Genomic DNA, 113,868 nt, shown 5'->3' with positions numbered 1-113,868 from the left:
GGAGCAACGCGCCCTGGGGCACACCTGCGACCGGCTGCGCACCCGGCTCGACCTCCTCGGCCGGCTCGCCGCCGACCTGCTGCGGGACATCGCCGAGGGCGCGGGCGGCGGCGAGACCGACGAGGACCGCTGGACCCGTGAACTGGACCGGGCGGACGGCGAACGCGACACGTGCGCCGAGGAACTGCGCGCCGCCCAGGCCCGGTCGGCGGTGCTCGCCGGTGAACTGGCGCAGGCGCGGCAGGCCCTGGCCCTCGCCGAGGAGCAGCCCGCGGAACTCGTCGGCCATGTCGAGCTGACCCTGCGGTCCGAGGCCGCCGGTCGCCTCCGCCTGCGGCTGACGCATCTGACGTCGTGCGCGCTGTGGCGCCCCGCCTACCGGGCGGTCCTCGACGGCGACTCGGTGACGCTGGAGACCGACGCGATGGTGTGGCAGCGCACCGGCGAGGACTGGTCGGACGTCCGCCTCACCCTGTCCACGGCCCGCTCGGCGCTCACCACCGACCCGCCGCGCCTCACCGAGGACCGGCTCACGCTCACGGACCGTACGCCGCAGGAGCGCCGCACGGTCGAGGTGGAGCTGCGCGAGGAGGAGATCGCGGAGCTCGGCCTGTCGGCGGTCGTCGGCCTGCCCGGCGTGGACGACGGCGGGCGGACGCGGGTGCTGGACTCCCCCACGCCCGTGTCCGTCCCCCCGGACGGGCGGGCCCACCGGGTGCCGATCAGCACGGTGACGACGGCCGCGCGCAGCCAGTTCGCCTCGTCGCCGGAGCTGTCGCCGCTGGTCACCCAGGTGGTCCGGTTCGACAACACGTCGGGGCACGCGCTGCTGGCCGGACCCGTCGACCTGGTCCGCGGCAGCGGTTTCACCGGGCGCGGCACGCTGGAGTTCACCGCGCCGGGCGCCCCGGTCGAGCTCGCCTTCGGCAGCCACGACGACTACCGGGTGATCCGGCACACCGAGGAGTCCCGTGACACGGCGACCCTGACGCAGCGCACGCTGATCACCCGGACGGTCCGCCTGCACGTGTCCCGCTTCTCGGCACCCGGCGACCGGGGCGAGCAGGTCGTCGCCGTACGGGAGCGGATCCCGGTCTCCGAGGTGTCCGCGGTCGACGTACGCCTGCGCAAGGAGGCGTGCGCCCCACAGCCGGACGCGGTCGACGCGGACGGCATAGCGCGCTGGGACCTGCCCCTGCCCCCGGGCGGACACCGTACGATCACCCTCGTGTACGAGATCTCCACGAGCGGCAAGGTGGCGGGACTGTGAGAATCCGGATACTCCTCCTGGCCGCCGCCCTGCTGGTCGCGGGGTGTTCGGGCGGGGACGCGGGCGGCGGCTTCACCCTGGGCGAGGACGGCATCGCGACCGTGGCGAAGGAGGACAGGGACCTCGCGCCGGACCTGTCCGGCCGGACCCTGCACGGCGAACGGCTCTCCGTCAGCTCGTACCGGGGCGACGTCGTCGTGCTGAACGTGTGGGGGTCGTGGTGCACGCCCTGCCGTGAGGAGGCCGTGCGCTTCGAGAAGGTCCACGAGGATCTCAAGGCGCGAGGTGTGCGGTTCGTCGGCATCAACGTCGGCGATCCGCGCGCCGGTCACGCCCGGGCCTTCGAGGAGGAGTTCGGCGTGACGTATCCGAGTCTGCACGATCCGAGCAGCAAGCTGTTGCTCCGTTTCGGCAAGGGCACGCTGAGCCCGCAGACGATCCCGTCGACGCTCGTGCTGGACCGGGACGGCAGGATCGCCGCCCGCTCGCTGGCCGCGCTCGGGGAGCGGGGGCTCCGGTCGATGATCGAGCCCGTACTCGCGTAGGGCTGATCTCTCACGACCGGGCGGGGCCGCCCCGGTGAGGGCGGCCCCGCTGGGTGGGACAGTGTCACCGGGTCACTCGACGATGATCCTGAAGGTGCTGGTCGTGTTGCGGATGTCCTGCGCGTTGCCGTTCATCCGCAGATTGCGGAAGACGGCTTCGCCGACGGCCGGGCCCTGGCCGGGTTCCGGCATCTCGTTGGCCCAGATGCCGAAGCCTGACTTGGCGTCGAACGCGTCGCCGCTCTTCTTGGAGTCGGTGATGGAGATGTCGGTGAAGACGGTGTCCTTCACGGGGAACTGCGCTTGCCCGTTGGCGTAGTTGGTCTGGAACATCACGCCTCCGTAGGTGGAGTCGCTGATGTCGACGTCGTTGACCCGGATCCCCTGGAAGACCTTCGAGGCGGAGAACGCCCAGATGGCGGGGAAGACCTGCGAGCCCCAGAAGTGGCCGCCGGTGCGTTCCAGGGAGACGTTCTCGATCGTGGTGGGCTCGGTCCCGAAGCCGTTCATCGGATAGCCGAAGTCCAGCGAGGAGATCGTGATGCCGGAGTAGACGAGGGTGTCGGCGACGCGGATGTTGCGGAAGGTGTTGTCGTAGCCGCCGTAGACGGCGATGCCGGCCGCCCGCCACGTCAGGGTGGAGGTCAGGTTCTCGTAGAGGTTGTTCTTCTCGTCGGCGCCGCCCGCGTCGATGGCCGAGAAGAGGGCGAAGCTGTCGTCTCCGGTGGCGCGGGCGTCGTTGTTGACGACGTGGTTGTCCGTCGAGCCGTTCGTCATGTTGACGCCGTCGGCGAACAGGTCGCGGATACGGGAGTTCTTGATGGTCATGCGGTCGGTGTTGGCGCCCCAGTACAGGCACACCATGTGCTCGACCCAGATGTCGTCGATGGTGATGTCGGAGACGTTGGAGAAGTCGAACACCTTGCCCGGCCCGTCGATCCGGGACGTGTAGTTGCCGAAGTAGGCGAACCCGGCGAACGTGGAGCCCTTCGCGCTCGCCTCGGCCCGGAAGCCGACGTCGGTGTTCTCCTGCGAGGAGGGGGCGTGGAAGCGGGTGAACCACGGCCCGGCGCCGACGACCTGCACGGCCTTCCCGTACACCTGGAACTTGCTGGACGTCTCGTAGTCACCGGCGGGCAGGTAGACGCCGACGAGCTTGCCGGTGGTGTCCATGCGCACCTTGTCGAGGGCGTTCTGCACGTCCTGGTGGGAGAAGCCGGCCGGTTCCGTGTAGGAGGCCGGGTCGGGGTTGGGCTTCGCCGTCGCCTGTTCGGTGTTGACGAAGTCGATGGCGTACGTGGAGGAGTTGGCGGCGTCCTTCTGGAGCCGGATGCGGGAGCCGGCCGGCACGGTCTTCCCGAGCTGGACGTTCGCCTCGTCGTAGATGTGGCGCGGGGCGCCGGAGCCGGGCGAGTTGCCGGGCGCGGTCTCGTTGCCGTACAGCCAGGCGTACTTGGAGGTGAGGTCGATGGGCTTGAGGAACTGCCCGTCGACGTAGATGTTCAAGGTGGTGTTCGTGCCGTCCGGGATCGAGAAGCGGGTCACGAGGGTGTTGGTGGCGGCGCGGGTGGTCCACTCGACGTACTGCCCGGTGCCGGTGAGGGTGACGGCCTTGCGGCCGCTGGCCTCGCCCGCGATGTCACCGATGGTGCGGTTGGGTCCGACGACCTTGGCTCCGCCGCCGACGGTGCCGTCCTCGGCCTCGTACATGTCGTACGGCATGTCGGCGCCCCGGCCGACGAACAGCGGGTGCGTGGTGGTGTTGTTGGCGCGCTTGACGGGCAACTCGTTGGCGTCGTCGGCGATCACCGTCTTCACGGTGTACTTGCCGTTGGCGGCCTTCCAGGTGCCGAGACCGACGGGTGCGGTGGTCTGTCCGGCCGCGATGGCCCCGTTGTAGGAGCCGGTGAGCGTCTTGACGGTGGCGCCCTGGGCGTTCTGGACGGTCAGGGTGATGCCGTGGGCGCCGGACGCGGAGGCCACCGATCCCTGGTTCTTCAGGGCGACGGTGAACGTGACGTCGTCGCCGGCCGAGGCGCTGGTGGGTGTCCAGGCGACGGGCGCGGCGAGCAGGTCGGAGCTGGCGACGGGCTTGACGACGAGGGCGTCGGGACGGGTGTAGGTGTTGTTCGCCTCGTTCTGCTCGATGACCTTCTGTGACGGGTCCACTTCGGCGCCGACGGGGTAACTGCCCGCGTCACGGGTGCCGATGCCCGCGGTGACGGTCTTGGACTCGCCGGCCGCGAGGGCCGGGACGTCTGCCGTGGCCGCCTTGGTGCCGCCGAGGGTGAAGTCGAGGTCGGTGGCCTTGGACGCCTTGGCGCCGCTGTTGGTGACGGTCGCGGTGAGGCCGATGGTGTCCGACTCGACGGGCGCGGCGGGGGTGTGGGTGATGCCGGTGACCTTGAGGTCGGGGTTGGCGGCCGGGGTGCCGATGACCTGGAGTTCGGCGACCTGGGCGCCCGGCGCCCCGGAGTTGGCGGTGAACCGGAGCCGGATGTCGGCCGCGGAGCCGGTGACCGGGATGGTCACGCTGTTCCCGGTCGCCGGGTCGAACCGGTACTCCTTGGCGGCGGCCAGGGTCTCGAAGGTGGTCGCGTCCTGGTCGCGGCCGAGCACCTGGATGTTCTGGGTGCGGGTGGACCAGGCGGGGTCCGGGTTGAGCTTGACGACGACCCGGTCGAGGTCGGCGTTGGCGCCGAGCTTCGTGGTGAGGGTGGCCGGGTAGGCGCCGCTGCCGCTCTCCCAGTAGGTGCTGATCTGCCCGTCGTTGGCGTTGGCGGCGACATAGGTGAAGACGGACGAGGACGCCTCGACGGGCTTGCCCTGGGCGAGGTCGGAGCCGGCCGTGGTGCCGGGACGGGTGACGCTGTTGCTGGCGGCCGAGACGTTGCCCGCCGCGTCCTTCGCCTTCACGTGGTAGGTGACGGTCGCCCCGGCGGACGGGGTGTCGGTGTAGGTCGTCACGTCTCCCGCGACGGCCTTGAGGAGCTGTCCGTTGCCGTAGACGTCGTAGCCGGTGACCTTGACGTTGTCGCTGGACGCCTGCCAGGTCAGCTTCACGTCGGCGCCGGACTGCGTGTAGGCGAGGTTCGCGGGCGCGGTGGGCGGCTGGGTGTCGCCACCGGAACCCTTGCGGGTGACGCTGTTGCTGTTCGCTGAGACGTTGCCGGCGGCGTCCCTGGCGCGGACGAAGTAGGTGACGTCGGCGCCGGCGGGCTGGGTGTCGGTGTAGGTCAGGACGTTCCCGGCGACGCTCGCCCTCAACTGCCCGTCGGCGTACACGTCGTAGCCGGTGACGGCGGTGTCGTCGCTCGCGGCGTTCCAGGTGAGCCGTATCTGGCCGGTGGCGGGTTCGGTGTAGGCCAGGTTCGCGGGCGCGGTGGGCGCCTGGGTGTCGCCGGTGGCGGGCCCGTACACCTCCAGCTCGGACACCTGCCCCGCCGGCCAGCCGGTGTTGGCGGTGATGAGGACGCGGACGTACCGGGTCGTCGTCGCGTCGAAGGAGAGCGTGGCCGACTGGTCGTTGCCGCTGTCGAAGGTGTACGCCTTGGATGCGGTCAGGTCGGTGAAGTTCTGGTTGTCGGTGGAGCCCTGGAGCTTGAGGGCCTGGCTGCGGCTCGGCCAGCCGGCGGGCAGGCGCAGTTTCACCTCGTTGACCTTGACGGACGAGCCGAGGTCGACCTGGAGCCACTGCGGGAAGGCGTTGTTCCTGCTCTCCCAGTAGGTGGCCCGGTTGCCGTCACCGGCGTTCGCGGCACCGTAGACGTCCGCGTGCCCGCTCTCGGTGAACGTCTTGCCCTGGGCGAGGTTGGGGGTGGCGGCCGCGGTGGTCAGGACCTGCATCTCGGCGAGCTGGGCGGTGCCGGCGACGGAGTTGGCGCTGAAGTCCGCCCGGACGTACCGGGCGAGGGTGGCCGGGACGGTGATCCGTACGGTGTTGCCGTCGGCGGGGCTGAAGACGTACGGCGCCGACGGCTTGAGCGTGGCGAACGTCTTCCCGTCGGCGCTGCCCTGGAGGGCGAGCGTCTGCCTGCGGGTCTCCCAGTGCTCGGGCAGGCGCAGTACGACCTGCCGGACGCGCTTGCCGCGTCCGAGGTCGGTCTGGACCCACTGGGCGGACTTCTTCGCGGCCTGCCAGTAGGTGTCGGTGTCGCCGTCGGTGACGGCGGCCGCCGTGTGGGCGCGCAAGGCGCTGCCCGCCGTGGCCGGGGCGGTCGCGGCGGCGTCAGGACCGCCGGCCGCGTGGGCGCCCACGGCGGGCAGGCCCAGTACCGCGACGGCACACGCGAGCAGGGCGAGGGCCGTGCGCCGTTGCGGGGATCTCGGCTTGTGTCGAGTCATGCGGGGTCACTTCCTGGGGAGGCTCGCACGCCGGGGGCGGCGAGGGCGGCTCGTTCGGGGAGGACCGGCCCGATGGGGGCAGGATTTTGCATTGATTCATCGAAATATTGCAGAGGTGTGTGAGCTGGTCTACAGTCCCGACAGCACAAATTTCACCAGAACCGCTCAGCGGAGGGCTCCAGAGGCGCGGGGGCGCCGGAGACCGGTGGACGGCGGCCCTCAATCCGCCCATCGGCGGGGGCCGTTGGCGTACCTCGCCCTTCCCTGCGAGCACGCAGCCGCATGCCGTTCACTTACGCACCGTCGGCGCAAGTGAACGCAAAGACGCGCAACTTTTTGCGTGATGCTGTGGTGCGGGCCGCAGTCGCTTTCAGGGCGTGAGGTGGGCCTGCACGGCCGGTGCGTACCGGTCGACCAGCTCGTCGACGGCGGTCGCGCGCACTTGGGTGCCGCGCGCGATGCCGTACATCACGCCGAGGCCGAGGAGCGTGGCGACGGTCAGTTCGGCGCGCAGACCGGCGTCGGGGCCGTCGAGGCGCGCGGTGATGCGTTCGGTCACCTGGCGGCGGAAGTTGGCGCGCAGGATGTCGCCCTGCTCGCCGTGCAGCGGCGCGAAGACGATCCGCAGGAGGGGGTCGGCGCCCTGCTCGGTCTGGCTGACCAGCACATGCCGGACCATATGGGCGCCGAGGCGTTCCAGCGGCGCGGCCAGCAGGGCCTCGGCGTCGGCCTCGAAGGACATGACCTGGGCGAACAGGGTGTCCTTGTTGCCGAAGTACTTGAGGATCAGCGGCGGGCTGACGCCGGCGCGGTCGGCGACGGCCTTGAGGGTGATGTCGGCGTGCGCGTGCCGGGCCAGCAGGTACCGGGCGGCCCGGAGGATGGCCGCCTTGGTCGAGGCGGCGTCCCTGCGGGCCGGTGTGGGCGTGACGGGTGGAGTGCTCACGGCACTCATGCTCCCTCCAGCGCCTCGTCCCGCGCGCCCCGGGTGCCGCCCTCGGCCGCGGGCCGGACACCGTCCCCGCCGCCGGCCGGGTCGGCGGGGATGCACCAGGCGGCGACGGCGGCCACCACGGCGACGACGCCCGCCATGACGAACGCCAGCTGGTACCCGTGCAGGGTCGGCACCGGCACGCCGGCGACGGGACGAGTGTGGTGCACGAGGATCGCGGCCACGGCGGCGCTCGAACCCGCCTGGCCGACCGTGCGCATCAGGACGTTGACGCCGTTGGCGGAGGCCGTCTGCTCGGCGGGGACGGCCCGCAGGATGAGCGTGGGCAGCGCCGAGTACACGAGGGTGGTGCCGACGGCGACCACGGTGGCCCCGGTGATGATCATCCACAGGTCGCGGCTGTCGGCGAGGCGGACGACGTACCCGGCCGCGATGACCAGCGCGCCGAGCGCGAGCGTGACCCGGGGGCCGCGCGCGGCGGAGATCCGGGCGGAGACGGGTGACAGCAGCAGCATGACGATGCCGCCGGGCAGCAGGCACAGGCCGGTGGCGACGATGGACAGCCCCAGTCCGTACCCGGTGGCCTCGGGAGCCTGCACCAGCTGAGCCGTCACGAGGGTGTTGGCGTAGAACGCGAACCCGGCGAGCAGGGCCGCCACATGCGAAAGGCCGACCTTCGGCCGGGCCACCAGCCGCAGGTCCACGAGGGGTTCCCGGCAGCGCAGTTGCTGCGCGCACCACAGGCCGAGCACGACGACGGCCCCGGCGAACAGGCCGACGACCCGTGCGCTCCCCCAGCCCCACTGCCCGCCCTGCGAGACGCCGAGGAGCAGGCACACCAGGCCGACGGCGAGGCCCAGCGCGCCCGCGACATCGAAGCGGCCCGGCTGCCGGACCGGCGACTCCCGCACCGCCCACCGCACCAGCGTCACCCCGGCGGCGCCCAGGGCACTGGTCACCCAGAACATGGTGTGCCAGTTCGCGTACTGCACGATCAGCGCGGCCAGCGGCAGGCCGAGCGCGGCGCCGATGCCCACGGTGGAGCTCATGAGCGCGACGGCCGACCCGCGGCGCTCGGGCGGCAGTTCGTCGCGCAGGATGCTGATGGAGAGCGGGACGACCGCGGCGGCCGCGCCGGACAGGGTGCGGGCGGCGATCAGGACGGCGATGTCGGAGGACAGGGCGCACAGCACCGAGCCGAGCGTCATCAGGGTGAGGGCCGCCATGAGGACCCGCCGCTTGCCGTACATGTCGCCGGCCCGGCCGAGCACGGGGGTGAGGACCGCGCCGGACAGCAGGGTGGCCGTGACCATCCAGGAGACCGCGCCGGGCGAGGCGCCGGTCAGCGCGGGCAGATCGGGCAGCAGCGGGACGACGACCGTCTGCATGAGGGCCATGAGGATGCCGCCGTAGGCGAGCACCGGCACGGTGAGCCGGTTCTTGAGGCCGCTCCCGTGGAGCGGCTCGGTTATCGCGGCGGGCTGGTCCATCGGCACGTCACTCCAGCGGGGAGCGCCTGGTGAGGCGGCAGGTGAATGGCTATTCACCTTATCCGGTGAATGGCCATTCACCAAGGGCGGAGAGGCCGGCGGCCCGTTTCCCGCCGGGCGGGCCCCTTGCTCCGGGCCCCGGGCGCCCGTACGCTCACCGGCCATACCGACTGGACGGTAGGTCCCGGCGAGCGGGCCGCCGTCCCCCGGTGGACCGCTTCGCCGACCCTCCAGGGAGCCGCCGCTCATATCCGCAACCAATCACCAGGTACGTCTGGCCGCGCGACCCGTGGGCGAGCCCCGGCCCACCGACTGGGAGCACACGCGGGAGCCGGTCGGCGAGCCCGGCGACGGGGAGTTCCTGGTCCAGGTGCTGTATCTGTCGATCGACCCGGCGATGCGCGGCTGGATGAACGCGGGCCGGTCCTACATCCGCCCGGTGGAGATCGGCGAGGTCATGCGCGCGGGCGCGATCGGCCGCGTGATCGCCTCCCGCCACCCCGGGTTCGCGGTGGGCGACCACGTGTCGGGGTCGTTCGGCGTCCAGGAGTTCTGCGTGTCGGACGGGCGCGGGGTGACGGCGGTCGACCCGGAGGCGGCGCCGCTGCCGACGTACCTCGGCGCCCTCGGCATGTCGGGGCTGACCGCCTACTTCGGCCTGGTGGACATCGGGCGCCCCGAGCCGGGGCAGACGGTGGTCGTCTCCGGTGCGGCGGGCGCGGTCGGCAGCGTCGCCGGTCAGGTCGCCAAGGCGCTCGGCTGCCGGGTCGTCGGCATCGCGGGCGGCGAGGAGAAGTGCCGGCTGGTCGTGGACGAGTTCGGGTTCGACGCCGCGATCGACTACCGCGGTGAGGACATCCGCAAGGCGCTGCGCACCCACGCGCCGGACGGCGTCGACGTCTACTTCGACAATGTCGGCGGCGACGTCCTGGACGCCGTCCTGCCCCGGCTGGCGCGCGGCGCCCGGGTCATCGTGTGCGGGGCCGTCTCCCAGTACAACAGCACCGAGCCGAAGGGCCCGGCCAACTACCTCTCGCTGCTGGTGAACCGGGCCACCATGACGGGGATGGTGGTCTTCGACTACGCCGACCGGTACGGCGAGGGCGTCGCGCGGCTGGCGCGGTGGCGGGCCGAGGGGCGGCTCACGTCGCTGGAGGACGTGGCCACCGGCGGTGTGGCGGCCTTCCCCGACACCCTGATGCGCCTGTTCCGCGGTGAGAACCGCGGCAAGCTCGTCCTGAAGATCGCGGACTGAGCGGCCGGGCGGGAAGGGGAACGCGATGAAGGCGCTGAGCTTCCACGGTCGGCACGACATCCGCTACGGCGATGTCCCGGACCCGGCCGTCACCCATCCCACCGACGCGGTCGTCGAGGTGACCACGGCCGGGATCTGCGGCAGCGACCTGCACATCTACTCCGGGCAGCCGTTCAGCCCCGACCTCGGCTACACCCCCGGACACGAGTGCGTCGGCGTGGTCGCCGACACCGGGGGCGAGGTCACCGGCTTCCGGCCGGGCGACCGGGTGCTGGTGCCCGCCTCGGCCGGCTGCACCCGGTGCCGTACGTGCGCCGCCGGGTTCACGGCCCGCTGCGAGACCGCGAAGTCGAGCATGGAGCTCTGCTACGGCGTGAGCCCGCGACTCCCGGGCAGCCAGGCCCAGTTCCTGCGGGTCCCGCACGCCGACATCAACCTGGTGCGCCTGCCCGAGGGCATCTCCGACGAGGCGGCCGTCGTCCTCACCGACAACGCCCCGACCGCCTGGTACGGGTGCCGCCGGGCCCGTGTCCAGCCGGGCGAGAGCGTCCTGGTCGTGGGTCTGGGCCCGGTCGGGCTGATGGCCGCGCAGTCCGCCTTCGCGATGGGCGCGGCACGGGTGCTCGGCGCGGACCTCGTGCCCGAACGCCGCGCGTTCGCCGCCTCCTCCGGCGTCGAGCCGGTGGAGGGCGACGACCCGAAGGCCGCCGTCCGGGAGCTGACCGGCGGCCGGGGACCGGACGTCGTGGTGGAGGCCGTGGGCTCGGACGCCACCATCGAACTGGCCCTCAAGGCGGTACGGCCGGCGGGCCGGGTCAGTGTGATCGGGGTCAGCCACAGCAAGGCGTTCCCGTTCCACATGGGGCTCGCGCAGATCAAGGAGCTCGAGTTCCACATCGGGCTCTGCTCGATCCACTACGAGCTGCCGCCCCTGATCGCCCTCGCCCGAAGCGGCCGCCTCACCCCCGAGGCCGTGGTCTCCCACCGCTTCCCCCTCTCGGAGGGCCCGGCGGCCTACGCCCTGTTCGCCGGCCGCGCGGACGGGGTCCGCAAGATCCTCCTGGACCCCACGGCCTGACCTGCGCCGGGGACCACCGGATCAGGTCGCGCGGGAGCGGATCGTCATGCCGGGCCGGCGGCGGTGGACCGTGACGTACGACAGGCCCCGCTCCCCCGCGGCCAGGGCGCGGCGGCTGCCGCGGGGCAGCCACAGCAGGGCGCCGGCGGTCAGGGGTGTGTCGCCGTCCGGGCCGGTGACGGTTCCGTCGCCGGTGACGACGAGGAGCAGGACGTCCAGGTCGGGTTCGACGTGGGTGTCGACCCGTCCGCCCGGCGGCAGATGGACGACGTTGGCGTCCAGTTGCCGCCCCGGCTCGGTGAGCTTCCACAGGACCCCGGCCGACGCGGGCGCGTCGGTGAGGGCCGTGACGTCGCAGAGGAGCCGCGCGAGCGGCTCCTCCTCCGGGCCGGTCGCTCCAGCAGGGTCGCCCACGAGCCGTTCCTTCCGATCAGGTGCTGGGGGCGATCATACGGAAGCGGCGCGACCGCTCAGATCGAGAACCGCTCCTTGCGCAGCAGGGGCCGCACCCGGCTCGCGAACCCGCCGGTGCGGAACGGGGCCTGGAGCAGGCCGGGGCGCAGCCGCTGGGCCAGCGCGGCGATGACCATGCCCTGGTCGAGCGCGAGGACGAAGTCGCTGACGCGTCCGGTGGTGACGTCGACCGAGTCCCGGAAGCCGTAGCGGTCGTCATAGGCGCCGAAGGCCCGGTCCAGGCCCTTGAGGTTGGCGACCGCCTGGGTGGGCGCCTGTTCGAGGGCGAGGAAGGCGGCGTGCGGGGTGACGACGCCGAGCGAGTGGTAGCCGTCCTCCTGCATGCCGATCGCGTCGACGCCGTACTCGCGGTAGCCGCCCTCGGGGACGGAGGCCGGGGAGAAACCCCAGTAGCCGTAGCCCTGTTCGGCCAGGCCGTGCTCGATCTGGGCGCGGACGTACCGCTGGTGGGTCAGGCCCCAGGAGCGCGGCGACCACGCGGACTCGGGCACGAAGAGGGGGACCATCAGCGCCTCGAACATCGAGCCGCCCCAGGTGGGGACGACGTCGAGGCGCCGGTAGGTGTAGTGCCCCTCCCACACCCGCACGCCGTCGATGTCGGTGTAGGCACCGCTCGGCTCCTGCTCCTGGCCGGCTCCGGGTAGCAGGGTGCGGAAGAGGTGCCAGTAGTGGTCGGGCGGCAGCGAGCCGTCCGCGATGCCGAGGTAACTGGCCATGCGGGGCTCGGTGTTGAGCGCCCCGTAGTGGTGGCCGGTGGGCTCGCCCCTGCCGGGCTTGTCCGGCCAGTAGCCGCCGCGCAGCTGGCCCGGTCCGGCGACGGGGTCCGCCGCGTCGTACGGGGTGTAGAAGTACGACCAGTCCGCGTCGGCGAGGAGCGCGCCGACGCGGGTGCGCAGGGCGGGGTCGGCGTGGGCGGCGATGCGCAGTCCGGTGACCAGCCACGCGTTGTCGACGGTGGACAGGAAGGGCCGGACCGGGTCGCCGGTCTCCGGCCAGGCGGTCAGCAGGGAGCCGTCGTGGGCGTCGTACCAGTTGAACCAGAACCCGTGGGCGCGTTCGAGCCGTTCGACGGCGCTCAGGGCGCGGTCCAGACGGCGGTGCATGGTCGGCTCGGAGATGAGGCCGAGTCCGGCGGCGGCGACCGTGGTCCACAGTCCGCAGCCGATGTTGGTCGGCGAGGTCTGCGCGGAGGGGACGGGGGTGCCGGTGCCGCTGACGTCGATCTTGTCGGTGGCCAGGCCGAGTTCGGTCGTCATGGCCTCCATCGAGCGGTAGGTCGCGGCGAACCACTGCTTCAGCAGACGGTCGTCCGGGGCGGCGGGCGCGGCGTGGGCGGTGAGCGGGGTGGCGCAGGTGAGGGCCGCGGCGGTGCCGGCGGCGGAGGTGATGAAGCGGCGGCGGTTCATCGGTCTGGCTCCCTGGGGTGAGGGGACGGACGGTGCGGTGCCGGGGGTGCGGAGCTGAGGCGGGGGCCGGCCGGTGTCAGGGGCCGGCCGGCCCGCGCCTGTTCGGGGGGGCGGCCGTGGGGCGGACGGGGGGGCGCCCCACGGCCGTACGGCGGTTCAGTCGTCGATGCGGGGCAGCACGCGGTCGCGGCCGAGGCCGCCCAGCCAGGCGGCCGACGGCTTGGCCGTGCGGGCGAAGGTGACGGGGTCCACGGCGATGAGCCCGAAGGTGGGCCGGTAGGAGCCCCACTCGTAGTTGTCGAGGGCGCTCCAGGCGAGGTAGCCGCGGACGTCGATGCCGTCGTCGAGGCAGGCGGCGACCGCGTCGAGGGCGCCGGTGTAGTAGTCGACCCGGCGGCTGTCGTCGGCGGTGGCGATGCCGTTCTCGGTGACGATCAGCGGCGTGTCGTCGCCCAGCACGGCGGCGGTGTGCCGCAGCGCGTGGCCGACGGCCGTCGGGTAGTACTCCCACTGTGTGAGGGTGCGTTCGGCGTCCTCGGGCGCGGGGATCGGGCCGTCGGCGCCGATCTTGGTGCGGGTGTAGGACTGGACGCCGATCCAGTCGTCGCCGCGGGCCGCCTCGATGAAGACGTCCTCGCGCGGGTGACGGTAGTCGGCGGTGACCTGCTCGGCGCCGGGGAGAGCCTGGTACACCTGGTTCGCGATGGTCCAGCCGACCTTGACGTCGGGGTGCCGGTCGCGCAGCGTCTTCACGGCCGCGTGATGCGCGGCGATGATCGCCTGCGTGGTCTCCTCGTCGGGCGTGGGCAGCCCTGCGGGCGGGAAGCCCTGGTCGCCGGCCTTCTTGGCGCCGGCCATCACGGCGATCATGTTGGGTTCGTTGATGGTGCAGACGTACGGCACGCCGTCGGCGATGATCGGCGCGCAGTGCTCGACGTAGCGGGCGAAGAGGTCGGCGGCGCCGTCCGCGGTCCAGCCGCCGCGGTCCTCGAACCACTGCGGGACGGTGAAGTGGTGCAGGGTCACCATGGGGCGCAGGCCCCGGGCGATCGCGCCCTCGACCATCCGGCGGTAGTGGGCGATCTCGGCCCGGGAGAAGGTGCCGGGGACCGGCTCGATACGGGACCACTCGACGCCGAAGCGGTAGTCGGTGAAGCCCAGCTCGGCGAGGAGGTCCATGTCCTCGTCCCAGCGGTGGTAGCTGTCGCAGGCGTCGAGGCTGGGCTCCTCGATGCCGGCGGCGGGGTCGTGCTCCTTGCGCCACCAGTCGCTGTTGACGTTGTTCCCCTCGATCTGGTGTCCGGCGGTGGAGGCACCCCACAGGAAGCCGTCGGGGAAGGGGGTGGTGCGGTGCGTCATCGTCTGTGACTGTCTTTCCGTGGGTGGGGGTCGGGGGTGCGGGGTCGTCCGGGCATGACGGCCCGGCCCGGTGGCGCGCGGGGCGACGTCCGGGGAGGCCGGGAGACGGGGCTGGGCCTACTTGAGGCCGGCCGTGGCCACGCCCTGAGTGAAGTGCCGTTGCAGGACGGCGAAGACGAACAGGACCGGGAGGACCACGAGCAGGGAGCCGGCCATCAGCATGCCGTTGCCGCCGGCGACGGTCCGGTTGGGATCGTTGGCGAAGGTCGCCAGCGCCACCGGCAGCGTGTACTTGTCGGGGTCGTTGGTGGCGATCAGGGGCCAGATGAAGTTGTTCCAGGACCCGAGGAAGGTGAAGATCGTCAGCGTGGCGAGGGCGGGCTTGACCAGCGGCATCACGATCCGCCAGAAGATGTACCACTCCCCCGCGCCGTCGAGCCGGGCCGCCTCGAGCAGTTCGTCGGGGACCTGGAGCATGAACTGCCGCATCAGGAACACCCCGAAGGCGCCGGCCGCGAACGGCAGCACCAGGCCCGCGTAGCTGTCGATCAGGCCCATGCCGTTCATCAGGACGTACAGCGGCAGGATCATGAGGTTGCCGGGGACCATGAGGGCGGCCAGGACCAGGCCGAAGACCTTGGAGCGGCCGGTGAAGTCGAGCTTGGCCAGCGCGTAGCCGAGCATCGAGCAGAACACCAGGTTGCTCACCGTCACCAGGACGGCGACGATCAGCGAGTTCAGGAAGTACCGCGGCATGTCGAGCTGGTCGAGCAGGGCGGTGAAGTTGTCCAGCGTCCAGTGGCTGGGGATCCACACGGGCGGGCTCGCCGTGAGGTCCTTCCGGGTCTTGAACGCGGACAGCGCCATCCACAGGAACGGGGCGGCCATCACCAGCAGTCCCAGCGAGGCGACGGCGTACAGCAGTGGCTTGCGGGCGCGTCCGGCGCGGTGCGGGCGGGGTGCCTTGACGGCTGTCTCGGCGGTCATCGGGTGTTGTCCTTCAGCAGACGGAGCTGGAGCAACGTGATGCCCATGATCACGACGAACAGGACGTACGCCATGGCGCTGGCATAGCCCATGTGGAAGAAGTTGAAGCCCTCGCGGTACATGTCGAGCGACACCGTCAGCGTCGAGTCGGACGGGCCGCCCTGCGTCATCACGAACGGTTCCTCGAACACATTGAGGTAGCCGATGGAGGTGATGACGGTGGCGTAGAGCAGGGTGGGCCGCAGCAGCGGGACGGTGACGCGGCGCAGTTCCTGCCAGGCGCCCGCCCCGTCCAGCCGGGCCGCCTCGCGGACCTCCGTGGGGATCGCCTGCAGGCCGGCGATGCACAGCACCATCACGGTGCCGAGGTTGCGCCACACCGCCATGGCGATGAGCGACGGCATGGCCCAGGTCTCGGAGCCGAGGAAATCCGGCGCGTTCACGCCGAGTTCGGTGGCGAGGGAGGCGACCAGCCCGTCGGACGGGTCGAGGACGAACCGCCAGACGATGGCCACGGCCACGATCGTCGTGACGACGGGCGCGTAGAAGCCGATCCGGAAGAACGTCCGGGCCCGGTCGATGCCGTTGTTCAGCAGGATCGCCGCGAGCAGCCCGAGGACGATGGTGGCGGGTACGCCGACGACGACGAAGTAGGCCGTGTTGAACAGGGCCTTGAGGAACGTGTCGTCCTGGAAGAGCCGGGTGTAGTTGTCCAGGCCGACGAACTCGGCGTCCAGCGGGCGGGTGACGTGGCGGGCCCCGAAGTCGGTGAAGCTCATCAGGAGCGTCGCGACGATCGGGAAGAGCATGAACAGCCCGAACAGCACCAGGAAGGGCGTGGAGAACAGCCACCCGGTCAGGTTGTGCCTGCTCAGGGACCGGCGCCCGCGCGGAGCGGGGGTATGGCCGGGCCCGGGACTCTTGTCGACGGCCGCGTGGGGGGCGGCCGGTCCTGTCGTGAGGGACATGGCGGGGGCTGCTCTCTTACTTCACGAGGCCTTCGATCTGGGACTGGGCCTTGTCCAGGGCGGCCTTGGCGCCCGACTTGCCCTGGGTGACGGACTCGATCGCGGCGTCGACCTTGGAGGTGATCTCGGTCAGGCGGGGCTCGGACGGCGGGGTCTTGGCGGTGTCCATCTGCCGGCGCCAGATCTGGAGGTCCGCGTCCTTCGCGAGGTCGCCGGACTTCCAGGCGCCCTTGTGGGCGGGGAGGTCGTTGGTGCGCGCGAACCAGTCGGCCTGGCCCTTGGCGTCGGCGAGGAAGGAGATGAACTCGGTCGCCGCGGCCTTGTGCTCGCTGTCTGCGGACACGGCGAGGCTGGAGCCGCCGGCCATGGACACGGACGCCTTGTCGGCCGGGACCGGGGCGATGGCCCACTTGCCCTTGAGGTCGGGGTAGTTCTCGTCGAGGAGACCGGTCATCCAGGGGCCGCCGAGGAACATCGGCACGGCGCCGGTGTTGAAGTCCTTCGTCACGTCGTAGCCGGGCTGGACGGACGTGTCGCTGAGGTTCTTCCGGAAGAACCCGCCGTAGTTCTCCAGCGCCTTGACGGCGGAGGGCGAGTTGACGACCGGCTTGCCGTCGTCGTCCAGGACGGCACCGCCGGCCGAGTACAGGAACGGGTAGAAGCTCTGCACGGTGTCCAGGCCGCGGGGCTGGATCGACAGGCCCCACTTGGTACCGGCCTTCTCCTGGTACGCCTGCGCGGCGCTCCGCAGCTCGTTCATCGTGGCCGGGGCCTTGTCGATGCCGGCCTTCTCGGCGAGGTCGGTGCGGTAGAACAGCACGCGGGTGTCCACGTACCAGGGCACGCCGTAGGCGGTTCCGTCGTACGAGCCCTGCTGCCAGGCGGCGGGGAAGAAGTCCGCCTCCTTGAAGGTCTTGGTGTCGACCGGCTCCAGGACCCCCATGTCGGCGAACTCGCCCAGGTAGGTCCCGCCCATCTGCACCACGTCCGGCAGCTTCCCGGCGGCGGCCGCGGCGACCAGCTTCTGGTGGGCGACGTCCCAGCCGATCGGTGTGACCTTGACGGTGACGTTGGAGTGCGTCTTCTCGTACTCCTCGGCCACGTCGCCGAGCTTCTCGCCCTCCGTGCCCATGGCCCAGACGGTCAGGGTCTGCTCGGCGTCGGCGGCCACGCCCGCGCCACCCGAGCCGCCACAGGCGGTGAGGGTGAGCGCTGACGCGAGGGCGAGGGCCAGCGACCCGGTGGCGGCGGCGCGGTTCATGGAGGGCTCCTCCTTGAGCTCTGATGGATGTATGCGCTGTCTGTAAGCGCATACATCACTCTGTTGCAGCGCTTTGGGGCCTGACAAGAGGGGTTGTGGTCACACTCCGGTAACGAGCGCGAAACCCACGGGGCGGCCCGCACGGCACCGGCTCTCCTCGCGCGTTCGCGGCCGGCCCCGCCCCAGCAACGTAGGTCGGATCATTGCATAGGGAAAGGATGTGTGATTCATACCGCCGACGGGGGTGGGGGCGGCGGCAGGGGGCACGGGAGTGCTGGGCGTGCTGCCGACTGTGCCGTTCACCTGCGGATGAGCGGTCGAAGCGACGCACGTCGCGAAGGGCACCTGGGATGGAGGCGGCCCGCGGGGGTCGAGGAGGCCGAGGCGTCTTTGCTCCCGCCACCCGGCGAGCGACGGGGAGACTCTACGGATGCCTCAGCCGGCGTAGTACTCGTCACAGGAGGCGGAGAACTCCTCCACGGAGAAGTCCTCGAACGCCCCAGCCGCCTCGAGCTCGCGCAGCCGGTCCAGCGCCGCCGAGGCAGCGGGCGCCCGGTGGGCCGACAAGTGGGCCTTCGTGGCGTCGAGCCCGTGCCCGAGCAGCAGCTCGGCGTCGATCGAGCACGCCGCGTCGAAGCTGGATCGCTTCGCGTCCCAGATGAGGAGCACGTCGTCGAGGCCGCCGCTGTTGAACAGCTGGACGCAGCAGAGCCTCATCAGGATGGTGTCTCCCTCGCCGTGAGAGCGTCGCTCACGCGCCGCGTGCTCTCCGAGGAGCGCACGGACCTCGTCGAGGTCCGCACCGACGGGACGGAGCCCGTAGCGGCGCAAGCACGCCTCTTCATCCACACCGGCCCCCGGAGATCATCGCCGACAGCCGCATTCATAGGCTGGGCGGGCGATCGAACGCAAGCCGGGCAAGCCGAGCAGGACAAGCGGCACGAGGGGGACACAGGTGGTACTGCCTGCCTACGAGGTCGAGATCGGAACAGAACCGCTGGACCGTCCGGCGCGGAACTCGGTGGGCGGCTGGCCCCACCTCGATCCCGGCCAGGACTGGCCCGAGTGCTTCTGCGGTGAGCGGCTGGCCCTGTTCTTCCAGGTCGACATCCCCTCGGACGTGGAGCCCTTCGGCGGCGACCACCTCCTCGTCTTCCACTGCCGCGCGCACAACGACCCGTCCACCCCGCAGCTCGCCGACGGCCGGCTCGTGGCGCGGTACTGGGACGCTCCGCAGCCGCCGCACCCGGCGCCGTTCTGGCGGGTCCTGATCCAGAGCCGGGAGGCGCGGCCGGCATCGGAGGCCGAGCCGTCCGTGCGCGGGCTTCCGCTGACGCTGCGGCCCTTCACCGACACCCCGGAGAAGGCCGCCCAGACCTTCAAGGTGGGCGGCACCCCGTCCTGGGCGCAGGACCCCGAGCTCTACTCCTGCGCGTGCGGCGAGGACCTGGTGTACGTGTGCCAGGTTCCGGAGGACATGGAGTTCGCCGTCCACGCCGGCCGGCCGGAACAGCCCGACAGCGTCCGTGCCGACGCCTATGTGCTGTTCCTGGGCAACGAGGTCTACCTGCTGGCGTGCCCGGCCCGCTGCGATCCGGCGGCCGTCTGGCCGGTCAACCAGAACTGACCCATCGCTGCGCCCCTACTGGAGGACGGCGTCACTAGCGGAGGACGCCGTCATTACCGGAGGACGCCGTGACTACTGGAGGACGCCGTCACCGGCGTCGGCTCCTGCCGCCAGGATCAGGGCGACCGCCTCGTCGAGGGCGGCGGTCTCCTCCTGTGTGAGCGTCGGGTTCGCGGCCCGCCGGGCCCTGGCCTCGGGCAGCAGCATGCCGTCGGTGCCGCCGAGTCGACGCACCAAGGCGGGGAGGACACTCCGCGCGACCTCGGCGGCGGCCGGCATGGTGAGCGCCGCCTGCGCGAGGATCAGCGCGGCCATGGCGGTGTCCAGGCCGGGCGGGCCCTCCTGGGCCGTGGCCCAGTCGATCACCACGGGGCCGTCGGGGGTGAGGAAGACGTTCTCCGGATGCAGGTCGAGGTGGATGATGCGGTGGGCGGGTTCGGCCCCGACCCGGGGTGGGACGGCGTGCAGGCGCAGCAGCAGATCAGCCAGCATCTCGCCCGCCTCGTCGCCGCTGAGCGTGCCCGCGACCAGCGCCTCCCGCATCGTCGGCCCCGACAGCCGCTGCATCACCAACTCCCCGGGCTCCGCGCCCGGCCACACCGCCGGCACCGGATACCCGTGCTCGGCCAGGTACGCCATGACGGCCGCCTCACCGGTGGCGTCCGCACCGTCGCGGTAACGCCGCACGACCCGGCCCCCGTCGAGGGCGAACACATCCGCCGTCCGCCCCGCCCCGATCAACTCCCCTGTCTCCACCCGGCAGAAGCTACACCGTGCACCACCGAAGTCGCATCGAGTCCTGCATCGCGCTGGCCGGCTGCCGTCGCCCAGGCGCTCCGGGTCCATCGGCACCGGCTGCTGGACTGTACCGATGCCGGCCCTCCGGACTCACCACGGCCACCGGCGTCGGAGACGATCCGCGTCCCGGTCTCGCGCGACGCCCGCACAAGTGGCTGGCGGCGCCCCGCCTCGCCATGATGAGGGGACCGGGCGGGGCGTGGGCGCGAGTGGGCGCCGGGGCGGTGGCGGGGGGGGTGGCTCTCACCGCCGCTGAGCCGAGGAGGCGCTGTGCACGACTACCCCCCGATCGCCGACCACGGTCTGGTCGGCGATCTGCAGACCGCGGCGCTGATCGCCGCCGACGGCACCGTCGACTGGTGGTGCACGCCCCGGTTCGACTCCCCCAGCGTGTTCGCCTCACTGCTCGACAGCGACCGTGGGGGCTTCTGCCGGCTGGCCGCCGATCTCGGCGACGACGTCACCGTGCGCCAGCTCTACCTGCCGGACACCGCCGTACTCATCACGCGATTCATGGCGCCGAGCGGGGTCGGCGAGGTGGCCGACTTCATGCCGCCTGTCACCACGCCGTCGCCCGTCGCCCGGCACCGGCTGATCAGGATCGTGCGGGTGGTCCGCGGAAGCATGCCCTTCGAGCTGATCTGCCGGCCCCGCTTCGACTACGGCAGGGCCCCGCACACGCTGACCCGCCACGACGACGGATCGGTGCTGTTCCGTGGTCCGGGCACGGACCTTCATCTGCAGGCCACGGACCAGGTCGCCCTGCACCCGGACGGCACGGACGTCTCCGCCCGCTTCACCCTGCGAGCCGGTGAACGCGCCGCCGTGCTGCTGACCGCCGAGTCCGGCGAGCCGGGCGCGCTGAGCGGGCGCCCCGGAGGCACGCCCCTGTCCGTCGACATGGCCGGCTCGGAGCTCGAGGCCTGCACGGCGTTCTGGCTGGACTGGCTGCGCGCCTCGCGCTACCGCGGCCGTTGGCACGAGATGGTCACCCGCTCCGCCATCACCCTCAAACTCCTCACCTACGCGCCCACCGGCGCCCCGATCGCCGCCGCCACGATGGGCCTGCCCGAGCAGATCGGAGGGGAGCGCAACTGGGACTACCGCTACACCTGGGTCCGCGACGCGTCGCTGTCGGTGCGTGCCCTGACCGGCCTCGGGTTCGTCACGGAGGCCGACGCCTTCCGCCGGTGGCTTCGCGACCGCCTGGACGCCGGCGGCACCGCCTCCGGGGAGCCGCTGCAGATCATGTACCGCGTCGACGGCGAACCGCACCTCACCGAGGAGGTGCTCGACCACTTCGAGGGCTACCGGCGTTCGGCCCCGGTACGGGCCGGCAACGCGGCGGCCGACCAGATCCAGCTGGACATCTACGGCGAGGCCGCCTACGCCCTAGCTGAGGCTGACGACATCGGCGCCGTCCGCGGCTGGCACGCCTTCGCGCGCGTCATCGACTGGCTCACCGACCACTGGGACCGGCCGGACGAGGGCATCTGGGAGACACGAGGCGGCCGTCAGGACTTCACGTACAGCCGCCTGATGACGTGGGTGGCCTTCGACCGCGCCGTCACCCTGGCCACCCGCCACTCCCGCCCCGGCGACATCGACCGCTGGCGGGCCGCACGCGACGCCGTCCTGCGGCAGCTCATCGACTGCGGCTGGAACGAGAAGCGCAAGGCGTTCGTGCAGCACTACGACACGGACGTCCTCGACGCCTCCCTGCTGCTGATGCCCAAGGTGGGGTTCCTGACGCCCACCGACCCGGACTGGCTGACGACGCTCGACGCCATGGACGGCGAACTCGTCAGCGACAGCCTCGTCTACCGGTACGACCCGGCCGCGTCCCCCGACGGTCTGCGCGGCTCGGAGGGCACCTTCAACCTGTGCAGCTTCCTGTACGTCGAGGCGCTCGCCCGGGCCGGGCGGCTCACCCAGGCCCGGTACGCGTTCTCCAAGATGCTCACCTACGCCAATCACGTCGGCCTGTTCGCCGAGGAGATCGGCCCCTCGGGCGAGCAGTTGGGGAACTTCCCGCAGGCCTTCACGCACCTGGCCCTCATCGACGCGGCCCTCGCCCTGGACGAGGAACTCGACCGCGCGGCAGGCCGGCCCGGTTGAGCGGGACGGTGACCCGTCCGGCTGACCGGCGAACCGTCGGCGCGCACGCCGGGGTCACTGCCATGTGTCACTGCCAGGGGTCACTGTCGGAGGTCACCGCCGGAGGTCACTGCCGGGAGGCGTCCGGCGGAGTCGCCGTATCCGCTCCGGCGGCAGCGGGCCCGCCGGTGCGGGGAAGCAGGGCCGCTGCGGTCAGCCCGCCCAGGCCGACGACGGCGAGCGCCGCCATGGACGCCGCGTACCCGCCCTTGCTGAGCCCGGACACCAGGATCGTGCCCGCCACGGCCGTGCCGAGGGAGGAGCCGAGGTTGGAGACGCTCCGCGACAGGCCGGAGATCTCCCCTTGCCGCGACTCCGGGAAGCACGACTGGACCACGTTCACCGACGGGGTGAGCATCACGCCGAGACCCGACCCGATCAGCAGCAGACCGGGGGCGAACGCCCAGGCCCCGGGTTGCCAGGCGACAAGCGTCAGCAGCACGGCGATGCCGACGACCGTCACGACGAAGCCCGCCATGACGAGGGTGCGCTGCGCGTGGCGCCGGGCCAGCTTCTCGGCGGCCAGCGAGGTGACGAGGATGCCGAGGGTCGCGGCGGTGAAGATGACCCCCGTCCCGATCGCGTCGTAGCCGCGCACCACCTGCAGATAGGCGGCGACGGTGAACGACACTCCCATCAGGATGAGCCACTGCGTGTTCTGCGTGAGCAGCCCCAGGTTCGAGGTGCGGTCGCGGAACAGTGCCGTCGACAGCAGCGCTTCCCGGCCGACGTGCTCGCGGCGGCGCACCCAGGCGAGGAAGGCGGTGAGCACGGCCGCGCCGGCCAGCAGCAGGGCCAGGGCCAGCCAGCCGTTGTCGTCGACGGCCAGGATGCCCGTCACCAGCAGCACGAGGCCCGCCGCCGACAGCAGGGCACCGACCGTGTCGAAGGGGCGGGCGGGATCGGGTGGCAGGGGGTCGTCGATCCCGCGGCTGAGCACCACGATCAGGACGATCACCAGCGCCTGGAAGACGAACGCCGCCCGCCAGCTGATCGCGCTCGTGATCAGACCGCCGATCAGCGGTCCGGCGGCCGCCCCGACCCCGCCCATCGCCATGATCGCGCCGAACGCGCGCGCCCGTGACCCCGTGTCGGTGAACAGGAGGGTGGTCAGGATGTAGACCGGCGGGATCAGCAGCGCGGTACCCACGCCCTCCAGGATCGAGTTGCCGAGGATGAGCACGCCCAGCCCGGGCGCGGCCGCGCTGAGCACCGCCCCGACGCCGTAGACCACGAGCCCTGCGAGCAGGCAGCGCTTGCGCCCCCACTTGTCGGTCAGCTTCCCGCCGGGGATCATCAGCGCGGCCATCACGAGCAGAAAGATCGTGATCGCCACCTGGACGCCCTGCACGGTGGTGTCCAGGTCGTCGCTGATGTCGTTGATCATCACGTTCATGTTGGAGCCGGCGAAGCTGCAGATGAACTGCGCCAGCGCCAGCGGGGCGAGCACCCGGCGCGCCCGCGCCGCGTCTCGTCGCCTGGCCTCCGCCGCCGTCCCTGACATGCGCCACCTGCCCATCCGCCACGTCCGACGTCCCGGGAGACCGTCACGTGGTCGAAGGGCCCAGCCCCCACGGAACTCACCCCGCGCCGCGGCCGACCGGGCGCACGGCAGTGGCCGTCTTCAATAGACCACCGTTTCCCGAAGATCGCCCGGCGGGACGGACTGACGGACTGACGGACTGAGGGGGAGGTCATCGCGGGTCATCGCTACGAGCGCGGCGACACAGGTCACACCGCGCCGAACGCCCCCGCCGCCGTGTCGGCGCAGCCGCAGCTCGCCCGGCGGGCGACGCTGACCGGCAGGACGAGGGAGACCGGCTCGTCGCCGCTCTGGCCGCGCAATCGTCCGATCAGCAGTTCGGCGGCCTGTTCGCCCAGGCGCACCATCGGCTGTCGGACCGTGGTGAGGGAGGGCCGGACCAGCCGGCTGAGCGGGATGCCGTCGAACCCGGTGACGACCACGTCGTCCGGCACCCGTACCCCCCGGCGTTCCAGGGCCTGGAGGGCGCCCACGGCCATCTGGTCGTTGGCGAAGACGAAGGCCTCGGGCCGTTCGCCGTCGGCGTCGGTGTCGGTGTCGGTGTCGCACAGCAGGTCCGCCGCGCGGGCGCCCTCCGCCTGCGTCATCATCGGCATCCGCAGCGCGGGGTCCGTCCCGGTGTCGGCCCCCGCCTCCGCACAGGCGCGCCGGAAGCCCCGGAAGCGGGCCTCGACGTCCGGGGACGTGTCGTCGACGCCGACGTAGGCGAGGCGGCGCAGCCCGTGGTCGTGGAGGAGGTGCCGGGTCAGTTCGTACTGGCCGTCCTCGTTGGCCACCTCCACGTGGTCGAGGTGGTCGAGGGAGGGGTCGGCGCGCGGTCCGGCGAGCATGACGACGGGCTGGCGGCGGGAGATGACCTCCAGTTCCTCGGTCGGGACGGTCCGCGCGAGCACCGCGAAGCCGTCGACGCGGCCGGCGACCTTGGCCACGAGGCTCTCCGGGCCGCCTTCGAGCGAGGCGGCGATCAGCAGGGCGTAGCCGTGGCGGCGGGCGGCGCGTTCCATGCCGCGGATGATCTGGTCGGAGTAGAGCATCGCGGCGTCGTCGTCCTCGATGTCCGCGGTGTCCGGGTCCGCGTAGTCGGGGAAGCAGAGGCCGAGGACTCCGGTGGACCGGCTGGCGAGACCCCGCGCGTTGCCGCTCGGCACGTAGCCCAGTTCGCGGGCGGCGGCAAGGACGCGCTCGCGGGTGGCGGCGCGTACGGAGTCGGGGTTGCGGTAGACCCGGGACACGGTCGCGATGGACACGCCGGAGCGCTCGGCGACGTCGTACACCGTGGGTGCGGCGTTCACGATGCGGCGCCCTCCATGATCGTTCCCCCGTCCTTGCTGGTCGCGCAAGGCGTCGACCTACGAATGAAAGCGCATTCACCCTAGGGGCGGGGCAGGGTACGAGGCAACTGCGGCTGCCCCTGCGGGGCATGTCGGGCGAGTGCGTGGCACCAACACCAGGGGGCCCACTGGACGGCCAGAGGCACCCCCCCCATACACCACCGACCGCCCCCCGCCCGAACAAACCGGCCGATTCCGACGATAGGTGACCGTTTCGTCCGCAGGCTGGCGGGGACCCGCACCGCACGCCGTCGGAGTGTCGAGGCTTCGCCGGTGGACCGGGTGGGTGAGACGCCGTTCTTCCTGATCCGGGGGAACGCCTCGCGCGGGCGTGCCGGAACCACGGGCTTCGTCCCGGTAGGGGTTCCTCGCGCCTTCGTCACCGCCACGCAGCGACAGCCAGGGACCGCATCATGAAGGCAGCCGTATACGAAGGACCGCGCACCGTCACGGTGAAGGACGTACCGGACCCGAAGATCGAGCACCCCTGCGACATCATCGTCAAGATCACCGCCACCAACATCTGCGGCTCGGACCTGCACATGTACGAGGGCCGCACCTCGTTCGAGTCCGGCCGCACGCTGGGGCACGAGAACATGGGCCAGGTCGTGGAGGTCGGCTCGGCCGTCAGCAAGGTCCGGGTGGGCGAGTACGTGGTGCTCCCCTTCAACATCGCCTGCGGCTTCTGCAAGCAGTGTGAGCGGGGGCTGACCAACTACTGCCTGACCATGCAGCCGGAACCCTCCCTCGCCGGAGCCGCGTACGGCTTCGCCGAGATGGGCCCCTACCAGGGTGGCCAGGCGGAGTTGCTGCGGGTGCCGTACGGCGACTTCAACGCGCTGCGCCTCGGCGAGGACGCCGTCGAGCGGGAGTCGGACTACGTGATGCTCGCCGACATCTTCCCCACCGGCTACCACGCCACCGAGATGGCGAACGTCAAGCCAGGCGACCAGACGATCGTCTTCGGCGCCGGTCCCGTCGGCCTGATGGCGGCCTACTCCGCCGTCCTCAAGGGCGCCGGCCGCGTCTGGGTGGCCGACCACCAGCCCGATCGGCTGCGCAAGGCGGAGGAGATCGGGGCCATCCCGATCAACACCGCCGAGCAGGACCCGGCGGAGGTCGTCAAGGAGGCCACTCTCGGCCTGGGCGCCGACAACGGGTGCGAGTGCGTCGGGTACCAGGCGCACGACCCCGGAGGGCATGAGGACGCCAGCCTCACCCTGAACAGCCTGATCGACTCGGTCCGGTTCACGGGCGACATCGGCGTGGTGGGCGTGTTCCTGCCCGAGGACCCCGGCGGCCAGGAGGCGCAGGGCGAGTGGGAGGCACAGGGCAAGGTGCCGATCGACTTCGGGACGATGTGGTTCAAGGGCCAGCGCATGGGCACGGGGCAGGCGCCGGTGAAGAAGTACAACCGGGCGCTGCGCGATCTGATCGCCGGCGGGAAGGCGACGCCGGGCTTCATCGTCTCCCATGAGCTCGGCCTGGACGAGGCTCCCACCGCCTACGAGCACTTCGACGCCCGTGACGAGGGCTGGACGAAGGTCGTCCTGCACCCCGACGGCCACGGCAACGGCAACGGCAACGGCCGCAAGCGGTAGTGCGGGTTCCGGGGTGCCCCGCCCGTGCGGGCCTCCCCTTGACGCGGCTCACCTTCCGTTCCGCCGCCTCCGTTCCCTCCGCCTCCGTTCCGTCCGATTCCCTTCCGTCCGCCTCTCCGCACGCGAGGAGCACCGATGACCACAGGCACCCGCCCCACCTCCCGTCTGCGACACGATCCGCTCGTACGCGGCCTCGGCTGGGCCAGCGCGTTCCTGGGCATACCCCAGGTCGTCGCCCCGGCGGACTTCACGCGGGCCCTGGGCGTGGGCGACGCCCCCCGGCACCGATCGGCCGCGACCGCCGTCGGCGTACGTGAACTGGTCGCGGCCGCCGGTCTGGTGGGACGTCCGCATCCCGTCTGGCTCTGGGGGCGCGTCGGCGGCGACCTCATGGATCTGACGATGCTCGCCCGGGCCCTGAGGAACCACGACGGGCGCGGCCTCGGACGCACCGTCGCCGCGACCGCGGCGGTCACCGCCATCACCGCCACGGACGTCTACGCCGCCGTGACCCGTACGCGTGGGAGCAAACCGATGGAACTGACCGCGACGACCACCGTCACCCGGTCCCCGGACGAGGCCTACGCCCTCTGGAAGGACCTGGAGCGCCTGCCGGACTTCATGGCGCACCTGGACGAGGTGCGGGTGACCGGTCCGCGCACCAGTCACTGGAAGGCCCGCGCACCGTTCGGCAGGACCGTCGAATGGGACGCCGAGACCACCCAGGACGTCCCGGGCCAACTGATCGCCTGGCGCTCGGCGGACGGTGCCGACATCGGCAACGCGGGCGAGGTCCGCTTCGTGCCGGCGCCGGGCGGCCAGGGCACGGAGATACGGGTGTCCCTGCGCTACGAACTGCCCGGGGGCCCTCTGGGCAAGGCGGCGGCCCGCTACTTCGGCGAGGAGCCGCACCAGCAACTGGACGACGACCTCCGCCGCTTCAAGCAGATCGCGGAGGTCGGTGAGGTCGTCCGCTCCGAGGGCGCGCCCGGTGGCAAGCGCGCCCGGGGCGAGTTCCCGCAGCACCCCGCCCGGCCGCTGACCGAGGACGAACTGAAGGAGGCCCTGGCATGAAGGCCAACTGCTGGACGGGCCGCAACTCGGTCCAGGTGCAGGACGTTCCGGACCCCTCGATCCTGAACGACCGTGACGTCATCGTGAAGGTCACCAAGACGGCGATCTGCGGCTCCGACCTCCATCTGGTCGACGGCTATGTGCCCACCATGCAGAAGGGCGACATCCTGGGCCACGAGTTCATGGGTGAGGTCGTCGAGGTGGGGCCGGGCATCGGCGACGGCACACTCCGCGTCGGCGACCGGGTCGTGGTGCCCTTCCCCATCGCCTGCGGCGCGTGCGCGTCCTGCCGCGCGGAACTGTACTCGTGCTGCGAGAACAGCAACCCGAACGCCGGTGTCTCGGAGAAGATGTTCGGCCATCCGACCTGCGGCATCTACGGGTACTCCCATCTCACCGGCGGGTTCGCCGGCGGTCAGGCCGAGTACGCGCGGGTGGTGCTCGCCGACGCCAACGCCCTCAAGATCGAGTCGGATCTGACCGACGAACAGGTGCTCTTCCTGTCCGACATCCTGCCGACCGGTTACATGGGCGCCGACATGTGCGACATCCAGGACGGTGACGTCGTCGCCGTCCTGGATGTCGCGGGTGGCCGGGCCGGTGTTCTTCTTGGACGAGGAGGCCACCTGCCAGATCGTCCCGTCGGGTGCCTGGACGACACCGCCGTAGCCCCACAGCGACTTGGCGGCGGGCTTCAGCGTGGTGGCGCCCGCGTCCAGCGCCCCGCCGACCAGGGCGTCGACGTCGGCGGGCTGGGCCACCACCAGGGACAGGGTGAAGCCGCGGAACCCGGTGCTGGGCGCGTCGGAGGCCCGGAAGCGGATCTGGCCCTGCAGCCCGAAGGCGGTCGTGTAGAAGCGTTCGGCGGCGGCCGGGTCGGCCACTTCGAGGGTGAGGAAGTCGATGGACGTCATGTCGCTGGAAGTCATGGGGACGACGCTAGAAGGGTCCCGGGCGCCACGCTTCTCGATTCCTGACCGGTCTCCGGCACCGGTAGGGTCCGCCCGGACGTGGGCAGCCGACGGCTGTCCAGGGGCCCCTGGCATATTCACCGGATCGGGCGAGTAAGCGTTTGTGCCGCGCGTGTCGCGGGCCGCGCTCCTCTAGCCTCGCGCTTCTGTTCCCGGAGCCCTCGTCCGGTGGCGCACCGCCGCCGTGAGGCGGCGCTCGTGCAGCGCCGGGGCCGTCGGGTCGTACCGGGGACAGCACCACCCTTCACGACCATGGGAGCACAGTGCCGGGCACCAGCCTTCCCGAAGACCGCTACAGCCGCACGGAGGCCACCCGGCTGCTGTGCGCCGGCGTCTATCAGGACGCCTCCTTCCGACGCCAGGTCGTCGACGAGCTCGTGGGCCACCGGGAGCGCCCCGTCGCCCCGTCCCTCGGCGTGGACGTCCTGCCGGTGCTGGCCCACGCCGTCCGCATCGGCCGCCAGGAGGCCCGGACGGCGCTGCTGATGCTGGCGGTGTGGGCCGGGTTCATCGCCTCCGACGTCCTGATGGCGTGGGACGGCCTGTCCGACCGCTGGGGCCCCGACGCCGACTTCGGCTTCGCGCAGGTGTTCGCCGCGCTGTACGACGGCACGCTGAACGTCTCCGGCGAGCTGTGGCTGCCGTGGTCCCAGCTGTACGCCCTCGTCACGCTGGCCCTGTGGTTCGCGGGCGTCCTCAGCGAACGGGGTCCCTCCGTGAAGGAGCTGGGGCTGCCCGCCCCGGTGGCCCGCGCCGCCAACGGTGTGAGCGGCCTCGCCACCGCGGGCAGTCTGCTGCTGGTCGCCCTGTACTGGTACTGGTACCTGGCCGGACTCGTGGACGGCACCGCGCAGACGCCGTACCCGGCGCTCTTCCCCCTCGCGATCGCGCTCGTCGGCTGGCACCACCAGGCCCAGCACCGCAAGGCGCTGTGCCAGTGGCTGTCGAAGTGGACGTTCCGCACCGCCGCCCAGCCCGGCCTGCCCGCGGGCCCGCCGTACGACGACCTGGTCCGTGACATCCGCCGGGAGCAGCACGCCCCGGTCACGCTGTACGACGTGGAGCGGCCGTTCGTCGGGCTGGGCGGGCGCAAACGGAGCTGGTCGTTCGCCATGGAGCTGCGCAAGCTGCCCGACGGCCGCCGGGACCGTATCCCCGCGCAGGTCGACGGCGGGGACCGCGGCGGCGCCGACGGGCACGCGACCGGTGTTCCGCCGCGTGCCAGGGAGCGGCTGACGGCCCGTGCGGCGCTGGACCTGATCGAGCCGCAGCTGAGGGAGCTGCGGGCGTCCGCGGCGCGCACCGGGCGCGACCGGCTGCGGGAGCTGGAGATCGAGCGGTTCCTGTTCCTGCCGGGAGGCGTCGGCCGTGCCGAGCGGGTGGAGCTCGGGGGTGTGGACGACGCGAGCGCCCACGCCGGTCCGGACGGGGGCCGCGGCACGGGCGCGTACGCGGTCTACGACCCGGAGCAGATCGCCGCGCATCTGGACGAGGCGATCGACGAGGGCGGCGAGGCCCGGCGGGTCTTCCTGCGCGTCCGTGTCGGCGGCTGGCACGAACAGCTCGTCGTGACCGTGCTGGTGCGGGTGCACACCCAGGGCGGGATGCTCGTCCTGGAGGTCGAGTCCTATGTGCTGGGCCCGATCCGCAAGGAGTTCCGCGGCGTGGACGCGCTGGTGGAGCGGCTGCCGGAGAAGTGGTACCGCGGGGCGCTGCGCGCCCTGCGGCACGCTCCCGCGATCGGCCTGGACTGCGCGATCGGCGCGCTCGGCGGGCTGCGCCGGGAGCGCGCCTCCGGCCGGTCCGAGGGGGCTGGACCGCCGGACGTGCCCCGTGTCTCGCTGCGGGCGCTCGCCGCGCAGCAGAAGCTCTCGCGCTTCCAGGACATGGACGCCGAGCGGTACATCAAGACGGTCGAGGAGCGGATCGTGGGCGGCGTCCGAACGGCGCTGCGCGAACACGGCTACCGGACCGAGGAGTTCGAGCAGCACATCTACCAGGTCAGCGGTGGAGGCGTCTTCATCCAGGACATGTCGGGCGGCTCCATCGCCACCGGCAGCCACGGACAGGCGACCTCGCACACCGCTCCCCCGCCCGGCAACGGCCGTGCGCGTCAGGAAGGGAACCCCGCATGAGCGAGAACACGACCTCCCCGCAGCCCTCCGGGGGCGAGGGCCCGAACACGGCCGGCGGTGGCGTCACCATCGGGTCGATGTCCGGCGGCTCCATCGCCACCGGCCGGGAGGGCCGGGCCGTCTCGTACAACACCACGGGCGGTGCCGCGCTCGACACCACCCATCAGGAACTGCTCACCGCCGTACGGGAGTTGCTGGCGGAGCTGCCCGAGGGGGCCGGGCGCGGAGCGGACGAGGCGGCCCTGCGCGACGAACTCGTGGGCCTGCGGGACGAGATCACCGGCTCGGGCACGGCCGAGCAGGCGCGGCTCACCCGGGTGCTGGGCAGTGTCCGGCGGTGGCTCGGCTCGCAGGCGGCAGCGGCGGGCGCGGTGGCGTCGGCGACCGCCGTGGTGCAGGGCATCGCCCAGTTGCTCGGCTGACGGCCGACCGGACGACGCAGACGGCCGCCAGCGTGGAGGGACGACGGCGATGAAGGTGTACGACAGGGAACGGCAGGACTGGGCGGACGAGCACCGCGAACGTCTCCGCCGGCCGGACCGGGACCTGGATCTGCCGCGCCAGCAGCTCGTGGTGCGGCGCGGCGGCATGGTGCTGGCCGCGGTGGGGATGTGCTTCGGTGTCTGGGCCTTCGGCTGGAAGGACGAGCCGGAACCACCTCCGCCGCCCCCGTCCCCCACCGCGCAGGAACAGGAGGGCACCGAGCCCACCGACCCGGCGACGGAGACGGAGACGGCCGAGGCGACGGACGGCACGGCCACGGCGTCCGGTGTCCTGCCCGACGGGTACGCGGAGGTGCAGGACGAGGAGGGGTTCCGTATCGCGGTGCCCACCGGCTGGACGCCCAAGTACGGTGATTCGAAGTACGGCATCAGGATCGTCGACTACCGCAGCCCGGACGGTCTGCGCCGCCTGCAGATCTTCCAGCTGGAGGAGTTCGCGCCGTACGACTCGCTCGTCATCGCCCAGGAGGCCGCCGCCCGGCTGGACGGGTACGAGCGGATCACGATGGGCCGGATCCCGTCGGCTCCGGACGACGCGGCCGAACACGAGTACCGGGCCAGGGAGATCGCCGGCGAGTCGGACTCCGGGTCGCTACGGCATGTCATCGACCACCGGTTCCGGGCGTCCGACGACAACCGCTACGCGCTGGTCGCCTACGGCCCCGGCAACGACGACTCCGCCGAACGCGAGCTGATCGACACGGCGGCCGCCTGGTTCTGCCCGCCCGGGAGGACCTGCCCGGCGCCCGGCGGACCGGACGGCGGGTGAGCCGTCCGGGCGCGCATGGGTGGCAGCGCCGCCCGGCCGGAGTGATCCTGGCGAAGGCGTGTCGTTCGGGGGTCCGGTGGTGCAGGAGGTCCGGTGGGAAAGCTCGTGGTCGCCGGTGTGGACGGGTCGTCGTCGTGCCGGGCGGCGGTGGAGACGGCCGCGCACGAGGCCGCGCGGCGCGGGGCCGGGCTGCGGGTGGTGCATGCCTTCGGCCCGCTGACCCGGCCGATGTACTCGCCGCCGGACCCGGCGCCGGTGGAGGAGCTGATGCGGGAGGCGGCGGATCACGCCCACGCGGTGGCCCCCGAGGTGGAGGTCACCCATGAGGTGGTGCACGGCGGCGCGGTGGAGGTGCTGACCGCCGAGTCACGGACCGCGGACCTGCTGGTCGTGGGCGCCCGCGGCGTCGGCGGCTTCGTCGGGATGCTGCTGGGGTCGACGGCCGTCTCCCTCGCCGCGCACGCCCAGTGCCCGGTGCTGGTGATCCGCGGCGAACCGCACGAGAGCGGGCCGGTCGTCGTCGCCGTCGACGGGTCCCCGCAGGGCGAGCGGGCGCTGGAGTTCGCCGTCGCCGAGGCGGATCTGCGCGGGGCCGAACTGCTCGCCGTCCACGTGTGGCAGCCGGACTACGCGCCCGCCGGTACGGGAGTGGACGCAGCCGAGCGGCTGCTGGCGCTCGCGGTCGCCGGGTTCGCGGAGCGGTACCCGGACGTGGTGGTCCGGCAGCAGGTGCTGAGCGGTGAGCCCCGCGAGATGCTGATCGAGGCCAGCAGGAACGCCCAGCTCGTCGTGGTGGGCGCACGGGGACGCGGCGGTTTCGCCGGACTGCTGCTCGGTTCGGTCAGCCAGGCCGTCCTGCACCACGCGCACTGCCCGGTGACCGTGGTCCGGGGCAGGGACTGACCGCCTGACCGCCTGCGCGTCAGGGGCGTACGTCCACGTAGTCGCCGGCGGCCTTCGCCGCGCCCGTGGTGGCGGTGCCGGCGAAGTTCCAGCGCCAGTAGCCGTCCCTGAGGGCCTTCACCCTGAAGTGCAGGTCGCCGGCGCGGTTGGTCCTGGCGGTCGCCACGGTGGTGTAGGTGCTGGAGTTCTTCGGCCGGAACTGCAGTTGCACCGTCCGGCCCGCGTATCCGGTGTACCGGTACGTGTCCCAGTCGGCCCGGACGAGCCGGCCGCCGACGGCGAGCCAGGCGCCCTTGGCCACCGGTTCCGGTGAGGCGTTCGCCGTGAGCCGTGCGGCCCGCTTGAGGGAGAACGATCCCGCGTCCCGGGCGAGGACGGACCGGCCGTCCCCGGTCTCGGCGAGCGCGTCGACGGTCCAGGTGCCCGCCTGCGCGTCGGTGAGGTCCACCGGGTCGTCGGCGCCCGGCGCGAGGTGGGCGTTGACGGTGAACCTCGTCGTGCAGGCCGTGGCGGTCTCGCAGTAGGCGTCTGTCGTGAAGAAGCCACCGTGCGGCCCCTTCAGATCGACGTCCACGAACGTCAGGGCCGGGTTCCCCGAGCCGGTGACCGTGACCGGGAAGGTCACGTCGTGCGTGGTGCCCACGACGACGTCACGTCCCTGGTTGACGACGGCCCCCGCGACCACCGGCTCGCCCGCCCGGCCGGCGGGGGCGGCTCCGGCCGGAACACCGGCTCCCACCAGCAGCAGCACGGCGGTTCCCACGACGACACCGCGACGACTCATCGTTCCTCCCAGGGGCGCTCCCACTGCCGCGTCCGGCACTGCGTACGACTGCCGAAGGGGCCCGACCGTTGCCCTCCCCCAGACATGAGTCGCCCGGATGGGGGCATTCGGGCAAGGCAGCCAACAGTGAGGAGAGCGCGGCACGTTCGGCGTCGCGCGAAGGCAACAGGGAGTGTGCAATGGCGAGTTACGGTGGTTCCTCGGCCACGTCGGGGTCGCGTACCAACGGCATGGCGATCGCGAGCCTGGTCTGCGGCATCGTCGGCCTGTTCATCCTGAACATCATCCTCGGCCCCCTGGCCATCGTCTTCGGTGCCCTCGCCCGGCGTCAGGCCGGAGGCGGGAACGGCGCGGGCATGGCGAAGGCCGGCATCATCCTCGGCGTGGTCGACGTGGTCCTGTGGATCCTGTTCGTCACGCTCGCCGCGAGCAACGGCGGCTTCAGCTGGTACGTCGGCGGCTGACCGCCGCGGGGACACCCGTACGGCCGCGGGGCGTGAGCACGCGCCGACGGGGCATCCGCTCAGGGGGCCGCTTCCGCGGCCCCCTGACGTACTTCTCGCCCTGTGGAGACCCGACGTGATACTCGACGGCATACCGGCACCCGGTCCCGACCAGGACAGACAGTCGGCGGCGGCGGAGGACCGCAAGCAGCGGTTGCGCCGCCGGCTGGAGCGGCTCATCGGGGTGGCGGCGACGGAGGGCAACGCGCTCGTCCCGCTGCGCAACGGCGACGAGATCTTCCCGGCGATGCTCGGCGCGATCCGCAGGGCCGAGCACACCATCGACATGATGACCTTCGTCTACTGGAAGGGTCAGATCGCCCGTGACTTCGCCGTCGCCCTCGCCGGGCGCGCCCACGCGGGCGTACGGGTGCGGCTGCTGCTGGACGGGTTCGGCGCGAAGGAGATCGAGGGCCGGCTGCTGGAGCTGATGAGTTCGGCCGGCGTCGAGATCGCCTGGTTCCGCAAGCCCGTGTGGCTGTCCCCGTTCAAGCAGAACCACCGCTGTCACCGCAAGGCCCTCATCGTCGACGAGCACACCGCGTTCACCGGCGGTGTGGGGATCGCCGAGGAGTGGTGCGGAGACGCGCGCGACCCGTCCGAGTGGCGGGACACCCATGTACAGGTCCGCGGCCCGGCCGTGGACGGGATCGCCGCCGCGTTCGCGCAGAACTGGGCGGAGTGCCACGAGGAGCTGTTCGACGAGCGCGACCGCTTCACCCCGCACCCGCAGGAGGGGTCGTCGGTGGTACAGGTCGTCCGCGGGTCGGCCAGCATCGGGTGGCAGGACATGCAGACCCTCATCCGGGTCATGCTCACCTCGGCGGAGGAGCGGTTCCGGCTGGCGACCGCCTACTTCGCGCCGGACGACTACTTCATCGACCTGCTGTGCCGGACGGCCCGGCGCGGGGTGCGGGTCGAGATCCTGCTGCCCGGGCCGCACACCGACCAGCGGGCCTGCCAGCTGGCGGGCCAGCACCACTACACGCGGCTGCTCGAGGCCGGTGTGCACATCCGGCAGTACCAGCCGACGATGATGCACGCCAAGATCATCACCGTGGACTCGGTGGCCGCCCTCATCGGCTCCACCAACTTCAACCGGCGGTCCATGGACCACGACGAGGAGGTCATGCTCGCCGTGCTGGACGAGGACTTCACCGCGAAGCTCGACCGGGACTTCGACGCCGACCTCGAACGGAGCGTCGAGATCGACCTGCGCCGGTGGCGCCGGCGCGCCGCGGCGCAGCGCGTGAAGGAGACCGCGGTCAGGCCCATCCGGCGCTTCCTCTGAGCGGGGCGCTCAGTCCAGGCAGAACTCGTTGTCCTCGATGTCCCGCATCACGATGCAGGCGTCGTCCCCGCCGTCGTACAGCAGGCGCTCGCGGACCGCGCCGAGCGGGAGGAGTCGCGCGCACTCGGCCTCCAGCGCGGCGAGGCGTTCCTCGCCCCGGAGGCCGGTGCCGACGCGCACGTCGAGGTGCACGCGGTTCTTGACGACCTTCCCCTCGGGAACGCGCTGGAAGAACAGCCGGGGTCCGACCCCGGAGGGGTCCTGGCAGGCGAACCACGCGCCGCGTTTCTCCTCCGGCTGGGCCGCGTGGTACGCGTCCCAGGTGGCGAAGCCGGCCGGGGGCGACGGCACCTCGTACCCGAGCACCTCGCACCAGAAGCGGGCGAGACGCTCCGGGTCGGCGCAGTCGAACGTGACCTGGACCTTCCTGATCATTGACACGGACGCACCCTAACAACGGGCGCCCGCGGGCTCAGCCCCTTTTCCGTTCACGCGTACGGTCGTTCACGGCTGCGGGCGTTCAGTGGCGACGGGGCGGCGAGCGGGGGAATGACCTTGGACCCGGCCGGGTTCTCGCGTGCATGACGACGAACGCGCAGCCCGAGGTGCTCCGGTACACCGCCTTCTCCACCTCCCCCGAGGGGGGCAACCGCGCCGGTGTGGTCCTGGACGCCACCGGCCTGGACGACGACGCCATGCTGGCCATCGCGGCGGACCTCGGGTACTCGGAGTCCGCCTTCCTCACGGCGCCTCCCGCCGGCAGCGAGGGCCCGGAGGGGAGGGCGTACACCATCCGGTACTTCAGCCCCAAGGCGGAGGTGCCGTTCTGCGGGCACGCCACCGTCGCGGCGGCGATCGCGCTGTCCGAGCGGATCGGGCCCGGCGAGCTGGTGTTCACGACGCCCGCCGGTGTCGTCCCGGTGGAGGTGACGGACGAGGACGGAACGGTCCGGGCCACCCTGACCAGTGTGGAGCCGCGTCTGGAGGAGGTCGCGGACGCCGATCTCGACGAGGCGCTGGCCGCGCTCGACTGGCCGGCCGCCGACCTGGACCCGGCCTTCCCGCCCCGCATCGCCTTCGCGGGCGCCCGTCATCTGGTCCTCGCGGCGGCGACCCGGGCACGCCTCGCCGACCTGTCGTACGACTTCGCGCGCCTGGAGGCGCTGATGCACCGACTCGACCTCACCACGGTCCAGTTGGTGTGGCGAGAGTCCCCCACCGTCTTCCATGTGCGGGACCCCTTCCCGGTCGGCGGGGTCGTCGAGGACGCGGCGACCGGTGCCGCCGCGGCCGCGTTCGGCGCCTACGCCCAGGAGCTGGGCCTGGTCCCGGAGGACGCTGTCCTGACCCTGTTCCAGGGCCAGGACATGGGCCGCCCGGGCGAGTTGACGGTGACGCTGCGCGCGGGTGACCCGCGGGTCCGGGTGAGCGGTGCGGGGGCCAGGATCGGCTGACCCGCGGCGGCTGTACGCCGTGTCAGGGCGCGTCGCGGCGGCAGCGCAGGAAGAGGTGCGGTTCGGGGCCGCCGTCCGGGTGGTCGGGGGTGAAGAGCGCGCTCTCGGTGGAGAGCACCGTCAGCCCCGCGTCCCGGGCCAGGGCGAGCACGCCCTCCTCCGGGAAGCTGGTCGCGCGGATCGCGCGGCCCATGAAGACGACCTCGACGTCCTCGACGTCGGCGGGCACCGTGGCCAGCACCAGGTGCCCGCCGGGCTTCAGCGCCGACGCCAGCCGCCGCACCAGCGCCGCCTGGTCGGCGCGGGACATCTGGAGCAGCGAGAAGAACACGCACACCGCGTCGAAGGAGGCGTCGTCCAGCGGGAGTTCGCGGATGTCGGCGCGGCGGAACTCGGCGCCGGGCACCTGACGGGTGGCCAGGTCGACCATCACCGGGGAGACGTCGACGCCGAGCACGAAGTGGCCGGCGGCGGCGAGCACCGCCGCCGTAAGCCGGCCGGTGCCGCTGCCCACGTCGAGGACGCGCCCGCCGTCCGGCGGGAGCTGCGCGGTCAGCCACTCCAGGGCGGCCAGGTGCGCGGGAGCGTGCGCGAACGCCTTCTCGTAGTCGGCGCCCAGCGCGTCGAACAGCACGGCCGCGGGCGGTCGTCGGTCGTCGTGGCTCACCTCGTGGTCCCCTTCCCTCGCCGGAGTGCATGGTCGCACCGGCCGGGTACACGCCACAACGGGCGCCGGGTGGGTCCCGCCGCGACGGGCGGGGGACAATGGGGGCGTACCCAACGGACGACGTGTGCGTAAGGAGCGGGATATGCAGGACGCGCGTGCGGGGCAGGTCGCGGGGCCCGAGGACCTGGTCGATGTGGCCCGGCTGGTGACGGCCTACTACGCCCTGCGCCCCGACCCGGCCGAGCCCGGGCAGCGGGTGGCGTTCGGCACCTCCGGGCACCGCGGCTCGTCCCTGGCGGCGGCCTTCAACGACGACCACATCGCCGCGACCAGCCAGGCCATCTGCGAGTACCGGGCCGCTCAGGGCACCGACGGCCCCCTGTTCCTGGGCGCCGACACCCACGCCCTGTCCGAGCCGGCCCGGGTCACGGCGCTGGAGGTCTTCGCCGCCAACGACGTGACCGTCCTGATCGACCAGAACGACGGGTACACGCCGACCCCGGCGGTGTCGCACGCGATCCTCACGTACAACCGGGGCCGTACGGCCGCGCTCGCGGACGGTGTGGTGGTCACGCCGTCGCACAACCCGCCCGCCGACGGCGGTTTCAAGTACAACCCGCCCAGCGGCGGCCCCGCCGGTTCCGAGGCGACCCGCTGGATCCAGGACCGCGCCAACGAGATCATCGCGGGCGGCCTGAAGGACGTACGGCGCGTCCCCTACCGCCGTGCCCTGGCCGCGCCCGGCACCGGCCGGCACGACTTCCTCGGCGCGTACGTCGCCGACCTGCCCCAGGTGCTGGACCTGGACGCGATCCGGTCGGCGGGGGTGCGCATCGGCGCCGACCCGCTCGGCGGCGCGTCGGTCGCCTACTGGGGCCGTATCGCCGAGGAGCACCGGCTCGATCTGACGGTGGTCAATCCGCTCACCGATCCCACCTGGCGTTTCATGACGCTGGACTGGGACGGCAAGATCCGTATGGACTGCTCGTCGCCGTACGCGATGGCCTCGCTGATCGAGCGGCGCGACCGGTTCGACATCGCCACCGGCAACGACGCCGACGCCGACCGGCACGGCATCGTCACCCCGGACGGGGGTCTGATGAACCCCAACCACTATCTGGCCGTGGCGATTTCGTACCTCTTCTCGCACCGGGAGCGGTGGCCGGCGGGCGCGGGGATCGGCAAGACCCTGGTGTCGTCCGGGATGATCGACCGGGTCGCGGCGGACGTCGGCCGTGAACTCGTCGAAGTCCCGGTCGGTTTCAAGTGGTTCGTCGACGGTCTGTCCGACGGGTCGCTCGGGTTCGGCGGCGAGGAGTCGGCCGGTGCGTCCTTCCTGCGCCGGGACGGCTCGGTGTGGACCACGGACAAGGACGGCATCATCCTGGCGCTGCTGGCCTCCGAGATCACGGCGGTCACCGGCCGCACGCCGTCGCAGCACTACGCGGGGCTCACCGAGCGCTTCGGCTCCCCCGCGTACGCGCGGATCGACGCGCCCGCCACCCGCGAGGAGAAGGCGCTGCTCGCGAAGTTGTCCCCGCGCCAGGTCACCGCCGACACGCTCGCCGGTGAGCCGGTCACCTCGGTGCTCACGGAGGCTCCGGGCAACGGCGCGGCCCTCGGCGGCATCAAGGTCTCCACCGACAGCGCCTGGTTCGCGGCCCGGCCCTCGGGCACGGAGGACGTGTACAAGATCTACGCCGAGTCCTTCCAGGGCCCGGAGCATCTGCGGCGGGTCCAGGAGGAGGCCAAGTCCGTCGTCCTCGCGGCGCTGGGCGGCTGACGGGCGGGTTTCCTCGTCTCGGCGCGGGTCCGGGCGGGCGGCGGGCTCGGAGGGGTCAGGATCCGGCGAAGTGTCTAAAATAGGGACACATCGTCTCCGGCCCCAGGAGCAGGCATGTCCAGCCAACCCGCGCCGCCCCGCAACGCCGCTCGTCAGGCACTGGAGCAGGAGCTGTCACGGCTGCGCACGGAGCGCGACACCGTCGCCTCGACCCTCAGGGACTCGGACGCCTCGGTCGGCGACCTCGCCGACGCGGCCGACGAGTTGCAGCGCGCCAACGACCTGCGCCGGATCGACGCCCGGATCACGGAGCTCACGGCCCGGCTGGAGACGGCCGACACGGCGGGCCCGCCGCGGGACGACCGGGTGGGCGTGGGCAGCACGGTCACCGTGCGGTTCACGGACGGCTCGCAGGAGACGTTCCAGGTCGGGGAGACGACCGTGGGCTCCGACGGTTCGCTGGTCACCGTCGACAGCCCGCTCGGCCGGGCCCTGCTGGGCCACGAGCCCGGCGACACGGTGCACTACCACACGCCGGGCGGCTCGGAGAGCGCGGTCGTCGTCTCCCTGGGCCAGGCCGGCTGACCGGCCCGCCCTCAACCCGCCTGTTTACAGGGCGTCGTCGACTCCTTCCAGCACGGCGGGCGGCGCGCGGAGTCAGCGGGCGGGCGGGCCGTCGGAGCCGGCCGGGTACTCCTCCAGCGGTACGCGGTCCTCGCGCCACGCGGCCAGGACGGGTTCGACGACCCGCCACGCCTCCTCGGCCTCGTCCGCGCGGATCGACAGGGCCGGGTCGCCGGTGAGCACGTCCAGCAGGACCCTGCCGTAGGCGGGCAGGGGCGGCGGGTCCATCCGGGCGGTGAGCGTGAGCGGGGTGAACTCGTGGGCGGGCGAGCCGGTGCCCGTCAGGTCCAGGGTGAGGCCCTCGGGTTCGAGCTGGAAGCGGAGCACGTTCGGCAGAGCCGTCTCCCCGTGGCCGAACGGCAGATGGGGTACGGAGCGGAAGCGCACGGCGACCTCCTTGCGGTTCGTGCCGAGCGCCTTGCCGCTGCGCAGCCGGAAGACGCATCCGGCCCAGCGCCAGTTGTCGATCTCCAGTTCCACCTCGGCGAACGTCTCGGTACGGCGCCCCGGGTCGACGCCCTCCTCGTCGGCGTAGGCGGGGATGTCACAATCGCCGATCCGGCCCGGCAGATAGCGTGCGCGGCGGCTGCGGCGCACGGCGTCCTCCTCGGTCAGCGGCCGTACCGAGCGCAGGACGTCGACCTTGCGGTCCCGCAGGTCGCGCTCGCCGAGTGTGATCGGCGGTTCCATGGCCACCAGGCACATCAGCTGCAGCAGATGGTTCTGGATCATGTCCTTCAGGGCGCCGACGTGGTCGTAGTAGCCGGCGCGGCCCTCCAGGGCGAGGGACTCGTCCCAGACGATCTCGATCTCGGCGATGTGCGTGCTGTTCCACAGGGGCTCCAGCACCCGGTTGGCCAGCCGGCTGCCGAGGACGTTCTGCACGGTCGTCATGGCCAGGAAGTGGTCGACGCGGAACACCGCCTCCTCCGGCACCAGACGGGCGAGCAGCCGGTTGAGTTCCCGCGCTCCGGCCAGGTCCTCGCCGAACGGCTTCTCCAGGGCGATCCGGCTGCCCTCCGGCAGCCCGGCACCGTGCAGCGCGACGACCGCCGCGGGGAACACGGCCGGGGGCAGCGCCAGATAGACGGCGACGGACCCGTCCCCGTCCAGGGCGGCGGCGACCTCGCCCGGGTCGGTGACGTCGCAGCGCACATAGCGGGCCGACGCCACCACCGCCTCCGCGTCCTCGGACCGCGCGGGGCCGAGCCGTTCCGCCGCCCACTCCCGGTAGCGCGCGGTGCTCCAGTCCTGTCGTCCGGCGCAGACCAGGTCCAGGTCGTCGCCGATGTGGCCCGCGCCGCGCAGGGCGGCCAGCGCGGGCAGCAGGAAGCGGGCGGTGAGGTCGCCCGTCGCGCCGAGGACGGCGAGCCGTGTGATCATCGCCGGGCACCCGCCCCGGCCCGGGCCAGGTTCACACCGCTCGCGATAACCCCGATGTGGCTGAAGGCCTGCGGGAAGTTCCCCATGAACTCTCCTGTCGTGGGATCGATCTGTTCCGACAGCAGCCCCAGCGGGCTCGCCCGGGCGCACAGCGAGGCGTACAGGTCCTCCGCCTCCTCGATCCTGCCCTGCGCGACGAGATTGTCCACCAGCCAGAAGCTGCACAGCACGAACGCGCCCTCGGCGCCGGCCAGCCCGTCGGGCGACTCCTCGTGCAGATAGCGGTACAGCAGGCCGCCGCCGGCCGACAGGCGCTCGGCGATCGCGGCCGTGGTCGCCGTCATGCGGGGGTCGCCGGCGGGTACGACCTCGCGCAGCGGGAGGGCGAGGAGACTGGCGTCGAGGGCGCCGCCGCCGTCCAGGTGCGCGCTGAGGGTCCGCGCGCCGGGGTCCCAGGAGTCCAGGACGAGCTGCCGCAGCCGTTCCGCGGCGTCCCGCCAGACGGTGACGCGGTCGGGCAGTCCGAGCTGTTCGCCGATGCGCGCGGCCCGGTCCAGAGCGACCTGGCAGAGCCCGGCCGAGTAAGTGAAGACACGGCCCTCGCTGCGCACCTCCCAGATCCCCTGGTCCGGGTGGCGCCACGCCTGCTCGGCGGTGTCGGCGAGGCCGGCCAGGCTCGCCCAGAGCGCGGGCTGGATGTCACCGCCGGCGCGCAGCCACTGGTGGGCGCAGTCCAGGATCTCGCCGTACACGTCGTGCTGGCGCTGGTCGGCGGCGCCGTTGCCCCAGCGCACCGGGGCGGACCGCCGGTACCCCTCCAGGCCGGCGTCCACGACCTCGTCCGGCACCGGTCCGCCGCGCAGGTCGTACATGATGCGGGGCCGTCCGCTGTCCTCGAAGGCGTCGAGGACCCAGCCGAGGAAGGCGTCGGCCTCGCCGCCGAACCCGATGCGGCGCAGGGCGAACACGGCGTAGGCGGCGTCGCGGATCCAGGCGTAGCGGTAGTCCCAGTTCCGGACGCCGCCGATGGGGGCGGGCAGGGAGGACGTGGGGGCGGCCACGAGGGAGCCGTGCGCCCAGTCGTCGCAGAGCTTCAGCGTGATCGCGGAGCGCCGGACCAGCTGTTCCTCGGGGCCGGCGTAGTCGAGGTGGCTCATCCAGCGGTGCCAGGCGTCGGTGGTGGCCCGCAGCATGGCCTCGGCGTCGAACCGGTGGTGCCGGTGGAAGCGCCCCCAGGACAGGACGACGTCGAGGCGGTCGCCCTGCCGCAGGTCGTGGACGGTGCGCAGGCCGTGGAGCGGACGGTTGGAGCGCAGGTGCAGCCGCAGGTCGGGGCGCCCGTTGGGCAGCACCTCGAGCCCGCTGAACACGGCCCGGGTCCGGGCGCCGCCGCGGGGCGCCAGTTCGGCGCGCAGCCGGACGTGCCCGTCCAGCACGCGTGCGGAGCGTACGAGTTCGCCGCGGCCGGCCGGCACGTCGTCGGTGAGGTCGGCGCCGGACCGCAGCGACAGCGCGTCGGTGATCTGGACGAGCCCGGTGGGTCCGCGCAGTTCGGTGATCAGGACGCCGGTGTCCGGCACGTAGAACTGCCGTGCCTCCACGAGGTCTTCGGGTACGAGGGTGAAGTGGCCGCCCCGGGCGTGGTCCAGCAGGCCGCACAGGACGGGGTCGGCGTCGAAGCGGGGCAGGCACAGCCACGGGATGGAGCCGTCGGCGCCGACGAGGGCGGCGGTCGTACCGTCGCCGATGAGGCCGAGGTCCTCGAGCGGCAGACAGCCGTCGCGCCTGCGGACCGGCCGGAACGGCGGGTCGGTCTCGTGCATGCGGTCTCGCCTCCACGGCGTCGGCGTCGAGGAGGCGGGGCCCCTCATGCCGATCGTGCCGGGTCGCGCGGCGGCCGGGCGGCCGGTGCCGTCTTTCCGGTGACGTCCGGGGGCCGTCCGGCGCAAGGCGGGTTTCCCCGGGCCGGCCGCGATGAGTTCCGGGTGCGGCGCCGGTCTGTCCTGCGAGACGCCGTGCGCGGCGCCCCTGCCCCTGTACCGAACCGGAGGACAGCATGACGGTCACACCTCGCGACCCGGACACCTCGCTGACCGGCCGCCCGCCCGTCGTCGACATGGCCACCTGGCAGAAGGCCCGGGACGAGCTCCTGGTCCGGGAGAAGGCCCACACCCGTGCGGGTGACGCCCTCGCCGCGGACCGGCGCCGGCTGCCGATGGTCGAGTTCGACGGCACGGCCGAGGTCGTCGGACCCGGCGGTCCGGTCCCGTTCCTCGACCTGTTCGAGGGCCGCGACGAACTCCTCGTCTACAAGCACATGTGGTACGACGGCGCCCCGCACCAGGGCCAGTGCGAGGGCTGCACGACGGCCGCCTGGCACATGAGGGACGCCGTGTACCTGAACGCCCGCGGGGTCTCCTTCGCCATCGTGACCACGGGCCCCTGGGACGAGGTGGCCGCCTTCACGGACTTCATGGGGTACACCCAGCCCTGGTACTCGGTGCGGGGGCTGGACGAGCCGGTCGGCGGCGCGATGGGCTGTCTGACCGCCTACCTGCGCGACGGCGACCGTGCGTTCCTGACGTACCGGACGACGGGCCGCGGCAACGAGCCGGCCAACAACTCGTTCGCCCTGCTCGACATGACGCCCCACGGGCGGGGCGAGGCGTGGGAGGAGCACCCCGAGGGCGGCTCCCCCGCCCATGACGCCTGCTGGTACTGGCGTTCGGACGCCGACGGCAACCCCACCTCGGGTCCGGACAGCCGGCCCGTGGCGCAGTGGACGCGGCCCGGCGTCACCCGCGAGACGACGCTCGGCCGCCGGGGCGCCCACCACTGACGTCCCGCCGCCGCTACCCCTCGCCCGCCCGTACGACGACGACCGGGCAGGCGGCGTGCTGCACGCAGTGCTGGGCGACCGATCCGAGGAGCAGTCCGGCGAACCCGCCCCGCCCTCGGCTGCCGACCACGAGCAGGGACGCCTCACGGGACACGTCGACCAGGACCCCGGCCGGGGCCCCGTACCGCACCTCGGTGCGGACCTCCACGGGCGGCCGGGGCCCCAGGGTGTCCTGGACCGCCGCGGTCAGCTCCTCGCGGGCGCGTCCCTCCAGGGCGGCCTCGTCGCTGCTCTCCGGCGGAAGCCAGCCGAGCGCCCCGTGGTACGCGGGCATGACCCAGGCACCGATCACGCGTACGTCGCCGCCGGTGAGCCGCGCCTGCCGCACGGCCCAGCGCAGGGCGTGCCGGGATGCGTCCGAACCGTCCACGCCGACCACCACCCGGTCCGGTGCCTCATCCCGCTCGGCCATGCTTCCTCCTCGGCTCGACGGCCCGGCTCCAGCCTCGTCCCGATGACGGCCCGCCGCAGTCCCACAGGGCCGGCCGGGGGGCCGTCAGAGGCGGACGACGATCAGCGCGATGTCGTCGGAGGAGCCGCCCGCGACGTCGAGCCGGGCGAGGAGCGCGTCGGCCAGCCCGTCCGCGGCGAGGGCGCCGTCCTCGGCGAGGGCCGTGGTCAGCCGGGCGAGGCCGACGTCGATGTCCTCCCCGCGGCGCTCGATGAGGCCGTCGGTGTAGAGCACGAGGGTGTCGCCCGGGTGGTAGGAGACGCCGGCCTGGGGGCGGGGCACATGGTGCTCGCGGGTGCCCAGGGGCGGGTCGGTCGCCTTGTCCAGCAGCTCGAACGAGCCGTCGGTGTGCAGCAGGACGGGCGGCGGGTGCCCGGCGTTGCTGTAGATGATCAGCCGGCTGCGGGTGTCGACGAGGACCTTCACGGCGGTCGCCGCCGTGGCGCCCTCCACGGACCGCGCGTACAGGCCGAGCACCTCCAGCGCCTGGGCCGGGCTCGGGATGGCCCGGATCACCGCGCTCAGCGCGCTGCGGAGCATGCCCATGACGGCGGCGGCGTGCAGGCCATGACCGACGACGTCCCCGACGGCGGCGGCGTAGCGGTCGGGCGGGAGGTCGACGACGTCGTACCAGTCGCCGCACACGTTGAGCGAGGAGGCCGCGGGCAGATAGCGCACGGCGATGTTGTCGTGGTGCAGATCGAGGTCGGGGGCGGAGAGCATGGCCTCCTGGAGCGCCACGCCGATCTGGCGTTCCCGGGCGTGGGCCTGGCGCAGCTCCTGGTTCAGCCGGTGCACCTCGCGGGCGCGGACGTACAGCTCGGCGGCCATGCCCTTCTCCAGGTCGGTCAGGTCACCGGCCGGGTCGTGGGCCCGCTGGGAGCGGACGAAGCCGGTGACGTCGTCGGCGCGCTGGACGATCCACCGCACCGCGCCGTCCGGTCCGGTGATCGGCGTGTTGATCTCGGACCACCAGCGCTCCTCGAAGCCGCCCGGGGTGCCGGGGGCGGGGATGTCGTACCGCTGGAGCACCAGGGTCTCCGGTTTCCCGCTGTTCAGGACCCGGGTCAGGGAGGCGCGGAGGGTGCCCTCGCCGTGTTCGACGAGTGCGCCGGGGTTCTCCGGCAGGGCGTCGAAGAAGGGCTTGCCGACCAGTTCGCCGGGGGTGCGCCCGGTGGCGCGGAGATAGGCCGGGTTGACGTAACGGATCACCAGGTCCGTGTCCAGTACGAGATACGGGCTCGGTGTGGCGTCGAAGAAGGCCGTGAATTCGATGTCCGCCGTCATGCGCGCTCTCCGCACCCCCGAGCGCGATCGCCGTCAGTACCAATCTACGGGCGGTGCGCCCGCCCGGCTCCCCCGGCGGGCGGGCCGCGGGCGGCCGACGGCATCCCAGGCAGCCGCGTCGGCGCACGTCGGAAGGGGCGGGACGGTTCCAGGGGGACCTGTCCGGTACGGGTGGTTGCGGCGTCCCCGCGCGAGCCGTGATGCTCTCGGTGTCGCACCGGGCGGGAGCGGACCGACCCTCCGCCGGCACGGCCCCTCGCGACGTCCACGTCTGTCACCGCCGGCCGTCCACGCGGCCGGGCGGCATCTCGGGGGAGACACCGGCTTGGAGACCATCATCGTTCAGCCGTCGGGCCCGTCACGGCCGGGCGCCGCCGGCGCGGGCGCGCCGGAGTTGCTGCTTCTGGGGCCTGGAGACGTGGCCGAGTTCGGGCGCGACCGGCCTGGCGGCCGGACCGGCCCGTTCGTCGCCCTGCGCGATCCGGGCGTGTCCCGGCGGGCGGGGCGGCTGGAGGCCGCCCGGGACTACTGGCGTCTGTCGAACTTCAGCGCCGACACCGCCTACGTGGTGGAGAACATGGAGAACGGCGGGGAGTACCTGACCGTGGCGCCCGGACGGCTCGGCGCGCCGGTGCCCTTCGAGCTCTCCCGGGTCGTCCTGCCCGCCCTGGACGGCGGCACCGGTTTCACGGTGTTCGCCCCGCAGCACACCTACCTGGACGAACGGCGAACGCCGGGCGCGACCGAGCAGACCGCGCACCCCTTCGCGCTCGACGTCACCGCCAAGTACTTCCTCGTCCTGGTCGCGCTGTGCGAGCCACGGCTGCGCGGGGTGCCGGACGGGGCGCCGCCGGGGGCCGGTGACATCGCCCGGCGCCTGCGTCCCCTGGACGGCTGCGGGGGCCTGACCCGGTCCGCCGTGAACTACCACATCGACTATCTGGCCCGTGCGAAACTCCCCCTCGACGGGGACGCCGGGGACGGCGCCGGGCGCACGGGCGCCAAACGGACCCGCCTGGCCTCACTCGCCCTGCGGTACGGCCTGGTGCGCGAGGAACACCTGGCCCTGCTGCCGTCACGCCGACGACGCGGGGCCGGGCTTTAACGGGCCTCACTGAGCGGGGCCGGGGGCGGGGGCGGGGGCGGGCCGCCTCGACGGCGACCCTGGTTCCGGACGGGGGCTGGCGCTGCTGCCGTCATGCGGGCAGCGCGCGCCGGGTGTCCGCAGGCTTCGCTGAGCGGGGCCGGGGTCGCCACGGCCGAGCGCGAGCCGCCGGGACGGGCGGCCCGGTACCGGACGGGACCCGGCCCTGCTGCCGTCACGCCGACAGCGCGCGCCGGCATCTACTGGCCTCGCTGAACGGGGTCGGGGGCGGGCTGCCTCAACGGCGAACTTGGCCCGGACGGGGACTGGCCCTGCTGCCGTCACGCCGGCAGCACGTGCCGGGCATCCGCGGGTCTCGCCGAGCGGGGGCGGCGCAACGGGCGGTCGCGGGCTCCCCGGACGGCGACCCCGGTCCCGGACGAGACGTGGCGCAACCGCCGTCATGCGGGCAGCGCGCGCCAGGTGTCCGCGCCCCTCGCTGAGCACGGATGGCGCCACGGCCGGGACGAGCTCCCTGGACGGCGACCCCGGTCCCGGACGGGGCCTGACGCAGCCCCCGTCACGCGGGCAGCGCGCGCCAGGTGTCCGCAGCCTCGCTGAACGAGGCCCGCGCCACGGCCGAGCGATAGCCACCCGGACGGCGGCCCCGCTCCCGGGCGGCCGCGGCGCCGGCCCGCGTGGGTCAGTTCTTGCCGTGGCGCATCAGCCACACGCACGCGCCGAGGGCCGCGGCCGCCACCAGCAGGCCGCGGTGCTCCCGGGCCATCCGGGCGCCCTGGGCGGCCTTGTCCTGGACGGGCCGGGGCGCCTTCTCCTGCCACAGGAGCCCGGCGTGTTCCACCGTGTCCTTGACCTGGTCCGGCATCTTGGCCTGCACCCGCGCCGTCGCCTCGGACGCCTTGGCCTTCACCTCTTCCGCCTTGTGGGCGGCCTGTTCCTTGAGGGCACCGGCCCGGTCGGCCGCCTGGACCTTCACCTCGGCGGCCTTCTCCTGGGCGCGGGTCTTGACGTCGGCCTTGGCCGCCAGGGCCTCCACCGTGGTGCCGAGCTCGTGCCGGGTGTGTTCCACCTGCGCGCGCAGTTCCTCGGGGGTCTCGGCGGCGGGCTTGTCGTGGGGGGCCTGAGTCATCGGTGCGCACTCTCCTTGATCTCGGCCACGTCGGCCTTGACGTTCTCGATCGTCTGCTCGGGCTTGGGCGGGGCCGCCCGCGACACCTGCTTCTTGCCGGTCAGCGCCATCACGGCGGCGATCACGCCGAGCACCGCCGTCACGATCAGGGCCGCGGCCCACACCGGCAGCGGTACCGCCAGCGCCGCGATCACCGTGGCCACGAGCGCCTGGAGCATCAGGAACCCGACGAGGCCCGCGCCGCCGAAGAGCCCGCCTCCCTTGCCGTACCGCTTGCCCTTCTCCTTCATCTCCGCCTGCGCCAGGCGCAGTTCGGCCCGTACCAGCTCCGTCAGCTGCTGCGAGGCCTTCTGCACGAGTTCGCCGACCGGCTCCGACCGCGTCGTCCGGTGGTCGGAGAGGGGGCGTGCTTGAGTGTCCGACGCCATGGCGATCACCTCCCGTCTCTCGGTTCTGGCAGAAAGGCGCCGGGGCGCCGTCCGCTGAGCGGGCGAGTACCCCGAAAGTCCCGTTCACGACAACGGATGCCGCCCAAAGGCGAGGACGCCCCGAGCCGCGCGGGACCTTCACGGCACCTCCACGCCTCCCAGGGCGCGTCGGCCGGTGAGCAGGGCACCCGGCCGGCAGTGGAGTCGAGGAAGGGACCCGTCGTGATCGTCACCGCCGTCCTGCTGCTGCCCGGTCTCGGCGTGCTGCTCCTGCTGATGAGCCGGGTCGAGGACTGGCTGGCGGCGGCGCCCGGCGCCGCGCGGCACGCACGGAGCGGACGCCGCCACCCTCTGCGGCTGATCCGCGGCGGCGCGTCAGGCACTCCCGCCCGTCCGGCGGCGAGGTCGTCCACGCACCGCGCGCACGCCGCGTAAGCACGCCCGCACGGACGAGGGCCGGCCTTCCGCGGACAGCGGAGGCCGGCCCTCGTACGCCGGTGAACTGGAGGTTCTACGCGCTACGGCCGCCGCCGCGCCGGTCGGCCGTACGGCCCGCCGCTCCCCCGCCGGTCGCGGACCTGCGCGGACCGCCGCGCCGCGCTCCGCCGGCGGAGGCGCCCGTGGAGCCGGCCGCGCCGGACCCGGACCGGCGGGGAGAACCGCCGGTCTTCCGGGCGCCGGCCTCGGGTGCCGCCTTGGCCGCGCCCTCGCCACGACGCCGACGGCCGCCGCGCGGGGACGGTGTGGCGCTGCCGGTCTTGCGGGCCGGGCGGGACGCCGCCGGCTGCGGCTGCTCCGGCACCGGGATCGTGACGGCCACACCGGACGGCTCGCGGGCCCCGGTGATCGTGGTCAGCGCGGTGTCGCTCGACGTGATCCGGGACGTCCGCGGACGGATGCCCGCCTCCGACATCAGCCGGGTGACGTCCCGCTTCTGATCGGGCAGGACGAGCGTGACGACGCTGCCGGAGCCGCCGGCGCGGGCCGTGCGGCCGCCCCGGTGGAGGTAGTCCTTGTGGTCGGTCGGCGGATCGACGTTCACGACGAGGTCGAGGTCGTCGACGTGTATGCCGCGTGCCGCGACGTTGGTCGCCACCAGCGCGGTGACGTCGCCGTTCTTGAACTGCTCGAGGGTGCGGTTGCGCTGCGGCTGGGAGCGGCCGCCGTGCAGCGCGGCGGCGCGGACGCCGACCGCCAGGAGCCGCTTGGCGAGCCGGTCAGCGGACCTCTTGGTGTCCAGGAAGAGGATGACCCGGCCGTCGCGGGCGGCGATCCGCGTGGTGACGGCCTTCTTGTCGGTCTCGTCGAGGAGGTGGAGCACATGGTGCTCCATGGTGCTCACCGCCCCGGCGGACGGGTCCACGGAGTGGACGACGGGGTCGGTGAGGAACCGCTGCACGAGCCGGTCGATGTTGGCGTCCAGGGTGGCCGAGAACAGCAGCCGCTGGCCGTCGGGCCGCACCTGCTGGATCAGCTTGGTGATCTGCGGCAGGAAGCCCATGTCCGTCATCTGGTCGGCCTCGTCCAGCACCGTGATGCGGACCTGGTCGAGGACGCAGTCGCCGCGCTCCACGAGGTCGTTGAGCCGGCCGGGGGTGGCCACCAGGACCTCGGCGCCGCGCCGCAGCGCACCGGCCTGCTTGGTGATCGACAGCCCGCCGACGACGGTGGTCAGACGCAGATTCACGGACGTGGCGTACGGCGCCAGCGCGTCCGTCACCTGCTGGGCGAGCTCGCGGGTCGGGACCAGCACCAGGGCGAGGGGCGCCTTGGCCTGCGCGCGCAGCCCGGCGGTGCGGGCCAGCAGGGCCAGCCCGAAGGCGAGCGTCTTGCCGGAGCCGGTACGGCCCCGGCCCAGCAGGTCGCGCCCCGCGAGCGAGTTCGGCAGGGTGGCGGCCTGGATGGGGAAGGGGGTGGTCACGCCCTGGGCGGCGAGGGTCTTCAGCAACGCTTCGGGCATGTCCAGACCGGCGAAGTCCTCGACGGCGGGAAGTGCGGGCGTCGTGCTTTCCGGCAACCGGAATTCCCTGTGCGACGGCGTGGGTGAGGCGGGTGCCGTAGCGCGTCGATTGGACTTCTGGGGTCTGCGGGCCATGCGGTTCTCTCTGCCTTCCTGGAAACAGCACAAACCGGGGTCCGCATCACAAGGATGCGGACCCCGGTGAGCGGAATACGTCCGGCGATCAGGCGGGGACGATGTTCTCCGCCTGCGGGCCCTTCTGGCCCTGCGTGACGTCGAAGGAGACCCGCTGGCCCTCCTGGAGCTCGCGGAAGCCCTGCGTCGCGATGTTCGAGTAGTGGGCGAAGACGTCAGGGCCGCCGCCGTCCTGCTCGATGAATCCGAAACCCTTTTCGGAGTTGAACCACTTCACGGTTCCCTGTGCCATGACGTTCTCCTTCTGATAGGCAACGGGCCCCATCCGGAGAAGCCGGTAAAACGAATAATGCGCCTGATGGATGAACATTCCCGTCAGGCGCACATAGGTTCATGGGTACCACAACTGCAACTCGTTAACCGTAGCACAGATCGTCCGGCCACGCCGGGGGGCTTTCCCGTGTCGCCGGAGCCCGGCAAGTGGCGCGGTAATGCCGCTGCGGCGGGGTAAGCGGAGGGCGTTCAGCCCCGCCCGACCGCCGATCTGCCTGTGGAGAAGGATCCATGACCGAGGACGCCTACCTGTTCCTGCTCGACGACGCCGCCGCCGGCGCGCCGCTCGGCGTGGCCCCGGCCGCCGTCGGTGAGCTCGCCTGTATGGACACCCCCGCGGTGCGCGCCTGGCTGGACGCGCAGCGGGTCACCCCGACCGACCCGAGGCTGCGGCTGCTTCCGCCGGAGGAGACCGGGGCGATCCCCGAGGGCGCCGAGCGGCTGCCCGTCCCGCTCGGCGACGAGGAGCTGAGTCGCGTGCGGCACACGACGGCGCCCGAGCCGCTGGCGCGCCTCGAGGAGGAGCTGCTGGCCTGGCGGGACTGCGCGGACGGCCGTGACGGACTGATCGGGCGGGCCCTGGCCGCGGGTGTCGCCCCGCACCGCATCGTCGAGCTGACGGGTGTGGACCCCGCGACGGTGACGGCCGCGGCGCACGGCTGACGGCGGGCCCGCCCCAGGGCCCCGCGGGTCACCCGCCCGCCCCGGGGTCGGGCCGCACGGCGGAGGCGATCCCGGCGCGGGCCGCCTCCAGCTGGGCCGCGAAGGCGATGCCGAGGAACAGGGCGACGGCCGTCAGGTTGGCCCAGAGCAGCAGGGCCACGAACGCGGTCAGCGGCCCGTACAGGGCACCGAAGGCGCCGCTCCCCTCCACGTACAGGGCGAGCAGCCAGGTGGCCGCCACCCACAGCACCAGGTGCACGGCCGAACCGAACGCGAGCCAGGTGTAGCCGGGCTGCCTACGGCGCGGGCACCAGCGGAAGATCACCGCGGAGGCCGCCCAGGCGAGGGCCAGCCCGACGGGGACGTCGAGCACGTCCCACCAGCGGGGGCCGCCGTCCCGGCCGGCGGAGGCCGCCACGGCGTCGCCGACGGCCTCGCCCGCGACCAGGGTGACGAAACCGAGGCCGAGCGGCAGTCCGGCGGCGACGGCGAGCGCCATCGCACGGGCGTACTTGCGGGGGAAGGGGCGGTCGCGCTCGATGCCGTAGATGCGGTTGGCGCCGCGCTCGATCTGGCCCATGGCCGAGGCCAGGTTGAGCAGGGCGAAGCCCAGGCCCAGCCACAGGGCGAGGGTGCTCCACACGTCGCCATGGGCGGTGCGCCGGGTGCCGTCGAAGGCGTCGGCGACGATCTCGGCGCTCGCGCCCGGCACGATCCGGCCGAGGGTGCGCTCGATGATGTCGCCGACGCCCTCGGTGTGCACGGAGGTGGCGAGTCCGACGAGGGCCACGGTGCACGGGACGAGGCCGAGCACGACCTGGAAGGCGAGGGCGCGGGCGTTGCTGAACCCGTCGGCGTAGCGGAACCGGACGAAGGAGTCGGTCAGCAGCCGCCGTCCTCCGTAGTGGCGCAGGGCGGTGAACGCCTCGTCGCCGGAGAGTTCGTCCCCGATCATGTCGCGGGTCTGTGGCACGCGGACGGCGGTACCCATGGTCGTCGGACGCTCCCTCGGTGTGCGGCTGTCCGTCTCCGGATGCCCAGGAGTGCCCTCCTGGGCACCTGATACCGCGGGTTCGTGTCGGTACGGCGAGCGGAACACCGAGATCCGGTACGGCGGGTCAGCGCACCGTCCAGTCCGGGGCCGTACGGGCCCACTCCGCCTCCCACCGGGCGAGGTTGCGCCGCTCCAGGGTGCGGACGGCCCAGCGGTACGCGACCGCCGCGGCCACGGGCACGGCGAGCGCGGCGAGGACGGCGCAGCCGAGGGCGCTGTCGCGGATCTGATCCCGGGTCAGAGGAGGTCCGGTGATCTGCCCTTGCGCGTCGACCCAGACCCGGATCGTGCTGCCGGCGGGCAGGGACGGTGGCACCTTCGCCTCGGCGGTGCGGGCGCGGCCCTCGTCGTCGGTGAAGCGGACGGTGACCGGATAGCGGGCCTTCCCGGCCTCGTCACTGCCCGGTTCGAGGTGGCCGGGCGCGTCGTGCTCGGTGACGGCGGTGGCCTCGTACCGGGTGGCGGCCTGGTGGCGGGCCTTGTGCAGATAGTGGCGGTGGGCGGCGTCGCCGGCCAGGAACATGGCGGCGGGTGTGGCGGCCAGGACGGCGAGGAACAGGCCGAGGGCGATCCACGCCTGCGCGAGGTCGGTGGGGCGTCGCAGCGGGTTGCGCCGCCAGCGCCAGGTCAGGACGTGACGGTGTTCGTCGGGGTCGGGGTGGTCCGGCGGTGGCTGTGCCGGGGGGATGGCGCGGGCCATGGGGTCTCCTTCCGCGTGACCGGCTTCCGCTGGGGCTGTCGGAAGACGTGGCCGGGGTGGGGCGGGGTACGTGCGGAGGGAGTCTCTAGTGCGGATGGCGCGCGCAGCCGGCGCCCGGGGCGGCCGACGGGTGGCCGTGCGCAGCCTGGAGCAGGGCGGCCGCGCCGCGTACGGCGGCGGTGTGCGGGGCGGGCACGGGCTTCACGGGGGCGTGCAGCGCGTCGGTGAGGCGGTAGGTGATGTCGGGGCGCAGCGCGCCGCCGCCCGCCAGGAGGATGCCGCGCCGCAGGGCGTCGAGCGTCTGCGGGGTGTCGTCCTGGTCCAGGACGGCGGTCACCATGGCGATGACCGCCTCGGTGATGCGCGCGGGCGACGCCGACCGGTGGAGGTCGCTGGTGCCCACGGTGGTGCGGCGGGCGTCGGTCACCGTGCCGTCGGTGAGCAGGACGACGTCGGTGACATGGGCGCCGATGTCCGCCACGAGCAGGGGCCGGCTCAGATCGGCGCCGGCGGCCTCCGCCACGGCCCGGGCCGACGGGACGGTCAGCACGCTCTGCGGCCGCAGGACCTCGGCCGCGGTGCGGGCCTGCGCGCGGAACGTCACGCCGCCGAGGACGGGGGCCGCCACGATGACGAGGGGCCGGCCCAGCCGGGGCAGACGGTGGGTGAGCAGCCGGTCGAGCATGCGGGCGGTGCCGGGGGTGTCGACGATGACGCCCCGTCGTATGGGGTGCAGGGGGCCGTCGCCGAACGTCACCGTGGGGACGTCGAGGAGCAGGCCCTGGCCCGGCAGCCAGGCACGGGTACGGGCGCTGCCCAGGTCGAGGGCGATGCCGGGGCAGCGCCGGGGCCAGGGCCGGTGCCGGGCCCTGGCCGCGTGGGGGTCGACCGCCGTCACCGCCGGGCCTCCTTCACCTGCTGGCAGCGGGCGCAGTAGCGGGCCTGGGGCACGATCATCAGGCGGTCGAGGTCGATGGTCCGGCGGCACAGCCGGCAGGTGCCGTAGCTGCCGTCGTCCATGCGGGCCAGGGCCGCCTCGACGTCGGCGAGGACCATGCGCGCGGAGGCGGCGAGCTTGACGCGCACCTCGATACGGCCGGCGCCCTGGCGGTCCGGCAGCGCCTCGGCGCGCGGCAGGGCAGCGGCCGTGAGCTGCTGGAGCTGCTCACGGCGGAACAGAAGCTGCTCGTGCAGGTTCTCGCGGAGCGCCGCGAGGTCCTCGGCCGACAGCGCCGCGGTGCGGTCACCGGTGATCTGGTTCACGACTTCACCCCTTCGGGCAGGGCGGGGAGACGGAGCGGGGACGGAGCGGGTCAGGCGGTGCTGCGCTGGCAGGGCACGCAGTACCGCGCGTACGGCAGGATCTCCAGGCGTTCGGCCGGGATCGGCTTGGCGCAGCCCTGGCAGGTGCCGTAGCCGCCGTCCTCGACGCGGGCGAAGGCGGCGTCGATCTCCTTGAGGACGCGCCGCAGGGTCTCCTTCTGCGCCGCCAGGTGCTCCGCGGTCTCGTCGCCGGGACCGGCCTCTTCGAGGGCCTGCAGCTGCGTGAGGCGGGTGGCGCGCTCGTGCTCCAGCCGCTGACGGGTCTCATGGGCCGTCGCGTGCTTGAGACGGTGATCGGTCGGGGTGGTGTCGAGTGACATGGCGGGTCCTAGCGTCGAAGCGTTCGTGACGGGGCGGGGCATACGGAGAAGGCCTGCCGGGGGCAGGCCTGGCGGATGCGGGGTGCCGGGTCACGGTGGCTGCTGGGTCATGCCCCCACCGTGGCCGACCACGCGCGGGAATCCCATCGGGCGCGATACCCATTTACGGACCGTCACGCCCGGGGCCGACAGGCCCGCGACCGGTGGAAATGGGCACTGGCACCCATCGACGCGGCGGCCGGCCGGGAGCAAGCTGGGGCTCAGGCCGTCGGCGTGAGCCCCGGCCATGGCTCATGCCCGGGGTACGCGGTGACCGAAAGGGAGGACAGAGCCCTGTCACAAGGAGAGAGGCATCGCGGTGTCCCTGTTCTGGCGGATCTTCGCCCTCAACGCCGTGGTGCTGGGCACCGCGACCGCGTTGCTGCTGTGGGCGCCGGTCACCGTCTCCGTGCCGGTGCTGCTGACCGAGGCGATCATCCTGGTCGGCGGTCTGGCCGTGATGCTGATCGCCAACGCCGCCCTGCTGCGCATCGGGCTGGCCCCGCTGGGCCGGCTCACCCGGCTGATGACCACCGTCGACCTGCTGCGGCCCGGACAGCGCCTGCCGGAGCAGGGGCGGGGTGAGACCGCCGAGCTGATCAGCGGCTTCAACGCCATGCTGGAGCGGCTCGAGCACGAGCGCGCCGCCAGCAGCGCGCGGGCCCTGCTCGCCCAGGAGGGCGAGCGGCGCCGTATCGCCCAGGAGCTGCACGACGAGGTCGGTCAGAGCATGACCGCGATCCTGCTGGTGCTGAAGAGGGCGGCCGACGAGGCGGAGGAGCCCCTGCGCGGGGAGCTGCAGCAGGCGCAGGAGATCACTAGGGAGAGCCTGGACGAGGTCCGCCGGCTGGTGCGCAGGCTGCGCCCCGGTGTCCTGGAGGACCTCGGTCTGGTGAGTGCGCTGACCTCGCTGACGACGGAGTTCGCCACCCACACCGGGCTGCGCGTGACCCGCCGTTTCGACCCGGACCTGCCCGCGCTGGACCCGGAGACCGAGCTGGTGCTGTACCGGGTCGCGCAGGAGGCCCTGACGAACGCGGCCCGCCACGCCGAGGCCGGGAAGGTGGAGATGGGTCTGCGGCACACCGGGGGCACGGTGGTCCTGTCCGTCACCGACGACGGCCGGGGAACGGGCGTCGCGCGCGAGGGCGCGGGGATCCGCGGCATGCGTGAGCGGGCCCTGCTCGTGGGGGCCGCGCTGGACATCACCTCCGAGCCGCGGGCCGGGACACAGGTCCGGCTCGCCGTCCCCGTCGCGTCCGTCCCCGGAAAGCAGTCATGACCACCACCGACACCCCCGTGATCCGCATCCTCCTCGCCGACGACCACGCGCTGGTACGGCGCGGGGTGCGGCTGATCCTCGACCGCGAGCCCGACCTGGAGGTCGTCGCGGAGGCCGGCGACGGCGCCGAGGCGGTCGCGCTGGCCCGCGGCCAGGACGTCGACCTGGCCGTCCTGGACATCACGATGCCCCGGATGACGGGGCTCCAGGCCGCCCGGGAGCTCAACGCGCTGAAGCCGGACGTGCGGGTGCTGATCCTGACGATGCACGACAACGAGCAGTACTTCTTCCAGGCGCTGAAGGCCGGGGCGAGCGGCTATGTGCTGAAGTCGGTGGCCGACCGCGACCTGGTCACCGCCTGCCGGGCGGCCGTGCGCGACGAGCCCTTCCTGTACCCGGGCGCGGTCACCGCCCTGATCCGCAACTACCTCGACCGGGTCCGCCATGGCGAGGAGCCCCCCGGTCAGGTCCTCACGCCCCGCGAGGAGGAGGTCCTCAAGCTCGTCGCCGAGGGCCACTCGTCCAAGGAGATCGCCGAGCTGCTGTTCATCAGCATCAAGACGGTCCACCGGCACCGGGCGAACCTGCTGCACAAGCTGGGCCTGCGGGACCGTCTGGAGCTCACCCGCTACGCCATCCGGGCGGGGCTCATCGAGCCCTGACCCGCCCCAGCTGCCCGAGGGTCCTGGCCGCCTACTCCCCGGCCAGGTCCCTCGGGCCCCGACCGAGACGGCCGCAGAACCGGAGGAGGGGACGGCGTATGGCGCGCACCGCACGCGTCGTCCCCCGTGCCGCGGGGCCGGTCGCCGTCCTGCTCGCCGTGCTCCTGGCGCTGCTGAGCCCTCCGGTCCACGCCGCCCCGCACCCCTCCCCCACGTCCCTGACGGCCGGCGGCGTGCCGTCCGTGGACGACGGACACGACCACGTCCGTCCCGCCGCGGTCCGCGGCCAGGGCGACGCCCCCGCCGAACGGCCGGCGCCGCCCGCCGTCCCCGCCGCGCGCAGCGCACCGCATCGCGAGCCGTCGTACGCCCGTACGCCCCTCCGCGCGGCGGCCGTGCCGCGGCAGGCCCACCCGGGTCACGACCACCACCGGCGTGCTCCGCCGTCCGCCTCCGGCATCTGACGCACGTTCCCTTCCCCGCCCGACCCCGGTCACCGAGGTGGCCGTGGTGTGCCTGCCGGAGGCCTCTCTTGACCCGCGCCCTGCGCCTCAGAGGGCTGCTCGCCCTCGCCGTGATCGCCCTGTCCGTGTTCATCTCGTTCACCGTGCCCGTACGCCTCGGGCTCGATCTGCGCGGCGGTACGCAGATCGTCCTGGAGACCCGCCCCGGCGAGGGCGACTCCGCCGCCGAGGCCACCGACCGCACCCTGGAGGTGCTGCGCGACCGTATCGACGCGCTCGGCGTCGCCGAGCCCTCCCTCTCGCGTTCCGGCACCGACCGGATCGTCGTGGAGCTGCCCGGCGTCCAGGACCCCACCCAGGCCGGGGAGGTCCTGGGCCGCACCGCGCAGCTCACGTTCCACGAGGTCCTCGGGACGGCCTCCGCGCAGGCGGGCGCGAGCGGCCCGCGCGTGCTGGAGGACGAGACCGGGCAGCCGCTGCGGCTGGCCGCGGCCTCGCTGACCGGCAAGGACGTCGAGGAGGCCGCCGCCCGTTTCGACCAGCAGGGCGGGGCGGGCTGGCACGTCGCCCTCGACTTCAAGGGCGGCGGCGACGGCTGGGCCCGGCTGACCGGGAAGGCCGCCTGTCATCCCGCCGGGGACGCGCGCCGGCGGGTGGCCATCGTCCTGGACGACAAGGTCATCTCCTCGCCGCAGGTCGACCCCTCGGTCCGCTGCGGCACCGGCATCGGCGGCGGGGCCACGCAGATCACCGGCTCGTTCGGCGCCGAGGAGGCCAAGGAACTCGCCCTGCTGATCAACGGCGGGGCGCTGCCGGTGCCCGTCGAGACGGTCGAGCAGCGGACGGTCGGCCCGACGCTGGGCGCGGAGGCCATCACCGCCAGCGCCTGGGCGGCCGTCGTCGGCACCGCGCTGACCGGCGTGTTCATCGTCGCCGTGTACCGGCTGCTCGGCGCCCTCGCGGTCGTCGCGCTGGCCTGCTACGGCCTGATCTCCTACGCCGCGCTGGTCGCGCTCGGCGCCACGCTCACCCTGCCGGGTCTCGCCGGGTTCGTCCTGGCGATCGGCATGGCCGTCGACGCGAACGTCCTCGTCTTCGAACGCGCCCGCGAGGAGTACGCGGCCCGCAGCCGGCCGAGCCCCCGGTCCTCCCTCGCGGCGGGCTTCAAGGGCGCGTTCAGCGCGATCGCCGACTCCAACATCACCACGCTCATCGCCGCCGGTCTGCTGTTCTTCCTGGCCTCCGGTCCGGTGCGCGGCTTCGGCGTCACCCTGGGCATCGGTGTGCTCGCGTCCATGTTCAGCGCGCTGGTCGTCACCCGCGTCCTCGCCGATCCCGTGGTCAACCGGCGCCGGCTGCGCCGCCGTCCGCGGCTGACCGGCATCGCGCACACCGGCGCGGTCCGGGACCGGCTGGCCCGCAGGGAGCCCCGGCTGATGCGGCGGCCGCGGCGCTGGCTGGCCCTGTCGGCGGCGGCGCTGGTGCTGGCCGCGTCGGGCATCGCGGTGCGGGGTCTGGACTTCGGCGTCGAGTTCACGGGCGGCCGGCTCATCGAGTACGGCACCTCCTCCCCCGTCGATCCCGACCGGGCCCGCGCCGCGCTCGCGGACGCCGGGTTCCCGGGGGCCGTCGTGCAGGCGTCCGGGGACCAGCGGATCAGCGTGCGCACCGACCGGCTGACGAACGCCGAGGCGTCGGCGGTCACGGAGGCCGTCGGCGCGGTGGGCGGCGGGGCCGACAAGCTGCGGGACGAGACGATCGGCCCGAGCCTCGGCAAGGAGCTGCGCCGGGGTGCCCTCATCGCGCTGGCCGTCGCCCTGGGCGCGCAACTGCTGTATCTGTCCGCCCGGTTCCGCTGGCTGTTCGGCACGGCGGCCGTCGCGGCCCTCGCCCATGACGTGGTGATCCTCGTCGGGATCTTCGCCTGGCTGGGCAAGCCGGTCGACGGGGTCTTCCTGGCGGCGCTGCTCACCGTCATCGGCTACTCGGTCAACGACTCGGTCGTCGTGTTCGACCGGGTGCGGGACATGGTGCGGCGCGGCCCCGGGGAACCGTTCGCGACGCTCGCGAACCGGGCGCTGCTGCAGACCCTGCCCCGCACGGTGAACACCGGGATGGGGGCGGCGTTCATCCTGACCGCGCTGGCCGTGTTCGGCGGCGACTCCCTCACCGACTTCGCGCTGGCGCTGCTCATCGGGGTGGCGGTGGGGACGTACTCGTCGATGTTCACCGCCACTCCGCTCGCCATCGAGCTGCACCGGCGCGGGTAGGAGGTCGGGGCCCGGTCACAGGGTCCAGACGAGCAGGGCGCTGCCGACGGCGGACGCCGTGTACCAGGTTCCCTCGCCCAGCGCCCTGGGCGGGCCGGACACCTCGACCGGGTAGGCGATCCGGTCGGGCGGGCGCGGGGAGGCCGGGTCGGCGAGCCAGTGCCGGGCGGGCCCGGACTCCTCGTCGCTCTCGACGGTCCCGGCCACGACGGTGTCCTCGTCGACGAAGCCGCCCTCGTAGTCGAACCAGGCGCGGGCCTCGTCGTCCTCGGCGTCCTCCGCGGCGGCCGCCGGGTGCGGGGGTATCGCGTCCGCGTCGAGGGCGGCCGCCACGGAGCCGTCGGCGGTGCGGTGCACGGCGAGGGTGTCCTGGTCGTGGGTGACGGTGAGCAGGCGGTCCCCCGAGGGGCTCACCGCGAGCAGCACGCGGTCCTCTCCGCCGAAGGTGTCCACGGTGAGCTCCCGGCCGTCCCATCGGCCCCAGCGCAGGGGCGAGCCGTCCTGGCCCTCGCCGATGGTCAGGCCCATCTGGCCGGGGTCGGGGTGCGGGACGTGGACGGAGCCGGCCGCCACCGTCCCGGTGCCGGTGCGGGCCAGCACCGTGCCGTCGGCGGCGTCGAGGACCAGCCACTCCTCCCCGCCTTCGTCCCCGTCCGCCGAGGGGCCGGGTACATGCGCCCAGACGACCTTGCCGTCGGCGGCGAAGGCGGCCGAGCCGCTGCCGGAGTACCGGTGGTTCCGGTCGTCCACGTACGCGGAGGCGTCCGGGTGTCCCGCGCACCCCGCCCAGCAGGGGTGCCGCAGTTCCCAGCGCACCCGTCCGGACCGGTCGACGGCGCTCAGGGCGTGCCGTCCCGCGAACACGGCGAGGCCGGCGTCGGGCGACACGGCCCACGAGCCGAACCCGGGCGGCCAGGGCGCGGGGAAGCGGATCGTCGAAACCGGCTCCCAGCCCGCGAGTTCCCGCACGATCAGGTGGGTGTCGTCCCGCTGGACGAGGAACCGGGCGCCCGGCCCGGACACCAGGCTCGGGGCCGACTCGAAGCCGGTGACGGGCAAGGGGGCGTCGAGCGACGCGACGAGGCGGGCCGGGCGTGACACGAGGGCTCCTGACAAGCTGTTTCACATGCTCTTTTCGCAGGTCACAGCACCCTGAAGCGGGGCCATGATCCGGCCTTCCGTTCGGTTGGGCATTGATGGGCATGGGTAGCCGAACGGCAGCGGCAGCCTTTCGGGCGACCGCCGCCCGCCACCCCGCAAACCCTCCGCACCCACCTCGCCCGATTCGGCATCCCTGCCCGTGCTGCCCGCGACGCAGCTCTGCCGCGCTCGCTGCTGACCTGCCCCCCGTAGGCGCCTCCTCGACATGCACCTCAGCACCACCATCTACTGGTTCAACTGCAGCCGCAAGGATCATGGCGGCCGGTCCCACGACTCGGGGTCAAGCACAACGCGCCAGGTCCGGAACCGAATATTCCACTGAGTGACACCTCTCACACTGAGAGTAATTCCCTTGTGAAAGAAATCTTGCCCGGACCCTGATCAGCATCTGTACCAGGCGGCACACGAGCCGTACAGGTCACTTCAAACAGGGGAGGGATCAACTATGCGCAGAATTAAGGCGATTGCAGGCATAGCGTTGATCATTGGTATCGGGGTGCCGACCAGCACCGCGATGGCGCTTGACGCCAAGGGCGGCGGCATGACCGCGACCAGCCCGTGGAACGGCGACGACGGTCTTATCTCCGTCTACGACGGTAGCGATGACGGCGACTCGGGCAAGGCCGAGTACTACCGCCAGGCCAGCCCCGGTACCCTGCGCACGCTGTGGAACCACAGCGGCTTCAAGACCCGCGTGATCTCGGGCGACGGCTCGAAGGTCATCAAGTTCAGGGCGTGCGACGACAACGACTGGGACAGTGACGATTGCTCCGGGTGGAAGGCTCCGTAACCGGAGTCACCGCTTGAGTACCCGTCGGGTAGGCCGTTTCATGGCTTACCCGACGGGGCCGTTTCGTCTCCGCTGGGCTACTTCAAGATATGGACGTGCTGTGACCCGCACACCTCCGCTGGGCGGCGGTCTCCAGATCAAAGGCCTGACTTATCAGGTCGGAGACCGTGTGCTCCTCAACAACGTCGACCTGGCCGTGGCCCCGGGGAAGTCGGTGGCCGTTACCGGGCCTAGTGGATCGGGGAAGTCCACACTGCTGATGTGTGTGCTCGGTCTGATCAAACCGGATTCCGGCACGATCACGGCAGGGGGGCATCGCCTAACGGGACTCCTGCCTGGCTCCTTGACCAAGGCCCGCCGCAAACACCTCGGCATGGTCTTCCAATTCGGCGAGCTGCTGCCCGAACTGACACCAGTGGAGAACGTGGCTCTGCCCATGCTCCTCGACGGCGCCGACCATCATCGTGCCTATGAGTCAGCCACACGGCTCCTGGAAGAACTCGAAGTGCCTCACGGCAGTACCCCAACCGGCATGCTCTCCGGAGGAGAACGCCAGCGCACAGCCGTGGCGCGGGCGCTCATTGCTCAGCCGTCCGTGCTGCTGGCGGATGAGCCGACCGGTGCACTGGACCCGAAGGCACGCGAGAATGTAGCCGACCAGTTATTCCGGATCTGTCGCGAGCGGAACTGCGCACTGCTGGTAGTCACTCACGATTCTGCGATCGCCGATCGAGCGGACGACGAGTTTCAGCTCCAGGAGAGCACGCTCATCCCTGTCCAGCGGGGGACGCACGCGTGACTGACCAGCACTCACCACGCCTCCGCCGCCCGGGAAGGCTCTGGTTCCAGCTTCTGCGGATCGGGCGAGCCGCAGGACGCACCACTCCGGGCACGCGACTGCGCATGTGGGCCCTGATGATGGCCTCTGCCGCGCTTGCGCTGACCGCTCTGGCCATGGTGACCACCAGCGCGACCTTCGACGGCCGCACGCAGCGCGATACGGCGCGAGGCCCCCTCCTGGCCAGCAGCGCACACCAGGCCACAGCATTGTGGAAAGAGTCCATCGACTCGTTCGGCGCGTCACAGCACAGCATCATCTACGTCGAGCCTCTCGCGACCGGCACCCCTCCGCCCCCAGGCCTCTCGCGCTGGCCTCGGCCGGGCGAGGTCTTCTTGTCCCCGGAACTCGCCGAAGCGGCAAAAGACAACAACAGCACCGACAGATACGGCCGTTACGCCGGGACAATCGACAAGCAGGGGCTCAGGTCGCCGTCTGAGCGCATTGCCTATGCCCGCCCCGCTCATCCGCCGGCCAACCCCACGGCGGCATCCTGGCAGTACATCACGGGCTTCGGCCAGCTCTTCCCGATGAACCAGGACATCTATCCTCACACCAAGGCGGAGACTGTCGGAGTCATCGCCGTTCTGATGGCCGTACCGGGCCTGGCACTGTTGATTGTGGCCACACGGGTCGGATCAGCCACCCGAGACCGCCGAAGCCACCTCGTCAACGCCCTGGGAGCCTCTTGGGCACACCGAGCGGTGATGAACGTAGGGGAAGCCTTCACCCCTGCTGCCGTAGGGGTACTCCTGGCTCTCATCCCTGCCGCCGTCCTGCTGGCCACCGACGTACGGCTGCCCTTCACGGGCTTTATCGTCAACGCCGATGACCTGCGCCATGCGTGGCCGCAGCTGATCGCCGCGTTCGTTGCCTCCCTCGTCCTGACACTCATGCTGGTCGTGGTCCTTCACCGCGTTCAACGCACGAAGACGGCAACACGGCCCAGCACCTCCTCCTCACACCTGCCCGAATGGCGCTTGGCCTTGTGCGGCGTCGGTGTCGCGGCAATCGCTTTCAGCCAATATGCCCCCAAGGGGCCAGATGTTGTGGTCTTCCTGGCCGGAACCGTTCTGATGTGGGCCACGCTGCCGTCGGCTGTCGCCATGCTCAGCGTCGCCAACGGCAAGCGCATCGCCGCAAGCGGCTATCGCAAGGGCAACCCGGGGCGCCTCATCGCCGGACGCTGGACCGCGGCCCATCCAGGAGTGCTTGTCCGCCTCTCCGTGGTTTTCATCATCGGTATCGGTCTCATCAGCCACCTACAGGTCTGGAACAGCCGGCTGGGGGACAGCGCCGCTGCTGCCAAGCAGCTGACTCAGCGGGTGAGAGACACCCTCTTCACCGTCTCCAGCAGCAACCTCACCCCACGCGCCACTGAACACCTCGCACGCACCCTTCCGGACGGGACGCACCTCCTGGCTACCACCGCCCATCCCGAAGGTGAGCACCCCCATATCGACCTGGCCGGCGCCTGCCACGATCTCAAGGCACTGCGCCTGCCCTGCCCGACAACCGCCAAGCCCATCAGCACACAAGACCCACGGCTGCAAGAACTGGCCGCCCCCTACCAGGGCAACCTCACCGTCCAAGCCGTCAACGGCGCACTACCGACTGGTCGTGCCCGCCAGTCGCTGATCGTGGCTGCGGACGAGTCCGGACACCGGGCAGCGATCGAGAAAGCCGCCTATGCCGTACTCCCAGGTATCAATGTGGAAACACCCGGCGAATCCTGGGTGATCGGCGCCCAACAGAAGAATCGGCTCAACTACTGGCTCTACCTTTTCGGCGGCACAGGTCTGGGCCTGCTGCTGGTGACAGGACTGATCAGCGCAGCCGCCGAGTTCGTGCGCATCAGGCGAGGACTGGCACCGCTGAGCGTCCTTACCGGCAACACCCGAATCTTCCGCACGATCGCCACGTGGTACCTGACCGTGCCGTTGCTCATCGCCACCTGCATCGCCACATTCATCACCAACTGGCACTCACTGTTCTTCGTCATATCCTTGCGAGAAGGCAAATTCTCCTGGCCAGTCCTGGCCACAGCAGCCACCGGCTTCTCACTCGCCGCTGTGACGATCGGCCTCCTCGCGGCGCACTCGGCACGCCGCGCCGCACCATCCTGGCGACCCGAAGCCGACTGAGAAGCCATCTGGAGGACTTGGTCCAGGGACGGGCCCGCCGTACAGAGCCGGGCCAATTTCCGCCGGACGGCTGGACTGGTTGACATTCATGGCCCGCGAATCGGCACCGAGTGATTCTTAAGGGCGGGTCTCCCCGTGGCGCACGGGGAGACCCGCTTCGCTGTGGTCCTCGGGTAGTGGGCAGCCGCCCGCATGAGTCGTACGGTGACGGCATGGGCAGGGACGGGGCGCCCCGTCTGCGGCTGGTCGTGGTCACGGACGACGACGCCGGTCCGCGGCTGTGCCGGGGGTGCGGTGGGCCGCTGATGCCATCGTCGAAGGCGACGGCCGTGTTCTGTTCGTCGGCGTGCCGTTCGCGGTATTGGCGGCGGATGCGGCAGGCGAGGGCGAGGACCGAGGCGGTGAAGGCCCGCGTGACAGCCAAATGCCCGGAGTGCGGGACTTCCTGGACGGTCGGTGTCGAACGTCCCGTCTCGGCAATATGCTGCTCTCCGCGCTGCCGCAATCGGGTCTGGCACCAGCGGCGCACTGGGCAGCGCGAGTTGTGAGACCGCGCATCCGACGGCTATAGACCTGCTCCACAGCCGGGGACGTGCGCCCTTTCCGACGGCCGGAGGCCGTCGGATGGTGCGAAGTATCGGGCTGGCAGGGCGTGTCGGCGGCACAGGTCGGATGCCGCAACCGGGGCACGTGGGGGTGGTGTCCGGATGCCCGAGATGATCGGCAGTGTGACCCGGGAACGCTACGACGAGCTGGTCAAGCTGGGACGAGACTGGGTCGCCACGATGAGCGGCGTCCAGTGGCGGATCGGCGATGCGGCCATGGAGATCGAGCCGATGCGCGCGCGTATGGGGGCGCGAATCCGTCCGGGAAGGACGACCTGTTCACGGTCAGCGAGGCCATCCGGCTGTTCGCCGAGGACATCGGCCTGTCGTACTCCGCCGTCCGCGACTACCGGTGGGTGGCCTCCCGTTGGCCGAAGGAGCGCCGGCGGACGAACATCTCCCAGACCATCCACAAGATCCTGACCAGCATTCCGGATCCCGAGGAGCGGTTCGAGGCGGTGAACAACCCCCCCGCCCCACCCCCGCAGTGGGGAGCCCCGCTGTACGCACGACAGCGCGAAGCGGGTGGTGGGCTGGAAGGTCGACTCCCCGGAGAGCGTCCAGGAGAAGGTGGAGGCGATCCACGACCTGGCCGCCAACGACGCGGTCGCCTCGGTGGTGACCACCGATTGCCTGCGCCGTTCAGCGGTTGCCTCGAAGGCCATGGCCGACGATACCGCCCGGCACGCAGTGAACGAAGCCCAGTTCGACCGGTTCCGCCAACAGGCCCAGTTCGCACACCAGGAGGCGGCCCCGCAGCTTGAGCGCATGGAGCACAGCGCCCAGTTCATCGACCTGGTCGCGGCCTGTGCGCAGTTCGTCACCACGGCCGGCAGAATCGTGCCCAACCTGCGCGGCGAGCACTACGACGCCGAACGCGACACCATCGGCCGGGGACTTGCGCGGGTACGCGCCGCGGCTGGCTGATCCGGCGCCCTCCCTCGCCGACCTCACCTGAGCACCCCCGACGCCACCGCAACACCCCCATACAGGTCACCCGGCCGGGGCACCTACGCATGTCTGGGGTCAGTGGCAAGCTCGGTACGCGGCGCGGGGACGCACCAGTTCGACGTGTGGCTTCCGCAGCTGCCACTGCCGCTCCTCCAACGTCGCGTTGGGTCTTCCACTGCCGTTCGGATGCCCGTCCAACGACGCGGAACCGAACGGTCAGCAGAGTCACCACGGCGCTAACGATGCCGTGACCTGCGAAGGGAGGATGTGACACAGCTCCTGAGGGGCTGGGGACCAGTGCCGGAACCCTACGGGGTGTCTTGTCGATCAGGCCGGGCTCCCGGCGCCTGGCACCGCGCCTCGCCGCGTTGTCGTCACTCGCCGATGCGCCGCATCGACTCCCTCCTCCGCCTTGCGATGCACGGCACCAGACACCGCGAGCTGATCCGGCCCGATCGACAAGACACCCCCTGGGTCACGGCACTGACATCGCCTCAGGCGGCGAGCGTCTCGTCCTCGGGCCTGCCGTCCCGGCGGTCGGCGCCGTAGCGCTCCAGGAGGGCGTCCGCGGCGCGGAGCGCGTCGTCGGCGGTGCGGGCGCCGGTCATCACGCAGAGCGTGTAGGTGGCGTCCTCGAGGGCCCGGCTGGTGTGGCCGGTGGGAAGGACGTCGTGGGCGATGCGCGCCTGCGCGAACCGGGCCAGTACGCCGCGCAGTTCCTTCTCCGCCGGCAGGATCATGGCGATTCCTCTCTCCCGAGACATGGCCGTGGGAACGGCCGACTCCCCTCGCGGGGCGGCCCGATGTCCGTCCCCGCACGACACCGCCCGGCACCGTGCGGCGCCGAGCTGATCACCTGGTGCCCCGGGCCGGGCGGTCCATGCCTGCCACCTACACGGAAATTCGCGTCAGGAAAGGGTCACGAAGGAATCCGGCCACGGCTCACGCCGGAGGGCGTCGCCCCCAGACAGTCAGGAGACCGGCCGACAGCGCGGCGCACTCGTCGGAGTCCAGGTAGCGGATCCCCTCGTCGACGGCGGCGTCGTCCACGAGCCCGGTGGCGCGCATCGCCGCGCGGCTGCGCTCCCAGGTGTCGGCCCAGAAACGGCTGATGGGGCTGCCCGGCACCAGCGGCGGCACATGGATCTCGGCGGCGACCCGTTCGAGCCCGGCCTCGCGCAGCAGCCGCGGGTACGACGGCACCCAGGTGACGTCGGTGCCGATGGTCTCCCGCAGTCCGCGCCACATCGCGCGCATCACCCGGGAGTACGGCGTCTCGGGCGCGCGGTCGCCGGTCAGGTCGACGGCGTCGCCGAGCACCAGGTGGCCGCCGGGTTCGACCCGCTCGGCGAGGGCCCGGAGCACCCGGTCGCGGTCGGGCAGGTGCATCAGCACGAAGCGGGCGTGGACGAAGTGGAAGCGGCCGGGCACGAAGTCCGGATCGGTGACGTCGGCCTCCCGTACCTCCAGGCCGGGGACGGCCCGCGCGGCGAGGAAGCGGACGTCCCGGTCGACGGCGAGGACGCTGCTCACGCCGGCCTCGTCCAGCAGCCGGCGCGCGACGGTTCCGGTGCCCGCGCCCACGTCCAGGCAGCGCCGGCCGGGTCCGGCGCCCAGGGCCCGCAGCCGGGCCAGGGTGATGTCGTCGTAGGCGAGGGCGCCGAAGTCGATGCGCTCGCCCTCGCCCCGCCGCTCGGGCGGGAAGACGGCCTCGCCGTACCGGCCGCCGCCGGGTCCGTCTCCCTCGCCGGGCGTCATCGGGCCGCCGGTGTGCGGGCGAGAAGTGACATGGCCGGACCTCGTGGCGGTGGTGGGGGGTGTGGGGGCGGCCCGTCAGGTGGCCGCCCCCGGCACCGATCCTGCACGGGCGCCCGCCCGTCCGGCCGAGGCGCGCCGGGCGCGGCCCGATCGGCGCAACGCGCCCCGGCGCGGGCGGGTCACCCGACCACGGGGCTGCGGCGTTCGATGAGCATGACGTCCCGCCACACCCCGTGGTGCCGGCCGATGCGTTCGCGGATGCCGATGACCCGGAAGCCGGCCTTGCGGTGCAGCGCGAGGCTGGCGGTGTTCTCGGGGAAGACGCCCGACTGGATGGTCCAGATCCCGGCGGCCTCCGTGGAGGCGATGAGGGCGTCGAGCAGGGCCCTGCCGACGCCCCGGCCGCGTGCGGCGGGGTGCACGTACACGGAGTGGTCGACGACCCCGGCGTAGGCGCACCGGTCGGAGACCCGGATCACGGCGACCCACCCCAGCACCCCGCCGGTGGCGTCCACGGCGACGTACCGGTGCTCGGGGAGCTTGACGGAGTCGAAGGTCTCCCAGGTGGGGGCGGTCGTCTCGAAGGTGGACTCACCCTCGTCGATGCCGAGTTGATAGATCGTCAGGACCCGGTCCGCGTGTGCGGTCGTCATCGGGACGATGGACAGGGCGTCGGCGGGACTCACCGTCGGCTCTCCTCGGCGTGCTCGTCGGTCAGGGGCGGGGTCGTCCGGTTCACGGTCCCATGACGGCAGGAGCGGCGGCACTCCGGGCTCCTGGGAGGGAGACGTGTGCGCCCGCCGGTTCGCTTGTGACGCGGACCGGTTCCCGGGGCAGGTTCCAGGGTCAGCCGTCGCTGTCGGGGCCCCAGCGCTCCGGCCCGACGCCACGCCAGTCGATCCAGGGCGCGAGCGCCACGTCGGACGGGTCGATCTCCAGGCCCGCGCGGCGCAGGAACTCGGCGACGTCGGTGAGGTTGTGGGCCAGTCCGAGGATCTCGCCGTCGACGCGCACCCGCCGCCCGCCGGTGGGGGACGGCGGATGCACGGTCACACGCGGGGTTGCGGCCATGTCCTCAGGATCATCCGGGACGTCCGGGCCCGCACTCCAGCGCGTCATCGGGCGGCCCGGCCGCCCGCGCGGCCCGACTGCCGCAGCTCCCACCACGCGCCGGGGCTCGGCCGCCGGTGCTGCCAGCAGGGGTGGAAGAACACCTCGGCCGACAGCCGGTACAGCCGCCGGCGCAGTTCGGTACGGCCGGGCCGCTCGGCGAGCTGCCGGTAGGTGGCGCTCCACTCCTGCTGGGCCCGGGTGAGGTCGTCTGGAAACGTACGCATGACCGAATTCAATCATGTGTTCGATTTTCAGGGCCACCGGAGCCGAGGGGGTGCCGAGCCACGGGGTCGTCGGCCCCGCTCAGACCCCTCCCTCGATCGCGCTCCAGCCGTGTTCCAGCAGGCCGAAGGCGCGGACGACGGCCGCACGGGGGTCGGCGTGGGCGGCGGCGGCGCGCGGGGCCTCCAGCGCGAAGTGGGCGAGGGCGGTGCAGGCGGGGTCGTCGGCGGCGAGGCCGCTCTCCTCGGCGATGACCTCCGCGAGGGCGGCGCTGTGCCGCAGCCACATCTTCTGGCCGTAGTCGCGCAGGGCCGGGGTGCCGGTCACCAGCTCGGTGAAGGCGGCGAAGCGGTCGTCACCCCCGATGGGGCCCAGCCGGGTGGCGAGGGCGTGCTCACACAGGGCGGCCGGAATGGACCGGCCCCCGGGCCGCTCGCGGACGGCGGCGAGCAGGCGGGCCTCCTGCTCGGCGTCCTCGTCGAAGACCAGGGCCTCCTTGACCGGGAAGTGCTTGAACAGCGTGGTGGTGGAGACGTCGGCGGCGTCCGCGATCTCACGGATGCCGACCGCCTCGTATCCGCGCTCCAGGAACAGGCGCAGGGCGGCGTCGGCGATGGCCTGGCGGGTGGCGGCCTTCTTCCGCTCACGGCGCCCCATCGGGGCGGGAGAGGGATCGGCCGCGGGGTCGGGTCGCGTACTGGGCATGGCGGCACCCTACCTCGCCGGTTGACTTGTTGAAAAAGCTGTCCCGATTCAAAAGTTGAGTTGTTGCACTTATTAAACCGGTGTGCTTTTCTGAAGCGGCGGTCGTGAGGCACCGGCCCGGCCGCGTCCTTCCCCACCCATGAAACGGAGCTTCCGTGCACACCTCCGCACCCCGAATCGCGATCATCGGCGCCGGCCCCGGCGGCCTCCTCTGCGCCCGCGTCCTCCAGCGGCACGGCATCGCCGCGACCGTCTACGACCGGGACGCCGGCCCGGACGCCCGTGACCAGGGCGGCACCCTCGACCTGCACGCCGACGACGGCCAGCTCGCCCTGCGCGAGGCCGGCCTCCTGGACGAGTTCCACCGGCTGTCCCGCCCCGAGGGTCAGGAGATGCGTCAGCTGGACCCGGCCGGCACGGTCCTCTTCCACCATCTCCCCGAGCCGGACGAGCGGTTCAAGCCGGAGATCGACCGCGGCCTGCTGCGCCGGCTCCTGCTGGACTCGCTGCGGCCCGGCACCGTGCGCTGGGGCCACACCCTGCGTTCCGTCGACGGCCCGGCGGGCGACCCCCGGCAGCTGCGCTTCGCCGACGGCACGACCGTCGAGTGCGACCTCGTGATCGGCGCCGACGGCGCCTGGTCGAAGGTGCGCCGCGCCCTGTCGCCGGCCCAGCCCCGCTACACCGGTGTGAGCTTCCTGGAGGCGTGGTTCCACGACGTCACGACCAGCCACCCCGACGTCGCCGATCTGGCCGGCCAGGGCAGCGCCGCGGGGGCGGACGGCGAGCGCGGCCTGTTCGCCCAGCGCAACGGCGGCGACCACGTCCGCGTCTACGTCATCCAGCGCGCCCCGGCCGACTGGATCGCCGCCGAGGGCCTCACCCCGCAGGACACCGAGAGCATCCGGGCCCTCCTGCTGGACCGCTTCCGCGACTGGTCACCCCGGATGCGGCGGCTGTTCGCCGACAACGACGGCCCCTACGTGGACCGCCCGATCAACGCCCTTCCCGTCCCCCACACCTGGGAGCACGACCCGTCCGCGACCCTGCTCGGGGACGCCGCCCACCTCATGCCGCCGCTGGGCGTCGGCGTCAACCTCGCCCTGCTGGACGCCTGCGAACTCGCTCTCGCGCTCGCCCGCCACGACACCGTCGGCCAGGCCGTCCGCGCCTACGAGGCGACCATGCTGCCCCGGTCCACGGAGACGGCCCGCGCGCTCGACGGCGCCGCCGAGCACCTGCTCTCCACCGAGCTGCCCGACTTCGCCCAGGCCGAGCACGCCTGACGATCCGTCAGTCCGCGGACCCGGGCGCCTCGACCCGTTCGACCTCCTCGACCGGCGGCATGAAGGCGCGCAACCAGCGTTCCGTCTGGGCCACATGGGCCTGCGCGGCACCCGCCGCGGCGACCGGGTCGTGGTCGGCGATGGCGGTGGCCAGGACACGGTGGTCGTCGTCGCTCTTGCGGCGCAGCTCGGGGCCCTCGGGCAGCGTGAAGACCTGGTACTTGCGGCTACGGGCGCGGAAGACGGCGAGGAGGGTCGCCAGGGTGGGGTTGCCCCCCACCCTGGCGATCTCCGCGTGGAAGCGGTGGTCCAGCTCGGACGCCTCGGAGGGATCGCTCGTGGCCTCCATGGCGTCGATCAGGGCGAACAGGGTGCGGACGTTCTCCGGGGTGCGGCGCGCCGCCGCCTGGGCGGCCACATGGGCCTCCAGGACGCGCCGGATCTCGTAGACCTCCAACAGGCCGGAGAGCGGCAGCAGTTCGAGGGTCAGGGAGAGACTGCCGATGACGTCCTCGGGTCGCAGCTGCGAGACGTAGGTGCCCGAGCCGTGCCGGGGCTCGATGACGCCGAGGGCGGCGAGCATGCGGACGGCCTCGCGCAGCGACCCGCGTGAGACGCCCAGTTCCTCGCAGAGCTCGCCCTCGGGCGGGATGCGCTCGCCGGGGCCGAGGCGGCCCGTGCCGATCATGTGCCGTAGGCCGTGGAACGCCTTCTCGACTGCGGACATCCGTCCCCTCTTCCTCCCCGTACGGGCCGGCGGCCGGCCGCCGCACCCCGTTGAGAACTCTAGCGACTTTCCGATGTGTCGGCCGCGTATCACTCAGAAGTCATCTGATGACTTTCACGGTACGACCCCTTGTCTCCCCTCTGAAACGTGTGCAGGATGCCGAGTCATCAGATGTGTCCGGCGGACCGTGATGTTCCGCTGGACCGCCCTGCCCAGATGTGGAGACCTGTGAGCGAGACCGAGGTGACGACCGCACCGCGCCCCCTCCTGCTGGCGGACGGCACGCCCGCCGGCCGGGCGTGGTCACTGGACCCCGACCTCAAGCACCTGAACCACGGCTCCTTCGGGGCCGTCCCGCTGGTGGCCCAGGAGCGCCAGGAACTGCTGCGGGTGGAGATGGAACGCTCCCCCGTGGTGTGGTTCCCGGCCCTTCCGGAGCGGCTCGCGGCCACCCGCGCCCGGCTCGCCGCTTTCCTGCGGGTCGACGCCGGCGACCTCGCCCTCGTGCCGAACGCCAGCGCCGGCGCGAGCGTCGTCTTCGCCGCCCTGACCCTGCGCCCCGGCGGCGAGATCGTCGTCACCGACCACGGCTACGGGGCCGTGACGATGGGGGCCGAGCGGCTGGCCCGCCGCTTCGGCGGACGGGTGCGCACCGCGCACGTGCCGCTCGACGCGGACGAGGAGCGGGCGTACGAGGCCGTCGCCGCCGAGTTCACCGACGCCACGCAGCTCGTGGTCGTCGACCAGATCACCTCGGCGACCGCGCGGCGGCTGCCGGTCGAGCGCATCGGCGCGGAGGCCCGGCGGCGCGGCGTCCCCGTCCTCGTGGACGGCGCCCACGCCCCCGGCCTTCTCGAGGCGCCGCTCGCCGGTGCGACGTACGACTTCTGGACCGGCAACCTGCACAAGTGGGGCTGCGCCCCGCGCGGCACCGCGGCCCTGGTGGCCCGGGGCCCGCTGCGCGAGAGGCTGTACCCCCTCATCGACTCCTGGGCGGCGGCCGAGCCCTTCCCGGACCGCTTCGACCAGCAGGGCACGATCGACGCCACCGCCTACCTGGCGGCGCCGGCGGCCCTGGACTTCGTGGAGCGCACCTGGGGCTGGCCGGCCGCCCGCCGCTACATGGACGAACTCGCCGACTACGGCGCCGCCTTGATCGGTGCCGCGTTCGCCGGGACGGCCGGCGCGGACACGGCCGTCGACGTCGGCATGCCCGTCCCCGGCATGCGTCTGGTGCGGCTGCCGGACGGCCTCGCCGCCGACCGGCTCCAGGCCGACGGGCTGCGCGACCGGGTGGCCCGCGAGCTGGGCGTGGAGGCGGCCTTCACCAGCTTCGGCGGCGCCGGCTTCATGCGGCTGTCCGCGCACGTCTACAACACCGCGGCCGACTACGAGTACTTCGCCGAGGAATGCGTCCCCGTCCTCGGCGCCTGGGCACGAGAGAACACAGGGAAGAGGTCAGCACGATGAGAAGAAGGACGGCGGTCCTCGCGCTCGGCACCGCCACGGCGCTGCTCCTGACCGGCTGCTCCACGATGAGCCCGGACGCGAGCGGAACGGTCACGCTCAACATGGTCGAGAGCCTCACGAACCCGACCCGCACCGCTCTGCTCAAGGACCTCATAGCCGACTTCGAGCAGCAGAACCCCAAGATCAAGGTCAACCTGGTCTCCCCGCCCACCGAGCAGGCCGACCAGAAGCTCCAGCAGATGCTGCAGTCGGGCAGCGGCGTGGATGTCCTGGAGGTCCGCGACATCACCGTCGGACCCTGGTCGAACAACGGCTGGCTGTATGACATGAAGAAGGACCTCGACGGCTGGAAGGGCTGGGAGGCGATGACGGAGAACGCCGTCAACGCCGCCAAGGACACCAAGGGCAGGACGTACTTCGTCCCGTACGGCTTCTACGGGCTGAGCCTCTTCTACCGGACCGACCTCATCGAGAAGGCGGGCTTCGACAAGCCGCCGGCGACCTGGGAGGAGCTGCTGGAGCAGGCGAAGGCCATCCACGACCCGTCCGCGCGGCGCTACGGCTACGCCTTCCGCGGCGGCGCCAACGCCAACAGCAACGCGACCGCCGCCATCGAGGCGTATCTCGCGGACGACGTGGACCCGGCGAACGGCTTCAAGCTGAAGGACGGGCGGACGATCTTCGCCGCGCCCGAGGCCGAGGACGCGATCGATAACTATCTGAAGCTGTTCAAGCAGGCCTCCCCCAAGTCGTCCGTGTCCTGGGGCTATCCGGAGATGGTCGAGGCGTTCTCCAACGGCTCGACGGCGTTCCTGCTCCAGGACCCCGAGGTGATCGCCACGGTGTCGGAGTCGAAGTCGATCTCCAAGGACCAGTGGGGCACCGCGCCCCTGGTGTCGGGTCCCGGCGGCAAGACCGTGCAGCCGCTGGCCACCGCCGGCTGGGGTGTCGCCAAGGGCAGCGGGCACAAGGCCGAGGCCGTGAAGCTGGTGCAGTTCCTGTCCCAGGGCGAGGCGTCGACGTCGTTCACCAAGAAGAACAGCCTGGTGCCCATCCTCAAGTCGGCGACCAGTGACCCCTTCTACAAGTCCGGCCCCTGGGCGAGCTACGTCACGATGACCGAGCAGCCGGACAAGTATCTCGTCGTCACCCAGCCGCGCGGCGTCAGCTGGTGGGCCGAGTGGCAGCAGAAGGCGGACGCCGACGTGCAGAAGCTGGTCCTCGGCAAGACGTCGCCGAAGGAGCTGCTGGCGGGCTGGGACGCGTTCTGGACCGAGAAGTGGCAGCAGGAGCAGTAGACATGCCGGTCACGTCCACCACGCCGTCGAAGACCGCGGCGCCGGCCGAGGGGGCGGCCTCCCGCAAGGGAGGTCTCCCCCGCGGGGGCCGCCGCAAGCGGGAGTTCACCACGCGGCGCGGCCTCGCCATCGCCGCCTATATGGCCCCCGCCGCCCTGTTCGTGGCGGTCTTCACCTACTACCCCATGGTCGCGGGCGGCCAGATGGCCTTCCGCAACTGGAAGCTGACCGACCTCACCGACACCTCCTGGATCGGGCTGCGGAACTTCGCCGACGTCTTCGCCGACCCCGCCTGGGGGACCGTCCTCGGCAACACCGCCGTGTGGGTGGTCGGTTCGATCGTCCCGCAGCTGGTGATCGGCTTCGCGCTCGCGCTGTGGCTGCGCCGCCGCTTCGTCCTCCGCGGGCTGTACCAGGCGCTGATCTTCTTCCCGTGGGCGATCTCCGGGTTCCTCATCGGCATCCTGTTCCGCTGGATGTTCAACAGCGAGTTCGGCGTCGTGAACGACCTGCTGCAGAAGGCCGGTCTGATCGACGAGCCGATCGCCTGGCTGGCGGACCCGGACACGGCGATGGTCGCGGTGCTCGTCGCGAACGTCTGGTACGGCGTCACCTTCTTCGCGATCATGATCCTGGCCGCGCTCCAGTCGATCCCCGACGAGCTGTACGAGGCGGCCGCACTGGACGGCGCCGGCAAGGCGCGCACGCTGTTCCGGATCACCATTCCCTACATCCGCACCACGCTGGCGCTGACCGTGCTGCTGCGGGTGATCTGGATCTTCAACTTCCCGGACCTGATCTTCGGCATGACCGGCGGCGGCCCGAACAACGAGACGCACATCGTGACCACCTGGATGATCAAGATCACTCAGCAGGGCGACTACGGCAGGGCGTCCGCGCTCGGCCTCCTCGTGGTGGCCGCGCTGCTGGTGTTCGCCGTGTTCTTCCTGATGGCCACGCGTGAGAAGAAGGGGGCGAGGGCGTGATCGGCAAGGAGTCCACGGCCGGCCGGGCCGTCAAGTTCGTCTTCCTCGGCGGGTGGCTGCTCTTCACCGTCTTCCCGCTCTACTGGATCGCCGTGACCTCGCTGAAGGCGCCCGGGGACATCTTCCACTTCCCGCTGGCGTACTGGCCCGAGCACTTCTCGCTGGAGAACTACAGCGGTCTGTTCGGCACGGCGGACTTCGGGACGTACCTGACCAACAGCCTGATCGTCTCGCTGGTGGCCGGGGCGACCGCGACGGCGATCTCCATGCTCTCGGCGTATGTGCTGGCCCGCTTCGAGTTCCGCACCAAGTCGGCGCTGCTCATGGCGGCGCTGGTGACCCAGATGATCCCGTCGTTCATCGCCCTGGGCCCGCTGTACCTGCTGATGACGGACTTGCGCCTGGTCGACAACCGCTTCGGGCTGATCCTCGTCTACATCGCGGTGTGCATCCCGTTCTGCACGGTGATGCTGCGGGGGTTCTTCGAGAACATCCCGGACGCCCTGGAGGAGGCCGCCATGATCGACGGCCTGTCGCGGTTCTCGGCGCTGTTCCGGGTGCTGCTGCCGGTGATGCGGCCGGGCATCGTCGCCGCGTTCATCTTCAACTTCGTGAACTGCTGGAACGAGCTCTTCCTGTCGGTGACGCTGATGAACAGCGACGCGAACAAGACGGTGCCGACGGCGCTGAACGGGTTCATCTCCAGCTTCAACATCGACTGGGGCTCGATGTCGGCGGCGGCCGTGCTCACGATCCTGCCCACCATGCTGCTGTTCGCCTTCGCCAGCCGCCACATCGTCCAGGGGCTGACGTCGGGCGCGGTCAAGGGGTGAGGGGAGCGCGCGCACCGGGACACGCGACCGCCGTGTGAGACATCTCCCGGCTGGCTACTCGGGAGGCCGGGAGGTTGGGACCACAGCCTCTTGGGTTTCCCGGGGCCTTACCCGCCCCGGGAAACCTCAAGAACCACCCACCCGGAATGCCGGGGACTCCCCTGCGGCAAAACCTTCCGTGTACCGCGCCGAACGCTTTTCACACCTCTTCACGGCCCTCGATTCCGGCCCGCCGGAACTGCGGGATCCGGCTTTTGTTGTCGCCCGGCAACTGAGTTAACCTTCACCGGATCTTTTCCTCCAGCGGGTCTCCGCGAACTGCGGAAACCGGCTGGTGACCAGGCCCTTCACAGGGCCGGCGCGGTTCCGAGTCCTCGGTGCGGGGGCTCTTGGGGAGCGGAACGAGGGTGCGCATGACGAGCAAGACGACCGAGGCCGTCGAGACCGGCCCGGGTGAGCAGGAGCTGCGGCAGCTGCTGGCCGGTCTGACCGCCGTTCGCGACGGCGATTTCGGCACCCGGCTGCCGTCCGACGGCGAGGGCCTGCTCGGCGACATCGCCAACGTGTTCAACGGCATGGTCGACCAGCTGTCCGTGTTCACCTCCGAGGTGACGCGGGTGGCGCGCGAGGTCGGCACCGAGGGCACCCTGGGCGGCCAGGCGGAGGTGCCCGGTGTCTCGGGCACCTGGGCGGACCTCACCGACTCCGTCAACGCCATGGCGGGCAACCTCACCACCCAGGTGCGTGACATCGCGCAGGTCGCCACGGCGGTCGCCAAGGGCGATCTGTCGCAGAAGGTCGACGTGCCGGCGCGGGGCGAGATCCTCCAGCTGAAGGAGACCGTCAACACGATGGTCGACCAGCTGTCCGCGTTCGCCGACGAGGTCACCCGCGTCGCCCGCGAGGTCGGCAGCGAGGGCCGGCTCGGCGGCCAGGCCCAGGTGCCCGGCGTCGGCGGTGTGTGGCGCGACCTGACCGACTCGGTCAACTTCATGGCGGGCAACCTGACGTCCCAGGTCCGCAACATCGCCCAGGTGACGACGGCGGTCGCGCAGGGCGACCTCTCGCAGAAGATCACCGTCGACGCGCGCGGCGAGATCCTCCAGCTGAAGAACACCATCAACACGATGGTCGACCAGCTCTCCGCCTTCGGTGACGAGGTCACCCGCGTCGCCCGCGAGGTCGGCACCGAGGGCCGGCTCGGCGGGCAGGCGGACGTCAAGGGCGTCAAGGGCACCTGGCGGGACCTCACGGACTCCGTGAACTTCATGGCGGGCAACCTCACCGCGCAGGTCCGCAACGTCGCCCAGGTCGCCACGGCGGTCGCGCAGGGCGACCTCTCCCAGAAGATCACCGTGGACGCGCGCGGCGAGATCCTGGAGCTCAAGACCACCATCAACACGATGGTCGACCAGCTCTCCGCCTTCGCCGACGAGGTCACCCGCGTCGCCCGCGAGGTCGGCACCGAGGGCAACCTCGGCGGGCAGGCCATCGTCCGGGGCGTCTCGGGCACCTGGAAGGACCTCACGGACAACGTCAACGTGATGGCGTCCAACCTGACCGGTCAGGTCCGCTCGATCGCGAAGGTCGCCACGGCGGTCGCGCGCGGCGACCTGTCGCAGAAGATCACCGTCGAGGCCAAGGGCGAGGTCGCGGCCCTCGCGGACGTCATCAACACGATGGTCGACACGCTGTCCGCGTTCGCCGACGAGGTCACCCGTGTCGCCCGCGAGGTCGGCACCGAGGGACGCCTCGGCGGCCAGGCGCACGTGCCGAACGTGGCCGGCACCTGGAAGGACCTCACCGACAACGTCAACTCGATGGCGAACAACCTGACCGGTCAGGTCCGCAACATCGCCCTGGTGACGACGGCGGTGGCCAACGGCGACCTGTCGAAGAAGATCGACGTCGACGCCCGCGGCGAGATCCTGGAGCTCAAGACCACCATCAACACGATGGTCGACCAGCTGTCGTCGTTCGCCGCCGAGGTCACCCGTGTCGCCCGCGAGGTCGGCAGCGAGGGCCGGCTCGGCGGCCAGGCGGAGGTCGAGGGCGTCGAGGGCACCTGGAAGCGGCTGACGGAGAACGTCAACGAGCTGGCGGGGAACCTGACCCGCCAGGTCCGGGCCATCGCCGAGGTGGCCAGCGCGGTCGCCGAGGGCGACCTGACCCGCTCGATCACCGTGGAGGCGTCCGGCGAGGTCGCCGAGCTGAAGGACAACATCAACTCCATGGTGGGCTCGCTGCGGGAGACCACGCGCGCCAACCAGGAGCAGGACTGGCTGAAGACCAACCTGGCCCGGATCTCCGGTCTGATGCAGGGCCACCGGGACCTGCCGGTCGTCGCCGAGCTCATCATGGACGAGCTCGCCCCGCTGGTCTCCGCGCAGTACGGCGCCTTCTACGCGGCCGAGGACACCGACCGCGGCCCGGAGCTGCGGCTCGTGGGGTCGTACGGCTACCCCGACGCCACCGACCGGCCGGAGCGCATCCGGGTGGGCCGCTCGCTGCTCGGGCAGGCGGCCCGCAACCGCCGTACCGTCAGCGTCGAGGAGCTGCCGGCGGACTACGTGACCATCTCCTCCGCCCTCGGGCAGACGGTCCCGCGCGCCCTGGTGGTGCTGCCGATCGTGGTCGAGGACCAGGTGCTCGGCGTGATCGAGCTGGCCTCGGTCACCCGCTTCACCCAGATCCACCAGGACTTCCTGGCCCAGCTCATGCCGACCATCGGCGTCAACCTGAACACCATCGTGGCCAACGCGCGCACCGACGAGCTGCTGGAGGAGTCGCAGCGCCTGACGGCCGAACTCCAGGAGCGCTCCGAGGAGTTGCAGGTGCAGCAGGACGAACTCCAGCGCTCCAACGCGGAGCTGGAGGAGAAGGCGTCCCTGCTGGCCTCGCAGAACCGCGACATCGAGGCGAAGAACCTCCAGATCGAGCAGGCCCGTCAGGAGCTGGAGACCCGCGCCCAGGAGCTGGCGCTGGCCTCCAAGTACAAGTCGGAGTTCCTGGCGAACATGAGCCACGAGCTGCGCACCCCGCTCAACAGCCTGCTGATCCTGGCCCAGTTGCTGGCGCAGAACCCGTCGCGCAACCTCACGCCGAAGCAGGTGGAGTACGCGGGCATCATCCACTCCGCCGGTTCGGACCTGCTCCAGCTGATCAACGACATCCTCGATCTGTCGAAGGTCGAGGCGGGCAAGATGGACGTCACGCCGGAGCGGGTCCCGCTGCGCGAGCTGCTGGAGTACGTCGAGGCGACGTTCCGCCCGATGACGACGCAGAAGAGCCTGGAGTTCACCGTGGCGACCGCGCCGGGCACACCGGCCGATCTGCTCACGGACGGCTCCCGGCTGCGGCAGGTGCTGCGCAACCTGCTGTCCAACGCGGTGAAGTTCACCGAGCAGGGCGGTGTCGAGCTGCGGATCGAGCCGGCCGCGGACCTCGAGGTGCCGATGGGGGTCCTGCGGGGCGGCCCGGTCGTGGCGTTCCGGGTCAAGGACACCGGCATCGGCATCCCCAAGCAGCAACTGGAGACGATCTTCGGGGCGTTCCAGCAGGCGGACGGCACGACGAGCCGCAAGTACGGCGGCACCGGCCTGGGGCTGTCCATCACCCGGGAGATCGCGCATCTGCTCGGCGGCGCGGTCATGGTGGAGTCCACCCCCGGCCAGGGCAGCACGTTCACCCTCTACCTGCCCGTCGCGCGGGCCGACTTCGAGGGCATGCTCGACGGAACGGCCCGGGCTCTGGAGCAGCAGGACAAGGCGGCGGAGCTGCCGCCGGCCGCGGCCTCGGAGGCGTCGTCCGTGAAGGCGCCCGAGCAGCGCAGACGCCGGCTGCTCGTCGTGGAGGGCCGCACCCGCGGCCTGCTCTCGCTGGTCGCCGAGCGCGCCGTCGCGGACATCGCGCCGGACGCCGACGACCGGCTCGGCGCGATCGACATCATCACGGCCGTCGGGGCGCAGGAGGCGGCGAGCACCCTGGCCGCCGAGCCCTGCCACTGCGTCGTCCTCGAGCTCGGCATGGCCGACGAGGAGGGGGCGCGGCTGCTGCAGGCCATGGAGGGCGACTCGGCGCTGGCGAGCGTGCCGGTGCTGGTGCACACCGGTCACCACGTGGACCAGGCGCAGGAGCAGGCGCTGCGCTCCCGGGCGAGCGGCCGGCCGCTGGACTTCCTGTCCAGCCTGGACGAGCTGCGCGAGCGCATCACGCTGCACCTGTCGGCCGAGGAGCCGGGGGACGTGCTCCAGCTGGTGCGTCCCGAGGAGCCGCAGCACGCCATCACCCAGGTCGTCGACAGCGCGTTCGCGGGCCGTACGGTGCTGGTGGTGGACGACGACGCGCGCAACCTGTTCGCGCTGAGCGGGGCGCTGGAGCTGCACGGCTTCCAGGTCCTGCACGCCGACAACGGCCGCCGGGGCATCGAGACGCTGCTCGCCCACCCGGACGTCTCGCTGGTCCTGATGGACGTGATGATGCCGGAGATGGACGGCTACACGGCGACCGCCGAGATCCGTGCGATGCCGCAGTACGCGGATCTGCCGATCATCGCCGTCACCGCGAAGGCGATGCCGGGCGACCAGGAGAAGAGCCTGGCGTCCGGGGCGAACGACTACGTCACCAAGCCCGTGGACACCAACGACCTCATCGGTCGCGTCCAGCGCTGGCTGTCGCCCTGACGGGCGGTCGTACCGCCGCGCGCACCAGCCGACCGCCCGGCGTCCCCGGACGTCCCCGCCGACGAACAGGTCCACCGTGAGCCATCCTCTTCAGCCGACCGAGCCGGAGTCCACCGGCGCTCCCGGCACCGAGCCGCTGCCGCCCGACGCGGGGCACGGCACCCTGGCCGTCCCCGACGACGACCTCGCGGAGGTCGAGGTGGCGGCCGGGGACGCCGACGACGTCCAGCGCTCCCCCGTCGGCAGACTCGCGGTGACGGTGGAGCGGCTGCGCCGGGAGGTGCGGGAGGCGCACGCCGAGGCGGACGGGCGGGCCCTGATCGAGCTGGCCAAGGGCATCCTCGTGGAGCGGCTGGGATGCGGTCCCGCGCAGGCGGCCCGCCAGCTCGCCGAGCTGACCGAGCAGGCGGGCATGTCCCCGTTGGCGTTCGCCGTCGAGGTCATCAACCAGGCGGCACGGGACCGGGTCGCGGAGGTCACCAACGCGTTCCTCGCGAGCACGGCCGGTGGCGCGGGGGACGCCGACGCGTCCTCCGCGGTGCGGCTGCGGGCCGCCGAGAGCGGTGCGCTGGCCGCCCACGACGCGCAGGCCGTGGCCGAGTCGCTGATGGAGCACGCGCTGCGGCCGATCGGCGCGGAGGCCGTGGCCATCTGGGCGCTGGGCTCCGACGGCTCGCTGACCCTGGCGGGCAGCGCCGGGTTCTCGGCGGCGGAGGCGGGGCGCTGGCGGTACGTCCCGCCGGGCGTGGCGACCGTGGCGCGGCGTGGGCTGGGTGAGCGTTCCGGGCACTGGATCGGCTGTCTGTCCGACACCCAGGTGCCCTCCATCGGCCAGCACGTCCATCCGGACGGCGGCCGGGCGGCCGTACCGGCGGGCACGGGCGGCCGGATCCACGGGGTGCTGGAGATCGTGTGGCCGGGGCCGATCGAGCCGCAGTCCCCGCAGATCGTCCGGCAGGTGGAGGCGCTGGCCGAGCTGTGCGCGCACACGCTGGAGACGTCGACGCCGCCCCGCGCGGGCGACGAGTGGCGTCCGGGGGTGCTGCCGGACGTGGCCGAGCTGATGGACCTGGCCGACGGCCTGCACGATCCGGCGCTGGTGCTGCTGCCGTACCTGGACGCGGACGGGGAGCTGGTCGACTTCCGCATCCACCACGTCAACAGCCGTTTCCTGGACCCGAGCGGCCGTCCCCGGAGCGTCGTCAGCGGTTCGCTGCTGCTGGAGGCGTATCCGATGGCCGCCGGGGAGAGCGAGCTGTTCGACCAGGTCGAGCGGGTCTACGCCACGGGTGAGCCGTTCCGGGCCCGGCGGATGCGGCTGACCGCGCTGGTGGACGAGGTGCCGCTGGCGGCGGTGGCGGACATCCACGCGAGCCGGCACGGCGGCTGTGTCCTGCTGATCTGGCGCATGGAGGACGAGACGGCACGGCTGGCGAGCCTCCTGCAGCACGCGCAGCGCCTCGGCCGGATCGGCGGGTTCGAGGAGAACCTGATCACCGGTGAGATCACCTGGAACGGGCAGTTGTACGACCTGTACGGCAAGCCGCCGTCCGACGGCCCGATCCCGCTGGAGAACCTGCCGGCGCACGCCCACCCGGACGACGCGGTGCCCATCGGGCGGTTCCTGCGCACGCTGCTGCACCACGGGCGGCCCGCCTCGACGGCGTTCCGGCTGCAGCGTCCGGACGGCGTGACCCGGCACATCCGTGTGGTGGCCGAGCCGGAACTGGACACCGACGGCCGGCTGTTCGTCGTCCGGGGCGCCTACCAGGACATCTCGGCGCACCACTGGACGGAGGTGGCGCTGGCCGCGACGCGGGACCAGCTCGCCCACTCCGAGCAGCAGGCCAGCGAGCGCAACCGGCTGGCCCTGCAGCTCCAGCACGCGATCATGCCGCCCACGCAGGCCCCGCTGGACGCCCCGGGGCTGCGGGTGGCGGTGCGCTACCGGCCGGCGGAGACCCAGCACCTGGTGGGCGGCGACTGGTACGACGCGGTCGTGCTGCCGTCGCGGCTGGTGCTGCTGTGCGTCGGGGACGTCGCGGGGCACGGCATAGACGCCGCGACCAGCATGGTGGTGCTGCGCAACGCCCTGCGGGGTCTCGCGGTGACGGGCGCCGGGCCCGCGCAGCTGCTGTCCTGGCTCAACATGGTCGTCCACCATCTGACGGGCGGGGTCACGGCGACGGCGGTGTGCGCCCTGTACGACCCGGAGCGGCACACGCTGCGCTGGGCCCGGGCCGGGCATCTGCCGCCCGTCCTGGTGCGCGGCACCGAGGCCAGCCCGCTGCCGCTGGTCAAGGGCCTGCTGCTGGGCGCCGTGCCGGAGGCGACGTACGAGGAGGGCGAGGTCCAGCTGGCCGTCGACGACACCCTGCTGATGTACACGGACGGCCTGATCGAGCGGCGGGACCGGTCCGTCGAGGAGTCGCTGACGCAGCTGCTGGTGGCCGCGCGGACGGTGCCGCCGACGCTGGAGCAGCAGCTGGACCGGCTGCTCACGTACAGCAGGTCCGACACGGACGACGACACCTGCATCGTCGGGGTGCGCGTGGGCTGAGCGCCGTGGACCGGCCGGGTGCCGCTCACCCGACCGGTCCACCGGGCGGTGGTCCGATCAGTGAATGAAACGCGTGTCACAGGTCTGCGAGGGCGAAAGCAGGGCACCTGAACTCCTACTTCACCCCTTTCGGAAGAGGAGTTGCGAACATGGCGAAGGACCTCACCCCCAAGTACACGGTGCCGGGCATCGAGCGCGAGGCGGCGGGGCGGCTCATCGACGTCCTGCGCCTGCGGCTGCACGCCCTCAACGACCTCCACCTCACCCTGAAGCACGTGCACTGGAACGTGGTGGGCCCGCACTTCATCGCCGTGCACCAGATGATCGACCCGCAGGTCGACCGGGTGCGCGACATGGCCGACGACGCGGCGGAGCGCATCGCGGCGCTCGGCGGGGTCGCGCAGGGCACGCCGGGCTCCCTGGTCAAGGAGCGCACCTGGGACGACTACTCGATCGGCCGGGAGGACGCCCTGGCGCACCTCGGTGCCCTCGACCTCGTCTACACCGGTGTGATCGAGGACGTCCGTGAGGCCATCAAGGTCGTCGGGGAGATCGACCCGGCCACGGAGGACCTGCTCATCGAGCACCTGCGGGACCTGGAGCAGTTCCAGTGGTTCGTCCGGGCCCACCTGGAGAACGCGGGCGGCACGCTGACCACGGCGCGGGCCGGTACGGAGACGGAGGCGGCGGAGGCCGCCAAGCGCTGACCCGTGTGGGCGGGCGCTCTCGTCCGTGCCCCTGATCCCGTTCGGCGAAGAGCCCCGGTCGCGACACGCGCGGCCGGGGCTCTTCCGCGCGCTCAGGTGCTCCGGGGCGCGTCGAGACGGGACAGCCAGGTGGTCAGGAGCGTCTCCAGCGTGTCGGCCTCGGCGGGCGACAGCAGGTCCAGCAGCCGCCGTTCGTTGCGCATGTGGTCGGTGAACGCCCGGTCGATCAGTTCCCGCCCGGCGGGGGTGAGCGCCACGATCCTGCCCCGCTGGTCGTCGGCGGAGCGGCGGCGGGTGACGAGTCCGGCGCGCTCCAGCCGGTCGATGCGCTTCGTCATGGCGCCGGTGGTGACCATGGTGTGCGCGGCGAGTTCGCCCGGTGCCCGCTCGTAGGGCTCCCCCGCGCGGCGCAGTGCGCACAGCACGTCGAACTCGCCCTCGCCGAGCCCGTAGTGGCCGTAGACGAGGGCGAGTTCCTCGGTCAGCCGGTCGGCGAGGCGGTGCAGCCGGCCGATCACGCCCTGGGGGCGGACGTCCAGGTCGGGCCGTTCGCGGCGCCACTCGGCCTGGATGCGGGCGACACGGTCCGGGGATTCAGCGGGTTCCATCCCTCCATATTAGCTTCCTGGGAAGCTATATTGTCTTCCATGGAAGCCAATATGCGGTGGGTGTCGATCACCGCGATCGCGCCGGTGGCCTGGGGGGCCAACTACTACGTCACGCACGCGTACCTGCCGGCCGACCGGCCGCTGTACGGGGCGGCCCTGCGGGCCCTGCCCGCGGGACTCGTGCTGCTGGCCCTGTGCCGCAGACGTCCGCGCGGGGCGTGGTGGGGGCGCGCGGCGATATTGGGCCTGCTCAACGTGAGCGTGTTCTTCGTCCTCGTGTACGCCGCCTCCCAGCTGCTGCCGACGAGCGTCGCGTCCACGGTGATGGCGGCGTCCCCGCTGGCCATGATGCTGATCGCCTGGTCCCTGGTGTCCGAGCGGCCCGGGATCACGCATCTGGCCGGTGCGGCGACCGGGCTGGCGGGGGTCTGCCTCATGGTGCTGACGGGCGGCGAGTCGGTGAGCGTGCCGGGCGTGCTCGCCTCGGCGGCGGCGATGCTGGTCTCCGCCTTCGGCCACACCCTGACGAAGCGGTGGAGCGCGGACGTCGACGTCCTCGCCGCCACCGCCTGGCAGCTCACGGCAGGTGGCGTGCTGCTGCTCCCGCTCGCCGCGGCGGTCGAGGGAGGCCCGCCCGCGCTCTCCGGGTCCGCGCTGCTCGCCTTCGCGTTCACGGGCCTGGTGGCCACCGCGCTCGCCTTCGTCGCCTGGTTCTCCGGGCTGCGTCATCTGCCGGCGGGGACCGTGGGCCTGATCGGGCTGCTCAACCCGGTCACCGGTGTGCTGCTCGGCGTCGCGGTCGCCGGGGAGGCCCTGACCCTCCAGCAGTGCGGCGGACTCGTCCTCGTCCTCCTGGGGGTCGCGCTGGGCCGCCCCCGGCCGCCCGCCCCGGCACCGGCGCCCCCGGGACGTTACATCCGGGCGGGACTGGGTACTCGACAAGGCCGCTCCGCGCACGGGGCCGCTCCGGCCGAGATTGACGGGCCGTGTGGCGGGCTGCGAGGCTCGGGGAGAAGGTGAACGATTTGACGTCGAACGAAGGGTGATCAGGTCCGTATGACGCGGAGCTGACGAATATGGTGCGTGTCGAAGGCTCCTCGCCCCCGGGGCAGGAGCTCTTGTCGTCCGTGGGTGCCGCGTGGACGCGGGCGCCCTACCCCTCCCTGGTCGTGGACGCGACCGGAACCCTGGTGGAGGTCAACGCGCAGGCCGCCCGGCTCTTCCCGGCGGCCGGACGCGGTGTGCCCCTCGCCGAGGCGGCCCCGGACTGGCTCGCGGAGGGCCACCGGCGGGCCGTCAAGGCCGGGGAGGCCGCGTCCGGGCCCGTACGCGGCCGGCACGGGCAGCGGACGCTGGAGGCGCACGCCACGCCCGGCGCGGGCGGCGAGGTCGTGTGGTGGCTCGTCGACGACACCCACCGGGAGCTCGCGGAGGCCGCCCTCAAGGAGGAGCAGGAGCGCACCGGTTTCCTCGCGGAGGCCTCCAACCGGCTGCTGGCGTCGCTGAACACCGAGCGGTGCATGGAGGTCGCGGTCGAACTGGCGACGCAGTACCTGGCCGACGCGGCCGTCCTCGTCGCGCCCGCCACCGGACGCCGCCACCCCCTGTCCCTCTGCGCGGGTGGCCGGGTCGCGCACCGGACGCTGCGGGTCGACCCCGCCGAGGTCCCGGGCCTCAAGGAGGCCCTGCAGGGCTTCCCGCCCGTGCCGTCCCGCTGGATCGACCCGTCCGCGCTGCCCGAGTGGGCGCTGCCCGACGGCTTCACCGGGCCGGTCGGCTCCGTCGTCGTGACGCCCCTGCCGGGGCACGGCGTCCCGGCGGGCGCCCTGATCCTGCTGCGGCGCAGCGACAACGCCGCCTTCGACGCCTCCGAGGAGATCTTCGCGCGGGTCTTCGCCGCCCGCGCGGGCGCCGCCCTGTCCGCGGCCCGGCTCTACATGGAGCAGAGCTCCATCACGGCCACGCTCATGGAGGACCTGCTCCCGCCGCTGCTGCGCCGCGTCCACGGCGTGGAGTTCGCCGGCAGCTACCGGGCCGCCCAGGACACCGAGCGTGTCGGCGGGGACTTCTACGACGTCCATCCGGGCGCCGGGCCCGGTGAGCAGAGCCTCGCGGTGCTGGGCGACGTGTGCGGCAAGGGCCTGGAGGCCGCCGTGCTGACCGGCAAGATCCGCAGCACGCTCCAGGCGTTGCTCCCCCTGGCCGGCGACCACCAGCATCTGCTGCGCCTGCTCAACGGCACGCTGCTCAACAGCCGCCACACCCGCTTCGCCACCCTGGTGCTCGCCTCGGTCCTGCGCCGGGAGAACACCACGCATCTGTGGCTGACCAGCGCCGGGCATCCGCTGCCGCTGATCGTCCGGCAGGACGGCACCGTCGAGGAGGCGCCGACGTCCGGCACCCTGATCGGCGTCCTGCCGGACGTGAAGTCGGTCACCGCCGAGGTGGACCTGCGTCCGGGCGAGACCTGCCTGCTGTACACCGACGGGGTCACCGAGGCCCGCGGCGGGCCGCTGGGCGACGTGATGTTCGGCGACGAACGGCTGAAGGACGCGCTGGCCGAGTGCGCCGGGATGCCGGCGGAGGCCGTCGTCGAGCGGATCCACATGCTCGTCGCCGAGTGGATCGGCGACAACCGGCACGACGACATCGCGGTGATGGCGATCACCGCTCCCCGTACGACGCATCTCACAGCCGTGGACGGCCATACGGCGGGCAGGTACACCGCATGACCGACATGACGACCGCGCAGGAGGACGGGACGCTCGAGCGGGCCCGTGAGGAGCTGTGGCAGGCGGTGTGCGCCCGGGACGAGGACGCCGCCGCCAAGGCGGTGTTCGCCGCGCTGGACGACGGCGCCGACCCGGAGGCCGTCCTGCTCGACGTCATCGCGTACACCCAGCGGGAGGTCGGCCGCGCCTGGGCGGAGAACCGTTTCTCGGTCGCCCAGGAGCACTCCGCCACCGCGATCCACGAGCGGATCATCGCCGCCATGGCGCACCGCGTCCCGGCGCCGGCCACCGAGACCCCCACGACCACCGTGACCGTGGCCTGCGTGGACGGCGAATGGCACGCCCTGCCGGCCCGGCTGCTGGCGGAGGTGCTGCGGCTGCGCGGCCACCGGGTGGACTTCCTCGGCGCCCAGGTGCCGACTCCGCACCTCATCGCCCATCTGCACGCGACCGCGCCGACCGCGGTGGCCCTGTCGTCCTCGCTGCCTCTGCGGCTGCCGGCCGCGCACAGCGCGATCACCGCCGTGCAGGCCATCGGCATCCCGGTCGTCGCCGGGGGCGCCGCCTTCGGAATCGACGGCCGCTACGCCCGGCTGCTCGGCGCCGACGCCTGGGCCCCGGACGCCCGGTCCGCCGCCGGCCTGCTGGAACGCGGGCTGCCCCGCCCGGCCGGCGGCGCCGTCCGGCAGAGCGTCGAGGACCTGCCCCACCTGGTCGACCAGGAGTACACGCTGGTCACCCGCGCCAGACGGCAGCTCGTCCGGAACACCCTGGCGGGGCTGGAGGAACGGCTGCCCGCGATGCGCGCCTACAGCGAGGCCCAGCGCGAGCGCACCGCCGAGGACGTGATGCACATCGTCGAGTTCCTCACCTGCTCCCTGTACACCGACGACAGCAGCCTGTTCACCGGCTTCCTCGACTGGACGGCCGACATCCTGGAGGCCCGCCAGGTGCCCGCGCGCGTGCTGGACCCCGCCCTGGTGCTGCTCCAGGAGGAGCTCAAGGACTTCCCCCGTACGCTCGGACTCCTCGACCAGGGACGCGACACGCTGCGCCGGCGTGACACCCGTCCCTCCGTACCCGGACCCGGCGCACCCGCATGAACACCGCATCCGACGACAGCGACTTCCACCTGGAGACGGCCCTGGACGCCTCCGGGGACGCGCACATCCGCATCACCGGCGACCTCGACTGGGACAGCGCCGACGACCTCACCGAGGCGGCGCGCGCGCTGCTCCGCGCCGACCCGGCGCCCGCGCGGCTGCACCTGGACTGCGCGCGGCTGACCCTGTGCGACTCGCTCGGTCTGGCCTCGCTGCTCATGATCCACCGCGGCTGCGCCGACGCGGAGGTCCCGTTGCGCCTGGACAACCGGCCCGCCCTGCTGCGGCGCCTGCTGGACATGACCGGCACGGCCTTCCTCTTCGACGAGGCCACCGGCACCGAGGCACCCGGCGCGTCCGGCGAGACCGGCGCGGCGTCCCCTCCCCCACCGCCGCCCCCGACCTGACACGTGCGGCACCCGCCCTGCGCCCCGCCGTCCCCGGCCGTCACCGCACGCGGTGCGCGGGGGCCGGGGCCCTGGTGCGCACCCACCTTCCTCCCGCGCGCGGCCACCTGTGAGAATGCTCCGGTGAACGAGGAAGCCGAGATCATCGAGACCCTGGTCGAGGACGTGCGGGTCGTCCGGGTCACCGGCGAGTTCGACGCCGACGAGGCCGACGCCGTCACCGCGGCCCTCTCCGCGCCCCGCGCCGGCGGCGCGGCCGCCACCGTCGCCGACCTCGGCGGGGTGACGTTCGCCGACTCCTCCCTGCTGCACGCGCTGCTGACCGCCCAGCGGGGCCACGCCGCCGCCGGCCTGCCGTTCGTCCTGGCGGCGGTCGGCCCGCTCGTGGGGCGCCTGCTGAACCTCACGGACACCGCCCGCGTCTTCACCACCGCACCCGACCTCGCGTCGGCGCTGGACCTGATCCGCGAGGAGATCAGTTCTCGTCGGGGATGACCAGCCATACTCACCCGCTTCGCGGGAACCAGAAAAGGGGTGTTCAGGGCAAGTGGGGCACGAAGGAGGAGATGTGACCGCAGCAGAGCTCGCCGCCGCACCGACGCAGCGGCCCGTCACCGCCGCGATGGCCCGCTCGCACGTCCGCGCTCTCCTGGGCGACCGCTCCGAGCGGGCGGACGCCTCCCCCACCATGGTCGACGACATCCTGCTCGTCGTCACCGAACTGGTCACCAACGCCGTACGGCACGGCGGCGGTCTCCTCGCGTTCGACGCCACCCTCGACGGCGACCTGCTCATCCTCGAGGTCACCGACGCCTCGCCGACCGTCCCGCACACGGTGCCGCGGACCCGCGCCGCCACCCCGGGCGGCTTCGGATGGCCCCTGGTGCGGCAGCTCAGCCGGGAGGTCACCGTCACGCCCACGGCCCAGGGCAAGACCATCCGGGTCGTCATGGCGGCCGGCCCGGACGCGTAGACCCCGGCACTCCGGAGCGCGGGGGCGTTCACCCGTTCGCCTCGCGAGCCGGGCCGCTCTCCCATAGGGTCGCGGGCAGACGACTGCCCCGACTTGGGAGGAGTGCCGATGTCCGGACAGTTCGAGACGACCTTCGAGGTCGACCGGCCCGTGGACGCGGTGTTCGACTATCTCGCCGACGGCCGCAACGACCCGCAGTTCAGCCCCCGTGTGCAGAGGATCGAGCGCGTCCCCGACGCGCCGACCGCCGTGGGCACGGTCTTCCGCAGCACCGTCAAGGACGCCGGGATGAAGACGGCCCGGGAGTTCCGCATCACCGAGCTCCAGGCTCCGGCCCGGATCCGGTGGGAGGAGGTGTCCAAGAACAGTGTGACGGCCGACGAGGGCGGCTACGACCTGGAGCCGGTCGGCGACGGCCGCACCCGGGTCCGCCTCTACAACGTCCTGGAGGGCCACGGGATCGGCAAGCTCCTGGTGGGCCTGGCCGTGGCCGCCTCCCGCAAGGACGCGCCCGCGTTCGGCGAGCGGATCAGGACGGCGGCGGAGACGGCCATCGCGCCGAGCTGACCGCCGGCCGTCAGGCCAGCGGGTCGTGACCCCAGTTCATCAGCGAGTACCGCCAGCGGCTCTCCTTCACGTCTCCGGAGGGCCGCTGGGCCAGATGGCGGCGGACATAGCCGACGACCTTGCGCATGTGCCCGTAGTCGTCGTCCGTCAGGTCGCCCTTCTTCGTACGGAGGATCTCGGCGATCCGCCGCCCGGAGGCGTGCCCGGTGGACTCGCCGCCGTCCTTGTGCTGCCCGGCCTCGCGTGACTCGTCGGTCCCGAGCCACTCGTCGAGCCGGGACGGTGTCATGTTCACCACGTCCCGGAACTCGCTCCAGGTCTCCTCGCGCTCCGCGTCGTCCACGCCGTCCCTCTTCCGTCCGTCGCCGGGGTGCTCGGGTCCAGCCTGGGGGCGCCGGGCCCGTTCCGCAGCTTCTGCTCCTCCGTCCCGGCCGTCCTCCGCGGCGTCGCGCAGCCGGTCCAGGCGGCTGACCACCGGGCCCGACGTCACCCCGTGCACGACGACCGAGAGCAGCACGGTGAACGTCACCACCGCCCACAGCTCGCGGGCCGCCACCGGGAAGGCGTGGTGGCCGAGGGCGTACGCGAGGTAGTACAGCGATCCGATGCCGCGGATGCCGTACGCCGCGATCACCCGGCGTTCCCGGCGGCCCGGCCGTCCGCCGAGGAGCCCGACCCAGCCCGCCCAGGGGCGGATCACCAGCACGAGGAGCACCGCCGTGACCGCGCCCTGCCAGGTCAGGTCGGCGAGGCCGCCCCGGGCGACGAACGCGCCCAGCAGGAACAGCACGGCCGCGGTGAACAACCGTTCGACCTGTTCGACGAAGTCGTGCAGGACGTTGTGGAAGCCGTGGGCGCGCTCGGCCGCCCGCAGCGCGCACGCGGTGACGAACACGGCCAGGAAGCCGTACCCGCCGACGAGTTCCGTCACCCCGTACGACAGGAAGGTCGCCCCCAGGGCGACGAAGCCCTCCCGGTGCTCGGACAGCCGCAGCACGGGCCAGCGGGTCCAGAAGAACAGCCAGCCCAGCAGCCGCCCGACGACCAGACCGCTCACCACGCCGATCACGGACTTCAGGAAGAGGTCCTTCGCCGCCCACTCGCCGATCCAGTCGGCCGACCAGCCGCTGCCCGCGGCGGCCACCAGCGCCAGCGCCGCGTACGTCAGCGGGAAGGCGAGGCCGTCGTTGAGTCCCGCCTCGCTCGTGAGGGAGAAGCGCACCTCGTCCTCGTCGTGCGGGTCCTCGGTGGGCTCCCCCACCCGGACCTCGGAGGCGAGCACCGGGTCGGTCGGCGCGAGGACCGCGGCGAGCAGGAGCGCGGCGGCGGGCGGCCAGTCCAGCAGCCACCAGGCGGTCAGCGCCGTCACCCCGACCGTCAGCGGCATGGTGATGCCCAGCAGCCGCCAGGTGGTGCCCCAGCGGTGCAGGCCGACCGGGCGGTTGAGGGCCAGCCCGGCGCCCATCAGCGCGATGATCACCACGATCTCGGTGATGTGCTCGGTGAGCAGCCGGTCGGCGACCGGATCGACCTCGGGCAGCGGGAGGGGCAGCAGGTACACGCCGACACCGGCCGCCAGGAAGACCAGCGGCAGCGACAGCGGCCGTCCCGCCACGACCCGCGGCAGCACCGCCGCGAGCAGCGCCCCCGCACCCAGCCACGCGCTGACCGCGTCACCGATGGTCACGTCGTGTGCCCGCCTCCCCGTCGTGCCGTGTGCCGTCCCGCGCGTCGCGCGGCGTCACGGCCGTCACCCTGGACCGGGCCCGCGTACCCCGGGCACGGGCCTCCCATGACCGTTTTTCCGTCCCTGCCGTCACGAGGGCGGGACGGTTACGGCCGCGCGGCCCGGGAACGCGGTCAGCCGGACCACCCGAGGCAAGGCTGGTGCAGCGATGACCGAGTACGAGCGTTCCCGCACGATGCCCGCGCAGCCGGAGCACGTCTTCGACCAGGCCGCCAACCTCGACCAGTTGGACAGCTGGCTGCCCGACGCGGTGCACGTCGAGCCGGAGGAGCTGCCCGCCGTGACCGTGCACGAGGACCGCACCCACGAGGACACCTCGGCGCTGCTGCGGTCGCGGCCCGAGCAGATGCGGCTGGAGTGGGGCACCCGCGACGACGGCAGTTACGCGGGCTGGCTCCAGGTCGCCGGGATCGACAGCGGCGCCAGCGAGGTGACCCTCCATCTGTCCTTCCTCGACGAACGCCACGACCCCGGTGAGGCGCGGGTCGCGGACGCCCTCGACGGCAGTCTGGCCCGTCTGGAGGAGCAGGTGCGGCTGCGCGTCGACAACGCGGCGGGCTGAGCACGCCGGGGTCACGGCCGGTCAGCTCCCGTCGACCGCCGGGAACTCGACGCCCATCCCGCCGTACGCCGGGCTGCGGCCCGCGGCGGCCTCCGCGCAGCCGCCGGACGGGCCCGGCCCGCACACCGGGGTGCCGGCGCCCAGCGGGACGCCGTTGCCGCGCAGCACCGAGCGGACGTCCAGGATCAGCGGGAAGACCTCGTGGTTGCGGTCCTCGCCCTGCTCGTCCCAGGCCCGCTGCTCGGCCTCGACGGCCATGCGGTCCTCGGCGAACACCCGCTCGGTGAACCGCCGGATGAGCGGCCACGCCAGGTGCAGCGCGGCGGCGACCTTCGGCTTCTCGATCATGAGCAGGCCGTAGGCGTGGCAGGTGCGCTGTTCGGCGTCCTCGGGGACGTACGCGGCCCACAGCCGGAACGCCGGGTGGTCGGCGCCCTCCGGCACCAGGTCGAGCGTCTGGTACGGGTACTCGGTGCGGATCGTCATGACGTCGGCGGAGTCCTTGCCGCTCAGTCCCTCGGCGGCGAGCAGGCCCGCGCCCCGGTTGCGCTTGCCGCCGGCGTGCGTGAACAGGTACCGCGCCTCCACCGAGCGGGGCGTGGTGGTGTAGCCGAGCAGTTCGGGGTGCAGGGTGCCGACGACGCCCCGGTGCAGGAACTGGTGGTTCATGTCGAGGAGGTTCTCGTGCATGAACGAGTAGTGGCAGCGCACCGTCCGGGAGAACGTCATGGTCCGGTAGTGCGCTGAGCCGTACGCGGGCAGGTCGGGGAGTTCGGTGACGGCGGCCTTCTCCGGGTCGCCGGGGAAGACGAACACCAGCCCGTACGCCTCGCGGACGGGGTAGCCGCGCACGCCGCGCGGCGGCCTGCGGTCGCCCTTGGAGAGGTAGGGGATCTGCGAGATGCGGCCGTCGCCGCGGTAGGCCCAGGCGTGGTAGCAGCAGCGCAGCGTCTCGCCCTCCACGACGCCCATGCTGAGCGGCACCTGCCGGTGGGCGCACCGGTCCTCCAGGGCGTGCACGATGCCGCCGCGGGTCCGGAACAGGGCGATGCGTTCCCCGGCGAAGACGGCGGCGACGGCCCGGCCGCGGCGCACCGTGCGGGACAGCGCGACCGGGTACCAGAAGTCGGGGTGCGCCCCTACGCGCCGCAGGTCGGGGACGGCGCCCTCCGGGGCACCGCCGGCGTCTGGTCCGTTCATGGCTCTCCTCGCGTCGGGACGACGGGCGGGGGCCGCCGCTGCCGCGTGCACCCCGCTCATCGTCACGGCGGGGCGGGGCCCTGTCCCGCCCAGCACGTCCACCGGGGTGAGGGGCCGTCGCGGGCGCCTGAGTTGCGGCGGGGCGCCGCCGGGCATTCCATAGCCATGCGGAGCAGTCGCCGGGAGCTCCGGCCCCCGGCAGGCGTGCGGGGCCGACGCTGTCGGGCGCGCCGGCGGAGAGGTCCGGATATGAACTGTTACGAATGCAACCAGGTGGACCGCACGACCGAGGCGGTCGCGGTGTGCAACGTGTGCGGAGCGGCCGTCTGCCCCGAGCACGTCCACACGGAGCCGGTGCAGATGCGCGGTTCCGCGCAGCCCGGCAAGGTCATCCACAGCCGTCCGGCGCGGCGCATGACGTGCCCGGTGTGCCGTTCCGCCGAGAAGTCGCCCTGAGGGCGCCCGGCTCAGTCCTCGGGCCGTGGGTCGTCCGGCTCGCGTGAGGAGCGCAGTTCGTCCTCGATGCGCTCCCAGACGTGCCGGCCGGGTGCGGACGGGACGTCCCGCGCCTCGACCTCGCGAGCGACGGTCACGACCCGGCGCAGCCGCGACAGGTGCTCCCGGCAACCCGCGCAGCCCGTGAGGTGCCGTGCGGCTTCGCCGTCGTCGCCGGGTCCGTCGCCGCGCAGCGCCCATTCCACCAGGGTGGCGGGCGCGAGGTGCCGGGGCTCGGCCTCAGACACGGCGGCCGGGGGGCCGTGGGGTGGAGCGGGCCTTCATGGATCGTCCTCTCGCGCGTGCACTCGTCCTGGGTGGGGACTCGTCGCTGTTTCGCTCGTCGCTGTTTCGGGCGCGGGGCGTGCGGTGGATGCGGTGCGGGGATGCGGCGTGAGGCGTGCTGTGGATGCGGTCCGGTCGGTCCGGGGCAGGGGTCTACGCGGCGTGCGTGTCGGCGCGGCCCTGTTCGAGCGCGGCCCGGAGGCGGTACAGGCCGCGGCGGGTGTGGCTCTTGACGGTGCCCAGGGGCAGGCCGGTGCGCTCGGCGATCTGGGCCTGCGTCAGGTCGTGGAAGAAGGCCAGGCAGAGCACCTGCCGCTGTCGGGCGGGCAGCCGGGACAGCTCGTCCACCAGCAGGACCCGGTCCAGGACGTCGTCGGGCCCGGCGCCCCCGGCCACCGCCGGTCCGGACCCGTGTCCGGCGGCCTCGGCCAGCGCCAGCCGCCTCGTACGGGCCGCGAGCGCGTCGACGATCTTGCGGCGGGTGATGCCGACGAGCCAGGCGCCGAGCGGGCCGCGCTCGGGACGGAAGCCGTGCCGGCCCCGCCAGGCGCCTATGAACACCTGCTGGGTGACGTCCTCGGCCTCGTGGGTGTCGCCGAGGGACCGGGTGGCCATGGTGTGGACCAGCGAGCCCCAGCGCCGGTAGATCGCGGCGAAGGCCCGCTCGTCGGCGGCGAGCAGACCGCGGGCCAGCTCCTCCTCGTACAGGGTCTCCTCGGCCGGCGCCCCGCCGGCGGACGGGGGCGCGGACGTGACGGTTCGCAGTTGCGTGCTCATGGCCCGGTTCCTCCTGCCGCTCGCCGTGTGCCGGGAAGGCCGCCGGACGAGCCGTGACTGTCGCCGCTCACCGGCGCGGCCCTCAGTGTCGGAACGGCGAAACGACGCAAGCAACACGCGTCGTTTGTGCGTCGTACACTGCCGGGGTGGACACACGCACGAACGACGACGGGGACGCCGGGCGCGGCGGCGGGCTGACGACGGGCGAGGTGGCCCGGCGGCTCGGGGTGGCCCCCACGACCGTCCGCACCTGGGACCGGCGCTACGGCCTGGGCCCGGACGCGCACACGGGCGGCAGGCACCGCCGCTGGACGCCCGCCGACATCGCCCGGCTGGAACGCATGTGCGCGCTCACCGCCAACGGCCTCCCCCCGGCCGAGGCGGCTCGCCTGGCCCGCGAGGAGGCCCCGGAGGACACCGGTGCCTCCCGCCCGCGCGTCGATCCCCCGGCCCGGCGGGTCACGGCCGGGCGCAGCCGGGCCGGCAGCGGGCTGCGGCTCGGGGACGTGCGCCAGGAGTGCAAGGGCATCGCCCGCGCGGCGCTGCGGCTGGACGCGTCCGCGCTGGACGCCCTGCTCGCGGACGCGATCGAGGAGCACGGCATGATCACCGCCTGGACCGAGGTGATCATGCCGACGCTGCAGGCGGTGGGCCGGAAGTGGGAGAGCTCGGGCGACCGCTACGTCGAGGTGGAGCACTTCCTGTCCTGGCATGTCTCCGGGGCGCTGCGGCGCGGCGCGCGACCGGTCGCGGCGGACCGCCCGGACGCCGTCGCCGTGCTCGCCTGCGTGCCCGGGGAGACCCACACGCTTCCGCTGGAGGTGCTGGCCGCCGCCCTGTCCGAACGGGGCGTCCCCGTGCGGATGTTCGGCGGGGCGCTGCCGGCCGGGTCGCTGGTGGCGGCCGTACGGCGGACCGGGCCCTCGGTGGTGGGGCTGTGGGCGCAGGCGCGGTCGACGGCGAGCCGGCCGCTGGCCCAGCACGTGGCCGCGATGGAGTGGGGGGTGCGGGGGGCGCGCCGGCGACCGGTCGTGCTGCCCCTGGGGCCGGGCTGGGCCGGGGCCCCGATGCCCGGCATGCCCCGCCCGACGAGCCTGGCGGAGGGGGTCGCCGCCGTGGAGCAGAACATGCCGGGGTGACCGGAGCCGTCTCGGCCGCCGCGCATCGGGTACGCGCATCGCGCAGGGCGATTCGGGTGGCCGCGCCGGGGCCACGGGCGGGCCGTCCGCCCACGGCCCGCCCGGCGCGGTAGCTCTGGTCGCGACGAGGCGAGGAGGACCATGACGGCCTGTCCGTACGGGAGCCGCGGGGAGCGGACGCCGGTGCGCGCGCACGGCGTCGCCCGGTCCTGCCCGGGTGCATCCGGGGCCGGGCGTCGGCCGGAAGAGGGGGCGTACCGAGACGGCGACCGACCCCCAGATCCGGAGCGCGGCGTGACCACCGACGGCCCCCTTGTGCGCACGGCCACCCGCCGGGGGGCCGTATGAGCGGAACCGTCCGGGAGACCGACGTGCTGGTCCTGGGCGGCGGTGCGGCCGGGCTCTCCCTCGCCGACCGGCTGGCCGGGACCGGCCGGGTGGGCGTGCTCGTGGTGGAACCGCCCGACGGCCCGTCCCGCCCCCCGCCCCGCACCTGGTGCTTCTGGGACGACGGCACCTGCGGCCTCGACGAGATCGTCAGCGCGTCCTGGCCGCGGCTGCGGGTGCACGGCGGCGACGGCGCCGCGCACACCGTCGACCCGTCGCCACTGCGGTACCGGATGCTGCGTTCGACGCGCTTCGAGGAGTACGTGCACGCCCGGCTGGCGGAGCGGCCCGGCTGCGGCGTCCTGCGGGCCACGGCCGGCGCGGTACGCGACACGCCCGGCGGGGCGGAGGCCGACTGCACGGCGCCGGACGGGAGTCGGCTGACCGTACGGGCCCGCCTCGTCTTCGACTCACGGCCCCCGGGCGCCCTGCCGCCGGCCCGCACGCGGTTGCTGCAGCACTTCCGGGGCTGGTTCGTACGGACGGAACAGCCGCGGTTCGACCCCGCTGTCGCCGACCTGATGGACTTCCGGGTGCCGCAGCCCGCGCACGGGCTCGCGTTCGGGTACGTCCTGCCGCTGGCGCCCGACCGCGCCCTCGTCGAGTACACCGAGTTCTCCCGGACGCCCCTGACCACCCCGGCGTACGAGAAGGCCCTCGACCGGTACTGCCACGACGTCCTCGGCCTGGGCGAGTTCGCCGTGGAGACGGCCGAGCAGGGTGTCGTGCCGATGACCGACGCGCGGTTCCCGGTACGGGTCGGGCCCGTGGTGTACCGGATCGGAACGGCGGGCGGCGCGACCCGCCCCTCGACCGGCTACACCTTCGCCGCCGCCCAGCGTCAGAGCCGGGCGATCGCCGCCTCCCTGGCCGGGGGCCGCCCGCACGTGCCGGCGCCGCACGGGCGGCGGGCCCTCGCCATGGACGCGGTGATGCTGCGCGCCCTGGACACCGGGCGGATCGACGGACCCGCCTTCTTCACGGGGCTGTTCGCCCACACCCCGGCCGAGCGGCTGCTGCGGTTCCTCGACGGCGCCACCACGCTCCGCGAGGAGTGGTCCATCGGACTGCGCGGCCCCGTGGGCCCGATGCTGCGCACCGCTCTCGAACTGCCCTTCCTGCCCCGCCGATCCCACCCCGCCCCACGATCCGGAGACCGCCTCCCATGACACTGCTGCGCGACCACGACCTGGCCCGCGCCTTCGACCACGCGTCGGGCACCTACGACCGTCTCACCGCGCTCAACCCCGGCTACCGCGCCGAACTCCTGCGCTCGGCACGCCGGTTGCGGCTCCCCCGGGACGGTGAGGGGCTGCACGTCCTCGACCTCGGCTGCGGCACCGGCGCCTCCACCCGCGCCCTGCTGCGGGCCGCGCCCCGCGCCCGTGTCACCGCCGTCGACGCGTCGGCCGGCATGCTGCGCCGGGCGCTGGAGAAGCCGTGGCCGGAGCGGGTGCGGTTCCTGCACCGGACGGCCGAGGAGACGGTGACGGACGACGAGGGCCCGTACGACGCGGTGTTCGCCGCCTATCTGTTCCGCAACGTCACCGACCCCGACCAGGTGCTCGGCACCATCCGGTCCTCGCTGCTGCGGCCGGGCGGGCGGCTCGCCGTCCACGAGTACAGCCTCAGCGGGTCGGCGACGCACCGGGCGCTGTGGCGCGCGGTGTGCGACGGGGTGATCGTCCCGATGGGCACGCTCACGGGTGACCGCGCGCTGTACCGGCACCTCGGGCACAGCGTCCTCGGCTTCGACACCGCCCCGGAGTTCACGGACCGGCTGACCCGGGCCGGCTTCACGGACGCACGGGCGCTGCCCGTCGCCGGGTGGCAGACCGGCATCGTGCACACCTTCCTGGCCCGCAACGGCTCCTCCGCGCGGCCGGAGGAGGCCCGATGAACGCCGGAACCCGCCGCCCCGCCGCCCGCCGGGGCCGCGACCGCAAGGCCGAGGTGCTGATGCCCTCGCCGGGCCGGGACCGGTTCGCGCCCGGGGACGCGCCGTCCGTCGCCGTGATCGGCGGCGGGATCGCCGGGCTCGCCGCGGCCACCCTGCTCGCCGAGCGGGGCGCCCGGGTGACCGTGTACGAGCGGGAGGAGTCCCTGGGCGGCCGGCTCGCCGGTGCGCGCACCCGGCTGACGGACGGCTCCGAGGTCACGATGACTCGTGGCTTCCACGCGTTCTTCCGCCAGTACTACAACCTGCGGGGCCTGCTGCGGCGCACCGATCCCGGGCTGGACCGGCTCACCCCGCTGCCCGACTACCCGCTGCGGCACAGCGGCGGCCTGACCGACAGTTTCGCGAAGGTGCCCCGCACCCCGCCGTTCAGCGCGCTCGGCTTCGTCGTCCTCAGCCCCACGTTCGGCTGGCGGGACCTGGCCGCGATGAACGCGCGCGCCGCCCTGCCGCTGCTCGACGTGCGGGTGCCGGAGGTGTACGAGCGCTTCGACGACGTCAGCGCGACGCGCTTCCTCGACGGGGTGCGGTTCCCGGAGACCGCGCACCATCTGGCGTTCGAGGTGTTCTCCCGGAGCTTCTTCGCCGACCCCGACGAGCTGTCGGCGGCCGAGCTGCTGCTGATGTTCCACATCTACTTCCTCGGGTCGTCCGAGGGCCTGCTGTTCGACGTGCCCGACGAACCGTTCCCGCAGGCGCTGTGGGAGCCGCTGGGCGACTACCTTGAACGGCTGGGCGCGGTGGTGCGCACCGGCACACCCGTGCACACCGTGGAGCCCCGCGCGGGCGGCGGCGCCGAGGTGGAGACCGACGCCGGGGCCACGGCGCACGACGCGGTGGTGCTCGCGCTCGATCCCGGTGCGCTGCGGCAGCTGGTAGCCGCGTCGCCCGGTCTGGGGACGGCCGACTGGCGCGAGGACATCGACGCGCTGCGGACGGCCCCGCCGTTCCTCGTGTCCCGGCTCTGGCTGGACCGTCCCGTCCGCCCGGAGCGGCCCGGCTTCCTCGGCACCAGCGGCTACGACGGCCTCGACAACATCAGCGTCCTCGACCGCTACGAGGGCGAGGCCCGGCGCTGGGCGCACCGGACCGGCGGCTCGGTGGTGGAACTGCATGCGTACGCGGTCACGGGCGGCCGGCACGAGAAGGTGGAACGAGGTCTCCTGGAACGGCTGCACGAGGTGTACCCGGAAACGCGGGAGGCACGGGTGATCGACGCCCGCCACGAGTGGCGTGCCGACTGCCCCCTGTTCCCGGTGGGTTCCTACGACCGCCGGCCCCGCGTCCGCACCCCGCACCCCTGGCTGACCCTGGCCGGGGACGCCATCCGCTGCGACCTCCCGGTGGCCCTGATGGAACGCGCCGCCACGACGGGCTTCCTCGCGGCCAACGTGCTGCTGGCCCAGCGGGGGGTGCGCGGCCAGGTCCTGTGGACGGTGCCGCGCGCGGGCCGGTCGGCGGTGCTGCGGGCGTTGGGGGCGGTGGCGGGACGCTGAGGGTGCGGGGCACGCGCCGCGCCCGGAGGTACTGCACGGGGGGGGCGGCCTGGTCAGGGTCGTGCCCGGCGTCGTCCCGCCCGGTGTGCGAGGGGCTGCGCGGCGCTCGGGCTGGGGCGTTTGCCCCCTGTCACCGAGCGCCGTAACAGCCGTCAGCCCTCAGCCGGGAAAGCGCCCCGTGCTCCGCAGCGTCCAGCGGCGTTCCGCGTAGGCCAGGTCGTCGCGCCACAGGCGGCCCGCCGTGCGGCGGATCAGTGGGCGGAGGGCGGGGGCGGCCGCCTTGGCCAGGGCGAAGCCGCGGCGGTCGGAGGCGGCGACGACCGCCTCGACGACCGCGGTGCGCGGCCTGCTCGCGCCCTCGGCGGTCAGCGGCGTGGCGTGGGTCTCGACCACGGACGTCGCCCCCTCGCCCTCGGTGATCCGCATCAACACGGTGCGGGGGTCGGGGGCCGTGAACTCGGCGCGTACCGGCACCACCCAGGAGCCCAGCGCCCGGAAGGAGACGTCGACCACGAACGCGTCGTCACCGTCGCCGTCCGGTGAGCCGAGCACCTTGAGGTCGACGAACGAGTACGGGTGGAACCACGAGCCGTGCCAGGGGTCGAGCCGGTTGGCGACCACGTCCTGCGGTTCGCACTCCCCCACCGCCGTGAACACGGCGTCCAGCGCGCCCCCCGCCGGGCGGCGCGGCACCACCGGCCGCTCCAGCGGCTCCTCGCCGCCGACCTGGTCCAGCCGTACCCAGACGAGGACGCCGTCGTCGTGCACGGGGTAGGGCTCCCAGCCGGCGAACGGCGCCCCGTCCAGGGCGAGTCCGTGCCAGTGGCACACCAGCGTTCCGCACACCACGCGGCTGTCGCGCAGCGGCGCCCCCAGATGCGGGCAGATGCCGGACCCGGCGTGCGGTGTCCCGTCCTGCCCGCGCCACAGCACGACCTCGACGCCGCCGACCGTGCGCCCGTAGGGGCGTTCGCCGGTTCGGATGTCGCGGGAGGCGCCGACGACGAACCAGTTGCCGGAGGGGCGGGCCGAGGCACGTTTGAGGGCGTCGGCGATGAGCGCGGGGCGCGCCTCGCGCCAGGAGGGCCGCTGTCGTGCCCAGTCCGGCGGGCGCCGGAAGCGCAGCGGTGAGGTCCAGCGGGCGTCGTCCGGTCGTCGGGTCACCTTGCCTGCCCCTTCGTCTGCGGCGCCGGGCGCCCGGCATGGGGTGCCGGGTGCGCGGCGCGGGTGGTGGTGTGCCGGCGGGCCGCGAGGATGCGGATCGCGCCGGCCGCGGCGGTGGCCGCCCGGCGGCCGGCCGGGACGACCGCGCGGCGGTGCAGGACGTCGTGGTCCTGCTCGGCGATGGCGTCGAGGATGCCGCCGTACAGGGTGAACGCGGTGCGGATGCACGGGCGTACGCGAGGTTCGAGCATGGCGATGCCGGGTTCCGCGGCCCGGTAGACCTCGCGGGTCAGGGCCTCGGCGGCGGTGAACGCGGCGCGGATGCGCGGGTCGCGCCGGCCGGTGCGGCGGCTCCACTCCAGCAGGGGCCGGTCCACCCCGTGGGCGGCGAGCAGGTCGGCCGGCAGGTAGACGCGGCCCCGGTCGAGGTCCTCGCCGACGTCCCGCAGGAAGTTGGTGAGCTGGAAGGCGACACCGAGGTCCGCGGCGTGCGGGGCCGCCTCCTCGCGGGGGACGACGGTGCCGAGCACCGGCAGCATCTGCAGGCCGATGACCGCGGCCGAGCCGTGCATGTAGGCGCGCAGGTCGGCGTAGGTCGGGTAGTCCGTGACGGTCAGGTCGGCCCGCATGGACGCCATGAAGTCGGCGAACAGCGCGGTGTCGATGCCGTAGCGGGCGGCGGTGTCGGCGACGGCGCGGACCACGGGCTCGTCGCCGCCGCCCGTGCGCAGTCCGTGCGCGAGGTCGCTCTCCAGGCGGCGCAGCAGCACGTCCCGTTCGGCCGGGGTGCGGTCGCGGTCGAGGTCGTCGACGATGTCGTCGGCCCAGCGCGCGAAGCCGTACAGAGCGTGCACGGCACACCGGCGTTCCACCGGCAGCAGTCGGGTGGCGAGGAAGTAGGTGCGCCCGTGGCGGGCGTTGAGGGTGCGGCAGCGCAGGTAGGCGTCGCGCAGCGCGGGGTCGGTGATCCGGGCGGCGTCGAGTTCACGACGGGACATCGGTACCTCGTACGGTCGGGGCGGGCGCGGTGCGCCCGGTCGGCGGGAGGGTACGGGCGCGGGGCGGGCGGCGGCGCGCGGTGACGCCGGTGATGCGGGCGGCGGCGAGCTTGCCGCTGACGAGGACCGTGGGCACGCCCACCCCGGGGGTGGTTCCGCAGCCGGCCAGGACGGCGTTGTCGAGGCCGCGCAGGAGGTTGCGGGGCCGGAACGGGCCGGTCTGCGCGAAGGTGTGGGAGACCGAGAAGGGGCTGCCCGCCGCGTGGCCCTGGGCGGTCCAGTCCAGCGGGGTGACCAGCATCTCCTCCTGGACGCTCGCGTCGAAGCCCGTCAGGCCCCGCTGTTCGAGGGTGGCGACCAGACTGTCCCGGTAGCGGGGGCCGAGGTCGCGCCAGGCGGGCGCGGACGGGCCGACGTCGGTGTTCGGGCAGGGGGCCAGGACGTAGTGCAGATGCCGTCCGGGCGGGGCGAGGCCGGGGTCGTGGGCGGTGGGGCGGGTGATGAGCAGGGAAGGGTCGCTCATCAGGGCGCCCGTGCGGGTGAGTTCGTCGAAGGTGGACTCCCAGGCCGCGCCGAAGGACAGGGTGTGGTGGGCGAGTCCGGACCATGTGCGGTCGGTGCCGGCGTGCAGGACGACCGCGGACGGGGAGTGCCGCAGCGGGACCGGGCGGCGCGGGGTGCGGCCCAGGAGCCGGTAGGCGTCGGGCAGTTCGCAGCTCAGGACCACCGCGTCGCAGGCGATGCGTTCCCCGGAGGCGAGACGGACGGCGCGGACCCGGCCGCCGGACTGCTCCAGCGACTCCACCTCGGCGGACCAGCGCAGGTCGGCGCCGGCCCCGGCGGCCGCGTCGGCCATGCCGCGCGGCAGGGCGTGCATGCCGCCGCGCGGGAACCAGACGCCGGCGACCGTGTCCATGTAGGCGATGACGGCGTAGGCCGCGAGGGCGCGGGCGGGGGCGACTCCGGCGTACAGGGCCTGGAAGGAGAAGACACGCCGCAGCCGCTCGTCGCCGAGGAAACGGCCGATCCGCCGGTCGAGGCGGCCGAAGCCGCCGAGGGCGGCGAGCCGGGCCAGGTCGGGGCCGAGGAGCTGCAGCGGGGAGTCGAAGTTGGCGTCGATGAAGCGGCCCATCTGCGCCCGGTACAGGCGTTCCAGCCAGTCCCGCAGGTCCCGGTAGCCGGCCGCCTCGGCCGGTCCGGCGAACCGCCGCACCTCCTCCTCCATCGCGGCACCGTCGGTGTGCACGTCCAGCGCGCTGCCGTCGGCGAACCGCGCCCGGTAGGCGGGGTGCAGCGGGATCAGGTCGACGTGCCGGGCGAGGCTGTCGCCGACCGCCGCGAACGCCTCGTCGGCCAGGTCGGGCATGGTCAGGACGGTGGGCCCGGTGTCGACGGCGTACGGGCCGAGCTGGACGCGTCCGGCCCGGCCGCCGGGGCCGGCGTCGCGTTCGACGACGGTGACCCGGCGTCCGGCGCCCAGCAGATGGAGGGCGCAGGCGAGGCCGGACAGGCCGGCGCCCACGACGACGACGTGTTCCGTCGGTCCCGGTACGGTCCTCACGCGATGTCCTCCGTCCGCTGCGGGACGCCGCCCGAGACGCGCGCGACCAGCGCGGCGAACTCCTCGCGTACGGCGGTGTCCGCGCCGGTGCCCTCGAAGTGCCGCAGGCTCGCGGCGGCCAGTTCGGCGATCTTCGTCTCGGTGAGCGCGCGGGCGCCGGTCCACTCCAGTGCCTTGCGCATCCGTTCGACGGCGGCGTCCGGCCGGGGTGAGGGGTCGGCGGCGAGCGCCGCCACGACCTCCTCGTCACCGGACGCGGCGGCGAGCCGGACGGCGACGGCGAGCAGATAGGTCAGCTTGCGGCCGCGCAGGTCGTCGTCGGCGGGCTTCCCGGTGAGCGCGGGGTCGCCGAACGCGCCGAGCAGGTCGTCGCGCAGCTGGAAGGCGAGCCCGGCGTCCCGTCCGGCGCGGCGCAGCGCGTCCACGGTGCGGACGTCTGCCCCGGCGAGCGCGGCGCCCAGCGCGAGGGGCCGCTCGACGGTGTAGAGGGCGCTCTTCAGGGTGGCGACGGTCAGCGCCTCCTCGACACCGGACGCGCCGGTGGCCTGGGCGTGCAGGTCGCGGTACTGCCCGGCGACCATCTCGCCGCGCATGGCCCGCCATTCCTCGTACAGCCGCGGGCCCTGCGGGAGGCGCAGCGCCGTCTCGGTGAGCAGGTCGTCGGCCCAGGCGAGCGCCAGGTCGCCGGCGAGGACGGTGGCGGAGGCGCCGAACGCCTCCCCCGAGCCGGTCATCCGGGCGGCGCCGTGCAGCCGGGCCAGCTCCACGTGCATGGTGGGGCCGCCCCGGCGCAGCGGTGAGCCGTCCATCAGGTCGTCGTGTATGAGGGCGCACGCCTGGAGGAGTTCGAGGGCGGCGCCGGTACGCAGGACCGCGGCGGCGTCGCCCGTGCCGCCGGCCGCCCGCCATCCGCACCAGACGAACGCGGTGCGCAGCCGTTTGCCGCCGCGGCGGATCAGGCCGGCGACCCGGCCGGCGACGTCCTCGGCGAAGACCGGGTCCACCTGGTGGGCCTGCCGCAGTCGCGCGTCCAGGACGTCGTCCAGTACGGCGTCGACACCGCGGGCCGCGTCGAGGGCTGTCGCCGGCGCGCGGGCCGCGTCGGCCGCCGTCGGCCTCAGTTCCAGCATGCGCGGCCCCTTCTCACTCTCCGTCACCTGCACACCTGCACTTCTGCCGACGCCTCGGGTGTGGATGCGCCCATGTGTTCCCCGCCTGCTCGGTCTGCCGGTCGAATGCACTCCATGGGCCGAACACGGCCGCGAAGGTGAGCCCCGCGTACCCCTGAGAGCCCGCGGCTCACCCGGTGTCCCCGCGTCCCTCGCGGGCCCGAACCGGGACATGACGGAGTGGAACGGACTCCCAGTGGACCACCGCCCGGGTGCGTTCCCGCGCTACGGCACGGGGTTTCGCCCGCTCGCGCCGCCGCCGGAGGCGAGCGCGCCGGGCAGCCGGGACTCGATCCGGCCGAGCTGGGCCGCCAGGCCGCGCAGCCAGATGTCGAGGTCGACGAGTGCCGGCGTGGGCCGCCCCGGCGGACGCTCGGCCGGGGGCTCCGTCCGCCGGGGCGGCGGCGGTTCACCGGCGCACAGCGCGGCCAGCCGGTCGGTGGTCTCGGCGAGGGCCCGTGCTCCGGCCCGTTCCCGGTCGGCCGCGGACGGCGGCAGCGCGGCGACGGGCAGGTCGAAGCGGGGCAGCCACTGGGCGCCCAGGAAGACGTGGTGCGCGGTCATCAGGACGGCCTGCCAGTCGGCCCCGCCGTGCCCGCCGCCGCCCGGTTCGCTGCGGAACTGCGCGTAGGCGGCCTCCGCGAGCCGGTACCGGTGCAGGGCGGTCGCCGCCGGCGGGGGCGGCACCGACCCGGGGGGCAGGGCGGCGAGCATGCCGGCGGTGCCCTGGATCAGGGGGCCGCACGCGCGCAGGAGTCCCGCCATGGTGCGGCGCACCTCCGCCCGCGCTCCGGCCGGCCAGGCGAGCAGTCCGCACAGCAGGCCGATCGCGCTGCCGGTGACGACGTCCACGATGCGGGCCTCGGCCAGTTGCCAGGACGCCGGGGTGATCTGGGCGAACGCCGAGGACACCACCAGGGTGAACAGCCCCTGCGCCCAGGCGATGCCGAGCAGTGGTCCGACGGAGAACGCGAGCAGCATGGCGGGGGCCAGCAGCGCGGCGTAGGCGTCGGTGTGCCGGCCCAGCCCGATGAGCAGCGCGCCGGCGGCGACGGCGCCGAGCAGGTTGCCGAGGACGGCGAGGCGGATGGCCGCCCAGGTCTCGCCGACGGTGGTCCGGCTCAGGGTGAGCACGGCCAGCAGCACCCAGAAGCCGTGGTCCAGGTCGAGCGACCCGGCCACGAGCCGGGCCGCGGCCAGGGCCAGCGCGACGCGCAGCGCGTTGTGGAACTTCACGGAGCGCGGTGTCAGATTCCCGGTGATCCGGCGCAGCCACAGCCGCGGGGTGGTGCTGTACGTGTACCAGAACAGCACCGGCGGGTCGACGGGCGCGGTGCGCCGCCCGTCGAGGGCGACCCGCACGGCGATCTCCAGGGTGCGCACGGACTCGGCGAGCAACAGCAGCAGCGCCTGCCGGCGCAGTACGTCCGCGGGCGGCACCTCGTCGGCCGGTCCGGCGGCCTGCCGGGCGCGGACGCGCTGGAAGTCCTCGATGGCCTCGTCCATCCGGTGCGGGCCGGGCGCGGTGCGGCCGGTGCGCAGCGCGGTGGCGGTCGCGTCGAGCAGGTCCGTCACCCGTGGCAGGAGCGAGCGCAGGGCCCGGTCGCCCCGAGTTCCCGGGCTCTCGGTGGTGGCGAGGGCGCGCAGCTCTCCGGTATCGGTCAGATGGGCCAGCTGTTCGAGGAGCCGGCGGGTGGCGGTCCCCGCCTGCGCCAGCCCGCGCTGGGCGCGTCCGGGTCCGGCGGGCCGCTGCGCGGGCGCCACCTCGGACAGCCGCAGCCGTGCGCCCGCCTCCCGCAGGGCTTGCGCGCAGAGCACGGTCTCCCCCGTGACGGCCTCGCGTGCCGTGCGCAGCGCCGCCGCGAGGGCGGCCCGGTAGGTCGGGTCGGGCGGGTCCGGAAGGACGAACAGCTCGCACAGCACCAGCGCCAGCACGCCGAGGGAGAGTCCCGCCAGCCGCGACCCCAGCGCGTCCGGGTCGTACGGCGGGAAGCAGGCGAGGATGTAGAACAGCTGGAGCGCGGGGGCTGCCCCGGCCGGGCGGGGACCCGCGACGGCCGCGAAGGCCAGCCCGAAGCCCACGACGAGCATGCCGAGCACGGCCGCCCAGGTGTGCACGGCCAGCGCGGTCCCGAGCGCCACCAGCGCGAGGCCGACGGGCAGGGCCTTCAGCATGATCTCGGCCCGCTGCCGCCCGGACCCCGGGATCGTGGACAGCAGGCCCAGCGAGATCGGCGCGAAGAGGGCGTACAGGGCGAGCACGGGCTCGTCGAAGCCGTACAGGCAGGTGTAGAAGCCCAGGGACGCGGCGAGCGTCACGCGCACCGCCCGGCGCAGGATCGCGGTCCGCTTCAGCATGTTCCTCCCGGGCCGGCGCCACGGCGACGCGTCACGGCATGGGGCTATCGGGCGGCCGGAAACGCCGTACACCTCCTGATTGTCGTGGGGTACCGGCCTTCGGGCGAATTCCCGGCGCCGTCCGCGATCGGCCGGAGGCGCGGTGGTAGGGGGCATGGAGATGGCCACTCCCCGCGATCCGTCTCCTCCGCCGCCGGGTCGCCCGGGCGGCGCGGACACCGGTGTGCCGGGCTGGCTGCGGACGTCGGCCGCCTATGCCTGGCGGATCATCGCGGTCGCGGTCGTCGTACGGGCCGCCTTCTCGGTGCTCGGGCAGTTCCACCGGATCGCCGTCGCCGTGTTCCTGGGGCTGGTCCTCACCACCGTGCTCCGCCCGGTCACGGGGCTCCTCGCCCGCCGCATCCCCCGTCCGCTGGCGGTCGCGACGTCCCTCATCGGCGCCCTCGCGCTGGTCATCGGGGCGCTGGTGCTGGTCGGCGAGACGGTGGCCGATCAGCGCAAGGGCCTGCAGAGCGAGTTCGAGAAGGGGATCGACCGGATCGAGGGCCAGTTGGAGGGGCCGCCGTTCCGGCTGCCCGAGGACACCTTCCGCGATGTGCAGAAGCGGATCGGCTCCCTGCTGTCCGAGCACCGGTCCACGGTGATCAGTGAGGCGGTGAGCGGGGCGAGCCGGCTCGTGGAGGTCCTCACCGTGCTCGCGCTGGCCCTGTTCTGCGCCGTGTTCTTCACGCATTCGGGCGACCGGCAGTGGCAGTGGATCTGCGACCAGCTCCCCGCCTCCGCGCGACGGCCGGTCGGGGTGGCGGGCCGGGCCGCCTGGCGGACCTTCACCGGGTACACCCACGGCATCCTGCTCGTCGCGGGCACCAACGCCGTCCTCGTCGGGGTCGCCCTGCTCGCGCTGCGGGTGCCGCTGGCCGTGCCGCTGGCGCTGCTGGAGTTCGCGGCGGCCTTCATCCCGCTGATCGGCTCGCCCATCGCGCTGGCCGTCGCGGCCGTCGTGGCGCTGGCCGCGAAGGGGCCGATGACGGCGCTGGTCGTGGTGGCGCTGATCGTCGTCATCGGGCAGCTCGAAGGGCACGTGCTGCATCCGCTGGTGCTGAGCTGGGCGGTGAGTCTCCACCCGCTCGTCGTGGCCCTCGCCGTCGTGGCCGGGGCCATCGCGGCCGGGTTCATCGGCGCGGTGGTCGCCGTGCCCTTCGTGGCCGTCCTGTGGTCGGTGCGGCAGGCACTGCGGGGCATGGGCACCGGCCCCGAGGTCACGAGCCCGACGAAGAGCTAGATGAATGAGTCCGATGTCCATGCTGGTCGCGACCATGGCGAAGGGCGCCCGTTGGTCAGTGTGTGAAGACAAACCTGGACGCCCTTCTGGCGGCACTGTACGTGTTCATCGACGACCATGTGGCGCCTTGTCGCCGGATCGGGCGACCTCCGAAACTGACGGACGCCGAACTGCTGTGCCTGGCCGTCGCCCAGGTCCTGCTCGGTTTCCCCTCGGCCCGGCACTGGATCCGCTTCGCTCACGCCCGGCTGGGGCACCTGTTCCGCTATCTGCCCCAGCAGTCCGCCTACAACAAGCGCCTGAACGCAGCAGGTCCGCTGATCAGTCAGGTGATCGAGGCACTGGCCCGGCAGGTCCCGACCTGGCACGACGACCTGCGGCTGATCGACTCCACCCCGCTGCCCTGCGCGGCCTCCCGCGAGACCGTCAAACGCTCCGCCCTGGCCGGGCACTGCGGCTACGGATACTGCCGCAGCCACTCCCGTTTCTTCTGGGGCCTGCGCCTCTACCTGGTCACCACCGCCGAGGGCATGCCCGTCACCTGGTGCCTGGCCAACCCGAAGATCGGCGAACGCGAGGTGATGGCGGCGCTGCTGGAACGCGACCACCACCTCGTCCGCCAGGGCCAGGTGATCCTCGCCGACAAGGGCTTCGCCGGGAAGGAGTTCGAAACCTTCGTCAGCGAGCGCCTCGGAGCCCACCTCGTGCGGCCCGACCGGAAGGACGAGCCGGCCCGGCACGGCAAGATCGCCCGGCTCCGGCAGTGGATCGAAGCCGTCATCGACACCCTCAAGGGCCAGCTCAGCCTCGAACAGCACGGCGGCAGAACCCCGGCCGGAGTCTTTGCCCGCACCGGACAACGACTCCTCGCCCTCGCCGCCGGCATCTGGCACAACTGGACCACCGGCGCCCCCCTCAAGCGATCACTGATCCCCTACGACCACTGAAAACATCGGACTCATTCATCTAGGCGAGAGCGGCCACGCCGATCGCCTGGTGGCCGCGGAGCACGGCACGCCGGCGGTGAGGCGGGAGGGGCGGAGGCCCGGCGGAAAGCCAGGCGCGTGCGGTAGCGGCGACCGCCTGTTGCCCGCGGGGCACGGCACACCGGCGGTGAGGCGCGAAGGCGATGGCCCGGCGGAAAGCTAGACGCGCTCGGCCGCAGCGACCGCCTGCTGGCCGCGGAGCACGGACACCGGCGGTGAGGCGCGAGGGGTGGAGGCCCGGCGGAAGGCTAGGCTAGGCGTGTGCCGCCGCGTCGACCGCCTGGTGGACGGCTCGGGCTACGCGGGAGCCCCAGAGGGAGCGCGGGCCGCCGAAGGCGTGCGTCTCCTCGCCGGGGCGCGGGCGGCGCACAGCCACGCACACGGCGTCCGTGGGGGTACCGGAGCAGTCCAGACCGGCGTCGACCAGCGCCTGCACCTTCGCCTCGGTCGCCGTCATGACCGTGTTGACCAGGGCCGCGTCGGTCAAGGCCGCGGGTACGGCGACCACGATGTTCACCGTGCCGGGGCGAACGGCCGTCGCGGCGGCCTCCGTCCAGTCCGCCGCCCAGCCGCGCACGCCGAGGCCCGCCGTGGCGACGGCCGTGACCCCGCCGTCGTGCCCGGTGCCGTACGCCCGGACGTCCGCGGCCGTCATCAGCCCGACGCCCGGCCCGTGCGCGCCCGCGTCCCGGGCGAGTTCGGCGAGGTGCCGGTCCGGGTCGGTGCGCCGGTAGCCGTGGGCGACCTGCGCGTTGAGGACCCAGGCACGTTCGCCGATGCCTCCGCCGAGGACGGCGTTGCTGATCATCCGCCAGCCCTCCCCCGCCCGCCACAGCAGGGAGCCCAGCGACGCGCCGTCCTCCGTGCGGGTCAGCTGCTCCATCGCCGTGGGCGGGGGCGCGGGACGGGACGGGGGTACGACGGCGGTCAACGGGAACTTCTCCTTGCGCGCTGGGACCGGCTGATCGTACGGGACGGGCGGGGGCCGTTCGGGTCCGCCCGTCCCGTACGGGGACGGCCTGGCGCGTCGTCAGCCGCGGGAGGCCAGGTACTCCTTCACGCCGGGCGCGGTCTGCGCGTCCTCCTCGTTCACCACGGCACCGACCGCCTTGGCGTCGGGCTTGAGCACATAGCTCTCGGTGCTGGCCGGCCGGGCCTTGTCGGAGAAGTCCTGCGCGGTGCCGAGGCCGACGTCGACCGCGGACTGCTTGCGGTGCGCGGCGACCACGTCCTCGCGGGCCAGACTGCCGCTCTCGCAGGCCTTCTTCAGGTCGTCGCCCATGATGCGGGCGGCGTTGTAGCCGGACAGCACGCCGGCGTCCACCAGGGAGCCGGGGTACTTCTTCTGGTAGGCGGCGACCATCTCGCGCACGCCGGGCAGGTCGGAGCTGACGGCGGGTGCCGCGCTGACGATGTGCAGCAGGGCGGCGAGGGCCGGCGCGGCCGGGGTCTTCATCAGCTGCGGGGCGTAGCCGGGGGCGCTGCTGACGACGGGCACCTTCAGGCCCCGGGAGGCGGCGACGCCGACCAGCGAGGCGGTCTGGGCGGGTCCGGCGCTGATGAGGATGGCCTTGACGCCCTCCTTCCGCAGCGCCGACACCTGGGCGGACAGGTCGGTGTCGGTCGCCTTGATCTTCTGCCCGGCGACCTTGACGCCCGCCTGCTTCGCAGCCCACTCGGAGCCTTCGAGCGCGTTGGCGCCGTAGTCGCCCTCGAAGTAGACGTGGCCGATCGTGTCGCCCTTGGCCACCTTCTTCGTCCGGGTCAGATAGTCGACGGCGGCGATCATGTCGATGTCGTAGGTGGTGCCGAGGACCTGCACGGACTCCTTGTCGAGCAGGGAGGCCGCCCAGGCCTGCGGGAAGGTCAGCACCTTGTCGCGTTCGATGTCGTCGAGCAGCGCGGCCATCACGGGCGAGCCGATGACCTGGGGCAGGGCGACGACGTCGGACGAGAGGTCGGCGTAGGCGGTGACCGCCTTCTGGACGTCGTAGCCGTGGTCCTTGACGGCGATCTCCACGCGCCGGTCGCAGATGCCGCCGTCGGCGTTGACCTCGTCGGCCCACATCTGCTGGGCCTGCACGATGCTCTTGCCGAGGGTCGCGTACGGCCCGGTGAGGTCGGTGAGCGCACCGAGCCTGATCGTCTTGTCGGTGACGCCGGGGCCGGTCTTGACGCCGCCGGCGCCGTCCCCGGCGTTCTTGGACGAGTCGGCCTTGGAGCTGCATCCGGTGCCGGCGAGCAGCAGGGCGGCGAGGGCCGCGGCCAGGAGGGTCCTGGTGCGGGGGGCGGCGCGGTGCGCGGGGTCGTGCGTGGGCTTCACGGGGTCGGCTCCTTGGCTCGTGCGGCTGACGCGGGGGACGGGGTGGACTCGGTGGCGCCGGCCGGCGGGGGCGCGGCGCGGGTGCGGCGCAGGCGGGTGCGCAGACGGGCGTTCAGACGGCGGGCCAGGCCGTGCAGTCCGTCGGGGGCGAAGAGGAGGATCAGCACGATCGCGGCGCCGTAGAGGTAGCGGGCGGCCTCGGTGGGGCCGACCGTGCCGTCGGTGGTGCCCGGGGCCGCGACGAGCGGGAGCTGGTCGGCGTAACGGGTCATGAGCAGGGGCAGAGCGGTGACGAAGACCGCGCCCGCGGTGGCGCCCGCGACCGAGCCCAGCCCGCCGATGACGATCATGGCGAGGTAGTCGATGGAGAGGACGAGACCGAAGTAGTCGGGCACGACCCGGCGGAAGGCCAGGGCGAGGAGCACCCCGGCGAGGCCCGCGTACATCGACGACACGACGAACGCGGCCGCGCGGTGGCGGGCGACGTCGACGCCCATCACGGCGGCGGCGGTCTCGCTGTCGCGCAGCGCCACCAGGGCGCGTCCGGGGCGGCCCCGCAGCAGTCCCCGGGCGGTGTACCAGGTGACCGCGAACAGGGCGAGCCCCAGGTACCAGAGGCGTTCCTCGGCGCCGAACGGCACGCCCAGGAGCGTGAGTTCGGAGTCGGCGGAGAAGGAGAACCCGCCGAGTTCCAGCGGTGGCACGGAACGGCCGTTGAAGCCGCCGGTCACGGAGTCCGCGGTGAGCAGGACGTGGTGGCCGAGGAAGACCAGTGCCAGCGTGGCGACGCCCAGGTAGACGCCTCGCACCCGGCCGGCGACGGGGCTGAACAGCCCGCCCGCCGCCCCGGCCAGCAGCACCGCAAGGACGGCGGCCACGGAGGTCGGGAGCCCCGGGCCGGGCTCTCCGGCCAGCCACACGTAGCCGTAGGCGCCGACGGCGAGGAAGAAGGCGTGGCCGAG

At 72.9% G+C, this 113,868-nt stretch carries 101 protein-coding genes and 5 pseudogenes (2 of these 106 running past the window's edge); 54 read left to right on the top strand and 52 right to left on the bottom strand.

The genetic code is table 11. The features are described from left to right. On the top strand, window positions 1-1,270 hold the 3' portion of the coding sequence (locus F8R89_RS34500) for a mucoidy inhibitor MuiA family protein (RefSeq protein WP_151787695.1). It extends 290 nt beyond the left edge of the window; the window shows 1,270 of its 1,560 coding nt (coding positions 291-1,560); its start codon lies beyond the left edge, outside the window; the stop codon is at window positions 1,268-1,270. Next, entirely contained in the window at window positions 1,267-1,815 is a 549-nt protein-coding gene (locus F8R89_RS34495) for a TlpA family protein disulfide reductase (RefSeq protein ID WP_151787694.1), read from the top strand. Before F8R89_RS34500 ends, F8R89_RS34495 begins: the two co-directional genes overlap by 4 nt. A gap of 72 nt (window positions 1,816-1,887) precedes the next feature. On the opposite strand, the gene F8R89_RS34490 is transcribed toward F8R89_RS34495, so the two are convergent. The 3 genes from F8R89_RS34490 to F8R89_RS34480 all read right to left on the bottom strand — a co-directional run bounded on the left by F8R89_RS34490 (window position 1,888) and on the right by F8R89_RS34480 (window position 8,601). Continuing rightward, window positions 1,888-6,159: a discoidin domain-containing protein gene (locus F8R89_RS34490; RefSeq protein ID WP_151787693.1), complete on the bottom strand. Its 4,272-nt coding sequence runs from the start codon at window positions 6,157-6,159 to the stop codon at window positions 1,888-1,890. 370 nt (window positions 6,160-6,529) lie between these two features. Beyond that, complete coding sequence (locus tag F8R89_RS34485; RefSeq protein WP_151787692.1) at window positions 6,530-7,114, bottom strand: TetR family transcriptional regulator; 585 nt, start codon at window positions 7,112-7,114, stop codon at window positions 6,530-6,532. After that, window positions 7,111-8,601: an MFS transporter gene (locus tag F8R89_RS34480; protein WP_151787691.1), complete on the bottom strand. Its 1,491-nt coding sequence runs from the start codon at window positions 8,599-8,601 to the stop codon at window positions 7,111-7,113. The genes F8R89_RS34485 and F8R89_RS34480 overlap by 4 nt, the downstream gene beginning before the upstream one ends. A gap of 247 nt (window positions 8,602-8,848) precedes the next feature. On the opposite strand from F8R89_RS34480, the gene F8R89_RS34475 reads away from it, so the two are divergent. Continuing rightward, a complete protein-coding gene (locus F8R89_RS34475; protein WP_151787690.1) occupies window positions 8,849-9,856 on the top strand; it encodes an NADP-dependent oxidoreductase in 1,008 nt (335 codons plus the stop codon). Window positions 9,857-9,881: 25 nt separating this feature from the next. Beyond that, window positions 9,882-10,934 (top strand): zinc-binding dehydrogenase, encoded by a 1,053-nt coding sequence (locus F8R89_RS34470; protein ID WP_151787689.1) that lies wholly within the window; start codon window positions 9,882-9,884, stop codon window positions 10,932-10,934. Between the two features lie 21 nt (window positions 10,935-10,955). On the opposite strand, the gene F8R89_RS34465 is transcribed toward F8R89_RS34470, so the two are convergent. The 7 genes from F8R89_RS34465 to F8R89_RS34435 form a co-directional block, all read right to left on the bottom strand. After that, entirely contained in the window at window positions 10,956-11,348 is a 393-nt protein-coding gene (locus tag F8R89_RS34465; protein WP_151787688.1) for a cupin domain-containing protein, read from the bottom strand. A gap of 56 nt (window positions 11,349-11,404) precedes the next feature. Continuing rightward, window positions 11,405-12,814, bottom strand: a complete 1,410-nt coding sequence (locus F8R89_RS34460; RefSeq protein WP_151787687.1) for a glucoamylase family protein — start codon at window positions 12,812-12,814, stop codon at window positions 11,405-11,407. A gap of 156 nt (window positions 12,815-12,970) precedes the next feature. Next, on the bottom strand, window positions 12,971-14,173 hold the full coding sequence (locus tag F8R89_RS34455; RefSeq protein ID WP_151787686.1) for a glycoside hydrolase family 1 protein: 1,203 nt from the start codon (window positions 14,171-14,173) through the stop codon (window positions 12,971-12,973). Between the two features lie 117 nt (window positions 14,174-14,290). Further along, on the bottom strand, window positions 14,291-15,160 hold the full coding sequence (locus F8R89_RS34450; RefSeq protein WP_151787685.1) for a carbohydrate ABC transporter permease: 870 nt from the start codon (window positions 15,158-15,160) through the stop codon (window positions 14,291-14,293). Next, window positions 15,157-16,128: a carbohydrate ABC transporter permease gene (locus tag F8R89_RS34445; RefSeq protein ID WP_151787684.1), complete on the bottom strand. Its 972-nt coding sequence runs from the start codon at window positions 16,126-16,128 to the stop codon at window positions 15,157-15,159. Before F8R89_RS34445 ends, F8R89_RS34450 begins: the two co-directional genes overlap by 4 nt. A 16-nt stretch (window positions 16,129-16,144) precedes the next feature. Continuing rightward, window positions 16,145-17,389, bottom strand: coding sequence for a sugar ABC transporter substrate-binding protein (locus F8R89_RS34440; protein ID WP_151787683.1), 1,245 nt, complete (start codon window positions 17,387-17,389; stop codon window positions 16,145-16,147). Window positions 17,390-17,824: 435 nt separating this feature from the next. Further along, window positions 17,825-18,106: a hypothetical protein gene (locus tag F8R89_RS34435; protein WP_225994579.1), complete on the bottom strand. Its 282-nt coding sequence runs from the start codon at window positions 18,104-18,106 to the stop codon at window positions 17,825-17,827. Between the two features lie 238 nt (window positions 18,107-18,344). Here F8R89_RS34435 and F8R89_RS34430 point away from each other — a divergent pair, with 238 nt between their 5' ends. After that, window positions 18,345-19,016, top strand: coding sequence for a hypothetical protein (locus tag F8R89_RS34430; protein ID WP_151787681.1), 672 nt, complete (start codon window positions 18,345-18,347; stop codon window positions 19,014-19,016). Between the two features lie 72 nt (window positions 19,017-19,088). On the opposite strand, the gene F8R89_RS34425 is transcribed toward F8R89_RS34430, so the two are convergent. Beyond that, window positions 19,089-19,772 carry a phosphotransferase gene (locus tag F8R89_RS34425; RefSeq protein WP_151787680.1) on the bottom strand — a complete coding sequence of 228 codons (684 nt, stop codon included), beginning with the start codon at window positions 19,770-19,772 and terminating at the stop codon, window positions 19,089-19,091. 312 nt (window positions 19,773-20,084) lie between these two features. On the opposite strand from F8R89_RS34425, the gene F8R89_RS34420 reads away from it, so the two are divergent. Next, the gene (locus F8R89_RS34420; protein WP_151787679.1) at window positions 20,085-21,932 is read left to right on the top strand and encodes a glycoside hydrolase family 15 protein; all 1,848 of its coding nucleotides are present in this window, start codon (window positions 20,085-20,087) and stop codon (window positions 21,930-21,932) included. Window positions 21,933-22,038: 106 nt separating this feature from the next. Here F8R89_RS34420 and F8R89_RS34415 read toward each other — a convergent pair whose 3' ends face one another. Further along, window positions 22,039-23,475 (bottom strand): MFS transporter, encoded by a 1,437-nt coding sequence (locus F8R89_RS34415; RefSeq protein WP_151787678.1) that lies wholly within the window; start codon window positions 23,473-23,475, stop codon window positions 22,039-22,041. A gap of 227 nt (window positions 23,476-23,702) precedes the next feature. Next, window positions 23,703-24,806: a LacI family DNA-binding transcriptional regulator gene (locus F8R89_RS34410; RefSeq protein ID WP_225994578.1), complete on the bottom strand. Its 1,104-nt coding sequence runs from the start codon at window positions 24,804-24,806 to the stop codon at window positions 23,703-23,705. 452 nt (window positions 24,807-25,258) lie between these two features. Here F8R89_RS34410 and F8R89_RS34405 point away from each other — a divergent pair, with 452 nt between their 5' ends. The 3 genes and pseudogenes from F8R89_RS34405 to F8R89_RS34395 all read left to right on the top strand — a co-directional run. Further along, complete coding sequence (locus tag F8R89_RS34405; RefSeq protein WP_151787677.1) at window positions 25,259-26,446, top strand: glutathione-independent formaldehyde dehydrogenase; 1,188 nt, start codon at window positions 25,259-25,261, stop codon at window positions 26,444-26,446. A 135-nt stretch (window positions 26,447-26,581) separates the two neighbouring features. Beyond that, a complete protein-coding gene (locus F8R89_RS34400) occupies window positions 26,582-27,520 on the top strand; it encodes an SRPBCC family protein (RefSeq protein WP_151787676.1) in 939 nt (312 codons plus the stop codon). After that, window positions 27,517-27,897 (top strand): annotated as a pseudogene (locus F8R89_RS34395) (alcohol dehydrogenase catalytic domain-containing protein); the annotation flags it as partial. The gene F8R89_RS34400 and the pseudogene F8R89_RS34395, both read left to right, overlap by 4 nt. A 201-nt stretch (window positions 27,898-28,098) precedes the next feature. Here F8R89_RS34395 and F8R89_RS37005 read toward each other — a convergent pair. Beyond that, window positions 28,099-28,434, bottom strand: a pseudogene (locus tag F8R89_RS37005) (VOC family protein); the annotation flags it as partial. 320 nt (window positions 28,435-28,754) lie between these two features. Here F8R89_RS37005 and F8R89_RS34385 point away from each other — a divergent pair. The 4 genes from F8R89_RS34385 to F8R89_RS34370 all read left to right on the top strand — a co-directional run bounded on the left by F8R89_RS34385 (window position 28,755) and on the right by F8R89_RS34370 (window position 32,801). Beyond that, the gene (locus tag F8R89_RS34385) at window positions 28,755-30,626 is read left to right on the top strand and encodes a hypothetical protein (RefSeq protein WP_151787675.1); all 1,872 of its coding nucleotides are present in this window, start codon (window positions 28,755-28,757) and stop codon (window positions 30,624-30,626) included. Next, window positions 30,623-31,048 (top strand): hypothetical protein, encoded by a 426-nt coding sequence (locus F8R89_RS34380; RefSeq protein WP_151787674.1) that lies wholly within the window; start codon window positions 30,623-30,625, stop codon window positions 31,046-31,048. The genes F8R89_RS34385 and F8R89_RS34380 overlap by 4 nt, the downstream gene beginning before the upstream one ends. Before the next feature lie 49 nt (window positions 31,049-31,097). Beyond that, entirely contained in the window at window positions 31,098-31,898 is an 801-nt protein-coding gene (locus F8R89_RS34375; RefSeq protein ID WP_151787673.1) for a hypothetical protein, read from the top strand. A 93-nt stretch (window positions 31,899-31,991) separates the two neighbouring features. Next, window positions 31,992-32,801: a universal stress protein gene (locus F8R89_RS34370; RefSeq protein ID WP_192806308.1), complete on the top strand. Its 810-nt coding sequence runs from the start codon at window positions 31,992-31,994 to the stop codon at window positions 32,799-32,801. 19 nt (window positions 32,802-32,820) lie between these two features. Here F8R89_RS34370 and F8R89_RS34365 read toward each other — a convergent pair whose 3' ends face one another. Beyond that, window positions 32,821-33,585 carry a calcium-binding protein gene (locus tag F8R89_RS34365; protein ID WP_151787672.1) on the bottom strand — a complete coding sequence of 255 codons (765 nt, stop codon included), beginning with the start codon at window positions 33,583-33,585 and terminating at the stop codon, window positions 32,821-32,823. Between the two features lie 179 nt (window positions 33,586-33,764). On the opposite strand from F8R89_RS34365, the gene F8R89_RS34360 reads away from it, so the two are divergent. Beyond that, a complete protein-coding gene (locus F8R89_RS34360; protein ID WP_151787671.1) occupies window positions 33,765-34,049 on the top strand; it encodes a DUF4190 domain-containing protein in 285 nt (94 codons plus the stop codon). Window positions 34,050-34,164: 115 nt separating this feature from the next. Beyond that, a complete protein-coding gene (locus tag F8R89_RS34355; RefSeq protein WP_192806307.1) occupies window positions 34,165-35,379 on the top strand; it encodes a phospholipase D-like domain-containing protein in 1,215 nt (404 codons plus the stop codon). A 9-nt stretch (window positions 35,380-35,388) separates the two neighbouring features. Here the strand turns inward: F8R89_RS34355 and F8R89_RS34350 are convergent, their stop codons facing one another. Then, window positions 35,389-35,820, bottom strand: a complete 432-nt coding sequence (locus tag F8R89_RS34350) for a VOC family protein (RefSeq protein ID WP_151787670.1) — start codon at window positions 35,818-35,820, stop codon at window positions 35,389-35,391. A 140-nt stretch (window positions 35,821-35,960) separates the two neighbouring features. Between F8R89_RS34350 and F8R89_RS34345 the strand changes: the two genes are divergently transcribed. Continuing rightward, entirely contained in the window at window positions 35,961-36,833 is an 873-nt protein-coding gene (locus tag F8R89_RS34345) for a PhzF family phenazine biosynthesis protein (RefSeq protein WP_151787669.1), read from the top strand. 22 nt (window positions 36,834-36,855) lie between these two features. Here F8R89_RS34345 and F8R89_RS34340 read toward each other — a convergent pair whose 3' ends face one another. After that, complete coding sequence (locus F8R89_RS34340) at window positions 36,856-37,500, bottom strand: class I SAM-dependent methyltransferase (protein WP_151787668.1); 645 nt, start codon at window positions 37,498-37,500, stop codon at window positions 36,856-36,858. Window positions 37,501-37,642: 142 nt separating this feature from the next. On the opposite strand from F8R89_RS34340, the gene pgm reads away from it, so the two are divergent. Together pgm and F8R89_RS34330 are read left to right on the top strand one after the other, a co-directional pair. Further along, window positions 37,643-39,283, top strand: a complete 1,641-nt coding sequence (pgm, locus tag F8R89_RS34335; RefSeq protein ID WP_151787667.1) for a phosphoglucomutase (alpha-D-glucose-1,6-bisphosphate-dependent) — start codon at window positions 37,643-37,645, stop codon at window positions 39,281-39,283. Window positions 39,284-39,397: 114 nt separating this feature from the next. Beyond that, window positions 39,398-39,868, top strand: a complete 471-nt coding sequence (locus tag F8R89_RS34330; RefSeq protein WP_151787666.1) for a GreA/GreB family elongation factor — start codon at window positions 39,398-39,400, stop codon at window positions 39,866-39,868. 72 nt (window positions 39,869-39,940) lie between these two features. Here F8R89_RS34330 and F8R89_RS34325 read toward each other — a convergent pair whose 3' ends face one another. Next, window positions 39,941-41,290 carry a glucose-6-phosphate dehydrogenase gene (locus tag F8R89_RS34325; RefSeq protein ID WP_151787665.1) on the bottom strand — a complete coding sequence of 450 codons (1,350 nt, stop codon included), beginning with the start codon at window positions 41,288-41,290 and terminating at the stop codon, window positions 39,941-39,943. Further along, on the bottom strand, window positions 41,287-43,113 hold the full coding sequence (locus F8R89_RS34320; protein ID WP_151787664.1) for a glycoside hydrolase family 15 protein: 1,827 nt from the start codon (window positions 43,111-43,113) through the stop codon (window positions 41,287-41,289). The genes F8R89_RS34325 and F8R89_RS34320 overlap by 4 nt, the downstream gene beginning before the upstream one ends. A gap of 233 nt (window positions 43,114-43,346) precedes the next feature. On the opposite strand from F8R89_RS34320, the gene F8R89_RS34315 reads away from it, so the two are divergent. Beyond that, a complete protein-coding gene (locus tag F8R89_RS34315; RefSeq protein WP_151787663.1) occupies window positions 43,347-44,129 on the top strand; it encodes a DUF899 family protein in 783 nt (260 codons plus the stop codon). A 13-nt stretch (window positions 44,130-44,142) separates the two neighbouring features. On the opposite strand, the gene F8R89_RS34310 is transcribed toward F8R89_RS34315, so the two are convergent. Together F8R89_RS34310 and F8R89_RS34305 are read right to left on the bottom strand one after the other, a co-directional pair. After that, window positions 44,143-44,601, bottom strand: coding sequence for a universal stress protein (locus F8R89_RS34310; RefSeq protein ID WP_151787662.1), 459 nt, complete (start codon window positions 44,599-44,601; stop codon window positions 44,143-44,145). An 84-nt stretch (window positions 44,602-44,685) separates the two neighbouring features. Beyond that, window positions 44,686-45,927 (bottom strand): PP2C family protein-serine/threonine phosphatase, encoded by a 1,242-nt coding sequence (locus F8R89_RS34305; protein WP_151787661.1) that lies wholly within the window; start codon window positions 45,925-45,927, stop codon window positions 44,686-44,688. A gap of 325 nt (window positions 45,928-46,252) precedes the next feature. On the opposite strand from F8R89_RS34305, the gene F8R89_RS34300 reads away from it, so the two are divergent. After that, window positions 46,253-47,032: a serine/threonine protein kinase gene (locus tag F8R89_RS34300; RefSeq protein ID WP_151787660.1), complete on the top strand. Its 780-nt coding sequence runs from the start codon at window positions 46,253-46,255 to the stop codon at window positions 47,030-47,032. A gap of 682 nt (window positions 47,033-47,714) precedes the next feature. On the opposite strand, the gene F8R89_RS34295 is transcribed toward F8R89_RS34300, so the two are convergent. Together F8R89_RS34295 and F8R89_RS34290 are read right to left on the bottom strand one after the other, a co-directional pair. Beyond that, on the bottom strand, window positions 47,715-48,161 hold the full coding sequence (locus F8R89_RS34295; protein ID WP_151787659.1) for a DUF3618 domain-containing protein: 447 nt from the start codon (window positions 48,159-48,161) through the stop codon (window positions 47,715-47,717). After that, window positions 48,158-48,589 carry a phage holin family protein gene (locus F8R89_RS34290; RefSeq protein ID WP_151787658.1) on the bottom strand — a complete coding sequence of 144 codons (432 nt, stop codon included), beginning with the start codon at window positions 48,587-48,589 and terminating at the stop codon, window positions 48,158-48,160. Before F8R89_RS34290 ends, F8R89_RS34295 begins: the two co-directional genes overlap by 4 nt. Window positions 48,590-48,811: 222 nt before the next feature. Between F8R89_RS34290 and F8R89_RS34285 the strand changes: the two genes are divergently transcribed. Then, window positions 48,812-49,024 carry a hypothetical protein gene (locus tag F8R89_RS34285; RefSeq protein ID WP_151787657.1) on the top strand — a complete coding sequence of 71 codons (213 nt, stop codon included), beginning with the start codon at window positions 48,812-48,814 and terminating at the stop codon, window positions 49,022-49,024. 76 nt (window positions 49,025-49,100) lie between these two features. On the opposite strand, the gene F8R89_RS34280 is transcribed toward F8R89_RS34285, so the two are convergent. Both F8R89_RS34280 and F8R89_RS34275 read right to left on the bottom strand, forming a co-directional pair. After that, window positions 49,101-50,684, bottom strand: coding sequence for a DEAD/DEAH box helicase (locus F8R89_RS34280; protein WP_151787656.1), 1,584 nt, complete (start codon window positions 50,682-50,684; stop codon window positions 49,101-49,103). 88 nt (window positions 50,685-50,772) lie between these two features. Next, window positions 50,773-50,976, bottom strand: a complete 204-nt coding sequence (locus tag F8R89_RS34275; protein WP_007502648.1) for a cold-shock protein — start codon at window positions 50,974-50,976, stop codon at window positions 50,773-50,775. A 272-nt stretch (window positions 50,977-51,248) separates the two neighbouring features. Between F8R89_RS34275 and F8R89_RS34270 the strand changes: the two genes are divergently transcribed. Then, window positions 51,249-51,680 carry a DUF6003 family protein gene (locus F8R89_RS34270; RefSeq protein WP_151787655.1) on the top strand — a complete coding sequence of 144 codons (432 nt, stop codon included), beginning with the start codon at window positions 51,249-51,251 and terminating at the stop codon, window positions 51,678-51,680. Window positions 51,681-51,708: 28 nt separating this feature from the next. Here F8R89_RS34270 and F8R89_RS34265 read toward each other — a convergent pair whose 3' ends face one another. From F8R89_RS34265 to F8R89_RS34245, 5 genes are all read right to left on the bottom strand, one after another. After that, window positions 51,709-52,671, bottom strand: a complete 963-nt coding sequence (locus tag F8R89_RS34265; protein ID WP_151787654.1) for a YihY/virulence factor BrkB family protein — start codon at window positions 52,669-52,671, stop codon at window positions 51,709-51,711. Between the two features lie 127 nt (window positions 52,672-52,798). After that, window positions 52,799-53,434 carry a DUF3592 domain-containing protein gene (locus F8R89_RS34260; protein ID WP_151787653.1) on the bottom strand — a complete coding sequence of 212 codons (636 nt, stop codon included), beginning with the start codon at window positions 53,432-53,434 and terminating at the stop codon, window positions 52,799-52,801. An 85-nt stretch (window positions 53,435-53,519) separates the two neighbouring features. Beyond that, window positions 53,520-54,332 (bottom strand): rod shape-determining protein, encoded by an 813-nt coding sequence (locus F8R89_RS34255; protein ID WP_225994577.1) that lies wholly within the window; start codon window positions 54,330-54,332, stop codon window positions 53,520-53,522. Then, window positions 54,329-54,697 (bottom strand): TraR/DksA family transcriptional regulator, encoded by a 369-nt coding sequence (locus F8R89_RS34250; RefSeq protein ID WP_151787651.1) that lies wholly within the window; start codon window positions 54,695-54,697, stop codon window positions 54,329-54,331. The genes F8R89_RS34255 and F8R89_RS34250 overlap by 4 nt, the downstream gene beginning before the upstream one ends. A 50-nt stretch (window positions 54,698-54,747) precedes the next feature. Next, a complete protein-coding gene (locus F8R89_RS34245; RefSeq protein WP_151787650.1) occupies window positions 54,748-55,077 on the bottom strand; it encodes a TraR/DksA family transcriptional regulator in 330 nt (109 codons plus the stop codon). Window positions 55,078-55,435: 358 nt separating this feature from the next. Here F8R89_RS34245 and F8R89_RS34240 point away from each other — a divergent pair, with 358 nt between their 5' ends. The 4 genes from F8R89_RS34240 to secD all read left to right on the top strand — a co-directional run bounded on the left by F8R89_RS34240 (window position 55,436) and on the right by secD (window position 59,794). After that, a complete protein-coding gene (locus tag F8R89_RS34240; protein ID WP_151787649.1) occupies window positions 55,436-56,398 on the top strand; it encodes a HAMP domain-containing sensor histidine kinase in 963 nt (320 codons plus the stop codon). Then, window positions 56,395-57,060, top strand: coding sequence for a response regulator (locus F8R89_RS34235; protein ID WP_151787648.1), 666 nt, complete (start codon window positions 56,395-56,397; stop codon window positions 57,058-57,060). The genes F8R89_RS34240 and F8R89_RS34235 overlap by 4 nt, the downstream gene beginning before the upstream one ends. A gap of 98 nt (window positions 57,061-57,158) precedes the next feature. Then, entirely contained in the window at window positions 57,159-57,524 is a 366-nt protein-coding gene (locus F8R89_RS34230) for a hypothetical protein (protein ID WP_151787647.1), read from the top strand. Between the two features lie 68 nt (window positions 57,525-57,592). Beyond that, window positions 57,593-59,794, top strand: a complete 2,202-nt coding sequence (secD, locus tag F8R89_RS34225) for a protein translocase subunit SecD (RefSeq protein WP_151787646.1) — start codon at window positions 57,593-57,595, stop codon at window positions 59,792-59,794. Between the two features lie 15 nt (window positions 59,795-59,809). Here the strand turns inward: secD and F8R89_RS34220 are convergent, their stop codons facing one another. Continuing rightward, a complete protein-coding gene (locus F8R89_RS34220) occupies window positions 59,810-60,895 on the bottom strand; it encodes a hypothetical protein (protein ID WP_151787645.1) in 1,086 nt (361 codons plus the stop codon). Between the two features lie 556 nt (window positions 60,896-61,451). Between F8R89_RS34220 and F8R89_RS34215 the strand changes: the two genes are divergently transcribed. The 5 genes and pseudogenes from F8R89_RS34215 to F8R89_RS37000 all read left to right on the top strand — a co-directional run. Continuing rightward, entirely contained in the window at window positions 61,452-61,745 is a 294-nt protein-coding gene (locus F8R89_RS34215; RefSeq protein WP_225994576.1) for a hypothetical protein, read from the top strand. A gap of 100 nt (window positions 61,746-61,845) precedes the next feature. Further along, a complete protein-coding gene (locus F8R89_RS34210) occupies window positions 61,846-62,544 on the top strand; it encodes an ABC transporter ATP-binding protein (RefSeq protein WP_151787644.1) in 699 nt (232 codons plus the stop codon). After that, a complete protein-coding gene (locus tag F8R89_RS34205; protein WP_151787643.1) occupies window positions 62,541-64,727 on the top strand; it encodes a permease in 2,187 nt (728 codons plus the stop codon). Before F8R89_RS34210 ends, F8R89_RS34205 begins: the two co-directional genes overlap by 4 nt. A 592-nt stretch (window positions 64,728-65,319) precedes the next feature. Next, window positions 65,320-65,757: pseudogene (locus tag F8R89_RS37260) on the top strand (hypothetical protein); the annotation flags it as partial. Window positions 65,758-65,821: 64 nt separating this feature from the next. Then, a pseudogene (locus tag F8R89_RS37000) lies at window positions 65,822-66,259 on the top strand (DUF6192 family protein); the annotation flags it as partial. A 518-nt stretch (window positions 66,260-66,777) separates the two neighbouring features. On the opposite strand, the gene F8R89_RS34195 reads toward F8R89_RS37000, so the two are convergent. The 6 genes from F8R89_RS34195 to F8R89_RS34170 all read right to left on the bottom strand — a co-directional run bounded on the left by F8R89_RS34195 (window position 66,778) and on the right by F8R89_RS34170 (window position 70,081). Further along, the gene (locus tag F8R89_RS34195; RefSeq protein WP_151787642.1) at window positions 66,778-67,023 is read right to left on the bottom strand and encodes a DUF5133 domain-containing protein; all 246 of its coding nucleotides are present in this window, start codon (window positions 67,021-67,023) and stop codon (window positions 66,778-66,780) included. Window positions 67,024-67,225: 202 nt separating this feature from the next. Then, complete coding sequence (locus tag F8R89_RS34190; RefSeq protein WP_151787641.1) at window positions 67,226-68,041, bottom strand: class I SAM-dependent methyltransferase; 816 nt, start codon at window positions 68,039-68,041, stop codon at window positions 67,226-67,228. A gap of 179 nt (window positions 68,042-68,220) precedes the next feature. Then, window positions 68,221-68,694, bottom strand: a complete 474-nt coding sequence (locus F8R89_RS34185) for a GNAT family N-acetyltransferase (protein WP_151788398.1) — start codon at window positions 68,692-68,694, stop codon at window positions 68,221-68,223. Window positions 68,695-68,887: 193 nt separating this feature from the next. After that, window positions 68,888-69,112, bottom strand: a complete 225-nt coding sequence (locus tag F8R89_RS34180) for a hypothetical protein (protein WP_151787640.1) — start codon at window positions 69,110-69,112, stop codon at window positions 68,888-68,890. 44 nt (window positions 69,113-69,156) lie between these two features. Next, window positions 69,157-69,378 (bottom strand): hypothetical protein, encoded by a 222-nt coding sequence (locus F8R89_RS34175; RefSeq protein ID WP_151787639.1) that lies wholly within the window; start codon window positions 69,376-69,378, stop codon window positions 69,157-69,159. A gap of 79 nt (window positions 69,379-69,457) precedes the next feature. Continuing rightward, entirely contained in the window at window positions 69,458-70,081 is a 624-nt protein-coding gene (locus tag F8R89_RS34170) for a TetR/AcrR family transcriptional regulator (RefSeq protein WP_151787638.1), read from the bottom strand. 155 nt (window positions 70,082-70,236) lie between these two features. Here F8R89_RS34170 and F8R89_RS34165 point away from each other — a divergent pair, with 155 nt between their 5' ends. Beyond that, complete coding sequence (locus F8R89_RS34165; RefSeq protein WP_151787637.1) at window positions 70,237-71,367, top strand: FAD-dependent oxidoreductase; 1,131 nt, start codon at window positions 70,237-70,239, stop codon at window positions 71,365-71,367. Window positions 71,368-71,374: 7 nt separating this feature from the next. Here the strand turns inward: F8R89_RS34165 and F8R89_RS34160 are convergent, their stop codons facing one another. Continuing rightward, on the bottom strand, window positions 71,375-72,094 hold the full coding sequence (locus tag F8R89_RS34160; RefSeq protein ID WP_151787636.1) for a FadR/GntR family transcriptional regulator: 720 nt from the start codon (window positions 72,092-72,094) through the stop codon (window positions 71,375-71,377). 228 nt (window positions 72,095-72,322) lie between these two features. On the opposite strand from F8R89_RS34160, the gene F8R89_RS34155 reads away from it, so the two are divergent. From F8R89_RS34155 to F8R89_RS34125, 7 genes are all read left to right on the top strand, one after another. Then, window positions 72,323-73,564: an aminotransferase class V-fold PLP-dependent enzyme gene (locus F8R89_RS34155; RefSeq protein WP_151787635.1), complete on the top strand. Its 1,242-nt coding sequence runs from the start codon at window positions 72,323-72,325 to the stop codon at window positions 73,562-73,564. Then, window positions 73,561-74,862: an ABC transporter substrate-binding protein gene (locus F8R89_RS34150; protein WP_151787634.1), complete on the top strand. Its 1,302-nt coding sequence runs from the start codon at window positions 73,561-73,563 to the stop codon at window positions 74,860-74,862. Before F8R89_RS34155 ends, F8R89_RS34150 begins: the two co-directional genes overlap by 4 nt. Window positions 74,863-74,864: 2 nt before the next feature. After that, complete coding sequence (locus F8R89_RS34145; RefSeq protein ID WP_151787633.1) at window positions 74,865-75,848, top strand: carbohydrate ABC transporter permease; 984 nt, start codon at window positions 74,865-74,867, stop codon at window positions 75,846-75,848. Then, complete coding sequence (locus F8R89_RS34140; protein WP_151787632.1) at window positions 75,845-76,681, top strand: carbohydrate ABC transporter permease; 837 nt, start codon at window positions 75,845-75,847, stop codon at window positions 76,679-76,681. The genes F8R89_RS34145 and F8R89_RS34140 overlap by 4 nt, the downstream gene beginning before the upstream one ends. A 413-nt stretch (window positions 76,682-77,094) precedes the next feature. Next, on the top strand, window positions 77,095-81,363 hold the full coding sequence (locus F8R89_RS34135) for a HAMP domain-containing protein (protein WP_151787631.1): 4,269 nt from the start codon (window positions 77,095-77,097) through the stop codon (window positions 81,361-81,363). Between the two features lie 76 nt (window positions 81,364-81,439). Continuing rightward, window positions 81,440-83,923, top strand: a complete 2,484-nt coding sequence (locus F8R89_RS34130) for a SpoIIE family protein phosphatase (protein ID WP_151787630.1) — start codon at window positions 81,440-81,442, stop codon at window positions 83,921-83,923. A gap of 149 nt (window positions 83,924-84,072) precedes the next feature. Further along, window positions 84,073-84,630, top strand: coding sequence for a Dps family protein (locus F8R89_RS34125; protein WP_151787629.1), 558 nt, complete (start codon window positions 84,073-84,075; stop codon window positions 84,628-84,630). 92 nt (window positions 84,631-84,722) lie between these two features. Here F8R89_RS34125 and F8R89_RS34120 read toward each other — a convergent pair whose 3' ends face one another. Further along, window positions 84,723-85,238 (bottom strand): MarR family winged helix-turn-helix transcriptional regulator, encoded by a 516-nt coding sequence (locus tag F8R89_RS34120; RefSeq protein WP_151787628.1) that lies wholly within the window; start codon window positions 85,236-85,238, stop codon window positions 84,723-84,725. Between the two features lie 39 nt (window positions 85,239-85,277). On the opposite strand from F8R89_RS34120, the gene F8R89_RS34115 reads away from it, so the two are divergent. From F8R89_RS34115 to F8R89_RS34085, 7 genes are all read left to right on the top strand, one after another. Beyond that, complete coding sequence (locus tag F8R89_RS34115) at window positions 85,278-86,258, top strand: EamA family transporter (protein WP_192806306.1); 981 nt, start codon at window positions 85,278-85,280, stop codon at window positions 86,256-86,258. A 56-nt stretch (window positions 86,259-86,314) separates the two neighbouring features. Further along, window positions 86,315-87,970 carry a SpoIIE family protein phosphatase gene (locus F8R89_RS34110; protein WP_151787627.1) on the top strand — a complete coding sequence of 552 codons (1,656 nt, stop codon included), beginning with the start codon at window positions 86,315-86,317 and terminating at the stop codon, window positions 87,968-87,970. After that, window positions 87,967-89,073, top strand: a complete 1,107-nt coding sequence (locus tag F8R89_RS34105; protein WP_151787626.1) for a B12-binding domain-containing protein — start codon at window positions 87,967-87,969, stop codon at window positions 89,071-89,073. Before F8R89_RS34110 ends, F8R89_RS34105 begins: the two co-directional genes overlap by 4 nt. Further along, entirely contained in the window at window positions 89,070-89,480 is a 411-nt protein-coding gene (locus F8R89_RS34100; protein WP_151787625.1) for an STAS domain-containing protein, read from the top strand. The genes F8R89_RS34105 and F8R89_RS34100 overlap by 4 nt, the downstream gene beginning before the upstream one ends. A 123-nt stretch (window positions 89,481-89,603) precedes the next feature. After that, window positions 89,604-89,975, top strand: coding sequence for an STAS domain-containing protein (locus F8R89_RS34095; RefSeq protein ID WP_151787624.1), 372 nt, complete (start codon window positions 89,604-89,606; stop codon window positions 89,973-89,975). A gap of 73 nt (window positions 89,976-90,048) precedes the next feature. Next, a complete protein-coding gene (locus F8R89_RS34090) occupies window positions 90,049-90,453 on the top strand; it encodes an ATP-binding protein (protein WP_225994575.1) in 405 nt (134 codons plus the stop codon). 108 nt (window positions 90,454-90,561) lie between these two features. Continuing rightward, the gene (locus tag F8R89_RS34085) at window positions 90,562-91,020 is read left to right on the top strand and encodes an SRPBCC family protein (protein ID WP_151787623.1); all 459 of its coding nucleotides are present in this window, start codon (window positions 90,562-90,564) and stop codon (window positions 91,018-91,020) included. Between the two features lie 10 nt (window positions 91,021-91,030). Here F8R89_RS34085 and F8R89_RS36995 read toward each other — a convergent pair whose 3' ends face one another. Together F8R89_RS36995 and F8R89_RS34080 are read right to left on the bottom strand one after the other, a co-directional pair. Next, window positions 91,031-91,363 (bottom strand): DUF3140 domain-containing protein, encoded by a 333-nt coding sequence (locus F8R89_RS36995; RefSeq protein ID WP_225994675.1) that lies wholly within the window; start codon window positions 91,361-91,363, stop codon window positions 91,031-91,033. 102 nt (window positions 91,364-91,465) lie between these two features. Further along, a pseudogene (locus F8R89_RS34080) lies at window positions 91,466-92,707 on the bottom strand (cation:proton antiporter); the annotation flags it as partial. 208 nt (window positions 92,708-92,915) lie between these two features. Here F8R89_RS34080 and F8R89_RS34075 point away from each other — a divergent pair. Further along, on the top strand, window positions 92,916-93,329 hold the full coding sequence (locus tag F8R89_RS34075) for an SRPBCC family protein (protein WP_151787621.1): 414 nt from the start codon (window positions 92,916-92,918) through the stop codon (window positions 93,327-93,329). Window positions 93,330-93,350: 21 nt separating this feature from the next. Here F8R89_RS34075 and F8R89_RS34070 read toward each other — a convergent pair whose 3' ends face one another. Then, window positions 93,351-94,529, bottom strand: a complete 1,179-nt coding sequence (locus tag F8R89_RS34070) for an aromatic ring-hydroxylating oxygenase subunit alpha (RefSeq protein ID WP_151787620.1) — start codon at window positions 94,527-94,529, stop codon at window positions 93,351-93,353. A gap of 249 nt (window positions 94,530-94,778) precedes the next feature. Here F8R89_RS34070 and F8R89_RS34065 point away from each other — a divergent pair, with 249 nt between their 5' ends. Next, window positions 94,779-94,985, top strand: coding sequence for a DUF2180 family protein (locus F8R89_RS34065; protein ID WP_151787619.1), 207 nt, complete (start codon window positions 94,779-94,781; stop codon window positions 94,983-94,985). A gap of 11 nt (window positions 94,986-94,996) precedes the next feature. Here F8R89_RS34065 and F8R89_RS34060 read toward each other — a convergent pair whose 3' ends face one another. Beyond that, the gene (locus tag F8R89_RS34060) at window positions 94,997-95,272 is read right to left on the bottom strand and encodes a hypothetical protein (RefSeq protein ID WP_151787618.1); all 276 of its coding nucleotides are present in this window, start codon (window positions 95,270-95,272) and stop codon (window positions 94,997-94,999) included. Window positions 95,273-95,462: 190 nt separating this feature from the next. After that, window positions 95,463-96,086 carry an RNA polymerase sigma factor gene (locus F8R89_RS34055; protein WP_151787617.1) on the bottom strand — a complete coding sequence of 208 codons (624 nt, stop codon included), beginning with the start codon at window positions 96,084-96,086 and terminating at the stop codon, window positions 95,463-95,465. A 146-nt stretch (window positions 96,087-96,232) separates the two neighbouring features. Between F8R89_RS34055 and F8R89_RS34050 the strand changes: the two genes are divergently transcribed. From F8R89_RS34050 to F8R89_RS34035, 4 genes are all read left to right on the top strand, one after another. Next, on the top strand, window positions 96,233-97,225 hold the full coding sequence (locus F8R89_RS34050; RefSeq protein ID WP_151787616.1) for a MerR family transcriptional regulator: 993 nt from the start codon (window positions 96,233-96,235) through the stop codon (window positions 97,223-97,225). Between the two features lie 344 nt (window positions 97,226-97,569). After that, on the top strand, window positions 97,570-98,781 hold the full coding sequence (locus F8R89_RS34045; RefSeq protein WP_151787615.1) for a lycopene cyclase family protein: 1,212 nt from the start codon (window positions 97,570-97,572) through the stop codon (window positions 98,779-98,781). Beyond that, window positions 98,778-99,512, top strand: coding sequence for a methyltransferase domain-containing protein (locus tag F8R89_RS34040; RefSeq protein WP_151787614.1), 735 nt, complete (start codon window positions 98,778-98,780; stop codon window positions 99,510-99,512). The genes F8R89_RS34045 and F8R89_RS34040 overlap by 4 nt, the downstream gene beginning before the upstream one ends. Continuing rightward, the gene (locus F8R89_RS34035; protein WP_151787613.1) at window positions 99,509-101,065 is read left to right on the top strand and encodes an FAD-dependent oxidoreductase; all 1,557 of its coding nucleotides are present in this window, start codon (window positions 99,509-99,511) and stop codon (window positions 101,063-101,065) included. The genes F8R89_RS34040 and F8R89_RS34035 overlap by 4 nt, the downstream gene beginning before the upstream one ends. Window positions 101,066-101,224: 159 nt before the next feature. Here the strand turns inward: F8R89_RS34035 and F8R89_RS34030 are convergent, their stop codons facing one another. The 5 genes from F8R89_RS34030 to F8R89_RS34010 all read right to left on the bottom strand — a co-directional run bounded on the left by F8R89_RS34030 (window position 101,225) and on the right by F8R89_RS34010 (window position 108,315). Beyond that, entirely contained in the window at window positions 101,225-102,229 is a 1,005-nt protein-coding gene (locus F8R89_RS34030; RefSeq protein ID WP_151787612.1) for a DUF5914 domain-containing protein, read from the bottom strand. Continuing rightward, window positions 102,226-103,227: a phytoene/squalene synthase family protein gene (locus F8R89_RS34025; RefSeq protein WP_151787611.1), complete on the bottom strand. Its 1,002-nt coding sequence runs from the start codon at window positions 103,225-103,227 to the stop codon at window positions 102,226-102,228. Before F8R89_RS34025 ends, F8R89_RS34030 begins: the two co-directional genes overlap by 4 nt. Continuing rightward, window positions 103,214-104,788, bottom strand: a complete 1,575-nt coding sequence (gene crtI, locus F8R89_RS34020; protein ID WP_151787610.1) for a phytoene desaturase family protein — start codon at window positions 104,786-104,788, stop codon at window positions 103,214-103,216. The genes F8R89_RS34025 and crtI overlap by 14 nt, the downstream gene beginning before the upstream one ends. Next, window positions 104,785-105,918, bottom strand: coding sequence for a polyprenyl synthetase family protein (locus tag F8R89_RS34015; protein WP_151787609.1), 1,134 nt, complete (start codon window positions 105,916-105,918; stop codon window positions 104,785-104,787). The genes crtI and F8R89_RS34015 overlap by 4 nt, the downstream gene beginning before the upstream one ends. 264 nt (window positions 105,919-106,182) lie before the next feature. Further along, entirely contained in the window at window positions 106,183-108,315 is a 2,133-nt protein-coding gene (locus tag F8R89_RS34010; protein WP_151787608.1) for an FUSC family protein, read from the bottom strand. A gap of 160 nt (window positions 108,316-108,475) precedes the next feature. Here F8R89_RS34010 and F8R89_RS34005 point away from each other — a divergent pair, with 160 nt between their 5' ends. Both F8R89_RS34005 and F8R89_RS34000 read left to right on the top strand, forming a co-directional pair. Next, window positions 108,476-109,597, top strand: coding sequence for an AI-2E family transporter (locus tag F8R89_RS34005; RefSeq protein WP_151787607.1), 1,122 nt, complete (start codon window positions 108,476-108,478; stop codon window positions 109,595-109,597). A 62-nt stretch (window positions 109,598-109,659) separates the two neighbouring features. Further along, on the top strand, window positions 109,660-110,544 hold the full coding sequence (locus F8R89_RS34000) for an IS982 family transposase (protein ID WP_151787606.1): 885 nt from the start codon (window positions 109,660-109,662) through the stop codon (window positions 110,542-110,544). Window positions 110,545-110,836: 292 nt separating this feature from the next. Here the strand turns inward: F8R89_RS34000 and F8R89_RS33995 are convergent, their stop codons facing one another. From F8R89_RS33995 to F8R89_RS33985, 3 genes are all read right to left on the bottom strand, one after another. Continuing rightward, entirely contained in the window at window positions 110,837-111,514 is a 678-nt protein-coding gene (locus F8R89_RS33995; RefSeq protein WP_413251283.1) for an adenosylcobinamide amidohydrolase, read from the bottom strand. A gap of 99 nt (window positions 111,515-111,613) precedes the next feature. Further along, window positions 111,614-112,906 (bottom strand): ABC transporter substrate-binding protein, encoded by a 1,293-nt coding sequence (locus F8R89_RS33990; protein ID WP_151787605.1) that lies wholly within the window; start codon window positions 112,904-112,906, stop codon window positions 111,614-111,616. Then, window positions 112,903-113,868, bottom strand: partial view of a branched-chain amino acid ABC transporter permease gene (locus tag F8R89_RS33985; protein ID WP_413251282.1) — the 3' portion only. It continues 186 nt past the right edge of the window; 966 of the gene's 1,152 nt are visible here — the last part of the coding sequence; the start codon falls outside the window, past its right edge; it ends in the stop codon at window positions 112,903-112,905. Before F8R89_RS33985 ends, F8R89_RS33990 begins: the two co-directional genes overlap by 4 nt.

Origin of the sequence: Streptomyces sp. SS1-1 (assembly GCF_008973465.1) — a bacterium.
Taxonomy (GTDB): domain Bacteria; phylum Actinomycetota; class Actinomycetes; order Streptomycetales; family Streptomycetaceae; genus Streptomyces.
Note: the sequence above shows the minus strand (reverse complement) of the source record. Positions and strands in the feature narration are given on the sequence as shown.

Bases quoted from the DNA above. Each gene is read 5' to 3' on its own strand.
- F8R89_RS34445 (WP_151787684.1), bottom strand. From the start codon at position 16,128: ATGTCCCTCACGACAGGACCGGCCGCCCCCCACGCGGCCGTCGACAAG.
- F8R89_RS34470 (WP_151787689.1), top strand. From the start codon at position 9,882: ATGAAGGCGCTGAGCTTCCACGGTCGGCACGACATCCGCTACGGCGAT.
- F8R89_RS34230 (WP_151787647.1), top strand. From the start codon at position 57,159: ATGGCGCGCACCGCACGCGTCGTCCCCCGTGCCGCGGGGCCGGTCGCC.
- F8R89_RS34345 (WP_151787669.1), top strand. From the start codon at position 35,961: ATGACGACGAACGCGCAGCCCGAGGTGCTCCGGTACACCGCCTTCTCC.
- F8R89_RS34405 (WP_151787677.1), top strand. From the start codon at position 25,259: ATGAAGGCAGCCGTATACGAAGGACCGCGCACCGTCACGGTGAAGGAC.
- F8R89_RS34380 (WP_151787674.1), top strand. From the start codon at position 30,623: ATGAGCGAGAACACGACCTCCCCGCAGCCCTCCGGGGGCGAGGGCCCG.
- F8R89_RS34400 (WP_151787676.1), top strand. From the start codon at position 26,582: ATGACCACAGGCACCCGCCCCACCTCCCGTCTGCGACACGATCCGCTC.
- F8R89_RS34245 (WP_151787650.1), bottom strand. From the start codon at position 55,077: ATGTCACTCGACACCACCCCGACCGATCACCGTCTCAAGCACGCGACG.
- F8R89_RS34175 (WP_151787639.1), bottom strand. From the start codon at position 69,378: ATGCGTACGTTTCCAGACGACCTCACCCGGGCCCAGCAGGAGTGGAGC.
- F8R89_RS34135 (WP_151787631.1), top strand. From the start codon at position 77,095: ATGACGAGCAAGACGACCGAGGCCGTCGAGACCGGCCCGGGTGAGCAG.
- F8R89_RS34185 (WP_151788398.1), bottom strand. From the start codon at position 68,694: ATGACGACCGCACACGCGGACCGGGTCCTGACGATCTATCAACTCGGC.
- F8R89_RS34290 (WP_151787658.1), bottom strand. From the start codon at position 48,589: ATGGCGTCGGACACTCAAGCACGCCCCCTCTCCGACCACCGGACGACG.
- F8R89_RS34145 (WP_151787633.1), top strand. From the start codon at position 74,865: ATGCCGGTCACGTCCACCACGCCGTCGAAGACCGCGGCGCCGGCCGAG.
- F8R89_RS34160 (WP_151787636.1), bottom strand. From the start codon at position 72,094: ATGTCCGCAGTCGAGAAGGCGTTCCACGGCCTACGGCACATGATCGGC.
- F8R89_RS34170 (WP_151787638.1), bottom strand. From the start codon at position 70,081: ATGCCCAGTACGCGACCCGACCCCGCGGCCGATCCCTCTCCCGCCCCG.
- F8R89_RS34065 (WP_151787619.1), top strand. From the start codon at position 94,779: ATGAACTGTTACGAATGCAACCAGGTGGACCGCACGACCGAGGCGGTC.
- F8R89_RS34190 (WP_151787641.1), bottom strand. From the start codon at position 68,041: ATGACGCCCGGCGAGGGAGACGGACCCGGCGGCGGCCGGTACGGCGAG.
- F8R89_RS34180 (WP_151787640.1), bottom strand. From the start codon at position 69,112: ATGGCCGCAACCCCGCGTGTGACCGTGCATCCGCCGTCCCCCACCGGC.
- F8R89_RS34070 (WP_151787620.1), bottom strand. From the start codon at position 94,529: ATGAACGGACCAGACGCCGGCGGTGCCCCGGAGGGCGCCGTCCCCGAC.
- F8R89_RS34415 (WP_151787678.1), bottom strand. From the start codon at position 23,475: ATGTCAGGGACGGCGGCGGAGGCCAGGCGACGAGACGCGGCGCGGGCG.
- F8R89_RS34120 (WP_151787628.1), bottom strand. From the start codon at position 85,238: ATGGAACCCGCTGAATCCCCGGACCGTGTCGCCCGCATCCAGGCCGAG.
- F8R89_RS34035 (WP_151787613.1), top strand. From the start codon at position 99,509: ATGAACGCCGGAACCCGCCGCCCCGCCGCCCGCCGGGGCCGCGACCGC.
- F8R89_RS34125 (WP_151787629.1), top strand. From the start codon at position 84,073: ATGGCGAAGGACCTCACCCCCAAGTACACGGTGCCGGGCATCGAGCGC.
- F8R89_RS34040 (WP_151787614.1), top strand. From the start codon at position 98,778: ATGACACTGCTGCGCGACCACGACCTGGCCCGCGCCTTCGACCACGCG.
- F8R89_RS34375 (WP_151787673.1), top strand. From the start codon at position 31,098: ATGAAGGTGTACGACAGGGAACGGCAGGACTGGGCGGACGAGCACCGC.
- F8R89_RS34025 (WP_151787611.1), bottom strand. From the start codon at position 103,227: ATGTCCCGTCGTGAACTCGACGCCGCCCGGATCACCGACCCCGCGCTG.
- F8R89_RS34440 (WP_151787683.1), bottom strand. From the start codon at position 17,389: ATGAACCGCGCCGCCGCCACCGGGTCGCTGGCCCTCGCCCTCGCGTCA.
- F8R89_RS34005 (WP_151787607.1), top strand. From the start codon at position 108,476: ATGGCCACTCCCCGCGATCCGTCTCCTCCGCCGCCGGGTCGCCCGGGC.
- F8R89_RS34280 (WP_151787656.1), bottom strand. From the start codon at position 50,684: ATGGCCCGCAGACCCCAGAAGTCCAATCGACGCGCTACGGCACCCGCC.
- F8R89_RS34265 (WP_151787654.1), bottom strand. From the start codon at position 52,671: ATGGGTACCGCCGTCCGCGTGCCACAGACCCGCGACATGATCGGGGAC.
- F8R89_RS34085 (WP_151787623.1), top strand. From the start codon at position 90,562: ATGTCCGGACAGTTCGAGACGACCTTCGAGGTCGACCGGCCCGTGGAC.
- F8R89_RS34045 (WP_151787615.1), top strand. From the start codon at position 97,570: ATGAGCGGAACCGTCCGGGAGACCGACGTGCTGGTCCTGGGCGGCGGT.
- F8R89_RS34435 (WP_225994579.1), bottom strand. From the start codon at position 18,106: ATGAGGCTCTGCTGCGTCCAGCTGTTCAACAGCGGCGGCCTCGACGAC.
- F8R89_RS34455 (WP_151787686.1), bottom strand. From the start codon at position 14,173: ATGACGCACCGCACCACCCCCTTCCCCGACGGCTTCCTGTGGGGTGCC.
- F8R89_RS34295 (WP_151787659.1), bottom strand. From the start codon at position 48,161: ATGACTCAGGCCCCCCACGACAAGCCCGCCGCCGAGACCCCCGAGGAA.
- F8R89_RS34015 (WP_151787609.1), bottom strand. From the start codon at position 105,918: ATGCTGGAACTGAGGCCGACGGCGGCCGACGCGGCCCGCGCGCCGGCG.
- F8R89_RS34010 (WP_151787608.1), bottom strand. From the start codon at position 108,315: ATGCTGAAGCGGACCGCGATCCTGCGCCGGGCGGTGCGCGTGACGCTC.
- F8R89_RS34360 (WP_151787671.1), top strand. From the start codon at position 33,765: ATGGCGAGTTACGGTGGTTCCTCGGCCACGTCGGGGTCGCGTACCAAC.
- F8R89_RS34485 (WP_151787692.1), bottom strand. From the start codon at position 7,114: ATGAGTGCCGTGAGCACTCCACCCGTCACGCCCACACCGGCCCGCAGG.
- F8R89_RS34460 (WP_151787687.1), bottom strand. From the start codon at position 12,814: ATGAACCGCCGCCGCTTCATCACCTCCGCCGCCGGCACCGCCGCGGCC.
- F8R89_RS34235 (WP_151787648.1), top strand. From the start codon at position 56,395: ATGACCACCACCGACACCCCCGTGATCCGCATCCTCCTCGCCGACGAC.
- F8R89_RS34330 (WP_151787666.1), top strand. From the start codon at position 39,398: ATGTCCAGCCAACCCGCGCCGCCCCGCAACGCCGCTCGTCAGGCACTG.
- F8R89_RS34075 (WP_151787621.1), top strand. From the start codon at position 92,916: ATGACCGAGTACGAGCGTTCCCGCACGATGCCCGCGCAGCCGGAGCAC.
- F8R89_RS34105 (WP_151787626.1), top strand. From the start codon at position 87,967: ATGACCGACATGACGACCGCGCAGGAGGACGGGACGCTCGAGCGGGCC.
- F8R89_RS34110 (WP_151787627.1), top strand. From the start codon at position 86,315: ATGGTGCGTGTCGAAGGCTCCTCGCCCCCGGGGCAGGAGCTCTTGTCG.
- pgm (WP_151787667.1), top strand. From the start codon at position 37,643: ATGCAGGACGCGCGTGCGGGGCAGGTCGCGGGGCCCGAGGACCTGGTC.
- F8R89_RS34260 (WP_151787653.1), bottom strand. From the start codon at position 53,434: ATGGCCCGCGCCATCCCCCCGGCACAGCCACCGCCGGACCACCCCGAC.
- F8R89_RS34150 (WP_151787634.1), top strand. From the start codon at position 73,561: ATGAGAAGAAGGACGGCGGTCCTCGCGCTCGGCACCGCCACGGCGCTG.
- F8R89_RS34480 (WP_151787691.1), bottom strand. From the start codon at position 8,601: ATGGACCAGCCCGCCGCGATAACCGAGCCGCTCCACGGGAGCGGCCTC.
- F8R89_RS34310 (WP_151787662.1), bottom strand. From the start codon at position 44,601: ATGGCCGAGCGGGATGAGGCACCGGACCGGGTGGTGGTCGGCGTGGAC.
- F8R89_RS34315 (WP_151787663.1), top strand. From the start codon at position 43,347: ATGACGGTCACACCTCGCGACCCGGACACCTCGCTGACCGGCCGCCCG.
- F8R89_RS34195 (WP_151787642.1), bottom strand. From the start codon at position 67,023: ATGATCCTGCCGGCGGAGAAGGAACTGCGCGGCGTACTGGCCCGGTTC.
- F8R89_RS34450 (WP_151787685.1), bottom strand. From the start codon at position 15,160: ATGACCGCCGAGACAGCCGTCAAGGCACCCCGCCCGCACCGCGCCGGA.
- F8R89_RS34305 (WP_151787661.1), bottom strand. From the start codon at position 45,927: ATGACGGCGGACATCGAATTCACGGCCTTCTTCGACGCCACACCGAGC.
- F8R89_RS34270 (WP_151787655.1), top strand. From the start codon at position 51,249: ATGACCGAGGACGCCTACCTGTTCCTGCTCGACGACGCCGCCGCCGGC.
- F8R89_RS34100 (WP_151787625.1), top strand. From the start codon at position 89,070: ATGAACACCGCATCCGACGACAGCGACTTCCACCTGGAGACGGCCCTG.
- F8R89_RS34115 (WP_192806306.1), top strand. From the start codon at position 85,278: ATGGAAGCCAATATGCGGTGGGTGTCGATCACCGCGATCGCGCCGGTG.
- F8R89_RS34365 (WP_151787672.1), bottom strand. From the start codon at position 33,585: ATGAGTCGTCGCGGTGTCGTCGTGGGAACCGCCGTGCTGCTGCTGGTG.
- F8R89_RS34055 (WP_151787617.1), bottom strand. From the start codon at position 96,086: ATGAGCACGCAACTGCGAACCGTCACGTCCGCGCCCCCGTCCGCCGGC.
- F8R89_RS34275 (WP_007502648.1), bottom strand. From the start codon at position 50,976: ATGGCACAGGGAACCGTGAAGTGGTTCAACTCCGAAAAGGGTTTCGGA.
- F8R89_RS34325 (WP_151787665.1), bottom strand. From the start codon at position 41,290: ATGATCACACGGCTCGCCGTCCTCGGCGCGACGGGCGACCTCACCGCC.
- F8R89_RS34320 (WP_151787664.1), bottom strand. From the start codon at position 43,113: ATGCACGAGACCGACCCGCCGTTCCGGCCGGTCCGCAGGCGCGACGGC.
- F8R89_RS34490 (WP_151787693.1), bottom strand. From the start codon at position 6,159: ATGACTCGACACAAGCCGAGATCCCCGCAACGGCGCACGGCCCTCGCC.